Annotated in this window: 97 protein-coding genes, 3 tRNA genes and 2 pseudogenes (2 of these 102 cut by a window edge); 43 read left to right on the top strand and 59 right to left on the bottom strand. The window is 68.1% G+C overall.

What is annotated here, in order from left to right:
• The 3 genes in view from dinB to C0J29_RS29865 are tightly spaced (at most 49 nt apart) and all read right to left on the bottom strand, a layout consistent with a single transcriptional unit that may run on beyond the window.
• Positions 1–573, bottom strand: partial view of a DNA polymerase IV gene (dinB, locus tag C0J29_RS29875; protein WP_120794411.1) — the 5' portion only. The gene continues 627 nt to the left of window position 1, outside the view; 573 of the gene's 1,200 nt are visible here — the first part of the coding sequence; it begins with the start codon at positions 571–573; the stop codon falls past the left edge of the window.
• Between the two features lie 24 nt (positions 574–597).
• On the bottom strand, positions 598–1,245 hold the full coding sequence (locus C0J29_RS29870) for a TetR/AcrR family transcriptional regulator (RefSeq protein ID WP_120794410.1): 648 nt from the start codon (positions 1,243–1,245) through the stop codon (positions 598–600).
• Positions 1,246–1,294: 49 nt separating this feature from the next.
• Positions 1,295–4,495 (bottom strand): PE family protein, encoded by a 3,201-nt coding sequence (locus C0J29_RS29865; RefSeq protein ID WP_242460584.1) that lies wholly within the window; start codon positions 4,493–4,495, stop codon positions 1,295–1,297.
• 147 nt (positions 4,496–4,642) lie between these two features.
• On the opposite strand from C0J29_RS29865, the gene C0J29_RS29860 reads away from it, so the two are divergent.
• Positions 4,643–6,112 carry a flavin-containing monooxygenase gene (locus tag C0J29_RS29860; RefSeq protein ID WP_120795046.1) on the top strand — a complete coding sequence of 490 codons (1,470 nt, stop codon included), beginning with the start codon at positions 4,643–4,645 and terminating at the stop codon, positions 6,110–6,112.
• Positions 6,113–6,119: 7 nt separating this feature from the next.
• Here the strand turns inward: C0J29_RS29860 and rraA are convergent, their stop codons facing one another.
• From rraA to C0J29_RS33045, 8 genes are all read right to left on the bottom strand, one after another.
• Entirely contained in the window at positions 6,120–6,605 is a 486-nt protein-coding gene (gene rraA, locus C0J29_RS29855; RefSeq protein ID WP_065043965.1) for a ribonuclease E activity regulator RraA, read from the bottom strand.
• Between the two features lie 4 nt (positions 6,606–6,609).
• Positions 6,610–7,077, bottom strand: a complete 468-nt coding sequence (locus C0J29_RS29850) for an Rv3852 family protein (protein WP_065043964.1) — start codon at positions 7,075–7,077, stop codon at positions 6,610–6,612.
• Between the two features lie 78 nt (positions 7,078–7,155).
• A complete protein-coding gene (locus tag C0J29_RS29845; RefSeq protein ID WP_065043963.1) occupies positions 7,156–7,353 on the bottom strand; it encodes a hypothetical protein in 198 nt (65 codons plus the stop codon).
• A gap of 2 nt (positions 7,354–7,355) precedes the next feature.
• Complete coding sequence (locus C0J29_RS29840; protein WP_065043962.1) at positions 7,356–8,009, bottom strand: DUF6474 family protein; 654 nt, start codon at positions 8,007–8,009, stop codon at positions 7,356–7,358.
• A 125-nt stretch (positions 8,010–8,134) separates the two neighbouring features.
• Positions 8,135–8,533, bottom strand: a complete 399-nt coding sequence (locus C0J29_RS29835) for a secretion protein EspR (protein ID WP_065043967.1) — start codon at positions 8,531–8,533, stop codon at positions 8,135–8,137.
• Positions 8,534–9,328: 795 nt separating this feature from the next.
• The gene (locus C0J29_RS29825) at positions 9,329–9,862 is read right to left on the bottom strand and encodes a hypothetical protein (RefSeq protein ID WP_055576933.1); all 534 of its coding nucleotides are present in this window, start codon (positions 9,860–9,862) and stop codon (positions 9,329–9,331) included.
• 222 nt (positions 9,863–10,084) lie between these two features.
• Entirely contained in the window at positions 10,085–10,708 is a 624-nt protein-coding gene (locus tag C0J29_RS29820; RefSeq protein ID WP_055576932.1) for a superoxide dismutase, read from the bottom strand.
• Between the two features lie 165 nt (positions 10,709–10,873).
• Entirely contained in the window at positions 10,874–11,026 is a 153-nt protein-coding gene (locus C0J29_RS33045) for a hypothetical protein (RefSeq protein ID WP_162951590.1), read from the bottom strand.
• A gap of 532 nt (positions 11,027–11,558) precedes the next feature.
• Here C0J29_RS33045 and C0J29_RS29815 point away from each other — a divergent pair.
• Complete coding sequence (locus tag C0J29_RS29815) at positions 11,559–12,590, top strand: DUF4328 domain-containing protein (protein ID WP_082977881.1); 1,032 nt, start codon at positions 11,559–11,561, stop codon at positions 12,588–12,590.
• A 4-nt stretch (positions 12,591–12,594) separates the two neighbouring features.
• Entirely contained in the window at positions 12,595–13,419 is an 825-nt protein-coding gene (locus tag C0J29_RS29810) for a glycerophosphodiester phosphodiesterase (protein WP_065043960.1), read from the top strand.
• A gap of 13 nt (positions 13,420–13,432) precedes the next feature.
• Here C0J29_RS29810 and C0J29_RS29805 read toward each other — a convergent pair whose 3' ends face one another.
• Entirely contained in the window at positions 13,433–14,641 is a 1,209-nt protein-coding gene (locus C0J29_RS29805; RefSeq protein ID WP_120794408.1) for an LCP family protein, read from the bottom strand.
• A 26-nt stretch (positions 14,642–14,667) separates the two neighbouring features.
• Positions 14,668–15,450, bottom strand: coding sequence for a DUF2470 domain-containing protein (locus C0J29_RS29800; protein ID WP_065049133.1), 783 nt, complete (start codon positions 15,448–15,450; stop codon positions 14,668–14,670).
• 96 nt (positions 15,451–15,546) lie between these two features.
• On the opposite strand from C0J29_RS29800, the gene pheA reads away from it, so the two are divergent.
• Both pheA and C0J29_RS29790 read left to right on the top strand, forming a co-directional pair.
• Entirely contained in the window at positions 15,547–16,476 is a 930-nt protein-coding gene (gene pheA / locus C0J29_RS29795; RefSeq protein WP_065049135.1) for a prephenate dehydratase, read from the top strand.
• Complete coding sequence (locus tag C0J29_RS29790; protein ID WP_065049137.1) at positions 16,473–17,162, top strand: histidine phosphatase family protein; 690 nt, start codon at positions 16,473–16,475, stop codon at positions 17,160–17,162. Before pheA ends, C0J29_RS29790 begins: the two co-directional genes overlap by 4 nt.
• Here C0J29_RS29790 and C0J29_RS34150 read toward each other — a convergent pair.
• The 3 genes and pseudogenes from C0J29_RS34150 to C0J29_RS29775 form a co-directional block, all read right to left on the bottom strand.
• On the bottom strand, positions 17,139–17,354 hold the full coding sequence (locus tag C0J29_RS34150; RefSeq protein WP_082978318.1) for a hypothetical protein: 216 nt from the start codon (positions 17,352–17,354) through the stop codon (positions 17,139–17,141). The genes C0J29_RS29790 and C0J29_RS34150 overlap by 24 nt on opposite strands.
• A pseudogene (locus C0J29_RS29780) lies at positions 17,351–17,768 on the bottom strand (metallopeptidase family protein). The gene C0J29_RS34150 and the pseudogene C0J29_RS29780 overlap by 4 nt, the downstream one beginning before the upstream one ends.
• A 3-nt stretch (positions 17,769–17,771) precedes the next feature.
• Positions 17,772–19,169, bottom strand: a complete 1,398-nt coding sequence (locus C0J29_RS29775) for a septum formation family protein (RefSeq protein ID WP_370530893.1) — start codon at positions 19,167–19,169, stop codon at positions 17,772–17,774.
• Positions 19,170–19,258: 89 nt separating this feature from the next.
• Here C0J29_RS29775 and serS point away from each other — a divergent pair, with 89 nt between their 5' ends.
• Positions 19,259–20,518, top strand: coding sequence for a serine--tRNA ligase (gene serS / locus C0J29_RS29770; RefSeq protein WP_065049143.1), 1,260 nt, complete (start codon positions 19,259–19,261; stop codon positions 20,516–20,518).
• 101 nt (positions 20,519–20,619) lie between these two features.
• Positions 20,620–21,714, top strand: coding sequence for a GGDEF domain-containing protein (locus tag C0J29_RS29765; RefSeq protein ID WP_065049145.1), 1,095 nt, complete (start codon positions 20,620–20,622; stop codon positions 21,712–21,714).
• 20 nt (positions 21,715–21,734) lie between these two features.
• Here C0J29_RS29765 and C0J29_RS29760 read toward each other — a convergent pair whose 3' ends face one another.
• Complete coding sequence (locus C0J29_RS29760) at positions 21,735–22,232, bottom strand: DUF2834 domain-containing protein (protein WP_065049147.1); 498 nt, start codon at positions 22,230–22,232, stop codon at positions 21,735–21,737.
• Positions 22,233–22,312: 80 nt separating this feature from the next.
• On the opposite strand from C0J29_RS29760, the gene C0J29_RS29755 reads away from it, so the two are divergent.
• Positions 22,313–22,948: a TetR/AcrR family transcriptional regulator gene (locus tag C0J29_RS29755; protein WP_065163114.1), complete on the top strand. Its 636-nt coding sequence runs from the start codon at positions 22,313–22,315 to the stop codon at positions 22,946–22,948.
• A 47-nt stretch (positions 22,949–22,995) separates the two neighbouring features.
• Positions 22,996–24,564, top strand: a complete 1,569-nt coding sequence (locus tag C0J29_RS29750) for a phytoene desaturase family protein (RefSeq protein ID WP_120794407.1) — start codon at positions 22,996–22,998, stop codon at positions 24,562–24,564.
• Positions 24,565–24,640: 76 nt separating this feature from the next.
• On the opposite strand, the gene C0J29_RS29745 is transcribed toward C0J29_RS29750, so the two are convergent.
• Genes C0J29_RS29745 through C0J29_RS29735 form a run of 3 tightly spaced genes read right to left on the bottom strand, consistent with a single transcriptional unit; the run spans position 24,641 to position 27,323 of the window.
• Positions 24,641–24,979 (bottom strand): hypothetical protein, encoded by a 339-nt coding sequence (locus C0J29_RS29745; RefSeq protein WP_120794406.1) that lies wholly within the window; start codon positions 24,977–24,979, stop codon positions 24,641–24,643.
• Positions 24,976–26,538: an MBL fold metallo-hydrolase gene (locus tag C0J29_RS29740; protein WP_120794405.1), complete on the bottom strand. Its 1,563-nt coding sequence runs from the start codon at positions 26,536–26,538 to the stop codon at positions 24,976–24,978. The genes C0J29_RS29745 and C0J29_RS29740 overlap by 4 nt, the downstream gene beginning before the upstream one ends.
• A 47-nt stretch (positions 26,539–26,585) precedes the next feature.
• A complete protein-coding gene (locus tag C0J29_RS29735; protein WP_120794404.1) occupies positions 26,586–27,323 on the bottom strand; it encodes a phosphotransferase in 738 nt (245 codons plus the stop codon).
• A 49-nt stretch (positions 27,324–27,372) separates the two neighbouring features.
• On the opposite strand from C0J29_RS29735, the gene C0J29_RS29730 reads away from it, so the two are divergent.
• From C0J29_RS29730 to C0J29_RS29700, 7 genes are all read left to right on the top strand, one after another.
• Positions 27,373–28,152 carry a lysophospholipid acyltransferase family protein gene (locus C0J29_RS29730; RefSeq protein WP_120794403.1) on the top strand — a complete coding sequence of 260 codons (780 nt, stop codon included), beginning with the start codon at positions 27,373–27,375 and terminating at the stop codon, positions 28,150–28,152.
• Between the two features lie 3 nt (positions 28,153–28,155).
• The gene (locus C0J29_RS29725; protein ID WP_065049159.1) at positions 28,156–28,935 is read left to right on the top strand and encodes a lysophospholipid acyltransferase family protein; all 780 of its coding nucleotides are present in this window, start codon (positions 28,156–28,158) and stop codon (positions 28,933–28,935) included.
• A 20-nt stretch (positions 28,936–28,955) separates the two neighbouring features.
• A complete protein-coding gene (locus tag C0J29_RS29720; protein WP_065163119.1) occupies positions 28,956–29,759 on the top strand; it encodes a lysophospholipid acyltransferase family protein in 804 nt (267 codons plus the stop codon).
• Positions 29,760–29,782: 23 nt separating this feature from the next.
• On the top strand, positions 29,783–30,631 hold the full coding sequence (locus C0J29_RS29715; protein WP_120794402.1) for an HAD family hydrolase: 849 nt from the start codon (positions 29,783–29,785) through the stop codon (positions 30,629–30,631).
• Between the two features lie 82 nt (positions 30,632–30,713).
• Positions 30,714–31,421, top strand: coding sequence for a hypothetical protein (locus C0J29_RS29710; RefSeq protein WP_242460583.1), 708 nt, complete (start codon positions 30,714–30,716; stop codon positions 31,419–31,421).
• Positions 31,418–32,584 (top strand): glutathionylspermidine synthase family protein, encoded by a 1,167-nt coding sequence (locus C0J29_RS29705; protein ID WP_065163121.1) that lies wholly within the window; start codon positions 31,418–31,420, stop codon positions 32,582–32,584. Before C0J29_RS29710 ends, C0J29_RS29705 begins: the two co-directional genes overlap by 4 nt.
• A gap of 27 nt (positions 32,585–32,611) precedes the next feature.
• Positions 32,612–33,070, top strand: coding sequence for a DUF350 domain-containing protein (locus tag C0J29_RS29700; RefSeq protein ID WP_120794401.1), 459 nt, complete (start codon positions 32,612–32,614; stop codon positions 33,068–33,070).
• 154 nt (positions 33,071–33,224) lie between these two features.
• On the opposite strand, the gene C0J29_RS29695 is transcribed toward C0J29_RS29700, so the two are convergent.
• Both C0J29_RS29695 and C0J29_RS29690 read right to left on the bottom strand, forming a co-directional pair.
• Positions 33,225–34,685, bottom strand: coding sequence for a PE family protein (locus C0J29_RS29695; RefSeq protein ID WP_120795045.1), 1,461 nt, complete (start codon positions 34,683–34,685; stop codon positions 33,225–33,227).
• 116 nt (positions 34,686–34,801) lie between these two features.
• Entirely contained in the window at positions 34,802–36,115 is a 1,314-nt protein-coding gene (locus C0J29_RS29690) for a cytochrome P450 (RefSeq protein ID WP_120794400.1), read from the bottom strand.
• Between the two features lie 72 nt (positions 36,116–36,187).
• Between C0J29_RS29690 and C0J29_RS29685 the strand changes: the two genes are divergently transcribed.
• Positions 36,188–37,204: an AraC family transcriptional regulator gene (locus C0J29_RS29685; RefSeq protein ID WP_120794399.1), complete on the top strand. Its 1,017-nt coding sequence runs from the start codon at positions 36,188–36,190 to the stop codon at positions 37,202–37,204.
• 47 nt (positions 37,205–37,251) lie between these two features.
• On the top strand, positions 37,252–37,884 hold the full coding sequence (locus C0J29_RS29680) for a hypothetical protein (RefSeq protein ID WP_120794398.1): 633 nt from the start codon (positions 37,252–37,254) through the stop codon (positions 37,882–37,884).
• Here C0J29_RS29680 and C0J29_RS34145 read toward each other — a convergent pair.
• From C0J29_RS34145 to C0J29_RS29665, 3 genes and pseudogenes are all read right to left on the bottom strand, one after another.
• Positions 37,771–39,798: a spermine/spermidine synthase domain-containing protein gene (locus C0J29_RS34145; RefSeq protein ID WP_242460582.1), complete on the bottom strand. Its 2,028-nt coding sequence runs from the start codon at positions 39,796–39,798 to the stop codon at positions 37,771–37,773. The genes C0J29_RS29680 and C0J29_RS34145 overlap by 114 nt on opposite strands.
• Positions 39,799–39,807: 9 nt before the next feature.
• Positions 39,808–41,433, bottom strand: coding sequence for an LGFP repeat-containing protein (locus tag C0J29_RS29670; RefSeq protein ID WP_120794397.1), 1,626 nt, complete (start codon positions 41,431–41,433; stop codon positions 39,808–39,810).
• A gap of 252 nt (positions 41,434–41,685) precedes the next feature.
• Positions 41,686–42,665 (bottom strand): annotated as a pseudogene (locus C0J29_RS29665) (hypothetical protein).
• Positions 42,666–42,900: 235 nt separating this feature from the next.
• Between C0J29_RS29665 and glf the strand changes: the two are divergent.
• From glf to C0J29_RS29610, 11 genes are all read left to right on the top strand, one after another.
• Positions 42,901–44,118 (top strand): UDP-galactopyranose mutase, encoded by a 1,218-nt coding sequence (gene glf, locus C0J29_RS29660; protein ID WP_120794396.1) that lies wholly within the window; start codon positions 42,901–42,903, stop codon positions 44,116–44,118.
• Positions 44,115–46,016 carry a glycosyltransferase gene (locus C0J29_RS29655; RefSeq protein ID WP_120794395.1) on the top strand — a complete coding sequence of 634 codons (1,902 nt, stop codon included), beginning with the start codon at positions 44,115–44,117 and terminating at the stop codon, positions 46,014–46,016. The genes glf and C0J29_RS29655 overlap by 4 nt, the downstream gene beginning before the upstream one ends.
• Entirely contained in the window at positions 46,009–46,548 is a 540-nt protein-coding gene (locus tag C0J29_RS29650; protein WP_065048518.1) for a phosphatase PAP2 family protein, read from the top strand. Before C0J29_RS29655 ends, C0J29_RS29650 begins: the two co-directional genes overlap by 8 nt.
• Entirely contained in the window at positions 46,545–47,495 is a 951-nt protein-coding gene (locus tag C0J29_RS29645) for a decaprenyl-phosphate phosphoribosyltransferase (RefSeq protein ID WP_065048528.1), read from the top strand. Before C0J29_RS29650 ends, C0J29_RS29645 begins: the two co-directional genes overlap by 4 nt.
• Before the next feature lie 31 nt (positions 47,496–47,526).
• Positions 47,527–49,461 (top strand): terminal beta-(1->2)-arabinofuranosyltransferase, encoded by a 1,935-nt coding sequence (gene aftB, locus C0J29_RS29640; protein ID WP_162951642.1) that lies wholly within the window; start codon positions 47,527–47,529, stop codon positions 49,459–49,461.
• Between the two features lie 393 nt (positions 49,462–49,854).
• Complete coding sequence (gene ag85A, locus C0J29_RS29635; RefSeq protein ID WP_065048526.1) at positions 49,855–50,898, top strand: diacylglycerol acyltransferase/mycolyltransferase Ag85A; 1,044 nt, start codon at positions 49,855–49,857, stop codon at positions 50,896–50,898.
• Positions 50,899–51,066: 168 nt separating this feature from the next.
• Positions 51,067–51,972 carry an alpha/beta hydrolase-fold protein gene (locus C0J29_RS29630; protein ID WP_065048514.1) on the top strand — a complete coding sequence of 302 codons (906 nt, stop codon included), beginning with the start codon at positions 51,067–51,069 and terminating at the stop codon, positions 51,970–51,972.
• A gap of 176 nt (positions 51,973–52,148) precedes the next feature.
• Positions 52,149–53,162, top strand: coding sequence for a carboxylesterase Culp6 (gene culp6, locus C0J29_RS29625; RefSeq protein ID WP_065048512.1), 1,014 nt, complete (start codon positions 52,149–52,151; stop codon positions 53,160–53,162).
• A 300-nt stretch (positions 53,163–53,462) separates the two neighbouring features.
• The gene (gene fadD32 / locus C0J29_RS29620; protein WP_065048510.1) at positions 53,463–55,352 is read left to right on the top strand and encodes a long-chain-fatty-acid--AMP ligase FadD32; all 1,890 of its coding nucleotides are present in this window, start codon (positions 53,463–53,465) and stop codon (positions 55,350–55,352) included.
• A 20-nt stretch (positions 55,353–55,372) separates the two neighbouring features.
• A complete protein-coding gene (gene pks13, locus C0J29_RS29615) occupies positions 55,373–60,712 on the top strand; it encodes a polyketide synthase Pks13 (protein WP_120794393.1) in 5,340 nt (1,779 codons plus the stop codon).
• Positions 60,712–62,295 carry an acyl-CoA carboxylase subunit beta gene (locus C0J29_RS29610; RefSeq protein ID WP_065048506.1) on the top strand — a complete coding sequence of 528 codons (1,584 nt, stop codon included), beginning with the start codon at positions 60,712–60,714 and terminating at the stop codon, positions 62,293–62,295. Before pks13 ends, C0J29_RS29610 begins: the two co-directional genes overlap by 1 nt.
• 8 nt (positions 62,296–62,303) lie before the next feature.
• On the opposite strand, the gene C0J29_RS29605 is transcribed toward C0J29_RS29610, so the two are convergent.
• The 4 genes from C0J29_RS29605 to C0J29_RS29590 form a co-directional block, all read right to left on the bottom strand.
• Positions 62,304–62,738 (bottom strand): FHA domain-containing protein, encoded by a 435-nt coding sequence (locus tag C0J29_RS29605; RefSeq protein WP_120794392.1) that lies wholly within the window; start codon positions 62,736–62,738, stop codon positions 62,304–62,306.
• A 224-nt stretch (positions 62,739–62,962) separates the two neighbouring features.
• Complete coding sequence (locus tag C0J29_RS29600) at positions 62,963–64,735, bottom strand: acyl-CoA dehydrogenase family protein (RefSeq protein ID WP_120794391.1); 1,773 nt, start codon at positions 64,733–64,735, stop codon at positions 62,963–62,965.
• Positions 64,736–64,764: 29 nt separating this feature from the next.
• Positions 64,765–65,265 (bottom strand): hypothetical protein, encoded by a 501-nt coding sequence (locus C0J29_RS29595; protein WP_120795044.1) that lies wholly within the window; start codon positions 65,263–65,265, stop codon positions 64,765–64,767.
• Positions 65,266–65,395: 130 nt separating this feature from the next.
• Complete coding sequence (locus tag C0J29_RS29590) at positions 65,396–66,268, bottom strand: SGNH/GDSL hydrolase family protein (protein ID WP_120794390.1); 873 nt, start codon at positions 66,266–66,268, stop codon at positions 65,396–65,398.
• A 90-nt stretch (positions 66,269–66,358) separates the two neighbouring features.
• Between C0J29_RS29590 and C0J29_RS29585 the strand changes: the two genes are divergently transcribed.
• Together C0J29_RS29585 and C0J29_RS29580 are read left to right on the top strand one after the other, a co-directional pair.
• On the top strand, positions 66,359–67,816 hold the full coding sequence (locus C0J29_RS29585; RefSeq protein WP_242460581.1) for an arylsulfotransferase family protein: 1,458 nt from the start codon (positions 66,359–66,361) through the stop codon (positions 67,814–67,816).
• A gap of 21 nt (positions 67,817–67,837) precedes the next feature.
• The gene (locus C0J29_RS29580; protein ID WP_120794389.1) at positions 67,838–69,652 is read left to right on the top strand and encodes a serine/threonine-protein kinase PknD; all 1,815 of its coding nucleotides are present in this window, start codon (positions 67,838–67,840) and stop codon (positions 69,650–69,652) included.
• A gap of 31 nt (positions 69,653–69,683) precedes the next feature.
• Here the strand turns inward: C0J29_RS29580 and embB are convergent, their stop codons facing one another.
• Together embB and C0J29_RS29570 are read right to left on the bottom strand one after the other, a co-directional pair.
• Entirely contained in the window at positions 69,684–72,902 is a 3,219-nt protein-coding gene (embB, locus tag C0J29_RS29575) for an arabinosyltransferase EmbB (RefSeq protein ID WP_120794388.1), read from the bottom strand.
• The gene (locus tag C0J29_RS29570) at positions 72,899–76,177 is read right to left on the bottom strand and encodes an arabinosyltransferase domain-containing protein (RefSeq protein ID WP_120794387.1); all 3,279 of its coding nucleotides are present in this window, start codon (positions 76,175–76,177) and stop codon (positions 72,899–72,901) included. Before C0J29_RS29570 ends, embB begins: the two co-directional genes overlap by 4 nt.
• A 181-nt stretch (positions 76,178–76,358) precedes the next feature.
• Here C0J29_RS29570 and C0J29_RS29565 point away from each other — a divergent pair, with 181 nt between their 5' ends.
• On the top strand, positions 76,359–77,483 hold the full coding sequence (locus C0J29_RS29565; RefSeq protein WP_120794386.1) for a BTAD domain-containing putative transcriptional regulator: 1,125 nt from the start codon (positions 76,359–76,361) through the stop codon (positions 77,481–77,483).
• 89 nt (positions 77,484–77,572) lie between these two features.
• On the opposite strand, the gene C0J29_RS29560 is transcribed toward C0J29_RS29565, so the two are convergent.
• A complete protein-coding gene (locus tag C0J29_RS29560) occupies positions 77,573–78,805 on the bottom strand; it encodes a DDE-type integrase/transposase/recombinase (RefSeq protein ID WP_120791988.1) in 1,233 nt (410 codons plus the stop codon).
• Between the two features lie 177 nt (positions 78,806–78,982).
• Between C0J29_RS29560 and C0J29_RS29550 the strand changes: the two genes are divergently transcribed.
• Positions 78,983–80,449 carry an HNH endonuclease signature motif containing protein gene (locus C0J29_RS29550; RefSeq protein WP_120794385.1) on the top strand — a complete coding sequence of 489 codons (1,467 nt, stop codon included), beginning with the start codon at positions 78,983–78,985 and terminating at the stop codon, positions 80,447–80,449.
• 16 nt (positions 80,450–80,465) lie between these two features.
• Here C0J29_RS29550 and C0J29_RS29545 read toward each other — a convergent pair whose 3' ends face one another.
• The 12 genes from C0J29_RS29545 to C0J29_RS34585 all read right to left on the bottom strand — a co-directional run bounded on the left by C0J29_RS29545 (position 80,466) and on the right by C0J29_RS34585 (position 93,704).
• On the bottom strand, positions 80,466–83,720 hold the full coding sequence (locus C0J29_RS29545; RefSeq protein ID WP_120794384.1) for an arabinosyltransferase domain-containing protein: 3,255 nt from the start codon (positions 83,718–83,720) through the stop codon (positions 80,466–80,468).
• The gene (locus C0J29_RS29540) at positions 83,720–85,690 is read right to left on the bottom strand and encodes a galactan 5-O-arabinofuranosyltransferase (protein ID WP_120794383.1); all 1,971 of its coding nucleotides are present in this window, start codon (positions 85,688–85,690) and stop codon (positions 83,720–83,722) included. The genes C0J29_RS29545 and C0J29_RS29540 overlap by 1 nt, the downstream gene beginning before the upstream one ends.
• A 2-nt stretch (positions 85,691–85,692) precedes the next feature.
• Positions 85,693–86,457: a decaprenylphospho-beta-D-erythro-pentofuranosid-2-ulose 2-reductase gene (gene dprE2 / locus C0J29_RS29535; RefSeq protein WP_065163400.1), complete on the bottom strand. Its 765-nt coding sequence runs from the start codon at positions 86,455–86,457 to the stop codon at positions 85,693–85,695.
• The gene (gene dprE1 / locus C0J29_RS29530) at positions 86,458–87,840 is read right to left on the bottom strand and encodes a decaprenylphosphoryl-beta-D-ribose oxidase (RefSeq protein ID WP_065163399.1); all 1,383 of its coding nucleotides are present in this window, start codon (positions 87,838–87,840) and stop codon (positions 86,458–86,460) included. It abuts the gene before it with no gap.
• A gap of 32 nt (positions 87,841–87,872) precedes the next feature.
• Entirely contained in the window at positions 87,873–88,238 is a 366-nt protein-coding gene (locus C0J29_RS29525) for a GtrA family protein (protein ID WP_162951641.1), read from the bottom strand.
• Positions 88,239–88,318: 80 nt separating this feature from the next.
• Entirely contained in the window at positions 88,319–88,804 is a 486-nt protein-coding gene (locus C0J29_RS29520; RefSeq protein ID WP_120795042.1) for a GreA/GreB family elongation factor, read from the bottom strand.
• Positions 88,805–88,900: 96 nt separating this feature from the next.
• Positions 88,901–90,004: an SPFH domain-containing protein gene (locus tag C0J29_RS29515; protein ID WP_065046563.1), complete on the bottom strand. Its 1,104-nt coding sequence runs from the start codon at positions 90,002–90,004 to the stop codon at positions 88,901–88,903.
• Between the two features lie 26 nt (positions 90,005–90,030).
• Positions 90,031–90,252 (bottom strand): NfeD family protein, encoded by a 222-nt coding sequence (locus C0J29_RS29510; protein ID WP_231513586.1) that lies wholly within the window; start codon positions 90,250–90,252, stop codon positions 90,031–90,033.
• 39 nt (positions 90,253–90,291) lie between these two features.
• Positions 90,292–90,792 carry a hypothetical protein gene (locus C0J29_RS29505; protein WP_120794381.1) on the bottom strand — a complete coding sequence of 167 codons (501 nt, stop codon included), beginning with the start codon at positions 90,790–90,792 and terminating at the stop codon, positions 90,292–90,294.
• On the bottom strand, positions 90,789–91,385 hold the full coding sequence (locus C0J29_RS29500; RefSeq protein WP_162951589.1) for a 6-carboxytetrahydropterin synthase: 597 nt from the start codon (positions 91,383–91,385) through the stop codon (positions 90,789–90,791). Before C0J29_RS29500 ends, C0J29_RS29505 begins: the two co-directional genes overlap by 4 nt.
• Entirely contained in the window at positions 91,315–91,761 is a 447-nt protein-coding gene (locus C0J29_RS29495; RefSeq protein ID WP_162951588.1) for a GTP cyclohydrolase I, read from the bottom strand. Before C0J29_RS29495 ends, C0J29_RS29500 begins: the two co-directional genes overlap by 71 nt.
• Positions 91,762–91,844: 83 nt before the next feature.
• Positions 91,845–93,704 carry a PE family protein gene (locus tag C0J29_RS34585; RefSeq protein ID WP_120794378.1) on the bottom strand — a complete coding sequence of 620 codons (1,860 nt, stop codon included), beginning with the start codon at positions 93,702–93,704 and terminating at the stop codon, positions 91,845–91,847.
• 214 nt (positions 93,705–93,918) lie between these two features.
• Between C0J29_RS34585 and C0J29_RS29485 the strand changes: the two genes are divergently transcribed.
• The gene (locus C0J29_RS29485; protein ID WP_120794377.1) at positions 93,919–94,632 is read left to right on the top strand and encodes a C39 family peptidase; all 714 of its coding nucleotides are present in this window, start codon (positions 93,919–93,921) and stop codon (positions 94,630–94,632) included.
• A gap of 3 nt (positions 94,633–94,635) precedes the next feature.
• On the opposite strand, the gene C0J29_RS29480 is transcribed toward C0J29_RS29485, so the two are convergent.
• From C0J29_RS29480 to C0J29_RS29455, 6 genes are all read right to left on the bottom strand, one after another.
• On the bottom strand, positions 94,636–95,469 hold the full coding sequence (locus tag C0J29_RS29480) for a class I SAM-dependent methyltransferase (protein WP_197748236.1): 834 nt from the start codon (positions 95,467–95,469) through the stop codon (positions 94,636–94,638).
• 12 nt (positions 95,470–95,481) lie between these two features.
• Positions 95,482–96,312, bottom strand: a complete 831-nt coding sequence (gene wzm, locus C0J29_RS29475) for a galactan export ABC transporter permease subunit Wzm/RfbD (RefSeq protein WP_065046577.1) — start codon at positions 96,310–96,312, stop codon at positions 95,482–95,484.
• Entirely contained in the window at positions 96,309–97,223 is a 915-nt protein-coding gene (gene glfT1 / locus C0J29_RS29470) for a galactofuranosyltransferase GlfT1 (protein WP_120794376.1), read from the bottom strand. The genes wzm and glfT1 overlap by 4 nt, the downstream gene beginning before the upstream one ends.
• On the bottom strand, positions 97,216–98,013 hold the full coding sequence (gene wzt, locus C0J29_RS29465) for a galactan export ABC transporter ATP-binding subunit Wzt/RfbE (protein ID WP_120794375.1): 798 nt from the start codon (positions 98,011–98,013) through the stop codon (positions 97,216–97,218). The genes glfT1 and wzt overlap by 8 nt, the downstream gene beginning before the upstream one ends.
• Positions 98,014–98,016: 3 nt before the next feature.
• Complete coding sequence (locus tag C0J29_RS29460) at positions 98,017–98,478, bottom strand: bacterial proteasome activator family protein (RefSeq protein ID WP_231513589.1); 462 nt, start codon at positions 98,476–98,478, stop codon at positions 98,017–98,019.
• A 100-nt stretch (positions 98,479–98,578) separates the two neighbouring features.
• The gene (locus tag C0J29_RS29455) at positions 98,579–100,546 is read right to left on the bottom strand and encodes a DUF6541 family protein (protein WP_120794373.1); all 1,968 of its coding nucleotides are present in this window, start codon (positions 100,544–100,546) and stop codon (positions 98,579–98,581) included.
• A 119-nt stretch (positions 100,547–100,665) separates the two neighbouring features.
• On the opposite strand from C0J29_RS29455, the gene C0J29_RS29450 reads away from it, so the two are divergent.
• Positions 100,666–101,862, top strand: a complete 1,197-nt coding sequence (locus tag C0J29_RS29450; protein WP_065046586.1) for a cysteine desulfurase-like protein — start codon at positions 100,666–100,668, stop codon at positions 101,860–101,862.
• Here the strand turns inward: C0J29_RS29450 and C0J29_RS29445 are convergent.
• A complete protein-coding gene (locus C0J29_RS29445; RefSeq protein WP_197748235.1) occupies positions 101,859–102,836 on the bottom strand; it encodes an NAD(P)H-quinone oxidoreductase in 978 nt (325 codons plus the stop codon). The genes C0J29_RS29450 and C0J29_RS29445 overlap by 4 nt on opposite strands.
• Before the next feature lie 36 nt (positions 102,837–102,872).
• Between C0J29_RS29445 and C0J29_RS29440 the strand changes: the two genes are divergently transcribed.
• Positions 102,873–102,959, top strand: a tRNA-Ser gene (locus C0J29_RS29440).
• Positions 102,960–103,043: 84 nt separating this feature from the next.
• Here the strand turns inward: C0J29_RS29440 and C0J29_RS29435 are convergent.
• Positions 103,044–104,150, bottom strand: coding sequence for an Rv2629 family ribosome hibernation factor (locus C0J29_RS29435; RefSeq protein ID WP_120794371.1), 1,107 nt, complete (start codon positions 104,148–104,150; stop codon positions 103,044–103,046).
• 36 nt (positions 104,151–104,186) lie between these two features.
• Positions 104,187–105,428: a lipase LipE gene (gene lipE / locus C0J29_RS29430; protein ID WP_120794370.1), complete on the bottom strand. Its 1,242-nt coding sequence runs from the start codon at positions 105,426–105,428 to the stop codon at positions 104,187–104,189.
• A gap of 24 nt (positions 105,429–105,452) precedes the next feature.
• Here lipE and C0J29_RS29425 point away from each other — a divergent pair, with 24 nt between their 5' ends.
• Positions 105,453–105,839, top strand: coding sequence for a hypothetical protein (locus C0J29_RS29425; RefSeq protein ID WP_065045890.1), 387 nt, complete (start codon positions 105,453–105,455; stop codon positions 105,837–105,839).
• Here C0J29_RS29425 and C0J29_RS29420 read toward each other — a convergent pair.
• Positions 105,826–106,650, bottom strand: coding sequence for a crotonase/enoyl-CoA hydratase family protein (locus C0J29_RS29420; protein WP_120794369.1), 825 nt, complete (start codon positions 106,648–106,650; stop codon positions 105,826–105,828). The two genes, C0J29_RS29425 and C0J29_RS29420, sit on opposite strands and share 14 nt — an antisense overlap.
• A 23-nt stretch (positions 106,651–106,673) precedes the next feature.
• Here C0J29_RS29420 and C0J29_RS29415 point away from each other — a divergent pair, with 23 nt between their 5' ends.
• The gene (locus C0J29_RS29415) at positions 106,674–107,255 is read left to right on the top strand and encodes a TIGR03086 family metal-binding protein (RefSeq protein WP_065045888.1); all 582 of its coding nucleotides are present in this window, start codon (positions 106,674–106,676) and stop codon (positions 107,253–107,255) included.
• Positions 107,256–107,351: 96 nt separating this feature from the next.
• On the opposite strand, the gene C0J29_RS29410 is transcribed toward C0J29_RS29415, so the two are convergent.
• Complete coding sequence (locus C0J29_RS29410; protein WP_120794368.1) at positions 107,352–108,404, bottom strand: pyridoxal phosphate-dependent aminotransferase; 1,053 nt, start codon at positions 108,402–108,404, stop codon at positions 107,352–107,354.
• Positions 108,405–108,486: 82 nt separating this feature from the next.
• Between C0J29_RS29410 and C0J29_RS29405 the strand changes: the two genes are divergently transcribed.
• Positions 108,487–108,578: transfer RNA gene (locus tag C0J29_RS29405), tRNA-Ser, on the top strand.
• A 32-nt stretch (positions 108,579–108,610) separates the two neighbouring features.
• Positions 108,611–108,683: transfer RNA gene (locus C0J29_RS29400), tRNA-Arg, on the top strand.
• 4 nt (positions 108,684–108,687) lie between these two features.
• Here C0J29_RS29400 and C0J29_RS29395 read toward each other — a convergent pair.
• From C0J29_RS29395 to C0J29_RS29385, 3 genes are read right to left on the bottom strand one after another with little or no spacing between them, the layout of a single operon-like run.
• Entirely contained in the window at positions 108,688–109,005 is a 318-nt protein-coding gene (locus C0J29_RS29395) for a hypothetical protein (protein WP_120794367.1), read from the bottom strand.
• A gap of 47 nt (positions 109,006–109,052) precedes the next feature.
• Entirely contained in the window at positions 109,053–110,081 is a 1,029-nt protein-coding gene (locus C0J29_RS29390; RefSeq protein WP_120794366.1) for a phosphotransferase family protein, read from the bottom strand.
• The gene (locus C0J29_RS29385) at positions 110,078–110,425 is read right to left on the bottom strand and encodes a nuclear transport factor 2 family protein (protein WP_120794365.1); all 348 of its coding nucleotides are present in this window, start codon (positions 110,423–110,425) and stop codon (positions 110,078–110,080) included. The genes C0J29_RS29390 and C0J29_RS29385 overlap by 4 nt, the downstream gene beginning before the upstream one ends.
• Positions 110,426–110,540: 115 nt before the next feature.
• Here C0J29_RS29385 and C0J29_RS29380 point away from each other — a divergent pair, with 115 nt between their 5' ends.
• From C0J29_RS29380 to C0J29_RS29370, 3 genes are all read left to right on the top strand, one after another.
• On the top strand, positions 110,541–111,479 hold the full coding sequence (locus C0J29_RS29380; protein WP_120794364.1) for a class I SAM-dependent methyltransferase: 939 nt from the start codon (positions 110,541–110,543) through the stop codon (positions 111,477–111,479).
• A gap of 115 nt (positions 111,480–111,594) precedes the next feature.
• On the top strand, positions 111,595–112,935 hold the full coding sequence (locus tag C0J29_RS34580; protein ID WP_120795040.1) for a PE family protein: 1,341 nt from the start codon (positions 111,595–111,597) through the stop codon (positions 112,933–112,935).
• A 126-nt stretch (positions 112,936–113,061) separates the two neighbouring features.
• Positions 113,062–114,993 (top strand): PE family protein, encoded by a 1,932-nt coding sequence (locus tag C0J29_RS29370; RefSeq protein WP_120795039.1) that lies wholly within the window; start codon positions 113,062–113,064, stop codon positions 114,991–114,993.
• A gap of 3 nt (positions 114,994–114,996) precedes the next feature.
• On the opposite strand, the gene C0J29_RS29365 is transcribed toward C0J29_RS29370, so the two are convergent.
• Positions 114,997–115,343, bottom strand: the 3' end of a protein-coding gene (locus C0J29_RS29365) for a hypothetical protein (RefSeq protein WP_197748234.1). The gene runs 469 nt beyond the window's last position; 347 of the gene's 816 nt are visible here — the last part of the coding sequence; its start codon lies beyond the right edge, outside the window — the gene reads right to left on this strand; it ends in the stop codon at positions 114,997–114,999.

Here is a 115,343-nt window from a genome sequence, read left to right as displayed (position 1 = left end):
CTTGTCGGCGGTCACCGCGCCCACACCCCATAGCCGGCGCACCGGCAGGGGATGCAAAAACTCCAGCTCCCGGTCCGGAGGCACCAGCAGCAGGCCGTCGGGCTTGGCCTCCTGGCTGGCGACCTTGGCCAGGAATTTGGTGCGCGCGATGCCGACGGTGATGGGCAGGCCGACCCGGGCGCGGACGTCTTCCCGGAGTCGCGCGCCGATCTCGAGCGGCGTGCCCGACACCCGGCGCAAGCCCGCGACGTCCAGAAACGCCTCGTCCACCGATAGCGGCTCCACCTGCGGCGTGCAGTCGTGGAACACCTCGAAGACCGCGTCGCTGGCCTTCGAGTAGGCGCTCATCCGGGGCGGCACGACGACTGCGTGCGGGCATAGCCGACGCGCCTGCGTCCCGCCCATCGCGGTGCGCACCCCGAAGGCCTTGGCCTCGTAGCTGGCGGCCAGCACGACGCCGCCGCCGACGATCACCGGGCGGCCCCGTAACTCGGGATCGTCCCGCTGCTCGACGGAGGCATAGAACGAATCCAGGTCCGCATGCAGGATGGACGCCTCACAGCGCACGAACATATGTTCGCACGAGGGCCCGACAGGTCAGCGTTGTTCGCCGTAGATGGCGCTGACCCAGACGTGCACCAGCGTGTCCAGCACGTTGGCCTCCGGCACCGAAGGCTCCTCGGCGAGGAACGACGCCGACAGCGCGCGCTCGTTCATCAGGTTGAGCGCGGTTGCCAACTCCAGGGCGGGCAGCGTTTCGGGCGCGGCGCCGCGCTCGCGTTCGGCTTCGATGATGGATGCGGTGTGGGCGATCCACTTCTGCATGAAGGCGGACCACAGTCGGCGGACCTCGGAATTGATGGCCCGGACGCCCTGACCTCCCCGGATGACGGCCCGGTGGGACCCGAAGGTCTGCACGAACACGTTGATCCCGGTGCGCCACATGTCGTCGCGGCCGGTTTCCAGACGGTCTGCCAGCGCCTGCAGGGCGGAGTCGGCCTCGTTGACCACCCGGTCCAGCAGGGTCAATAGCACGGCTTCCTTGGACGGGAAATAGAAGTAGAACGTGGGCCGGGAGATCCCGGCACCTCTGGCCAGGTCGTCGACCGAGATGTCGGCCAGCGGACGGTCTTCGAGCAGCCTTTCGGCGGTTGCCAGGATCGCCAATTCGCGCTCATCGCCGGATGGCCGTGCGCTGCGTCGTCCCCGTGGGAGCGAAGTCCTGTTCCCCGGGGACGTGGTCACGCAGGCAGCTTACACCGCGTTGAGACTCTCGACAGTATGTCGACGCATGTCAAAGCAGCCCGTTGCGGCCGTTCTCGCCCAGCAACGAGCCGCCCGTGCCGCCCGGGCCGGGGGTGCCCGGGGCAGTGCCGGTGCCGGCGTTGCCCCCGTTGCCGCCGTTTCCGATGACGACGGCGTTGCCCCCATCGCCGCCGCTGCCGCCGGTGCCGGTCGCCGGGTCGGATTGGCCCCCGTTGCCGCCGTTGCCGCCGCTTCCGAATTGTCCGGCCTTGCCGCCGCTGCCGCCGTGACCGCCGTCGGCCGGGCCGTAGCCGCCGGCCCCGCCGTCACCGCCGTCGCCGAAGGACGCGCCGGCGTTGCCGCCGGTACCGCCGCCACCCCCGGCGGTCGTTCCGCTGGTCCCGCCGATGCCGCCGGCTCCGCCCGCGCCCGACAGTGAGCCGCCGCTTCCGCCGTGGCCGCCGTTGCCGCCTACGCCGAACAGCGACAGCCCGCCCGCGCCGCCGCTGCCGCCGGTGCCGAACAGTCCGCCGGACCCGCCGGCACCGCCCGTGCCTCCGACCGGCGGGCCGACATTGGAGGTCGCGCTGCCGCCGGAGCCACCGGCACCGCCGGTCAGGCCCAACAGTCCGGCGGACCCGCCTGCGCCTCCCGCCCCGGCTCCGGTGACGCCGTTGCCACCGGCTCCTCCGGATCCGCCGGCGCCGAGCCACTGGCCGGTACCGCCTGCCCCGCCCGCGCCGCCTTGAGCGCCACCCCCGCCGCTGCCGCCGGATCCGCCCTCGTCGAAGAGTGTGCCGGCGCCTCCGGTGCCGCCGTTACCACCGACGTCGCCGCCGAACCCGCCGTCGCCGCCGGCAGCGGCCGGAGTGAACACGCCGCCGGCGCCGCCGGTACCGCCATGGCCGCCTTGGCTCGATCCGTAAGAACCGGTTCCGCCGTCACCGGCGGCGCCGACCGCGCCGGCCGCGCCGCCCGTTCCACCATTTCCGCCGACGAAGCCGAGGCCGCCGTTGCCGCCTCGGCCGCCGTGGAAGCCCAGGCTCCCGGCCGCCCCGCCGCGGCCGCCTGCGCCGCCCACACCGGTCGCTGTGTCGAGGGCGGTTCCTCCGGTGCCGCCGGCGCCGCCGTCGCCCCAGAGGCCGGCCGAACCGCCGGCCCCGCCGGTTCCGCTGGTAGCGGTGGGGCTGTTGCCGCCCGCACCGCCGGTGCCGCCGGCGCCCCCGGCGCCGAGCAGCAAGCCTCCGCGACCGCCGGTCCCGCCCGCCCCCGCGGCTCCGGTGGTCGATTCGCCCCCGGTCCCGCCGGCGCCGCCGGTGCCGAACAGGCCCGCGGCCCCGCCGGCGCCGCCCGCCAGCCCGCCCGTCCCGGAACCGCCGGCACCGCCGTTGCCGGACAGCCATCCGCCCGGGGTGCCATCGGCGCCGGTTCCCGCGGCGCCGCTGACACCGTTGCCGATCAGCGGGCGACCGGTCAGCTGCTGGACCGGTCCGTTGATCGTGTCGAACACGCCCTGCAGTGGGCCGCCGGAACCGGCCTTGCCGATCAAGCCGGTGGTGGCGCCGGTGCCGGGGTTACCGGCGAGGCCGCCGGCGCCGATCAGCCCGGCAGCGCCGCCGCTGCCGCCGTCGCCTCCCACCGTGACGCCCTGGCCGCCCGCACCTCCGCTGCCGGCGTCGCCGAAGAATCCGGAATTGCCGCCATCACCCCCGTTGCCGCCGAGTTGACCGAAGCCGCCGACACCGCCGGCGCCGCCCACGCCACCGAACAGGCCTGCGCTTCCACCGTTTCCGCCGACACCGCCGGCTCCGACGGCATTGGCACCGCCGGCGCCACCGGCTCCGCCGGAGCCGAAAACGATGCCGCCGTTGCCGCCGCGGCCGCCGGCCCCCGCCTGCTGGGTGAGGGGGTTGGTGCCGAGGGAAGTGCCGCCCGTGCCGCCGGAGCCTCCGGTGCCGAACCACGTGCCGCTGCCGCCGTTCCCGCCGGCGCCACCGCTGCCGTTCGCCGCGGCCGCGCCGCCGTTTCCACCGGCACCCCCGGTGATGCCGAAAAGTCCCGCGGCGCCGCCGACGCCGCCGGCACCGCCTGCGTCGTTGCCGAAGCCGCCGGTTCCACCGCTGCCGCCCCAGGTCATGAGGCCACCATTGCCGCCGGCGCCCCCCGCGCCACCCGTCGCGGCGCCGCTGCCGCCCGCCCCGCCGACGCCGCCGGCGCTGAGCAGGCCGCCAGTCCCGCCGGCGCCGCCGGCCCCGCCGAGGGTGCCCGCGCCGCCGTCACCACCGCCGCCGCCCGCGTGGAAGAGTCCGCCGGCGCCGCCCAGGCCGCCCGCGCCCCCGGTGCCGATTGCCCCGAGGCCACCACCGCCACCGTCTCCGGCCATCCCGAACATGCCGGCCGCCCCGCCGGTGCCGCCGGCGCCGTACCCGCCGTGGCCGCCGGCTCCGCCGTGGCCGCCCAGCAACCCGGATGCCCCGCCGGCGCCGCCATCACCGCCATTGACCGCAGCGTTGCGCGCGAATCCGCCGGTGCCGCCGCTGCCCCCGCTGCCGAACAACCCGCCCGCGCCGCCGGTCCCGCCGGCGCCTGCGGCCGCCATCGCCGCACTGCCCGCGGTTCCACCGATCCCGCCGGTGCCGCCGGTACCGAACAACCAACCGCCGGCGCCACCGGCACCGCCTGCCCCGCCGCCCCCCGTGCCGGTGGACTCACCGCCGGCCCCGCCGGCACCGCCGTTGCCGAACAGCCCGGCCGCGCCGCCGGCGCCGCCGGTCTGACCACTGACACCCGAGGCGCCGGACCCGCCCGCGCCGCCGTTTCCCAACAGCCATCCGCCCGGTGCGCCGTTCGCGCCGCTGCCGGGAGCGCCATTGGCGCCGTTCCCGGTCAGAGGGCGACCGGTGAGTGTCTGGACCTGGGTATTGACCGCGGTCAGCAGCTGCTGAATTGGACTGCCGGCCGCCGCCACGTTCATCGCCTCCGCCGCCGAGTAGGCCTGTGCGCCGCTGGCAAGGGTTTGCACGAACCGGCTGTGCAACGCCGATACGTGACTGCTGAGTTCTTGGTAGCTCTGGCCGTGCGCGGAGAACATCGCCGCGATCGCCGCCGAGACGTCATCTTCGGCGGCTGCCAGGAGCTGCGTTGTGCCGCCGGCCGCGGCGAGATTGGCCTCCGCCAGGCTCGACCCGAGAATCACCAGGCGTTCGGCGGATGACGCCAGCACCTCTGGCAGCGCAACAACGTATGACACGTGACGGACCCCCCTGGCATGACGCTCGGCGGAATATAACCCTTCGCCTTCGCTTGGAACAGCATATTCGCTGCTCTCTGGTGGTTTTAATGCAATTGGTCGACATCTCGTTGACCGACTCGACACCGCGTTGATAGCGTGGCCGACATGACTGAGCACCTTGACGTCGTCATCGTGGGCGCCGGCATTTCGGGGGTCAGCGCGGCCTGGCATCTGCAGGACCGGTGCCCGACGAAGAGTTACGCGATCCTGGAAAAGCGGCCGGACATGGGCGGAACCTGGGACTTGTTCCGCTACCCGGGCATCCGCTCCGACTCGGACATGTACACGTTGGGCTTCCGCTTCCGGCCCTGGACCGAACGGCAGGCCATCGCCGATGGCAAGCCGATCCTCGACTACGTCAAGAGCACCGCGGCCATGTACGGCATCGACAAGCACATGCGCTTCCAGCAGCGGGTGATCGCCGCAGACTGGTCCAGCGCCGACAACCAGTGGACTCTGCAGATCGACAGCAACGGCACACAGAGCGAACTCACCTGCTCGTTCCTGTTTCTGTGCAGCGGCTACTACAACTACGAAGAGGGCTACGCACCGAAGTTCACGGGTGCCGAGGACTTCACCGGCCCGATCATCCACCCCCAGCACTGGCCGGAGGATCTCGATTACCAGGGCAAGAACGTCGTGGTGATCGGCAGTGGCGCTACGGCCGTGACTCTGGTTCCGGCACTTGCCAATTCGGGCGCTAAGCACGTCACGATGCTGCAGCGCTCGCCGACTTACATCGTTTCCCAGCCGGAGGCGGACGGCATTGCCGACAAGCTCAACCGCTACCTGCCGGAGAAGGCGGCCTATACCGCGATCCGGTGGAAGAACGTGGTGCGGCAGGCGGCCGTGTACGGAGCCTGCCAGAAGTGGCCCCGGCGGATGCGCAAGACGTTGATGGGCCTGGCTCAGCGGCAACTTCCCGAAGGTTATGACGTGCGAAAGCATTTCGGGCCGCACTACAGCCCGTGGGACCAGCGGTTGTGTCTGGTGCCCAACGGCGACCTGTTCCGCGCCATCCGCCACGGCAAGGCCGAGGTGGTGACCGACACCATCGAACGGTTCACCGCGACCGGTATCAGGCTGAACTCCGGCGTCGAACTACCGGCCGACATCATCGTCACCGCAACGGGTTTGAACCTCCAGCTGTTCGGCGGCGCGACCACCAGCATCGACGGCGAGCCGCTGGATCTGACCAAGACGATGGCCTACAAAGGCATGATGCTGTCCGGCATCCCGAACATGGTCTACACCATCGGCTACACCAATGCGTCCTGGACGCTGAAGGCGGACCTGGTGTCCGAATTCGCTTGCCGGCTAATGAATTACATGGACGACAACGGTTACGACACCGTGGTGGTCGACGAGCCGGCTCCCGACGTCGAGGACCGTCCGTTCATGGAGTTCACCCCCGGTTACGTGCTGCGCTCGCTGGACGAGTTGCCGAAGCAGGGCTCGCGTACACCGTGGCGGCTGAACCAGAACTATCTGCGCGACATCCATCTGATCCGGCGGGGCAAGATTGCCGACGAGGGTCTGCGGTTCGCGAAAAAGCCCGCACCGGTGACTGTCTAGGCGCGGTTCAATCTCCTGCAGCGACGACGACAACGCCGTCGTCGTCGCTGTAGGCCACCTCGCCTGGTACGAATGTCACACCGCCCAAGGCTATTTCGACGCCGCGATCGCCGGCGCCGGTCTTGGTGCTTTTGCGGGGGTTGGTGCCCAGCGCCTTGATGCCGATATCGATCCCGCGCAGGGCGGCCGCGTCGCGAACCGCGCCGTTGACGATCAGGCCCGCCCAGCCGTTGGAGCGGGCCAACTCGGCGATCAGATCACCGACCAGTGCGGTGTGGAGTGAGCCGCCGCCGTCGATCACCAGGACCCCGCCGCCACCGGGCTCCGACAGTATCGACTTCAGCAGGGCGTTGTCCTGGAAGCAGCGCACGGTACTGATCGGCCCGGCGAATTGCGTGCGGGCGCCGAACTGACGGAATTGCAGGTCGCAACTGCGTACTTCGGGTCCGATGTCATCGACCAGGTCAGCCGTCGGGCGGAAGGTCACCGTCATAGTTTCAGCGGCGGCGCAACTGCCGGATCAACAGCATGGCCAACAGGCTCAGCGTGATCGCGACCACCCATGGACCGGGGGATTGCAGCGGCGACGACTCGGACGCCTCCAGCGGTAACGGGTTCTCCGCCTTCTCTACTGTCGACTTCGCTTGTGCGGCGGCATCTTTGGCGGCAGCAAGCTGTCCGTTGGTTTCCGCGCGCTGTTGCAGGTCGGCGGGCGCCTCGACGGGCTGCTCCACCAGATTCGCGGCGGGCGGTGGCACCTTCTTGGCAGGCGCCTTCTTGGCCGGCGCTTTCTTCGCGGGCGCCTTCTTGGCCGGCACTTTGGCCGGCCCTTTTTCGGTGGCGGCCTTTTTCGCCGGCGCCTTCTTGGCCGGCGTTTTACCAGCGGCGGCCTTCTTGGCGGGGGCCTTCTTGGCCGGCGGGCCGGATTGGGGCTCGCCTTCGGGTCGATCCTGCGGGTCAGCCATGCGGCCGCTCCTTTGCAGCTTGGTCGTCGCTAATAGGTCGCTCGGGCTCGGGTCCCATCATGCCAGGACGGCCGTGCGCTACGGCCTGCGCCGTACGGACCAGAAGGCGACGACGGCGACCGCGGCGATGGCTCCCACCGCGAACGGCCAGGCGGGCAACTCGCCGTTCGGATCCCGGTCCGCGCCGGCGTGCGCTGAAGCCGTTGCGGCTGTCAGGACGGCGGTGATCACCAAGGTGGCCCACAGCTGTGCGACTGGCAGCAGTCGGTTCAACATCGTCACAATCCCAGGCGGGCCAGCAGGTCGCCTTCGATCCCGTCGAGTTGTGCCGAGATGGCGGCGTGTGCGGCGCGCCGCCGCTGGGTCGGCATGTTCTCCGCGGCGGTGATGGCCGCGGACAGGTCGGCAAGGCGTTCACTGATGGCCGAGACGAACTGCTTGGTTTCGGGGTCCTTCGGCTTCTTTTCCTGCACCGCCCGAAGCGACTGCTCGGCCCCGGCAACCCGCGCCGACAATCGGGCGCCGTGGCCGGAGAACTGGCCGATCTGGGCCAGGGGAATGCCGAGTTGATCGGCCCGGCGCTGGTCGATCATTCCGCGGGCGGCGATGGCTGCCCGGTAGATCAGAGGCGTCAGCACGGGAGCCAGCAAGCGGGACACCGTCAGCGTCCGGCGGATCCGGGTCGGTGACAGCAGCTTGCCTTCACGTGCCGCTTTGAGCTCGCTCTCGGCAACCTTCAGCGCGACCCGATCACTGTCTTTCTGTGCCTTGAGCTGCGCAGCAAGCGCCTTGTCGGCTGCCTTCTGAGCGGACTTGATTCGGCGCCGCTCGTTCTTCGCCGAAAGGCGGGCCTCCAGCTTGGCGCGGGCCTTGATCGCGCGGGCTTCGGCGCGACGGGTCGCACGGCTCTTTCGCTTGCGGAACAGGCCCATTCCCGGCTGCCCTCCCGGTATCTCGTGAACTGACGCGGTGCGTGTGCGAGCGCTGGGCCAACCCTAATCCGAGCGGGACGCGCGCAGCTCGCCAGGTCAGGTGTGAACCGACCGGCCGACCGGGATCAGGCGTCGAGGGATTCGGCGCGGCGCAGCTCGTCGATCCGGTCCAGCACCTTCTGCTGCGCGTCCGGGGACAGGCCGTGTGCCCGCGCCGCGATGCGGCGCACACCGTCGTCGCGCACGGTCGCGTAGAATTGCAACTCCTTGTCGAGCTTCTCGTAGTACTCGTCGTCGGTGAAGTACGCGGACTTGATCCGGAAGAAGTTGGCGAGGGCGGCCATGGTTGCTGACGAGGGGTTCGTGCGGTTGCCGGAGCGTAGCTGCGACAGGTAGGGAGCCGACATCGTGACGCCCTCCGCCTTGAGCGCCGCGATCACCTCTGCGGAGGTGTGCGGGCCCCTTCCCGGCGGATACACCGTGTCAAACAGGCGGTTCAGGCGGGCAGCGAACGTCGTGCTCATCGATATGACCTCCACCGGGGCTATAAGAGCAAACGGTATCAATAGGTATTTGCTGATCATGGTAGCGACTGATCTTGACCACCACCAAGTGCAAACCTGATCGTATCCGGTTCCGGCAACTGGGGCGACCGGGCTTGGCACCCCCGATGAGCATTCAAACGAATTGACCGGGTGTCCACAAAATGACCGGATTTCACAGGTTATCCGCAGAATACACGGTGCCGGGCCGTGCTGTGATTCACCGTCGGCGGCGCTGACGGCTGCGGTCGGCGACATTCAGGAAGCGCGGACGAGAGACTCTGGGCAACGAGTGTTCAGCTGAAAAGCGACCGCTGGTCACTTTGCTGCTCGGCGTCGGTGCGTTGCCGTGGGCCAGCAGCGGCACGGCGGCGGGGCCCCGTTGACCGTTTGTGCGGGGCCCACGAATCACCCCCGCCGCGGGAATCCAGCGCGTCGGATCTGTTCGGGTGCCGGGTGGCGTCTGGGTGTCGTGTCCGACGGCCGGGCGACCTAGTTGGGGGCGGGGACCGGAGTTTGCGCCGCGGTCACGAATGCCGTCACCGGGACGCCCCGGAAGGCCGCGCCCAGCGGTGGTTGTGGCCCATGGCAGGGGGCACCTGGCGACCCGCGGCGCCCGGCTGCGCCGCGCTCGCGATCGCCACGGCTTGTTGGTGGCGACCCGCAGCGCCCGGCTGCGCCGCGCTCGCGATCGCCACGGGCTTGTTGGTGGCGACCCGCAGCGCCCGGCTGCGCCGCGCTCGCGATCGCCACGGCTTGCACTCGGCGAGGGCAGCCCTAAGCGGCGAGCAGCATCGCCAGAATTGCGGTATCCGGATGGCTGATCGGGTCCACGCCGACGCGGCTCACCATCGAGGTGATGGTGCCGTCGGCCTCGGCTTCGACCCACGCGGCCCGGTGTTCCAGGCCGAGGTACGGCAAACCGGGCAGCAGTACGCAGCCCGAGGCGGCGCCCGTGCACTCCGGTAGGGACGGCGTCGTCTCCGAGGGCGGATGCAGCATCAGCAGTGCGGGAGGTTGGTGATCGGCGAAATACCCTGGCTGAATGGCCGTTTCACCGAACACGGTCCCTTCGGCGAGGACGAGACCGACGGTCCCGGGCTCGGGCTCGTCCGGCAGTTCCTCACGGGCACCGAATACCGTTGTGGTGGAAAGCAATCCGGGCAGTGACGCCACTCGTACGGCGACCATCAAGAGCTGAGCCCATTCCTTGGTGGAATCGGGCCAACGTCCAGAAATCACAAACCCTTTCAGGGCACCGCGAGCATGAAAGGGAGACACCCCTATAGGCCGACCAGACCCAGCATCCATCTTGCCCTCCGTGACGCCTTCATCCGAAGTAACCACGCTGGTAGCTCGAACAAATGTTAGCTCGAATGATCAAGCATGCGCGGGCTTTTCGCCCTGTGCAACTCGACACGGCGGGCGGGCAGCGGTGTTACGGATCGGCAACGCCCGAATTGGTTTTGACGGCACCAAAAGACAAGGGCGCCGCGCGATGTCGCGCGACGCCCTTGTCCTCGAGACGGACGGTCAGGGGAAGATCAACCCGGAGGTCTTCGAAGTGGCCGCTTCGTAGCGGGACTGCACGTCCGCCCAGTTGACTACGTTCCAGAACGCTTTGACGTAGTCCGCCTTGACGTTCTTGTACTGCAGGTAGAAGGCGTGCTCCCACATGTCGACCTGCAACAGCGGAATGACACCGAGCGGGACGTTGGCCTGCTGGTCGTAGAGCTGGAAGGTCAGCAGCCTTCCGCCCAGGGTGTCGTAGCCGAGCACGGCCCAGCCCGAGCCCTGCAGGCCGTTGGCGGCCGCGCTGAACTGAGCCTGGAACTTGTCGAACGAGCCGAACTGGTCGTCGATCGCCGCGGCCAGGTCACCGGTCGGCTTGTCGCCGCCGTCCGGCGACAGGTTCTTCCACCAGATGGAGTGGTTGACGTGACCGCCGAGGTGGAAGGCCAGGTTCTTCTCGTTCAAGAAGATGGCCGAGTGGTCGCCCTTGGCGCGGGCCTCTTCGAGCTTGGCGACCGCGTCGTTGACGCCTTTGACGTAGGTGGCGTGGTGCTTGCTGTGGTGGATCTCGTTGATCTGACCAGAGATGTGCGGCTCTAGTGCTGCGTAGTCCCAGTCCAAGTCGGGCAGGGTGTATTCAGCCACGGCTTTCCTTCCTTCGATGAGCGGATCGTCTGACGTGTCATTCGCGGGGTCCCGCCACGCGGCAACCTGGCATCTTCAACCCTGCTCCATGACCGCGGATGCCGCAAGGACGACCCCCTGTAACACCCGCCCCGGATACCCGCTTAGGCGGGAATCAAGCTGGGATCAGGACAATGCGATCAGGGCCAGCACCGCCAGCAGCGCCAGGGCGATCAGACCGGCACGCAACGCGGCGACGACATAGGCCTGGTTCCAGGCGGGGGACCCCGAGTACGAGTTCGACGGCGTCGAACCCGGACCGAACGAATGAGTGGCCATCAAATGCCTTCCAACTGCACGTCCACCTCGCCGCCGAAAAGGGCGAGTGAGGTGAGTCACAACGAAGCTCCCGCGTCCGCGATCATAACGCTAGAAACCCAGCTTGGAAAACCGGAACCCGGCGCGCCTCACACCGGGTGACCGCTGAGCGCTGTCCGGGTGTTTGCGGTGGTGAAGCGGCGATCTGACCCCTAACGAAACAATGCGCAAATCGCACGTTTCGGCATCGCCGGCAGCGGGTAAACCTTCCTCTCGGCGCGGCGATCAATTCGCTCGAGGCGCCCTCAGGCTGTCGATTGATACGCCCCGTTATCGCCTTGTTATCCACAGTTGCGTCGAAATCTGGCCGATAGAGGCTGTCTCCACCACCCATCCCAACTGTGGATAAACCTGTGGAAATTGTGGATAGCTCCATTTAGCTGTGTCGTACGTCACGCCTACTCGTAGCGTGGCGCCTGTTGGTCACCGTGGTGGCTGTGCTATGCGACCGCCGCTCCGCGAGATGCCGGCCGTCACCTATTAGGCTGGTCCGGTGATTCAGGTGTGCTCCCAGTGCGGCACGCGGTGGAACGTGCGCGAACGTCAGCGCTCCTGGTGCCCCCGCTGCCGAGGCGCGCTGATGGCGCCGCTGGCCGACACGCCCCCGGGTGATCCCCGGTGGAGTGCCCAAGCCGGACCGCAGCCGCCGGCCGCGCAGCGCACGCCGCCCCGGCTCCCGCCGGGTTTCCGGTGGATAGCGGTGCGTCCCGGAGCGGCCCCGCCGATGCGGCGGATGCGACGCCCGTTGGGCCCCACTCCGCGATATCAGGTGATTCCGCGCTGGGGCCTGGTGGATCGCGTGGACCCGGCAGCTATCGCGTCGCCGGACGGCGCCGTCAAGGCGGGACCGAGCCCCGAAATCGTGCGGGTGCTGATGTTCGCAACCCAGCTGGTACTCGCCGGCGCCGCGCTGGTGTACGCGGTGCGCTACGGGCTGCTGATCTACAACCGCAACTCGCTGCTGAATTCGCTGATCGCCCTGGCCGCGGACTGGCTGGGGATCGCCGCCAGCGTGGCGGTGATGGCAGTGCTGCTGGGGTGCTTCATCGTCCTGGTGAAGTGGTTGATCGCCCGGCGTGCCGCCGCGTTCAGCTACCACGGTCTGCCCGAACATCGTTCGACCCGCCGGTTGTGGGCCGGCTGCCTGCTTCCCTTCGCCAACCTGGTGATGGCGCCCGTATACGTCATCGAACTCGCCCTGGTCGAGGACCACTACGAACGGGTGCGCAAGCCGATCTACCTGTGGTGGTTCGCCTGGGTGGTGAGCTACGTGGTGTCGCTGTTCGCCATCGCGACGAGCTTGGCCGGCGACGCGCAGGGCATCGCCAACAACACCGTGATGGTGGTATTCGCGTACCTGGTTGCCGCGCTCACCGTCGCCGGGGTCGCCCGCGTCTTCGAAGGATTCGAACGCAAACCCGTCGAAAGGCCGGCGCACCGCTGGCTCGTCGTGGAAGCCGATCGGCCCGTGGCCTCCGCAGCACCCGCTCCGGTTGAGCCGGAGGGACAAGAACCGGCAGCATAGGCGTATGACGCGGGCGGATGAGGTCCTCGCCGGGCACCCTTTCGTGGTTGCCCACCGGGGCGCGTCGTCTTCCCGCCCCGAGCACACGCTGGCCGCGTACGACCTGGCGCTCAAAGAGGGCGCCGACGGCGTGGAATGCGACGTCCGGTTGTCCCGCGACGGCCACCTCGTGTGCGTGCACGACCGCCGCCTGGACCGCACCTCGACGGGCGAGGGGCTGGTCAGCACCGCGACGCTGGCCGAGCTGCGCGAACTGGAATACGGAGTGTGGCACGACAGCTGGCGCTCGGACGGCGCGCACGGTGACACCGGTTTGTTGACGCTCGACGCGCTCGTGGCGATGGTTCTGGACTGGCACCGTCCGGTGAAGATCTTCGTCGAGACTAAGCATCCGGTCAGATATGGCTCGCTGGTGGAAAGCAAGCTGCTGGCGCTGCTGCACCGGTTCGGCATCGCCGCACCACCGTCTGCAGATCGGTCGCGTGCGGTGGTGATGTCGTTTTCCGCCGCCGCCGTATGGCGGATTCGCCGGGCCGCACCGATGCTGCCCACCGTGTTGCTGGGCAAGACCGGGCGCTATCTGACCAGCAGCGCCGCCACCGCCGTCGGCGCCACTGCGGTGGGACCCTCGCTGGCCGCGCTGCGGGATTACCCGCAGCTCGTGGACCGCTCCGCCGCGCAGGGCAGGTCGGTCTACTGCTGGACCGTCGACGAGTACGACGACATCGATTTCTGCCGCGAAGTCGGCGTGGCATGGATCGCCACCAACCACCCGGGCCGCACCAAAGCCTGGCTGGAGAAGCGGAACGCGACCGAGAACAGCGGCTGAACCGCGGCTGCCGTCAGGGCTGGTCCTGCAACGAGTCGGTCGGCACCGGCGCGTCCGCGGCCAGCGCCTCGAACAATTTGCTGGCCGCGTCGTGATTCCATACGACGACGGAGCCCACGCCGGTGTCGGTGAACTCCCCGATGGGGACCGTCATCGGCGTGGTGGCCCCGTGCAGCGCCCAGCCGAGCCGGGCCAGGTCCCAGGCGTGGTCTCCGCGGTCGACGGTCAGCGCGCCGGCCGCCGCATGCGGCACCGCGTACCACCGCCACGGGTTGAGCCACACTGCCGGGCTGCCGGCGCGGTGCAGCAGCGCCGACATGAACTCCCGTTGGTGGACCATCCGGTCCAGGTCTGCCCGCGGGGTGGCCCGCGTCCGGACGTAACCCAGAGCAGTGCGCCCGTCCAGTCGCTGGCATCCGGCCTGCAGATCCAGGCCCGCCAGCGGGTCGCGCATCGGCTCGGCAGGGCATACGGTCACCCCGCCCAGTGCGTCGACCAGAACGGCGAACCCCGCGAATCCCACTTCGGCGTAGTGGTCCAGATGTAATCCGGTGGCCTGCTCGACCGTCTGCGCCAGCAGCGGCCCACCGCCCAGGGTGAAAGCCGCGTTGATCTTGTCGCGACCGTGCCCGGGGATCGGCACGTACGAGTCGCGCGGTAGCGACACCAGCGTGGTTCGGGCGTTGGACCCGAGCCCCGGCACGTGGACCAGCATGATCGTGTCGGTACGGCCGGTCCCGACATCGCCCCCGGTGGCCAACTGCTCCTGCTGCTCGGGGGACAGGTCCTGGCGGCTGTCGGATCCGACGAGCAGCCAGTTGGTGCCGCGCCCGGGGGCGGGACGGTCTGCGTAGTCGGTCAACACCGTCTGGCGGTGCACGGCGGAGTCGAACCACAGCATGCCGCCCAGCACGCCCGCGGTTGCCAGCAGCAACAGGATGACCAGGCTGAGGGCGGTGATGCGGAGCCAGCGGCGCTTACTGCGCTTCGCCCGTCGGGGTTTGGGCGGGGCAGGGGGTCGCGACGGCGCGGCGGACGGTGGCGGGGGCGGGGGCGGCGTGGCGGTGCGGTGCGGCGGCGGGGCACTAGTTCGTCGCGGTGCGCGCGGTGGCGGCGCGTCCCGGCGAATGACCTGAGAGGGCTCCGGCGGGACCGCTTGCCCCGGCTGGGGCGGGCTCGGCCTGCGAAATCGGGGCGGTTCCGGTGGTCCATCGCCGTTCACCCGGCTAACTTACGTCGCCGGCCCCGCTATCGGCGTGCGCGCAACCCATTGACGAACGGACATCCCATCAGAACGCGGATCGCCTGGCGCAGACCGTTCATGTCGTCGACCGGCTTGTGGAACGGCAGCCGGATGTCCTGGTCGCCGTCGTTGCCCTCGACGCGGAACCGCACGCCGTACCGGTCCAGGCCGAGTGGTCGTACGTGACCACGTCGCAGCGGCGCGGGCAGCCGGGAAACCAGCCGGGCGATCACGTCGTTGTGGGCGGTGCTGAGGTGCCACAGCAACGTCGACTCGATCTCGCAGAAGGGGTCGGGGCGGGCCGCGAGCAGATCGCGGACGGCGACCGGCTCGGCGCCGGTCGCGTCGGTCACGACCACGGACTCGATGATGAGGCGCAGCAGGGTGTAGCGAGGCTCATCGTCGTCCGTCGGGGCGGAACTGGGCCGATCGACCTGCAGCAGCACCGGGTTCGGGTCCGCCGTGGCGATCAGGTCGAGCAGTTTGGCCACCGCGCCGGGTGGGATCCGGTGCAGCCGGCCGCGCACCCACACCAGCGAGCGGACGGGTTCGCGTACCGGAAGCGGCGCATAGTCGGTGAGTTCCAGCAACGCCTGGGCGCCACATTCCAGGCCGTCGGCGGCGGCGCGGGGAACAGCCACGGCGAACGAGCCGTCGTACAGCAGGTGGTGCACGGGCGTGGCGACCGGCTCCTGGCCCTCGACCGCCAGCAGGGCGCCGTCTGCGCGTGAGCAGGCACTGCGTATGCGTTCCGCGGTGGTGGGCGTGGGATGCGCAACCGAGAGCACGTTACCTCCAAGCTTGTTAGGTAAGCCTAAGGTAACTTAGCGACGGGGTGGTAGCAAGGGCGGGCGCGCCGCGGCTGCGCCGTTAGGGTTGTGGGCGTGGCCCGCATCGCTTACCTCGGTCCGAAGGGGACGTTCACCGAGGCTGCGCTGCTGAAGATGACCGCCGACGGGCTGGTTCCCGGCCATGACCCGCAGGCGCCGCAGCCCTTGCCGGTGGACAGCACGCCCGCTGCGCTGGATGCGGTGCGAGACGGCACGGCGGATTACGCCTGCGCGCCGATCGAGAACTCGATCGACGGGTCGCTGGCACCCACCCTGGACAGCCTGGCGATCGGGTCACCGCTGCAGATCTACGCCGAGACCACCTTGGATGTGGCGTTCGACATCGTCGTCCAGCCCGGCCGCGCCGCCGCCGGCGTGCGCACGCTGGCCGCTTTCGGGGTGGCTGCGGCGCAGGTGCGGCGCTGGCTCGCCGCCAATCTGCCCGACGCCGAACTCAAGCCGGCCTACTCCAACGCCGACGCCGCGCAGCAGGTGGCCGAGGGCCGGGTGGACGCCGCCGTCACGTCGCCGCTGGCCGCGTCCCAGCGCGGTCTGGAGGCGATCGCCGAGGGCGTCGTCGACGAATCCAGCGCCCGCACCCGGTTCGTGCTGATCGGGCGCCCCGGCCCGCCGCCGGCACGCACCGGCGCCGATCGGACCGCGGCGGTGCTGCGGATCGAGAACGTCCCCGGCGCGCTGCTGCAGGCGCTGACCGAGTTCGCCATGCGGGGCATCGATCTCACCCGCATCGAGTCCCGGCCCACCCGCACCGGGCTGGGCACCTACATGTTTTTCGTGGATTGCGTCGGCCACATCGACGACGATGCCGTCGCCGAGGCACTCATGGCGCTGCACCGTCGTTGTGCCGATGTGCGTTACTTGGGTTCCTGGCCGACGGGCCAGGCTGTGGGGGTGCTGCCGCCGTCGTCGGACGAGGCCTCGGCCTGGCTGGCGGGGCTTCGAAACGGGGAGAAACAGCGATGAGCGGCCGGCTGGTGTTGGTGCGGCACGGACAATCGTTCGGCAACGTCGAGCGCAGGTTGGACACCCTGCCGCCAGGGGCGGCGCTGACCCCCCTGGGGCGCGATCAGGCGCGGGCGTTTGCCCGGGGCGGGCACAGTCGCCCGGCCATCCTGGCGCACTCCGTGGCGGTCCGGGCGTCGCAGACGGCGGCGGTCATCGCCACCGAACTCGATCTTCCGGCCCAGGAGGTGGCCGGCATCCACGAGGTGCAGGTCGGTGCGCTGGAGAACCGCAACGACGACGAGGCGGTAGCCGAGTTCCAGGCCATCTACAAGCGATGGCATCTCGGTGATCTGGACGTGGCGCTGCCCGGGGGAGAGACGGCCAACGACGTCCTGGAGCGGTACGTGCCCGTGCTCACCGAGTTGCGCATGCGCTATCTCGACGACGATCGCTTCGACGGCGACATCGTGGTGGTCAGTCACGGCGCGGCAATCCGGCTCGCCGCGGCGGTGCTGGCCGGCGTGGACGGCACCTTCGTGCTCGACAACCCCTTGGACAACGCCGAATCCGTGGCGCTGGCGCCCATCACCGACGGCCGGTGGAGTTGTGTGCGCTGGGGCGGTCTTACGCCGCCGTTCTACCCGGAACCGGGTGCTACGCCGGTGCGCGATGCCGTTGCGTCAAGCACCGATCCCATGCGCTGATCTGATCACTTCTCCGGACGACTCGGCGCACGCGCACCCGATCACGTCGCAGTCGACGACGAACTCATGGGTGAACAACTCCGGGGCGACGCAGTCCGGCTCGGTGCATTCCGGCCGACCCATCCAGTGACGAATTACAGTGCCGTGGCAGTGATCTAAGCCTGCCCGGCAGTCGCGGCAGCCTGTGCTCATAAGCCGTTCATAGCACCGGACGCCGACAGAAGCGGGTTGCCGCGCCTACCCCAAGCCCAGTAATCAGGCCCAGCCCAGCTCATCGAGCCTGTCGTCGTCGATGCCGAAGTGATGGGCGATCTCGTGGATCACCGTGATCGCGACCTGTTCGACCACGTCGGTGTCGGACTCGCAGACGTCCAGCAGCGCGTCCCGGTAGATGGTGATGGTGTCCGGCAGAGCTCCCGCGTAGTCGGAATCGCGCTCGGTCAACGCCACACCCTCGTACAGTCCGAGCAGATCGCCCTCCTCGGGATGCCGGTCGGCGACCAGCACCACGACGTTGTCCATGGCCGCCGTCAACTCGGTCGGGATCAGGTCGAGTGCATCGGAGACCAACTCGTCGAACCGCTGCGGGTCCATCCCCACGGCCACCGGCTAACCGGGTGGCGGCTCGTTGACCGGCGCGCCCTCCGGCGCCTGGGCCGGTGGCGGCGCACCGGCGTCGCCCGGTGGCGGCGCCTGGGTGGGCTGGGTTGCCGAAGGCGCCTGGCTTGCCGGGGAGGAGGGCGCGCGGGTGGGCGTCACCACCGGCTGTTGGTTGGGCAGGTGCTGGTCGCCCTGCGGGGTGGGCGGCGTCTGCTGCTGAGGTTGCGGCGCCGACGGCTGCTGGGCCGGCAGCTGCACCGGAATCTGCGGCAGGGTGAGCCGCTCCTGCGGGATGTCGGGCGGCGGGACCGGCGCCTGACCATTGATCAGCAATGGCCCCTTGGCGCTGTTCAGCAGCGTGGCCCAGCCCCCGTTGCCCAGTGTCGCGCCGATGCTGCACGCGACCTCGCGGCTGCCCGCCGACCAACTCGGCAGCGAGATGGTCGGGTAGATCAATGTCAGAGTGGTGGTGCGCAACTTGATCGGCGCGAGGTACGCGTCGGTCATCTTCGTGCAGGCGTCCTTGATGAAACCGTCCTGCTCGGCTTCCGGCGGCAGGGCGTTCGGGTACTTCTCGGCCAGGTTGACCGTCCCGGTGACCTCCATGGCGTGCGGGGCCGAACAGTCCACCGGCACGTCGACCGGCTGATTGGTGGTCGGATCGATGCCCAGGCAGGTGCCCGCCGGCCAGACCTTCGACTGGTCGATGTCGGCGATCTTGCCCTTGAAGGCGACCTGTTCGTTGTTGGGGCCGGGCAGTTGCAGGCCGCAGAGCATGCGGCGCTCGCCGTTCTGCTTCCACGCCCGGTCACCCGACCACAGCATGCTGACGGTGAATTTGCTGTTGGGGTCGAACTTCGGACCCAGGTAGCGGCGCACGGCCGGGTCGCACTGTTCGGCGTTGATCTGCTGGATGCGGGCGGGCGACGGGGGCGCGGCGCTGGGGCCGTACTCCGAGCCGGGGAAGGTGCGCATGTCGACGGACTCGGCGACCTCGAAGCGGTGGTCGTCGGCGCAATTGACGATGCTGGCCGACTCCGGCGTGCCGTCCGGCCAATTCAGGCAGTCGCCGCTGGTGGCGCGGGCGAACGCGGCGTTGCCCTTGGATCCGGTGCTGGGTATCGGGTTGCTGTCGATGAAACCGGCCAGCCGTCCGGGCCCGGTACCCACGGCGGGCAGTGCGGTCACCAGACCGGCGATCAGCAGAGCACCCAGAGCGGTGAGCAGCAGTCCGCGCCGGGTCGCAGATGCCTGCAGAGAGCGGGGCCAGCGGAAGCCCTCCGACGGCTCCGACGGCTCCGGGGGTTCGGTCGCGTCGGGCGCCTGAAGTTCCTCGGCAGCCGAAAGCTCCGCCGCATCGCCGGGGGCGTCGTCAGGCAGCGGTTCTTTCTCGGGCGCGTCCAACATCGGGTCCATTCTGACAGGGCCGACTGTGAGAGGTGAAAATCGTTGCGCATGTGAGATCGGGCAGAAACCCGGGAAGTAGTCTTGCGGCCGTGATCGACCTCAAGCTCCTCCGGGAGGAGCCCGACGCCGTACGACGCTCGCAACTCAGCCGCGGTGAGGACCCGGCCCTGGTAGACGCGTTATTGAGCGCCGACACGGCACGCCGCCAGGCCATCTCGGCCGCTGATTCGCTGCGTGCCGAACAGAAGGCCGCGAGCAAGAACGTGGGAAAGGCGTCCCCGCAGGAACGCCCCGCGCTGTTGCAGCTCGCCAAGGATCTCGCCGAGCAGGTAAAGGCCGCCGAGGCGGAGCAGGCGGCGGCCGAAGCGGCGTTCACCGCCGCCCACATGGCGATCTCCAACGTCATCATCGACGGGGTCCCGGCCGGGGGAGAGGACGACTACGCCGTCCTGGACGTGGTCGGTGAGCCGCCCGCGCTGGCCGAGCCGAAGGACCACCTGGAGCTCGGTGAATCGCTGGGCTTGATCGACATGCAACGCGGCGCCAAGGTGTCGGGGTCCCGGTTCTACTTTCTGACCGGACGCGGCGCGCTGTTGCAGTTGGGTCTGCTGCAACTGGCGCTGAAGGTGGCCGTCGAGAACGGGTTCATCCCGATGATCCCGCCGGTGCTGGTGCGTCCGGAGGTGATGGCGGGGACCGGGTTCCTGGGCGCCCACGCCGACGAGGTGTACCGGCTCGAGGCCGACGATCTCTACCTGGTGGGAACCTCCGAGGTGCCGCTGGCCGGCTACCACTCTGGGGAAATCCTGGACCTGGCCGACGGTCCGCTGCGGTACGCCGGTTGGTCGTCGTGCTTTCGCCGCGAGGCGGGCAGCTACGGCAAGGACACCCGGGGCATCATCCGGGTGCACCAGTTCGACAAGGTGGAGGGCTTCGTCTACTGCCGGCCCGAGGAGGCCGAGGCCGAACACCAGCGGCTGCTGGGCTGGCAGCGCGAGATGCTGGCGCAGATCGAGGTGCCCTACCGGGTGATCGATGTGGCCGCGGGCGATCTCGGCTCGTCGGCCGCGCGCAAGTTCGACTGTGAAGCCTGGGTGCCGACCCAGGCGACGTATCGCGAGCTGACCTCGACGTCGAACTGCACCACCTTCCAGGCGCGCCGGCTGGCCACGCGCTACCGCGACGCCAACGGCAAACCGCAGACCGCGGCCACGCTCAACGGCACGCTGGGCACCACGCGTTGGCTGGTGTCGATCCTGGAGAACCACCAGCAGCCGGACGGCAGCGTGCGGGTGCCGGCGGCGCTGGTGCCCTTCGTGGGCACCGAAATACTGGAACCGGCCGGCTGAGCATTAGCAAACGGCAAATGTGGGCATTCTGTCGGAGCATTTGCTGATTGGACCGGCGACCGCGCTGCGATTCCCCGGAACCTGTGGCGGGGGGAGCACGTATGGGGCGACTGAGTCTGTGGTGGAGCCAGGCCGACCACTATGACCAGTTGAGTTCGCTCCTGGAAGCCCGGCGGATGTGCAGTCTGGCCCGGACGATCATTGCGGTCATCGCCGGCGGCCTCGTGTTCGACGCCCTAGCAACCATCTGGACACCCACCGGGCCGAAGAGCGGCGTGCAGATCGCCTGTGCCCTCGCCGCCAGCGTCGGTGCCGCAGCCGGCTCGCTGTTGTGGGCCACGCGATGGCCCAGCCGCGAGCAGGCGATCACGTTCGCGGTGGGTTCCAACGCCAGCATCGCGCTGATCGCACTCGCCCAGAGCGATCCCATCGTGGCCATGTTCACCTGCACGACGTTTGCGGCGATGGCTTTTTACATCGCGCTCTTCCATACACCGCTGCTGATGGCTTACAACTTCGCAGTGGCCATCGCGGTTGCCGCCCTGGCCGGAGTTCGGATAGCCGCCGCCTACAACGTCGTCGCCGCCGTGTGCGGATTGTCATTGGTGCTGCTGCTCAACCTCGCGGTGCCATTCGGAATACAGGCGGTGGTGCACGTCCTCGGCGCCGACGCAGTGCGCGCGGAGCGAGACCAGCTGACGGGGTTGCTCAACCGGCGCGCCTTTCACCGCCGCGTGAAGGCCCGCCTCGCGCAGGAACGCGAGCAGCGCCTGCACCTCGTCGTGGCAATGATCGACCTGGACCGCTTCAAACTGCTCAACGACCAACACGGTCATCACGCCGGTGACACGGCGCTGATAGCGGTGGCGCGCGCACTCCGCGAAAGCGCCGGGGACACCGCACTCGTCGGACGGGCCGGTGGCGAAGAATTCGTCGTAGCCGACTATTGGCACCTTGATGAACTCGACCGCCGGGCACAGCAGCTCTGCGATGCGATTTCAGCGTTACCGTTCGGCCTGACCGCCAGTGTCGGCACCGTCTGCACCGCACCGGCGCGTCGAACCGGCAACTACGACGAACTCTTGACCGACATGATCTCGACTGCCGACGCCGCGATGTACGTCGCGAAACGCCGCGGCGGGAACCAGATCTGGCACCACGAAAACGACTACCGCAGCGATGGCGTCAGCGCGTAGTCAGCTCCCAGGTCCGTCTCTCAGGCCGCAACCTTCGGCGCCGGCACGGCAGCCGCCCGCTCGTGCCGGTGCTGACGCTCGATGGTGGCGAAGTAGAACGCGAACGCGAACGCGAAGCTGGTGAACAGGCTGCTGACGAAGAACAGCCACGGCCGCTTGAAGCCGCGTCGGTAGCCGTCGGTGATGGAGAACAGCGGCAGCAGAATGACATTCGCGATCGTGTAGTCCTGGCTGGCCGAACCGGCGGCCGGGTTGGTGAACATCAGCTGGATGTACTGCGTCCAGCTACCCGGACCCCAGAGCGGGTTGTGTACGCCCATGTGGGCGTACTCCTGCACGAAGCGGATGTTGAAGTACCAGCCCAGCGCGATCGAGGCGATGCCGACGACGTAGTACACGATTTCGAGGGGCGAGAACAGCGGACCGACGGCCGGCCGCGCATAGACCTGCCGGTTGGACGAGACGATCCAGAAGATGACGGCGATGCCGAGGACGGCGTGGGCGATGAGAGACACCATGGGCGCAGTCTCACCCGGCCGGCGAAGTTTTGTCAATATTGTCATAACTAATTGCTGAGTTGCTGCGGTACCTTACTGCCATGGTCAGGCCCGCTCAGACGGCGCGGAGCGAGCGCACGCGCGAGGCGCTGCGCCAGGCGGCGGTGGTGCGGTTTCTGGCCCAGGGCGTCGAGGACACGTCGGCCGAACAGATCGCCGCCGACGCCGGGGTCTCGTTGCGGACCTTCTACCGGCACTTCAGCTCCAAGCACGATCTGCTGTTCGCCGACTACACCGGTCTGAACTGGTTCCGGGCCGCGCTGGACGCCCGCCCGGTCGACGAGGCGGTGATCGACTCGGTGCAGGCGGCGGTGTTCGCTTTCCCGTACGACGTCGAGGCCGTCACCAAGATCGCCACGTTGCGCGGCGGCGAACTGGATCCCGGCCGGATCGTCCGGCACATCCGCGACGTCCAGGCCGACCTCGCCGAGTCCATCCAGGCGCAGCTGCTGCGTCGCGGTTGCACCAATGGCCGGCCGGGTGATGCGGGGTTGCGCAGCGTGGTGATCGCGCGGTGCATTGCAGCGGCCATCTTCGGGGCGATGGAGGCGTGGATGCTGGGCGGCGACCGGTCGCTGAGCGAACTCGCCAGGATGAGCCATGTGGCGCTGGAAACGCTGCGGACCGGTCTCAGCGATACCTGGACCACCTGGGCGACCGGCCAAGTTTCGTCATAATTGACAAAACTTCGGCTGCGTGCCAGCCTCCCACTCAGGAGGTCGGCATGTCTGAAACTGGGAACGAGTACGACGCGATCGTCATCGGCGCGGGCCACAACGGTTTGACCGCGGCGGTGATGCTGCAACGGGCGGGTCTGCGCACCGTGTGTCTGGACGGGAAGCTTTACGCGGGTGGCATGGCCTCCACCGTGGAATTGTTCGACGGCTACCACTTCGAAATCGCCGGGTCGGTGCAGTTCCCGACGTCGGGGGAGGTCATCAGCGAACTCGGCCTGGACACGTTGCCGACGGTGGACCTGGAAGTGATGTCGGTAGCGCTGCGCGGTGTCGGCGACGATCCGCTCGTCCAGTACAGCGACCCGATGAAGATGTTCGCCCACCTCAACGAGGTGCACGGCGCCGACGCGGTGGCCGGCATGGGCGGTCTGCTGATGTGGGCCCAGGCGCCCACCCGTGCGCTCGGCCGCTTCGAGGCGGGCACGCTGCCCAAGACCTTCGACGAGATGTATGCCTGCGCGACAAACGAATTCGAGCGCTCCGCGATCGACGACATGCTGTTCGGCTCCGTCACCGACGTGCTGGACCGCTACTTCCCCGACCGCGAGAAGCACGGCGCGATCCGGGGTTCGATGACGGTGCTGGCGGTCAACACCCTCTACCGCGGGCCCTCCACCCCGGGCAGCGCGGCGGCGCTCGCCTTCGGGCTCGGCATCCCCGAGGGCGACTTCGTCCAGATGAAGAAGCTGCGCGGGGGCATCGGCGCGCTGACGGCGCACCTGGCCCAGGTCCTGGAGGACAACGGCGGCGAGGTGCGGTTGCGGTCCAAGGTCACCGAGATTCTGGTGGCGGACGGCCGGGTGACCGGGGTGCGTACCGAGGCCGGGGAAACTGTGAACGCCCCGATCGTCGTTTCCTCCGTGGCGCCCGACGTCACAGTCAACGACCTGATCGATCCGTCGGTGATGCCCGCCGAGATCCGGGAGCGTTACGGACGCATCGACCACCGGGGCAGCTACCTGCAGATGCACTTCGCGCTGGAGGAGGCCCCGCAATTCGTAGCTCCGTACGAGGCACTCAACGACCCGACCATGCAGGCGTCGATCGGCATCTTCTGTACGCCGGAAGAGGTTCAGCAGCAGTGGGAGGACTGCCGCCGCGGCATCGTGCCGGCCGACCCGACGCTGGTGCTGCAGATCCCGTCGGTGCACGACCCGGATCTCGCACCCGAGGGCAGGCACGCCGCGTCAGCCTTCGCGCTGTGGTTCCCCATCGAGGGGGGTGCCGACTACGGTCAGGCCAAAGTCGAGATGGGGCAGCGGGTCATCGACAAGATCACCCGGCTGGCACCGAATTTCGAGCGCAGCATCATCCGTCACACCACCTTCACGCCCAAGCACATGGGCGTGATGTTCGGTGCGCCGGGCGGTGACTACTGCCATGGCCTGCTGAGTTCCGACCAGATCGGGCAGAATCGACCCGGTCCGAAAGGCTATATCGGGCAACCGATTCCGGTGCACGGCCTGTATCTGGGCAGCGCCGGGTGCCACGGTGGTCCGGGCATCACGTTCACCCCGGGCTACAACGCGGGCCGTGCGGCGCTGGAAGACCGCTAGCCTTTCGTGCGCCGAGCGTACGGCCATCCGCACATTCGACACCGACCGTGCGGCTGGCCGCACATTCGCCGAGGAATCAGCCGCGCTGATCCAGCAACTCGTCCAGGCAAGCGAGGAACTCGTCGGGCCGGGCCGGGGTGAAGGCCGGCTGCGACCCGGGTATGTCGAGGGTGATCAGCGTCGATTTCAGCGGCCGGTAGAGGTCCAGCGGCAGCCAGCGCCGCAGGTCCGGGCTGCCCCAGATATTGAATCGAACCGTGAGCAGCCCGAGTGGCTCGGACTTGTATCCCCGAATTTGGTCCAAGCCGATGACTTTCGCGGTACCCGAAGGAAAGTGGTAGCGGCGCAACGTAATCGCCATCTGGTCCAGTTGCACCGCGCCGTCGTCGTAGCACAGATCCGACACGGTGCTCATGCCCGGCAACTCCGCAACTCGTGGCCGCGGGTGGTCAGGCAGCGGCCGTCCTCCAACCGCCACTGCCAGCCGTGCAGGTTGCAGGTCAGCGTATTGCCCTCGATCACACCGAATTTCGACAGGTCGGCCTTCAGGTGCGGGCATCGCCGCTGAATCTCCCAGCCGTCCAGCGTGATCGTTGCCGAATCGTCGTGGCTCTCGGCGAACCAGCCGTCGGCATAGGCGATCCGTTCATCGGTCAGGCACTTGAAGAACGTGTACAGGTATTCGTTGTAGCCACCGACGCGCCAGGCCCGGAAACGGGTCGACAAGAAGATGGTGTTGACCCAGTCCGGTTCGTTGTCACGCAAGACAGTGCGCACCAACTCCGGTGCGATCTCGAACCCGTAGCGGAACTTCTCGTCCGGAATGGCTTCCCGCACGGCTCGTTTCGGGAAGTCGAGAATCACCGTCTCCGGACCGATCACCAACTCCACCGGATAGCCGATACCGTCGCAGATCTCGTTGCTCTGCAACATGATCGGCTCGAACAGCGCCCGCAACGGCTCGAGTAGCGGTTCGCCGGCGGCGGGTGCCCAGGCGCCTTTCTCGGCGGCCAGCACCGGTGCCATGCGCTCGGCGTAGTCGGCGATGTAGTCGGCCTTGCGGGTGGTGAAGATCGCCTCCACCTCCTCGGTGGGCAGCGGGTGCTGCAGCGAGTTCAGTTGCGGGCCGGTGAAATCGGCGACGGAGCCGGGCATCATCAGCAGTCCGCGGTCGTGGCCGTGGCGACGCATCTGGTCCAGGAACACCATCTGGTCCGGGAAGATGTTGCCCGGGTCGTCGTGGTCGTCGTTGAGCCCGCGCAGATCGGGGTCCAGGAAGGCCGGGGGGCCGGCCGAAGGCACCACCCAGGTCGCTCCGACCTGCGCGATGTACTGCCGGGCCCGGTCCATGCCCCGCTGGCGCTTCTGGGTGGCGAATGCCTCCTTCGCGCGGGCCGGCATGTCGTAGACCATCGGGTACCAGATCGCACCCGAGTACTGCAGCAGGTGCACGTCGATGTGCCCGAAGTCGGCGGCCAGCACGTCCAGGTCGACCGGGCGCGCGTCGTTCATGTTGAACACCGTGGTCTCACCGTCGGAGACGACCAGCGCGGAGTCGCCGATCGGACCGTCCGCGGGCGCCCGCAAAGCGATGATCATGATGTCGAGGTCGCCCTTGGGGCCGGACAACTGGTGGCTCACCGAGTCCGTGGTCTCGAAGAATCGGTGGAATCCCAACTTCTCGAACTCGTGCCGCAGATCCGGCACCGGGAAATCGGGCAGCAGCACCACCGCGTCCTTGTTGACGTGAGCCTGCAGCAGCGCGGCGTCGAAGTGGTCCTTGTGCAGGTGCGAGACGTACAGGTAGTCACAGTCGCCCAGGGCGTCCCAGTCCAGGCCTGAATAAGCCGGCGAGTTGTCGGGAAACGGGAACCACGACCCGAAGTACGCGGGGTTCACCCAGGGGTCGCACAGGATGTTGCCCGCCCGGGTCTGGATCAGAAAGCCGGCGTGGCCGACGCTTGTTACCTGCACAAATACCTTCCCGGACCATCTCGGAGACGCCTTGAGTTTAGCTTGCGTCAGAGGTCGGGGTCTTCCCACAACCGCCGGTAGTAGTCGATGCGCAGGGGGTCGGGGTCGACGCCGTAGGCGGCGAAGAACTCCGGTTCCCAGTTGCGGCCGGGGTAGTTCCAGCCCAGCGAGAGCGTTGCTACGGCCAGGTCGGCCCATCGGTCGGCCACCCCGAGCTCGCCGAGGTCGACGTGCCCGCAATAGCGGCCGACGTCGTCGATCAGTGTGTTGGGGGCGCAGGCATCACCGTGGCAGACCACCAGCCGGTCGATCGGCGGTGGATCTCCGAGATGCGCCCGGTGCGCGGGAAGCAGCACGGGCAGCCGGCTGGCGACCGACCAGTCGAACGGACACGACACCACCGGCAGGGTGTCGTGCATTGTGCGCAACCCCACAGCGATCGCGGTGACCGCGGTGGCGGGTGCGGCCTGCCATCGCGGGTGCACCGCGGACACACCGGGCAACCCGACGGTGCGCAACCAGGCCCCGTCGTCGTCGACGCCGTAGTCGATGACGGGCGGCACCTTCAGGTACGGCGCGGCCCAACGCAACCTGTGCGCCTCACCCGTGAAATCGGGTGAATGGACACCGCCCACTTTGATGAATTCGGCGGCTGCCCGGGAGTAGCCGCCGACCCGGAAGGTGACGTCACCCAGCTCGTTGCGCCACACCGCGCGCACCGGCCGCCCGGCCGCGAGTCGGCGCACCAACCCTGGGACCGGTGGGGGCGACAACGGAAAGGACAACGCTCACCTCTCTGTCTGTGCCTTCGCCGGCGCACTAGGCTGAATTGCTGTGGAACCTGCATATGGCACTGCCATCACCCTTGCCCGAATGATCTTCCGCCTGCAGGGTCTCAAGATCACCGTGACCGGCGTGGAGAACCTGCCGACCAGCGGTGGCGCCGTGGTCGCGATCAACCACACCGGTTATCTCGACTTCACCCTGGCCGGTTTGCCGGCATACAAGCAGGGGCTCGGCCGAAAAGTGCGATTCATGGCCAAGCAGGAGGTGTTCGACCACAAGATCGCCGGGCCGCTGATGCGTTCTTTCCGGCATATTCCGGTGGATCGGGAAAGTGGTGCCGCGTCGTATGCCGCGGCGGTGGACAACCTCAGGGCCGGCGAATTGGTGGGCGTGTACCCGGAGGCGACGATCAGCCGCAGCTTCGAGATCAAGGAATTCAAGACCGGCGCCGCGCGGATGGCGGTCGAAGCCGGGGTGCCGATCGTTCCGCACGTCATCTGGGGCGCGCAGCGCATCTGGACCAAGGGCCACCCCAAGAAGATCTTCCGGCCCAAGGTGCCGATTCAGGTGATCGTCGGCGAACCGATCGAACCGACGTTGTCCACCACCGAACTGACCACTCTGTTGCACTCCCGGATGCAGCACCTGCTGATTCGTGCGCAGGAGCAGTACGGGCCGCACCCGGCCGGGGAGTTCTGGGTGCCGCGCCGCCTGGGCGGCGGTGCCCCGTCCCTGGCCGAGGCGGCCCAGATGGACGGGGACGAGGCGGCGGCCAAGGCGGCCCGCCGGGCGGAACGGACGCACCCCACCGGAGCCGCGGAGCAGTGACCGATGGCCGAGCCCATTTACCGCGCCTGCGAGATCCTGGCTCAGTTTCTGGTCCGGGCCACCGGGACGCGGATCACCTATGCGGGCGAGGAGAACATTCCGCAGCGCGGTGGCGCGGTGATAGCGATCAACCACACCAGCTACGTCGACTTCCTACCGGCCGGCCTGGCGATGCGGCGCCGGCACCGCCGGTTGCGGTTCATGATCAAGGCCGAGATGCAGCGGGTGAAGATCGTCAACTTCCTGATCAAACGGAACGGGGCGATTCCGGTGGACCGGAGCTCCGGCCACGACGCGTACGACGCCGCGGTGCAGGCGCTGCAGGACGGCGAGCTCGTCGCGGTCTATCCGGAAGCCACCATCAGCCGCAGCTTCGAACTCAAGGAATTCAAGACCGGCGCCGCGCGGATGGCGGTCGAAGCCGGCGTCCCGATCGTCCCGCTGATTGTCTGGGGCGCGCAACGCATCTGGACCAAGGGACTGCCCAGGCAGCTGGGTCGCAAGAAAGTCCCGGTGACCGTCGCGGCGGGGCCGCCGCTGCCCGCAGCGCGCGACATCACCCTGACCGACAAAGAACTTTACGAGTCGACCAACGAAGAGCTTTACGAGTCGATGACTTCGCTGTTGCATCGGGTGCAGCAGGATTATCCTCATCCAGCCGGCGAGCGATGGGTGCCCTGCCGGCTTGGCGGCGGGGCGCCAACGGTGGATGAGGCCGCGCGAATGGACGCTGAGGAGACGGCGGCGAGGGCCGCACGCCGGAAACCGCGTCAGTCACGGTAGGGAAAAAGGAGACGCAAGAGATGGCCGAGCCAGTCTTCCGGATGTTGGAGTATCTCGTTCCGTCGGCTATGGCGCTGAACGGAAACAAGATCACGTACTACGGCCTGGAGAACATCCCGACGAGCGGCGGCGCCATCATCGCGCTCAATCACACCAGCTATGTGGACTGGATTCCCGCGTCACTCGCCGCGAAGGAACGCAAGCGCCGGTTGCGGTTCATGATCAAGGCGGAAATGCAGGAGGTGAAAGCGGTCAACTACATCATCAAGCACATCCAGCTGATCCCCGTTGACCGCAGCATGGGTGCCGATGCCTACGGGGTGGCGGTGCAGCGGTTGCGGGAAGGCGAACTCGTCGGGGTGCACCCGGAGGCGACCATCAGCCGCAGCTTCGAACTCAGAGAATTCAAGACCGGCGCGGCGCGGATGGCGGTCGAGGCGCAGGTGCCGATCATTCCGATGATTGTCTGGGGGGCCCACCGGATCTGGCCCAAAGACCAGCCTAAGAAACTTGTCCGAAGCAAGGTCCCCATCACGGCGGCAATCGGGCCGCCGCTGGCCCCCGGAGGCGATCACGACGCGCTCAACGCCACACTGCGGCAGGCGATGCAGGCGATGCTCTACTGGGCGCAGGAGAACTACCCGCATCCGGAGGGCGAGCCCTGGGTGCCGCGCCGGCTGGGCGGCAGCGCGCCGACGCCGGACGAGTCCAAGGAATTCCGTATCGCCGAATTGGCCGAGCGAGCCCGAAAGCGCGCGCTGTACGACGAGGCGGCGAAGAAACGACCGAAGGCGGGCCGCACTGACGACTCCGGCCGGTCGTAAGCACGCCTCGGCCCAGGGACCCGATGCCTGAGCCGACGTCGACACGCATCTCGTTGCTGAATCAACCTGCGCTCATCGGGTGCGACGTCGACGGCACCCTGCTCAACGACGAAGAAAAGCTCAGCGCGCGCACGCGCGCGGCGGTCCAGGCCGCGGTCGCGGGAGGCACCCACTTCGTGCTGGCCACCGGGCGTCCACCGCGCTGGATCAGGCCGGTTGTGGAAGCCCTCGGGTTCGCGCCGATGGCGGTTTGCGCGAACGGTGCCGTCATCTACGATCCCGAAAACGACAAGGTGCTGTCGGCGCAGACGCTGTCCATCGACACCCTGGCGGCGCTGGCTGATATCGCGCGGCGAGTCATCCCCGGAGTGGGCCTGGCGGTCGAGCGGATCGGCGAGCGTGCCCACGACACCGCGACCCCGCAGTTCATCAGCTCGCCCGGTTATGAGCACGCGTGGTTGAACCCGGACAACACCGAGGTGTCGATCGACGACTTGCTCAGTGCGCCGGCGATCAAGTTGCTGATCCGCAAGGCCGGCGCGCTGAGTGCGGACATGGCTGCGGCGTTGGCCGGACATATCGGTACGGAAGGCGATCTCACCTACTCCACCAACAACGGCCTGCTGGAGATCCTGCCGAGGGGCATCAGCAAGGCCACCGGCCTGCGCGAAGTCGCGGAACCGCTCGGCATTCTCGAGTCGGAGGTGATCGCATTCGGCGACATGCCCAACGATGTGCCGATGCTGATGCAGGCCGGGCTGGGCGTGGCAATGGGTAATGCGCACCCGGACGCGGTGGCCGCTGCCGATGAAGTCACGACGCCGAACAGCCAGGACGGTGTGGCGCGCGTGCTGGAGCGTTGGTGGTCTTAGTCGTGGGGGCCGCGACGATGTGGGACACTGCCCGCGTGTTCAGGAATGCGGGCCACGGTGGCAGGGGACCGGAGGGGACCTGATGGATTCCGAAACAGACCCGCCCGAGGAGGGTGGGACCGAGGACACCAAGCCCGAGGACACCAAGCCCGAGGAGGCCAAGCCCGAGCCGGGCGAATCGGCTCAGGATCGTCCGCGCCGGAGTTCGTTGGGTGCGAACCGTCCGTTCAAGGATGCGCCGGACAAGCCGGACGGCCCGCCTCTGCTGAAACCCCTTGGCAGCATTCAGTTCCAGGACGCGGCAACGACGAAGCCGAGGCCGCCCACCCCGGCCGAGTTGCGCGCCCGGAAGAAGCACGAAGAAAAGGAACGCGAGCTCGAAGAGGCACGGGAGGCCGCCGAGGCCAAACGCCAGAAGCAGAAGCGCATCCTGATGGGGTCCGCGGCCGCAGTCGGGGTGGTGGGTCTGGTGGCAGGCGTCGGGTACTGGTTGTTGAGGCCGGACAACGTCACCGCGCAGTGCGTTCAGGACGACCCCAACGGCCAGCCGGTGATCGTCCCCGACAGCTACTGCACCGGTCACACACCGGGCATGAACGGCTTCTTCTTCTGGGGCGGGCATTCCTACCGCTACTACTACGGCAGCTCGGGTTCGGTAGGGCAACGGCCGATCGGCGGATCGACGAGCATCCCGAAGGGCGCGAACGTCACGACGAAATCCGGCACCAGCATCCAGCGGGGTGGCATCGGGGGCAGTGGCGGCAAAGGCGGCGGGGGCGGCGGCTCGTGAAACGCGCCAGGTCTCAGCCGCGGCCGAACTGGCAGTCGATCGTCGAATCACAGGGGCTCGTTTACGGGACACCGGCACGCGACGCCCGCGGCGCCGACCGGCCGTACTGGGACGAGTCGGTCTATTACGAGTTCGAGATGGACGAGATCCTGGCGTTGGAAGCCGACGTCGAGCTGCTGCACTCGATGTGCCTGAATGCCGTCGAGCAAGTGGTCCTGATGGAGCGGTACGCGGATTTCGGTCTGCCGGAATGGGTTTGGCCACATGTCGCCGAATCGTGGCGTCGCTCGGATCCACACGTCTACGGCCGCTTCGACCTGCGTTATGACGGCCGGCGCCCCGCGGTGTTGCTGGAATACAACGCCGATACGCCCACCACGCTGTTGGAAGCCGCGATCCTGCAATGGTATTGGCTGAAAGACAAGTTCCCCAACGACGATCAGTGGAACTCGTTGCACGAACAGCTGGTCGAACGCTGGGGCGTGGTCCGGGATCTGTTGCCCAGCAACGAACTACACTTTTCCTGGTCCGGTGTGGAGGCCACCGGCGAGGACCAGATCACGACCACCTATCTGCAGGAGACCGCGGCCGAGGCCGGTTTTCAGACCGTCGGGCTGTTGATCGAGGACGTCGGCTGGGACTCCGCGCTGGAGCGATTCGTCGACCTGGAAGAAGACCCGATTCAGGCCATTTTCAAGTTGCACCCGTGGGAGTGGGTGCTCGACGATCAGTTCGGTAAGTATGTGGTGCAGACGCTTCCGCAGACCATGTGGATCGAACCGTTGTGGAAGACGTTGCTATCCAACAAGTCGATCCTGGCCGTGCTGTGGGAGATGTATCCGGGGCACCCGAATTTGTTGCCCGCTTATCTCGACGACCCGCACGAACTCACCGAGTATGTGCGCAAGCCGAAGCTCGGACGCGAAGGCGCGAACGTGACCGTCGTCGGCGCCGGCATGGAGACCGCCACGGGTGGCTTCTACGGCGAAGAGGGATTCGTCTATCAGTTGTTGGACCCGTTGCCTGAATTCGACGGCATGCGACCGGCTTTGGGGGCCTGGGTGGTCGGCGACACCGCTGCGGGTCTGGGCATCCGCGAGACTGCCGGGCTCATCACCGATGATGGCGCGGCGTTCGTTCCACACCGAATTCCATTGAGATGAAACTGCTATGAACGGAGCTGATCTTCGATGACGACGACGATTGTTGCGCTGCCGCATTCGGATTACTGGAGCTGGTTGGGACGAGGCGCCGGCGCCATCGTGCTCTACTCGATCCTCGGTCTCGTGCTGATGATCGTCGGCTTCTACGCCATTGATCTGACCACGCCGGGCCCACTGCGCAAGATGGTCAACGCGGGCAAGCCGAACGCCATCCTGGTGGCCGCGGCCGGCATGGTCAGCATGGCTTTCATTGTGGTCATTGCGATTTACTCGTCGTCGGGCAACTTGCGGGAGGGGCTGCTGGCGTCGGCGGTCTTCGGCTTGGTCGGTATCGCCTCGCAGGTGGTGATGATGCGGGTCGCGACCGTGGTGATCGGCATCGACATGGACACGTTGTTCCACTCGGACGAATTCAGCTACGACGCTTTGATGGTGGCTGCGGCGCAGTTCGCGCTCGGGATCGTGGTGTCGGTCGCGATTCTCTGAGGGGGGCCCCGGTGCCGCACCGGCACCGATGGCCAGTCACAGCAGTCACTTTCGCCCCTGAAAGTCGAGGCGCACGTGCCTGACGAACGTGATATCGCCGGTGATAGCACGTTCTAGCGGGTGTCATGCCCCGGCTGGCGGTGAGCGCGGGGAGCTAGGCCGCGGGTCTGATCGCCAGGGCGAGTTGCTGGGGGGTGTAGTTCACCAGCAAGGGGATCAGTCCCGAGAACGGAGTCCCGAAGATTGTCACCGGTAATGAGATTGCCGGCGTCAGAACCGACTGGGGCACGTTGATGGTCGCGGTGGCCGGATGGGGAGGAACCAGGAGCCCGTCGGAGGGCAGGTGCAGAACGATGGCGACGTTGGTGGGAAGGAAGTTCGGGTCCAGACCCGTCGGCACATTGATCGTCGTGTCGATCGGGAGATTGCCGTTGAGGAATCCGTTCAACGCGACTGCCGGCGCATCGAACAGCGTGCCGGCCGCCCCGAAGTAGTTCCCGGCCCCGATCTGCTGCCCGAACGTCTCGGCGCTGGCCGCAATCGCATTCAGGGTCGCCAGCGGAGCGCCGGCGGCGGCATAGGTAGCCACCAGCGGCAGCCCGAAGAAGGCTTGGAGTGATCCAGTCTGTGTAGTGAGATGCAGGTCGGCCTGCGCCCGGATGCTCGGAACCGTAAGCGTGTTAAGCACATTGGTGAAGTTCTGCGCCATTTGGCGCGGAATGGACGGCGGTATCAAATTGGTGAAATATTGCGACTCTTGTCCGGGGATGTTCATGATCGTGAAGAAATCTCCCAGCGGACCGAGCAGCGTCGGACTCACGGTGGCGGTCACAGACAGGGTTGGAATATCCACGTTGATGGTCACCGGTCCGGGATTGACTCCGGTGACCAGCAGGCCCAGCGTCGCTCTGCCGAACTCGGCGACCGCGCCCGTGTAGTTGCCCGTCATCAACGTTTGGGCGGCCTGTTGAACCCCCGATATGAACTGCGGCAGCCCGGTGACCAACCCGTTGATCCCGTTCACCGCGGACGTCACAAACGTCTGGGCGAAGCCGATTTGGGTTGTGATGAACTGCTGCGCAAAGGCGGCGGGGTTGAAGGTGGCGAGCTGCTGGATAGCCGCTTCGATCGCCGCCGGCAGGTTCGGCAAGTTGGCCGGGATGTTCGCGATAGCAGTGGCAATCTGCTGTGCGTAGCCCACTTGGTTGGCCAGGAACTGGCGGAAGAACGGCAACGGGTTCGCGGCCCAGGCGCTGCCGAGGGCTTGCAGGTTGGTGGCCGTGTTGGTGATGAGCTGTCCGTAAGCGCCACCCGGAACCGTCGTCGCAGCGCTCGCGAGAACCGTTCCAGCATTGGCGATTTCGGCACTCGCGTACGCCGCTGCGCCGCTGTTCAGCAGGCGCACGAAGTCGGCGTGATACGAGGACACCTGGGCGCTGACGGCCTGAAACTCCTGACCGAAGCTGCCGAACATCCCCGCGACCGCGGCCGACACCTCGTCTGCGGCGGCAGCCGCGATGCCGGTGGTGGGGGCCGATGCGGCCGTCGTCGCCTGCTGCATGGACGAACCGATACTCGCCAGATCCTCGGCGGCAGCCGTGACCCAATCTGGCATCGTGACCAAATACGACGTTGTGGCCAAGTACGACACTGCCGAATCCCCTCGAACGACTTCCCCGCCGATTCGAGCGTAATCCCAGGTGGAGCGCGAGCGCCGGAGATTCGCCGAACTCAGCGGCAAGTCAGCCGCACCGGCACCGATACCGGACCGCGCAGCGACGGCGTGATGCTCCACCTGACCGGCCCGGCCAGTTCCAGCCCGTCCAATTCGTCCAGCAGGCAATCGATGGCCGTGGCCGCTTCGAGCCGGGCCAGATGAGCTCCCAGGCAGAAGTGCAGTCCGTGCCCGAACGCCAGGTGTCCGGTGGTGTTGCGCCGGATGTCGAAGCGGTCCGGGTCGCCGAATTTGGCGGGATCCCGGTTGGCCGCTCCGTAGAAGAGCAAAGCCCTTGCGCCCTTGGGGATTACCGTGTCGCCGATCTCGTAGTCGGCGGTAGCCGTCCGGGTTACCCACTGCACCGGCGAACCCCACCGCGCCGTCTCTTCGACCGCGGCATACAGGCGGCTGCGGTCCGCCTTCAGTTCGGCGAACAACTCGGGATCCTCGGCGAGCCTGATGAGCAGCATCCCGAGCAGGTTCGTGGTCGTCTCGTTTCCGGCCACCAGCAGGACGAGCACATAGAGGAACGCCTCGTTGTCGGAAAGTTCCCCGACGGCCACGGCCGCCTGCAGGCGCGTCAGTAGGTCGTCGGCGGGTTGCGTTGCACGCGTGCGCATTTCGGCGTCGGAGAAACTACGCAGCCGCAGGTAGGCCTGCATCGCCGAGCCCATCATGCGCACGATCTGCGGCAGCGACCGCGGGGCGAATATCTGCGCGAACTTCTCCGACACCGCCCGGAACCCCGGCCATTGTTCCCGCGGAATACCCAGGATGTTGGCGATGACGTTGATGGGCATCGGGATGGTCAGCGCCGGAACGAGATCGACGACGTCGCCGCGCTTGAGCCCGGTGACCGCCTCGTCGGCCAGCGCGCGGATGTCCGTCGTCCACTCCTGGACGGCGCGCTTGGTGAACAGTGGCGCCACGATATGGCGCAGCCGAGTGTGATCCGGCGGGTCGGTGAAGACCACCATGTTCGCCACGAACGACCGCAGGGTGATGCCGTCGCGCGAGGTGAAGGTGGCGTTGTCGCGGACGGCGGAGTGGACATCGTCGTAGCGGCCGACCATCCAGACGCCGAGACGTTCGTTGATCACCACGGGGTGTTCCCGAATCCGTCGATAGTCGGGATACGGGTCGGCGATGTTGCGGATGAGCGTGGGGTCGAACGTCGTACGCGGCACCGACGCCGGCGCGGTGTGCGGATGCGGGCGGCGCAGGTCGCGGTAACCGCCGACGGCCACCGGCCGCCAGAGGTCGGTGACCGAGCGGCGTGCCGCCGAGGCGAGCGCCCGGGGCGGCGGCCTGAGCAGATCAGTCGTCACTCCGATGACGCTAGGCCGCGGACGACGTCGCGAGAATGGTCGTTTCAGACACAGATTTGATATTTTCGGACAATGCCCGGTGCTGCCTCTCCCATCTGGGACGTGGCGTTGTCGTCGGCCACGGGCCGGCACCTGCTGGAGACCGGACGTCGGCACGGGCTTGACCCCGCCACGTGCCTGACCGGAACGGGCCTGACGTACGACGACCTGGCCGATCCGGCGACGGAGGTCTACGCCAGTCAAGAGCTGACCATGATCCGCAACGTGATCGGCCGACTCGGCGACCAGGCCGGGCTCGGCATGGAGACCGGCATGCAGTACAACCTCGCCGACACCGGCATCTTCGGCTACGCGTTGATGGCCAGCCCCACCTTTGGTGACGCCATCGACGTCGCCTGCCGCTACGCCGCTCTGACCGATACCTACTTGAGCCTGGTCGCGGAGGTCACCAGCAGCGAAGCCGTGATCGAATTCCGCGACAACCGGATCCCGCGCGATGTCCGGAGATTCGTGATGGAACGCGATTTCGCGATCATGCTGCGGTTGTTGCCATTGCTGCTGGGCGCCAACCACCCGGGCGTCACGCTGCGGATGGAACTTGCGGATATGCAATTGCCAACGCAGACAGTCGAACTGGGCGGTGTGACGGTCCACGTCGAATACACCTCGCAAAATGCACTGGTCATCCCGGCCGACCTGGTCAGCCGGCCCATGCCCGCGGCCGACCCGCAGACGGCGGCGATCTGCATCCGCCAGTGCGAGGAGCTGCTGAACCGGCGACGCACCCGGCGGGGCTTCTCGGCGACCGTCCGGACCAGGCTGATCCAGGATTCCGCGGCGATTCCGTCGATGGCGACGGTCGCCAAAGAGCTGTGCATCACCGAGCGCACCCTGCACCGCCGGCTGGCCGGCGAGGGCACCAGCTATCGCGCGCTGCTCGACGAGGTGCGCGCCGCACTGGCCGGCGAGCTGTTGAAGTCCGGACTCACCGTCGAGGAGACCGCACAGCGGCTCGGCTACTCCGAGACGGCCGCCTTCACCCGCGCCCACATCCGCTGGAACGGGCATCCGCCCAGCCGGCGCCGATGACTTAAGCCTCTGCCCGGCGGCGGCTGCTGTAACTAGCCTCAGCATCCATGGGGAACCGGAAGCCGCTGCTGGGCGGGCTGATGGCGGCGGGCGGCATAGCGGGCTTGTACAACTGGATGGGACGACCGGTGATGTACAACTGGGGCGCCACCGATGAGGAAGTCAATGCCGAACTGCCCGGCGACGAACTGGTCCAGCCCGGGGCGGTGCGCACCACTCGCGGGATCACGGTGGCCGCTCCGCCGGCGGCGATTTGGCCGTGGCTGGCGCAGATCGGCGAGGACCGCGGTGGCTTCTACAGCTACGACTGGCTGGAACGCCTGATTGGCACCAGCATCCACAACGCCGACACCGTCCATCCGGAGTGGCAACGGTTGAACGTCGGCGACGTTGTGTGGCTGGCCCGCCGGTACGGCCGCAATGGGAGCCAAGTGGTTGCGGCGGTGGAGCCCGAGTCGCATCTGGTGTTGATGTCGCGCGCGGACTTCGAACGGGTGCAGCGCGGCGAAAAAGCCATCGCGTCCTGGGCGTTCTACCTGCGACCGCAGAACGGCACGACCCGGCTGCTAGCGCGTGGCACCGGGGGCGTGGCCGGAATGGCCTTCTTCGACATTCCGCACTTCGTGATGGAACGCGGCATGCTCCGCGGACTCCGCAAGCGTGCCACTGTCGTACGCTGACACCCTGTCCCGCAACGTCTTTGGCGCGACAGTACCGGCAATCAGCGAAGCGCCGTCGATGGTCCGTGGCTGGTAGGCGAGCGCGGCCAGCCGTTCGGACATGACGGCCACCGGGTCTGCGACGGCATCCGAAAGACCGGACAGGAATGCCCACTCGTGCTCGTCACTGCCGAAATAGACCACGGTGTCGAATGTTTCGCGGAATCGGTGCCATGACGACAGCAGGGTTGCATTGCGCCACAGCGTCGGGCAGCCCGCCTGGTCGACCACCACGCGCCCGATTCCACGGCACTTCCGCAGGAACTCACTTTCGTACAGGCGGTTGTGCTGCGCGGGTTCCGAGCGCTCGTCGGGCAGGTCCACGATCACGATGTCGTATGACGACGTGGACCGGTCCACGAAGTCCCATCCGTCCCGGTAGTGCATGGTGATGGGGCCGAGTCCCTTTTCGGCCCTGCGCAATTCGTCCGGGGAGTAGCCGTAGGGCAGGTGTTCGGCGCACAACCGCACCGCGTCGCGGTCGATGTCGACGTGATCGACGTGGGTGGCGCCGGCGGCGACCGCGAGCTGACTCACCACGCCCTCCCCGGATCCGACGATCAGCACCCGCTCGACGCGGCCGGCCAGCAACAGGGCGGGCACCAGCAGCGCCTCGTGGTAGACCAGCTGGCTGAACTCCGTGCTCTGGCGTTCGCCGTCGCTGAACAGCGCCACTCCCTGCTCGGTGCGACCGATCACCAGTTCCTGGTAGCCGGTGCGCACATCACAGAGCACCTCGGACAGCGTCCAATTTCGGGTGAGTCCCGGTGCCAGCGGTTCGACGATGGTCCGAGCAAGCCCGCACGGACCGAAAACGGTTGGCAGCGGCGGGAATCCGTTGAACTGCACCGACGCATAACTCCCGGTGTAAGCGCCGGTGTCGCAGATCTCGACCTGGTCGCCCGGGCGCAGCGTGACCGGCAGCGGATAGCGCTGGTACAGCACGTCATCGCCGTCGCATGTCGGGCCCGCCAGCACGGCGTCGGCCACGGCATCATCGTCGCGTGGGGTTCGCAGGCGGTAGCGGATGTACTCGTTCTCGGTTTCGGCGAGGCCGCTGTAGCGGCCGACGTCGAGGTACACCCAGCGCCGGCCGTCGGTCCCGGTGCGCACCGACACCACCTCGCAGGCGATGGTGCCGGCGGACCCGACGACCACGCGTCCCGGCTCGAACGCCAACCGTGGTGTCTGCGAGCCGAAATGCCGGCCCAGGGCCGACGCGATGAGATCGGCGATCACCTCGAGGTCCGGTGCCACGCCGGCGTACGGGAGCGGGAAGCCGCCACCGGCGTTGAGCGTGGTGAGCCCGTCAACCGTATCGAACACCGAAGCGGTAGAGGCGATCCCGAGTTCCCATGCGGCGGCGTCGAGTTGCTGTGAGCCGACGTGGAAGCTGACGCCCGCGGCGACCAGGCCCGACGACCGGGCGCGGTTAAGCAGTTCGGCGGCGTGTGCGGGGGCGCAGCCGAACTTGTGACCGAACGGAGTAACCGACGACGGAAACGCCGGAGCGATACGGCATTCCACCCGGGACCCGGGCGCATGCTCGGCCAGCACGGCCAGGTCGTGCTCGGTGTCGAAGGTGAACACGCGCACCCCGCGCGCGTAGGCCGCCGCGACCGCGGCCGGTTTCTTGATGGTGTTGCCGAAGGCCAGCCGGGCACCGTCGACACCCGCGGCGATACAGGCGTCGACCTCGCCCACCGAGGCGACGTCGAAAGCCGATTCCTCGGCGGCGAGCAGTCGAAGGATGGGCTCGGCGGGGTTCGCCTTGACCGCATATCGAATGTCGGCTTGCGGCAACACCGACCGCAGCGCCTGGAAATTGCTGCGCACCCGGTCGAGATCGATCCTCAGATAGGGCGTTTGCGGCACCCCAGCAGACTAGTTGGGAGGGTGCGACGGCAGGGAGAAGTGTTCCGGCGGCACGTTCGGGCCGCTCGGGGGTTGCGTCGACAGCGGCGTCGTGAGCCCGTCGAGAACCTGGGTCATGTTGCCGGTCAGCCGCTCGAAGTTCAGCGTGCCGTGCACGAAATTCTGCGAGATCCGCAGCGGTTCCTGAATCTCCGCGCTGGTCGGCAGTCCGAGCGGGCCGTGCTCGTAGCTCTGGGCCGCCCAGGCGTCGTAGATGGCGCCGGTGATCGGCTGCACGCCGGTGGTTGGCGACCAGTACATGGCGCCCTTGGCGAAGGTGACGAACCGCGATCCGTCGGCACCGTCGGCCTCCGGCGAAGTCGGGGCGCCCAGTGCGCTGCTCATCCCGCCGATCGCCTGCCAGTGTTCGTAGATCGCGCCGCCCTCCAGCGCCTTGATCAACTCCTCCGGCGGATCGTTGAAATGCGCTGCGATGTCCCGGATCTCGTCCATCAGCGCATAGGCGGCGTTGCCCGGGCAGTCGGTGTTGCCGACGTCGCGGTGGGTGAAGATGGTCGGCAATTTGGCTATCGCGCCGCCCGGGTAGGTGGTGTAGGAGCTACCCGCGGACACCAGTTCCACGATGCCCTTCGGGTCGACCTCGGCCAGTCCGAGTCGCCAACCCAACAGCCGTCCGACGGTGCGGATCTGCACGGGGGTCGGCGCCACGTCGTCGAAGTTGCCGAGCATGGCCACGCCCCAGGTCTCCCGGTTGAATCCGCCGGTGTGAAACGCCTCGACCGGCTTGGTGAGCCCACCGGCGCTGCCTTCGAAGACCTGACCGTATTTGTCGACGAGCGCGTTGTACGCGATGTCGCACCAGCCCAGCGTCTTGCTGTGGTAGGTGTAGATCGCCTTGACGATGCCGGCCGATTCCAGCGGCGAGTAGTCGTTGCTGCCGGCGGTGTGGTGGATCACCGCCGCCCGCACGCTGCGGTCGTATTCCGGGCTGCCGCAGCGCAGCGACTCGTCGGCGCCCCACTCCGCCCGGCTGATGATCTGCGGCGCCTGGCCCGGCATGGTGACGCCGGTCGGCGGCGTCCAGTGGGTTTCCGCGGGCGCCTGCGGCGGCGAGATGAGGACCGCGTTGATGTTCTGCCCGAACGGCTGTTCTTTGGTGGCCGGCCGGTAGCCGAGGTCACCGGGGTGGGACGGAGCCGGAGGTGCCTGTGTCACCGGCGCGTCGACCGGCCTGGTAACGGCGATCTGTACGGCCGTGGTGGTGCCGACGAACACCGGGTCGGTGCTGCGCGGCTCCCCCGACGATCCGGGCGGTCCCGCCGGTCCGGCCCGGCCGGCAGTTCCGTCAGGTGCGGAGGTCTGGTATTCGGTCTGGTACCAGGGGCCCCACGACCCGTCAGCCTTTTTGGCGCGCACCCGGGCAGAGGTGCCGGCCAGGTCGCCGGTCAGGGCGACCAGGGAAAACGGGGTGTCTTGGGTCAGCTCGCGGACGGTCACGCCGCCGCCGAGACCGATCAACGGCTGCTCGGCGAGTTGCGTGTCGCGGGCCGGGGGCGGGGCATGGTTGGCCGCGGGCGGGCGCATCAGCACCCACGACACGATGACGACCGTCGCCAAGGCGGCGGTGAGCAACATCGTGGGTGCGCGACCGCGGGACACCAGGCGATGTTACGTGTGTGTCTAATGTTTCGCCTGAGGCGACACGGCATTCGGCGCGAGCAGACGCAAAATCACCCCGGAACGTCCGCTCCAAGGCGATTTTGCGTCTGCTCGCGAGGGAAACGCTAGGAAAAGCTGTCGACGACACCGCAGAGGATTGATGGCTGGGTGGGTTGCCGGGACCCGGTCCAGCGCCGACTCTGCGGTGCCGTCACGTGACAGGCTTCGTTAAACCGGTGGCGCCTCCGCCACGGCGGCCGCGGGAATCGCCGGGATCGCCGCCGCGGGTGCCCCCGCTGCGGGTAGGGCAGGCACGGCGGGTACGCCGGGCGCGCCCGCGGTGGGCAGCACCGGTGTCAGGCCGGCCGCGCCGGGCACGCCGGGCAGCGCGGGTACCGCACCCGCCGCCGCCGGAGCGCCTGCGGCGCCGCCCTGCACCTGCTGCATGATCGCCGGCATGATCAGGCCCTTGAGCAGGTCGATGGCCTGACTGGCGCCCAGTTGGTTGGCCGCCTGCATCAGGTCGCTGACCAGGCCGCCGCCACCGCCACTTCCGGCGCCGGCCGGGGAGACCGGCGACAGGCCGGTGCCTGCGCCGCCGCCCAGTCCGGAGGTGTCGCCCAGGATCGGGTAGGTGCCGTCCGCACCCGGGTCCAGCCCGACCGGCGCGCTGATCGGGACCTCACCGGTGGCGGTAGCCGGGCTCAGCGCCGACGGACTCGTCAGGCCGGGGGCCACCCCGGTGGGGCTGGTCAGCGCCGGGTTGACACCCGTACCCGTGGCAGCAGTCGGAGGCGTCAGTCCCGGCAACGCGCCAGGCGTCGTCGGTGTGAGCCCCGGGCTGGCCAGGCCGGGCTGGCCAGGCCGGGCGTGGTGCCCAGCCCGCCGGTGCCGAGGCCCGGGCTGGCCAGGCCGGGAGTGGTACCCAGTCCGGTGGTGCCCAGGCCGGTGCTCGCGCCGCTGGTCCCGCCGAGCGCGGGGACCGGCGGCAGGTTGACTCCGAACTGCGACAGGCCCTGGGACAGGGCGGAGATCAGCTCGTTGGGCAGGTCGGCGACGCTGGCCGCCCGCTTGAACTCGTGGTGTTCCACCGGCTTGGTGTCGGCGGTCGATTCATAGACGAGAAAATAAGCACACGGACTTGCGACGGCCAGGGCGGCGACCGCGCTCATAGTCTTCGAGAGCTTGCGTCGGCGTCGGTTCGGCACGGAAGTCTCCTCAATCTGGATTATGTGGAGGCGGGGTCGGAGACCCACATGACCGATGGTACGAGTGAGAATGATGTGACTACTGTGGCGAGACCGAATCGTGAGGGGAGTGGTTCGAAGGTGTGACGTTCACCCGACGGCACGCCGCTGTTCCGGCCGGCACCTGGGAAAACCGGGGCCGGGCCGACCCGCCAAGTCGGGTTTTGGCAGCAAGGTCGGATACCCTAGGCAACCGATGAACTCCCGTTTCGACCTCCCCGCTCGCTTTGACCTCATCGTCGTCGGCTCCGGATTTTTCGGCCTGACGATCGCCGAGCGCGTGGCCACCCAACTCGACAAGCGGGTTCTTGTTGTCGAGCGGCGCCCGCACCTCGGCGGTAACGCCTATTCCGAACCCGAGCCGCAGACCGGGATCGAAGTCCACAAGTACGGCGCACACCTGTTCCACACCTCCAATAAGAAGGTGTGGGATTACGTGCGGCAGTTCACCGACTTCACCGGCTACCAGCACCGCGTCTTCGCCATGCACAACGGCCAGGCCTATCAGTTCCCGATGGGGCTGGGCCTGGTGTCGCAGTTCTTCGGAAGGTATTTCACCCCTGAAGAGGCACGAGCCCTCATTGCCGAGCAGGCGGCCGAGATCGACACCGCCGACGCGCAGAACCTGGAAGAAAAGGCCATCTCGCTGATCGGCCGACCGCTCTACGAGGCGTTCGTCAAGGGCTACACCGCCAAGCAGTGGCAGACCGACCCCAAAGAGTTGCCGGCCGCCAACATCACCCGCCTGCCGGTGCGCTACACCTTCGACAACCGCTACTTCAGCGACACCTACGAGGGCCTGCCGGTCGACGGCTACACGGCCTGGCTGGAGAACATGGCCGCCGACGAGCGCATCGAGGTCCGGCTGGACACCGACTGGTTCGACGTGCGCGACGAGCTCCGCGCCGCCAACCCCGACGCCCCGGTGGTCTACACCGGTCCCCTGGACCGCTATTTCGACTACGCCGACGGACGGCTGGGCTGGCGCACGCTGGACTTCGAGCTGGAAGTCCTGCCGATCGGCGACTTTCAGGGCACCCCGGTGATGAATTACAACGACCCCGATGTGCCCTTCACCCGGATCCACGAGTTTCGTCACTTCCACACCGAGCGTGACTATCCCACCGACAAGACGGTGATCATGCGCGAGTTCTCCCGGTTCGCCGAAGACGACGACGAGCCCTACTATCCGATCAATACCGAGGCCGACCGCGCCCTGTTGGCCGCCTACCGGAACAGGGCGAAGTCCGAGACCGCGACAGCCAAGGTGCTGTTCGGCGGGCGCTTGGGCACCTACCAATATCTGGATATGCATATGGCCATTGCCAGCGCTTTGAGCATGTACGACAACGTCCTTGCGCCGCACCTGCGCGACGGGGAGCCGTTGGTTATCGAGGGGGACCAAGCCAAATGACCGCCGTCAGTCTGCTGTCGCGCATCATCCTGCCGCGTCCCGGCGAACCACTCGACGTCCGCAAGCTGTACCTGGAGGAGTCGACCACCAACGCCCGCCGCGCGCACGCGGCGAGCCGCACCTCGCTGCAGATCGGCGGCGAGTCCGAGGTGTCGTTCGCGACCTACTTCAACGCGTTCCCGGCGAGTTACTGGCGGCGCTGGTCGACCTGCACCTCCGTGGTGCTGCGCGTCGAGTTGGCCGGCACCGGACGCATCGATTTGTACCGGACGAAGGCCACCGGGGCCCGGATCTTGATCGAGGGACGCGGGTTCAGCGGCACCGACGAAAACCCCGCGACGCAGGAGATCGAGGTCAGCCTGCAGCCGTTCGAGGACGGCGGCTGGATCTGGTTCGACATCACCACCGACACCAAGGTCACCCTGCTGGGCGGCGGTTGGTACGCCCCCACCCCGGCGCCCGGGACGGCCAACATCGCGGTCGGCATCCCGACCTTCAACCGGCCCGCGGACTGCGTCAATGCGCTGCGCGAACTCACCGCCGATCCGCTGGTCGACGAGGTGATCGGTGCGGTGATCGTGCCCGATCAGGGTGCCCGCAAGGCACGCGACCACCCGGACTTCCCGGCGGCGGCCGAAAGACTGGGGTCCCGGCTGTCCATCCATGACCAGCCCAACCTGGGCGGCTCTGGCGGCTACAGCCGGGTCATGTACGAGGCGCTGAAAAACACCGACTGCCAACAGATCCTGTTCATGGACGACGACATCCGCATCGAGCCGGACTCCATCCTGCGGGTGCTGGCGATGAGCCGGTTCGCCCGAACCCCGATGCTGGTCGGCGGCCAGATGCTCAACCTGCAGGAGCCGTCCCACCTGCACATCATGGGCGAGGTGGTGGACCGGTCGAACTTCATGTGGACCGCCGCGCCGCACGCCGAGTACGACCACGACTTCGCCGAATACCCGCTCAACGACAGCGAGGACAAGAGCAAGCTGCTGCACCGGCGCATCGACGTCGACTACAACGGCTGGTGGACGTGCATGATCCCGCGGCAGGTCGCCGAGGAGTTGGGGCAGCCGCTGCCGCTGTTCATCAAGTGGGATGACGCCGATTACGGCCTACGGGCCGCCGAGCACGGCTATCCGACCGTCACGCTGCCCGGCGCAGCGATCTGGCACATGGCGTGGAGCGACAAGGACGACGCCATCGACTGGCAGGCCTATTTCCATCTGCGCAACCGGCTGGTGGTCGCCGCGCTGCACTGGGACGGTGACGTCGCCGGCCTGGTCCGCAGCCACCTCAAGGCGACGCTGAAACACCTTGCCTGCCTTGAGTATTCGACGGTCGAGATTCAGAACAGGGCCATTGACGACTTCCTGGCCGGCCCCGAGCACATCTTCTCGATCCTGGAATCGGCGCTGCCGGAAATCCGCCAGATGCGGACCGCCTACCCGGATGCGGTGGTGCTGCCGGCCGCCAGCGAGCTGCCCGCGCCGCTGCACAAGAACAAGGTGATGAAGCCGCCGGTGAACCCGGTGGTGATCAGCTACCGGCTGGCCCGCGGCATCCTGCATAACCTGAAGGCCGCGGACCCGGCGCATCACGAGCGCCCCGAGTTCAACGTGCCGACCCAGGACGCGCGCTGGTTCCGGCTCTGCACGGTCGACGGCGTCACCGTCACCACCGCCGACGGCTGCGGCGTGGTCTACCGGCAGCGCGACCGGGCCAAGATGTTCTCGCTGTTGCTGGCGTCGTTGCGCCGGCAGCGCCAACTGTCGCGCCGCTTCGACGAGATGCGGCGGGTCTACCGCGAGGCGTTGCCCGTGCTGTCCAGCAAGCAGAAGTGGGAGATGGTGCTGCCCATCAACGACGCCGCCGGCGCGGCCAACCATGGATGAACCGGACGAGCCGCCGCGCGGTGAAGTCGCCGCAATGGTGGCCGTCCAGTCGGCGCTGACGCAGCGCCCCGGCGTACTCCCAGTCACCCGCGCCATGTCGCATTTCGGTGAGCACAGCATCGGCTGGCTGGTGATCGCGCTGGTGGGGGCCGTGCTGGACCGGCGCCGGCGCCGGGACTGGGTCGTGGCCGGCATCGGCACGTTCGCCGCACATGCCGCCGCTGTGGTGGTGAAACGGGTGGTCCGGCGTCAACGGCCGCATCATCCGGCCGTGACGGTCAACGTCGGCACCCCGAGTCAACTGAGCTTCCCGTCGGCGCACGCCACCTCGACGACGGCCGCGGCGATCCTGCTCGGCCGGGTTACCGGCCTGCCGCTCCCGGTGGTGCTGGTACCGCCGATGGCGCTGTCGCGAATACTGCTGGGTGTGCACTATCCCAGCGACGTCGCCGCCGGCGTGGCTCTCGGTGCCGGGGTTGCCGCAGCAGCCGTCCGGGTGGACAGCGCGGCCCGACGAAGGTGGGTGCGATGAGCGACGATCTGATGGAAGTGAGCGGTCCTCCGAAGAATCTGGTGACCGGGGTGATCAAGGCGATCCGCCCCCGGCAGTGGGTGAAGAACGTGCTGGTCCTGGCCGCGCCGCTGGCCGCGGCCGGCAGCGGCGACCACACCCGCCCGCGCGACGCGTCCGGACACGTGGTGCCGTACGACTGGGGCGCCATGGGCGTCAAGGTCGCGATCGCCTTCGTGGTGTTCAGCCTGGCGGCCTCGGCCATCTACCTGATCAACGACGTGCGCGACGTCGAGGCCGACCGCGAGCACCCCACCAAGCGGTTCCGGCCCATCGCCGCCGGCGTGGTGCCTCCGTGGCTGGCCTACACGCTGGCCGTGGTGCTGGGCGCCGCGTCGCTCGGCCTGTCCTACTGGCTGACGCCGAACCTGGCGGTGGTCATGGCGGTCTACCTGGTGATGCAGCTGGGTTACTGCTTCGGTCTCAAGCACCAAGCCGTGATCGACATCTGCATCGTGTCCTCGGCATACCTGATCCGCGCCATCGCGGGCGGCGCGGCCACCGGAATTCCGCTGTCTCAATGGTTTCTGCTGACGGCGGCCTTCGGGTCCCTGTTCATGGTTGCCGGTAAGCGCTACGCCGAGCTGCAGCTGTCGGAACGCACCGGCGCCCAGATCCGCAAGTCGCTGGAGAGCTACACCAGCACGTATCTGCGGTTCGTCTGGACGCTGTCGGCCACCGCGGTGGTGATGTCCTACGGGTTGTGGGCATTCGAGCGCGACCGCTATTCGGGTTCCTGGTTCGCGGTGTCGATGATCCCGTTCACCATCGCGATCCTGCGTTACGCCGTGGACGTCGACGGTGGGCTCGCCGGGGAACCCGAGGACATAGCGCTGCGCGACCGCGTGTTGCAGCTTCTGGCCCTGGCGTGGATCGCAACAGTTGGTGCTGCTGTTGCTTTCGGCTAGCGAAAGGTTCAAAGCCCTCCAGGCGGCCGCCCTGGCCCGGCGTCCGTCCGTGCGCCGGGTCAAATGGCCGGTATTCCCCTACACCAGCACGGTGCGGGTCAGCCTGTGGGTGAGTGTCGCGCTGGTCGCGCTGTTGTTCGGCTGGGGCGCCTGGCAGCGCCGCTGGATCGCCGACGACGGGCTGATCGTGCTGCGCACCGTGCGAAACCTGTTGGCCGGCAACGGCCCGGTGTTCAATGCGGGTGAGCGGGTGGAGGCCAACACCTCGACCGTGTGGACCTATCTGCTGTACGTCTGCAGCTGGGTCGGCGGCCCGCTGCGGCTGGAGTACGTGGCGCTGGCCGTGGCACTGACCCTCTCGGTGCTGGGCGTGGTGCTGTTGATGCTGGGCACGGGACGGTTGTACGCGCCGAGTCTGCGCGGCCGGCGCGCGATCATGCTGCCGGCCGGGGCTCTCGTCTACATCGCCGTGCCACCGGCCCGCGACTTCGCGACGTCCGGCCTGGAGAGCGGGCTGGTGATGGCCTACGTCGGGCTGCTGTGGTGGATGATGGTTTGCTGGGCCCAGCCGCTGCGGGTACGTCCGGAAAGCCCGTGGTTCGTCGGTGCGCTCTCCTTCGTCGCGGGCTGCAGCGTGCTGGTGCGGCCCGAGTTGGCCCTGGTCGGCGGCGCCGCGCTGATCATGATGATGATCTCGGCCCGCACCTGGAGACGCCGCGGGCTGATCGTGCTGGCCGGCGGGCTGCTACCGGTCGCCTATCAGATCTTCCGGATGGGGTACTACGGCCTGCTGGTGCCGGGAACGGCCCTGGCCAAGGACGCGGCCGGGGACAAGTGGTCACAAGGGTTGATCTACCTGGCGGACTTCAATGCGCCGTACTCCATCTGGATTCCGGTCGTGCTGCTGGTGCCGTTGGGCATCGTGTTGATGGCGGCCCGACGCCGGCCGTCGTTCATGCGCCCGACGCTGGCACCGGGCTACGGCAGGCTGGCCCGCGCGGTGCAGAGTCCCACCGCGGTGGTGACCTGGATGGTGGTCAGCGGCCTGCTGCAGGCCCTGTACTGGATCCGTCAGGGCGGCGACTTCATGCACGGACGGGTGCTGCTGACGCCACTGTTCTGTTTGCTGGCGCCGGTGGCTGTGATACCGGTGGTGATTCCCGACGGCAAGGATTACTCGAAGGAGGCCGGCTACTGGCTGGCCGGCGGGGTGAGCGCGCTCTGGCTGGCGGTGGCCGGGTGGTCGCTGTGGGCGGCGAATTCACCCGGCATGGGCGACGACGCCACACACGTCAGCTATTCCGGCATCGTCGACGAACGTCGTTTCTACGCGCAGGCCACCGGCCGCGCGCATCCGCTGACCGCCGCCGACTACCTGGACTATCCACGGATGGCGGCGGTGCTGGTGGCGCTCAACAACACCCCCGACGGCGCGCTGCTGCTGCCGTCGGGCAACTACACCCAGTGGGATCTGGTGCCGATGATTCCGCCGGGCAGCGCGCCCGGCATCCCTGCCGACCAGAAGCCGCAGCACACAGTGTTTTTCACCAACCTGGGCATGCTGGGCATGAACGTCGGGCTCGACGTCAGGGTCATCGACCAGATCGGGCTGGCGAACCCGCTGGCCGCCCACACCGAGCGGCTGAAGCACGGCCGCATCGGCCACGATAAGAACCTGTTCCCGGACTGGGTGGTGGCCGACGGGCCGTGGGTGAAGTGGCCGCCGGGCATCCCGGCCTACCTCGACCAGCAGTGGATCGCTGAAGCCGAGGCGGCGCTGAAGTGCCCGGCGACCCAGGCCGTGCTCAACTCGGTGCGCGCCCCGATGACCGTGCGCCGGTTCGTTTCCAATTTCCTGCACGCCTATGAATTCACGCAGTACCGCATCGACCGGGTGCCGCTCTATGAACTGGTCAGGTGCGGGCTCGAGGTGCCTAAGGTGCCGCCGACGCCGCCGCGGGAGTGAGCGGTGCTCTCTGAAGCGAAACCGGCATCCGCGGGACGCCGTCGCTCAGAATTTTTTTAAGAATCCTTCGACGACGGGTCCGCGCGATCTACCCGGCACCCGAAGGAGACTTACAGCAACATCACATGTGAGCCGTCACCAGCGGGCACCGGTCGGTGGGCACATGCGAAAACGACATTTGCAGACGCCGATCGAGCCGCCGGGGCAGCGGCGAAACGCCGACGAATAGCGCCTCGAGGGGCGTCCCGGAGGAGAGCGGGAGCCTCAAGGTGTGGTTGACTACCAGTGCACTGCAGCGCCGCGTGCGTGCAGTCTGACCCAATTCGGGACGCACCCCCAAGCACAGCGATGCGTGAGGGTGTGCCCAACAAGGATGAGGATGAGGAAGCAAGGATGAAGCTTGTTGACAGGTTTCGTGGCGCCGTGACGGGTATGCCGCGCCGCCTGATGGTGGGTGCCGTTGGTGCGGCTCTGCTGTCTGGGCTGGTGGGCTTCGTCGGTGGCTCCGCGACCGCGAGTGCGTTCTCGCGTCCGGGACTGCCGGTGGAATACCTGCAGGTGCCCTCGGCGGCGATGGGACGCAGCATCAAGATCCAGTTCCAGAGCGGTGGAGCCAACTCGCCGGCCCTGTACCTGCTCGACGGCATGCGCGCCCAGGACGACTTCAACGGCTGGGACATCAACACCCCGGCGTTCGAGTGGTACAACCAGTCGGGCATTTCCGTGGTCATGCCGGTCGGCGGCCAGTCCAGCTTCTACAGCGACTGGTACAACCCGGCCTGCGGTAAGGCCGGCTGCACCACCTACAAGTGGGAGACCTTCCTGACCAGCGAGCTGCCCGCCTACCTGGCGAGCAACAAGCAGGTCAAGCCGAACGGCAGCGCCGCGGTTGGTCTGTCGATGGCCGGTTCGTCGGCCCTGATCCTGGCGGCCTACCACCCCGACCAGTTCATCTACGCCGGTTCGCTTTCGGCGCTGCTGGACCCGTCGCAGGCCATGGGCCCGTCGCTGATCGGCCTGGCCATGGGTGACGCCGGTGGCTACAAGGCGTCCGACATGTGGGGCCCCAAGGAGGACCCGGCGTGGCAGCGCAACGACCCGTCGTTGCAGGTCGGCAAGCTGGTTGCCAACAACACCCGGCTGTGGATCTACTGCGGTGACGGTAAGCCGTCGGACCTCGGTGGCAACAACCTGCCCGCCAAGTTCCTGGAGGGCTTCGTGCGGACCAGCAACCTGAAGTTCCAGGAGGCCTACAACGGCGCTGGTGGCCACAACGCGGTGTTCAACTTCGACGCCAACGGCACGCACGACTGGCCGTACTGGGGCGCGCAGCTCAACGCCATGAAGGGTGACCTGCAGAGCACGCTGGGTGCGACCCCCGGCGCTGGTCCTGCCACCGCGGCTGCGGTCGGCGTGAACCAGGGCACCGGCACCTAAATCGCGACTGCGATAAACAACCGTCTGACGGCGGCGACCCATTCGGGTCGCCGCCGTTAGCGTTAGCTCCCCTTTGTCCGCCTCCCCCTTATCCTGCTGAGCCGGGTGTGGTTAGCTACCTGCGGGCTAGGTTCTGTCGTGCGCAGCGTCACACCATGGAGGGTGGACATGAGGGGTCTGTCGATAGTGCTACGGCTGTTGTGCGTTGCCGTGCTGTCAGTGGCGTTCGGGGGTGTGACGGCGTCGCTGGGATCGGCGGGCACCGCCAAGGCGGCCGGGTTCGAAACCCTGATGGTGCCGTCGGGCGCGATGGGCCGCGACATCCCGGTGGCTTTCCTGGCGGGCGGGCCGCACGCCGTGTACCTGCTGGACGCCGCCGACGCGAATCCGGACGTCAGCAACTGGGTGACCGCGGGCAACGCGATGAATACCCTTGCCGGCAAGGGCATTTCGGTGGCCGCACCGGCGGGCGGCGCCTTCAGCATGTACACCAACTGGGAGCAGGACGGCAGCAAGCAGTGGGACACCTTCCTGTCCAGCGAGCTGCCTGACTGGCTGGCCGCCAACAAGGGCCTGGCGCCCGGCGGGCACGGCGTGGTGGGTGCGTCTCAGGGCGGCTACGCTGCGCTGGCGCTGGCCGCCTTCCACCCCGACCGCTTCGGCTTCGCCGGATCGATGTCCGGCTTCCTGTACCCGTCGAACACCTTCACCAACGGCGCCATCCTGGCCGGTCTGCAGCAGTTCGGCGGAGTGGACGGCAACGGCATGTGGGGAGCCCCACAGCTGGGCCGCTGGAAGTGGCACGACCCCTTCGTGCACGCCGCCCTGCTGGCCCAGAACAACACCCGCGTCTGGGTCTGGGCGCCCACCAACCCCGGCGCCAGCAACCCCGCCGCCATGCTCGGCGCCGGCGCCGAGGCGATGGGCAACAGCAAGGCCTTCTACCAGCAGTACCGCGACGTGGGCGGGCACAACGGCCACTTCGACTTCCCGGGCGGCGGCGACAACGGCTGGGGCTCGTGGGCCGGGGTGCTGGGCGCCATGTCTGGCGACATCGTCGGCGCCATTCGCTGAACTAAGCCGGTCCGGCGGGCCGGTACCGTGTAGGGAGTGCAGCAGAGGGCGGTACGTCCGCATCACCACGCTGCGCGGGTGAGTAGGGCGCGACGGTGCGTTACCAGGTAAGGCACTTGCCCAACCCATTCGCCGGGACCCGCGAGGGTCCTACCGGACTCTGTTAGCGGGAGAAGATGGCCAAGAATAGCGCGCAGCGCAAACGCCGCCGACGACTTGCCTGGGCGGCAGCCGCCTCGATGGCCCTGGTGGTGGCCCTCGTCATCATCGGCGGGGTGATGCTGTTGCGTCACCAGGACGTCCCGCCCAGCGCGGTACCCCCGGGTGTGCTGCCCACCGGGCCCACGACCTCGCACCCGAAGAAGCCGCGGCCGGCCTCGCAGGACGCGTCCTGCCCCGACGTGCAACTGATCTCCGTGCCGGGCACCTGGGAGTCGTGGCCGACCGACGACCCGCTGAATCCGACCCAGTTCCCGAAGGCGCTGCTGCTCAACGTGACCGGACCGATCGGCCAGCAGTTCGGCGGCGGCCGGGTGCAGACGTACACGGTCCCCTACACGGCGCAGTTCCGTAATCCGCTCAGCGCCGACGGTCAGATGAGCTACAACGACAGCCGCGCGGAAGGCACCCGGGCGACCGTCAAGGCCATGACCGACATGAACAACCGCTGCCCGCTGACCAGCTACGTGATCGTGGGGTTCTCGCAGGGCGCCGTGATCGGCGGCGATGTCGCCAGCGACATCGGCAACGGCCTGGGTCCTGTCGATGAAGACCTGGTTCTGGGTGTGACATTGATCGCCGACGGCCGGCGCCAGGAGAACGTGGGCAACAACATCCCGCCGACCCCGCCGGGGGTGGGCGCCGAAATCACCCTGCACGAAGTGCCGGTGCTGTCCGGGCTCGGCCTGACGATGACCGGGGCGCGACCGGGCGGCTTCGGCGACCTGGACGGCCGGACCAACGAGATCTGCGCGGAGGGCGACCTGATCTGCGCGGCCCCCAAAGAGGCGTTCAGTCCCGCCAACCTGCCGACCACGCTGAACACGCTGGCCGGAGGCGCCGGGCAGCCCATTCATGCGATGTATGCCACCACCGACTTCTGGAACGCCAACGGCCAGTCCGCTACCCAATGGACGCTGAATTGGGCCCAGGGCGTGCTGGATAAGGCGCCGCATCCCAAGCACAGCTGATCGGTCCGGGCCGATTCGATAGCTCAGCTATCAGACACGGCCTCGGTGTGATGGTGGTGGGCGCGATCAGGCGTACCTTGTGATTTGGTCTGCCGCCCCCGGCCCCTTAACATTAAGAGAAAATTAAGAGCATGTGGTTGACCCTGTTGGGTCAAAGTTGGCTGCGACAGGCGCCGGTGCGAAACGGGCGCTGGTCGCAGCTGGGCCGCGCGCAGAATTTTCAGTCGGCTTGGCCGGTGACTAGAGGACTACCGTCGGCGCCAGCCGGCACTTAGAGAGTTTGTGACAGGAGAGGGCGTCATGGCGTACCACAACCCGTTCATCGTGAACGGCAAGATCAGGTTCCCGTCGAACACCAACCTGGTTCGTCACGTCGAGAAGTGGGCAAAGGTGCGCGGCGACAAGCTGGCGTACCGCTTCCTGGACTACTCCACCGAGCGCGACGGTATCGAACGCGACATCCTGTGGTCGGAGTTCAGCGCCCGTAACCGTGCCGTCGGCGCCCGTCTGCAGCAGGTCACCCAGCCGGGTGACCGCATCGCCATCCTCTGCCCGCAGAACCTGGACTACATGGTGTCCTTCTTCGGCGCCCTGTACTCCGGCCGGATCGCGGTCCCGCTGTTCGACCCCTCCGAGCCGGGCCACGTCGGCCGTCTGCACGCGGTGCTCGACGACTGCACCCCGTCGACGATCCTGACCACCACCGAATCCGCCGAGGGTGTCCGCAAGTTCATCCGCGCGCGTTCGGCCAAGGAACGCCCCCGCGTCATCGCCGTGGACGCCGTACCCACCGAGGTCGCCTCCACCTGGCAAGAGCCCGAAGCCGACGAGACCACCACCGCGTACCTGCAGTACACCTCCGGCTCCACCCGCACCCCGACCGGCGTGCAGATCACCCACCTGAACCTGCCCACCAACGTGGTGCAGGTGCTCAACGCCCTGGAAGGCCAGGAAGGTGACCGCGGCGTCAGCTGGCTGCCGTTCTTCCACGACATGGGCCTGATCACGGTGCTGCTCACGTCGGTGCTCGGCCAGAGCTTCACCTTCATGACGCCGGCCGCGTTCGTGCGCCGCCCGGGCCGCTGGATCCGCGAACTCGCGCGCAAGCCCGGCGAAACCGGCGGAACGTTCTCCGCCGCGCCGAACTTCGCCTTCGAGCACGCCGCGGTGCGCGGTCTGCCGCGCGACGACGAGCCGCCTCTGGACCTGAGCAACGTCAAGGGCATCCTCAACGGCAGCGAGCCGGTGTCGCCGTCGTCGCTGCGCAAATTCTTCAAGGCCTTCGAGCCGTACGGCTTGAAGCCCGAGGCGGTCAAGCCGTCCTACGGTCTGGCGGAGGCGACGCTGTTCGTCTCGACCACCCCGATGGACGAGTCGCCCACCGTCATCCACGTCGACCGCGACGAGCTCAACAAGCAGCACTTCGTCGAGGTGGCCGCCGACTCGCCGAAGGCCGTCGCGCAGGTCTCCGCGGGCAAGATCGGTGTCGACGAGTGGGCCGTCATCGTGGACCCCGAAACGGCCAGCGAGCTGCCGGACGGGCAGATCGGCGAGATCTGGCTGCACGGCAACAATCTGGGCATCGGCTACTGGGGCAAGGAAGAAGAGACCGCCAACATCTTCAAGAACATCCTGAAGTCCCGAGTCACCGAGTCGCACGCCGAGGGCGCTCCCGACGACGGCCTCTGGGTGCGTACCGGTGACTACGGCACCTACCACAACGGGCACCTCTACATTGCCGGCCGGATCAAGGACCTGGTCATCATCGACGGCCGTAACCACTACCCGCAGGACCTCGAGTTCACCGCGCAGGAATCCACCAAGGCGCTGCGGGTGGGCTATGTCGCCGCGTTCTCGGTGCCGGCCAACGAGTTGCCGCAGAAGGTCTACGACGACCCGCACGCCGGGCTGAAGTTCGACGCCGAAGACACCTCCGAGCAACTGGTGATCGTCGGCGAGCGCGCCGCGGGCACCCACAAGCTCGAATACCAGCCGATCGCCGACGACATCCGCGCGGCGATCGCCGTCGGGCACGGGGTGACCGTGCGCGACGTGCTGCTGGTCCAAGCCGGCTCGATCCCCCGCACCTCCAGTGGCAAGATCGGCCGCCGCGCCTGCCGGGCGGCCTACCTGGACGGCAGTTTGCGCAGCGGCGTGAACTCCGCGACCAGCTTCGCCACTTCTGACTGACCGATCGAACAAGGTAGCTGATGTCTGACATAAGCCAGGAGAACTCGCCCGCGAATAAGACCGACATGACGGTCCCCGAGATGCGCAAATGGCTGCGCGAGTGGGTCGGCAAGGCCGTCGGCAAGTCACCGGACTCGATCGACGAGTCGGTGCCGATGGTGGAGCTGGGTCTGGCTTCGCGCGACGCGGTCGCGATGGCCGCCGACATTGAGGACCTGACCGGTGTCACGCTGTCGGTCGCCGTGGCGTTCCAGCACCCGACCATCGAGTCGCTGGCCACCCGCATCATCGAGGGCGAGCCCGAATCGCCCGACGATGACGGCGCGGATGCGGTCGACTGGACCCGCACCGGCCCTGCCGAGCGCGTCGACATCGCGATCGTCGGCCTGTCCACGCGCCTGCCCGGCGACATGAACACCCCCGACGAGACGTGGGCGGCCCTGATGGAGGGCCGCGACGCCATCACCGACCTGCCCGAGGGCCGCTGGTCGGAATTCCTGGAGGAGCCGCGGCTGGCCGAGCGGGTCGCCAAGGCCCGCACCCGCGGCGGTTACCTGAAGGACCTCAAGGGCTTCGACTCCGAGTTCTTCGCGGTGGCCAAGACCGAGGCCGACAACATCGACCCGCAGCAGCGGATGGCGCTGGAGCTGACCTGGGAGGCCCTCGAGCACGCCCGCATCCCGGCGTCCAGCCTGCGCGGCGAGGCCGTCGGCGTGTACGTCGGCGTCACCAATAACGACTACGGCTTCCTGGCTATCTCCGACCCGACGGTGGCGCACCCCTACGCGATCACCGGCAACTCGGGCGCGGTGATCGCCAACCGGGTTTCCTACTTCTTCGACTTCCGCGGACCGTCCGTCATGGTCGACACCGCGTGCTCGAGTTCGCTGGTGGCGATGCACCAGGCCGTGCAGGCGCTGCGCAACGGCGAGGCCGACGTGGCGGTCGCGGGCGGTGTCAATGCGCTGGTCACGCCCGCGGTGACGCTCGGCTTCGACGAGATCGGCGCGGTGCTGGCACCGGACGGCCGGATCAAGTCGTTCTCCGCCGACGCCGACGGCTACACCCGTTCCGAGGGCGGCGGCATGCTGGTCCTCAAGCGGGTCGACGACGCCCGCCGCGACGGCGACCAGATCCTGGCCGTCATCGCCGGCAGCGCGATCAACCACGACGGCCGCTCGAACGGCCTGATCGCACCCAACCAGGACGCGCAGGCCGAGGTGCTGCGCCGGGCCTACAAGGACGCCGGGATCGACCCGCGCAACGTCGACTACATCGAGGCGCACGGCACCGGCACCATCCTGGGCGACCCGATCGAGGCCGAGGCCCTGGGCCGCGTCGTCGGCAAGGGACGCCCGGCCGACCGGCCGGCGCTGCTGGGCGCGGTCAAGACCAACATCGGCCACCTGGAGTCGGCCGCCGGTGCGGCCAGCATGGCCAAGGTCGTGCTGGCGCTGCAGCACGACAAGCTGCCGCCGTCGATCAACTTCGCCGGGCCCAGCCCCTACATCGACTTCGACGCCATGCGGTTGAAGGTCGTCGACCAGGCCACCGACTGGCCGCGCTACGGCGGCTACGCGCTGGCCGGGGTGTCGAGCTTCGGCTTCGGCGGCGCCAACGCGCACCTGGTGGTGCGTGAGGTCCTGCCCCGGGACGTCATCGAGCGCCAGGAAGAACCGGAAGCCTCGCCGCAGGCCGCTGTGGTGTCCGCCGGCGGCGACCTCACCGAAGGTGTCGGTCACTCGCTGCGGTTCGACGAGTACGGCGAGATCATCGACGACGACGCCCCAGCCGCCGCCGCCGAGGACGAGTACGAACTGCCCGGCGTCACCGAAGAGGCGTTGGCCCTCAAGGAAGCGGCACTGGAAGAGCTTGCCACACAAGAACTTCCGGCCCCCACCATCCCGCTGGTGATCTCGGCGTTCCTCACCTCGCGCAAGAAGGCCGCCGCCGCCGAACTCGCGGACTGGATGGAAAGCCCCGAGGGACAGGCGTCGTCGCTGGAGTCGATCGGCCGCTCGCTGTCGCGCCGCAACCACGGCCGCTCCCGCGCGGTGGTGCTGGCCCACGACCACGAAGAGGCCATCAAGGGCCTGCGCGCGATCGCCGAGGGCAAGCAGCGGCCCAACGTGTTCAGCACCGATGGCCCGGTGACCAACGGCCCGGTCTGGGTGCTCGCCGGTTTCGGTGCGCAGCACCGCAAGATGGGCAAGAGCCTGTACCTGCGCAACCCCGTGTTCGCCGAGTGGATCGAGAAGGTCGACGCGCTGGTTCAGGACGAACTGGGCTACTCGGTCCTCGAGTTGATCCTCGACGACTCGCAGGACTACGGCATCGAGACCACCCAGGTCACCATCTTCGCGATCCAGATCGCCCTCGGTGAGCTGCTCAAGCACCACGGCGCCAAGCCCGGCGCGGTCGTCGGGCAGTCGCTGGGTGAGGCCGCGTCGGCGTACTTCGCCGGTGGTCTGTCGCTGCGCGACGCGACCCGGACCATCTGCTCGCGCTCGCACCTGATGGGTGAGGGCGAGGCGATGCTGTTCGGCGAGTACATCCGGCTGATGGCGTTGGTGGAGTACTCCGCCGACGAGATCAAGACCGTGTTCTCCGACTTCCCGGACCTGGAAGTGTGCGTCTACGCCGCACCCACCCAGACCGTCATCGGCGGCCCGCCCGACCAGGTGGACGCGATCATCGCCCGCGCGGAATCCGAGGGCAAGTTCGCCCGCAAGTTCCAGACCAAGGGCGCCAGCCACACCCAGCAGATGGACCCGCTGCTCGGCGAACTCGCTGCCGAGTTGCAGGGCATCAAGGCGATGAGCCCGACCTGCGGGATCTACTCGACCGTGCACGAGGGCCGCTACATCAAGCCCGGCAGCGAGCCGATCCACGACGTCGACTATTGGAAGAAGGGGCTGCGACACAGCGTCTACTTCACCCACGGCATCCGCAACGCCGTGGACAGCGGGCACACCACCTTCCTGGAGCTCGCCCCCAACCCGGTGGCGCTGATGCAGGTCGGGCTGACGACGGCGTCCGCCGGACTCCATGACGCCCAGCTGATCCCGACGCTGGCCCGCAAGCAGGACGAGGTCGAGTCGATGATCTCGACCATGGCCCAGCTGTTCGTGCACGGCCACGACCTGGACGTCCGGACGCTGTTCACCCGGGCCGCGGGCCCCGATGATTACGCCAACATTCCGCCGACCCGGTTCAAGCGCAAAGAGCACTGGCTGGACGCGCATTTCGCCGGGGATGGCTCGATCCTGATGCCGGGCTCCCACGTTGCTCTGCCCGACGGTCGGCACGTGTGGGAGTACGCGCCCCGGGAAAAGACGCCCGATCTCGCGGCGCTGGTCAAAGCCGCCGCCGTGGCGGTGCTGCCGGACGCCAAGCTGACCGCCTCCGAGCAGCGCGCGGTGCCCGGTGAGGGCGCCCGGCTCGTGACGACGCTGACCCGGCACCCGGGCGGCGCGTCGGTGCAGGTGCACGCCCGCATCGAACAGTCCTTCACCCTGGTCTACGACGCGCTGGTCGCCCGCGGCGGCTCCGAGGCGGTGTTGCCGGTTGCGGTGGGCGCCGGCACCGCGATCGCGGCGGGGGAGTCCAGCACGCCGTCGGTGTCCGCGGTCGAGGAGGACGACGCCGAGACGCTGTCGGACAGCCTGACCAACCGCTACCTGCCGTCGGACGTCGGCCGGTGGTCTGCGGACTCCGGTGAGACCATCGCCGAGCGGCTGGGCACCATCGTGGCGGCGGCCATGGGTTACGAGCCCGAGGACCTGCCGTGGGAGGTGCCGCTGATCGAGCTCGGTCTGGACTCGCTGATGGCGGTGCGGATCAAGAACCGCGTCGAGTACGACTTCGACCTGCCGCCGATCCAGCTGACCGCGGTGCGCGACGCCAACCTGTACGCCGTGGAGAAACTGATCGAGTACGCGATCGAGCACCGCGACGAGGTCGAGCAGCTGCACGAGTACCAGAAGACGCAGACCGCCGAGGAGATCGCGCGGGCGCAGGCCGAGTTGCTCAGCGGCGCTTCGCCGGCCAGCGTGGTGGCGCCGGCGCCCGATCCCCAAGCGGAGCCGCAAACGCAAGCGGAGGTGGAACCGCAGGCCGCTGCCGAGCAGCCGGCGATGCCGCCGTCGGACGTGCAGATCCCGCCGCCGCCGACCGACCCGGCCGGCCCGGGCACCAACGGCGCCGCCGGCAACGGGGAGAAGCCCACGGCCGGCGCACTCAGCCAGGAGGCCGTCGCCAAGGCGCTCAACTCCGACGTCCCGCCCCGGGACGCCGCGGAACGCGTCGTCTTCGCGACCTGGGCGATCGTCACCGGCAAGTCCGCGGGCGGCATCTTCAACCCGCTGCCCAAGCTGGACGACGAGAAGGCAGCCAAGATGGCCGAGCGGCTCTCTGAGCGCGCCGAAGGCCCGATCACCGTCGAGGACGTGCAGAGCTCACAGACCATCGAGGAGTTGGCCGAGAAGGTGCGCAACTACCTCGAGGCCGGCGTGATCGACGGCTTCGTGCGCACGCTGCGGCCGCGGCAGGAGGGCAGTTCGCGGACGCCGGTGTTCGTCTTCCACCCGGCCGGTGGTTCGACGGTGGTCTACGAGCCGCTGCTCAAGCGGTTGCCGGCGGACGTGCCGATGTACGGTCTCGAACGAGTCGAGGGGTCGATCGAGGAGCGTGCCGCGCAGTACGTCCCGAAGCTGATCGAGATGCAGGGCGACGGGCCCTACATCCTGGCCGGCTGGTCGCTGGGCGGGGTGTTGGCCTACGCCTGCGCGATCGGGCTCAAGCGCCTGGGCAAGGACGTGCGCTGGGTCGGTCTGATCGACGCGGTGCGCGCGGGCGAGGAGATTCCGCAGACCAAGGAAGAGGTCCGCAAGCGCTGGGACCGCTACGCCAAGTTCGCCGAGAAGACGTTCAACGTCACCATCCCGGCGATCCCGTACGAGCAGCTCGAGGAGCTCGACGACGACGGCCAGGTGCGGTTCGTGCTGGACGCCGTCAGCCAGAGCGGCGTGCAGATCCCGGCCGGAATCATCGAGCACCAGCGCACGTCATACCTGGACAACCGGGCGATCGACACCGCCGAGATCCAGCCGTTCGATGGCCACGTCACGCTCTACATGGCCGATCGATACCATGACGACGCGATCATGTTCGAGCCGCGGTACGGCATCCGCAAGCCGGATGGCGGCTGGGGTGAGTACGTCGCCGACCTCGAGGTCGTGCCGATCGGTGGTGAGCACATCCAGGCCATCGACGAACCGATCATCGCCAAGGTGGGCGAACACATGAGCCGCGCGCTGGACAACATCGAAGCTGAACGCGCTAGTGAGGTAGGCAAGTAGTGACTGAAGTAGCTCCGGAGCCGGCTCCGATCGTCGTGCATTCCACCGCCGAGAAGCTGGCCGAGCTACGAGCTCGCCTGGAGCTGGCCAAGGAGCCGGGCGGCGAGAAGGCCGCCGCCAAGCGCGAGAAGAAGGGCATCCCGAGCGCGCGGGCCCGCGTGCACGCGCTGGTGGACCCGGGCACGTTCTTCGAAATCGGTGCGCTGTGCAAGACCCCCGGTGACCCGAACGCCCTCTACGGCGACGGGGTGGTGACCGGGCACGCAATGATCGACGGCCGCCCGGTCGGGGTGTTCTCGCACGACCAGACCGTCTTCCAGGGCACCGTCGGCGAGATGTTCGGCCGCAAGGTGGCCCGACTGATGGAGTGGTGCGCGATGGTCGGCTGCCCGATCATCGGTATCCAGGACTCCGGCGGCGCCCGCATCCAGGACGCCGTCACCTCGCTGGCGTGGTACGCCGAGCTGGGCCAACGGCACGAGGCGCTGTCGGGTGTGGTGCCGCAGATCTCGCTGATCTTCGGCAAGTGCGCCGGCGGAGCGGTGTATTCGCCGATTCAGGACGACCTGCTGGTCTCGGTGCGCGACCAGGGCTACTTCTTCGTCACCGGACCCGACGTGATCAGGGAGGTGACCGGGGAGGACGTCACCCTCGACGAGCTCGGCGGGTCCGACGCGCAGGCCCGCTACGGCAACATCCACCAGGTGGTGAACTCCGAGGCCGAGGCGTTTCAGTATGTGCGGGAGTTCCTGTCGTTCCTGCCGTCCAACTGTTTCACCAAGGCGCCGGTGATCAATCCCGGGCTGGAACCAGAGGTCACCCCGACCGATCTGGAGCTGGACTCGATCGTGCCGGACTCCGACAATGCGGCCTACGACATGCACGAGATCCTGCTGCGCATCTTCGACGACGGCGACTTCCTGGAGGTTGCCGCGCAGCACGGGCCGGCCATCATCACCGGGTACGCCCGGGTCGACGGGCGCCCGGTGGGCGTGATCGCCAACCAGCCCATGCACCTGTCCGGGGCTATCGACAACGAGGCCTCCGACAAGGCGGCGCGGTTCATCCGGTTCTGCGACTCGTTCCAGATCCCGCTGGTGTTCGTGGTGGACACCCCCGGCTTCCTGCCCGGCGCCGAGGAGGAGAAGCGGGGCATCATCAAGCGCGGCGGCCGGTTCCTGTACTCGGTCGTCGAGGCCGACGTGCCCAAGGTGACCATCACGATCCGCAAGTCTTACGGCGGCGCGTACGCGGTGATGGGCTCCCGGCAGCTGACCGCCGACTTCAACTTCGCCTGGCCCACCGCGCGCATCGCGGTGATCGGCGCCGAGGGTGCCGCGCAGTTGCTGATGAAGCGCTTCCCGGACCCCACCACGCCCGAGGCGCAGCAGATCAAGAAGGACTTCATCGAGGGCTACAACCTCAACATGGCGATCCCGTGGACGGCCGCCGAGCGTGGTTTCATCGACTCGGTGATCGACCCGCACCAGACCCGGTTGCTGCTGCGCAGGTCGATGCACCTGCTGCGGGACAAGCAGAACTGGTCCCGGCTGGCCCGCAAGCACGGCCTCATCCCGGTCTAGTCAGCGGGTTATCCGGCGACGAACACCAGGCGGAATTTGCCGATCTGGACCTCGTCGCCGTTGGCCAGCACCGCGGACTCGACCGATTCCCGGTTGACATAGGTGCTGTTGCGGCTGCCCAGATCCACGATCTGGAATTCGCCTGCGTCCCTTCGGAATTCCGCGTGCCTACGGCTGACCGTGATGTCGTCGAGGTAAATGTCGCTGAGCTGATGCCGGCCGGCGGAGGTGACCGGCTTGACCAGCCGGAACTGCGATCCGGTGTTGGGGCCACGCGTCACGACCAGCATGCCGGCGCCGGGGCTCAATGCCTCGACATCGTTGACTGTTATCAGATCGGCTACGGCGGCGGACGCGCCGTCGAGGTCGGCGCGCCAAGAGGCAGTGCTTTCCCTTGTGCTGGGGCGCGTGCCGCGCTGTGGGGCCGGAACCGTCGTGTTCATCGCCGTACCTCCATGTACGCCTCGGCAAACTCCGCTTCATCGGACCACCTGGGCGATGTGCCGCAATAGGGACGGAAGTCCCACGTCCGCGGGCAATTCGGCAACGACTCGCGCCGCGCATCCGCGCCGACTGTGAATCCGACGACGCGACGCGCCGCCGGAGCGTCGGGCCGTTCACCCTCGGCGACTCAGGCAGCCGGCTCGATCAGGGTGAGCCGCGGCCCTCACGGCCGCAGCGTCCCTTCGGCCAGTTCGTCGAAGCGATCCAGCGCCTCATCACCCTCGGCGTCAATGCCGCGCAGTGGCCCGCGATCGGCGAGGTGGCGCTGGGCGTACAGCCGCGCGACGAGGGCCTTGCGCTCGCCGCCACGCGTTTCCCGCTCCCAGGACGCCTGCTCGGTCAACAGCGCGCCGGCGTACACATCGCCCATGAACTGGGCGAGCGGAAACAGCCGCGCCTCGGCCACCGCCCCGTCCAGCTTCTCCCACGCGGTCACCGCCGCTTCCAGGTCGTCGATCCGGTCGGCCACCAGCGCAGTGGTCGCGTCGTCGTCGGAAACCGACACCGCGTCGCGCATGCGGTTCAGCAGCGGCTCATGGGCGCGGGCCTGCACGATGCCGCGTCGCACGTCCAGACACAGGATGTTGTCCGGCCCCTCCCAGATGGTGTTGACCTGGCCGTCGCGCAAAAGCCTTGCCACCGGCCATGTTTCGATGTAGCCATTGCCGCCGTGGATCTCGATCGCGTCGGATGCCGCGGTGATGCCGAGCCGGGCGACCTTGAGCTTGGTGACCGGCACCGCGATGCGTTGCCGGGTGCCGCGCGGCTGCCGGTGATTCACCGCTCCGGTGCTGTCGAACACCATCGCCTGGGCGGCTTCGACGTCGACGATCAGCTCCGCGAGCTTGCGTCGCATCAGCGGCTTGTCGATCAGCGCCCCGCCGAACGCACGTCGCTGCCGCGCGTAGCAGAGTGATTCGACTAGGGCGCGACGCGCGTTGGCCAGGCCGAACAGGGCGATGCCCAGGCGCGCCGCGTTGGTCAGCTCCATCATCCGGCCCAGCCCTTTGCCGTCGGACGGGCCCGACTCCCCGGACGGCTCGCCGGACAGCAGAAAAGCTTCCGCGTCGACGAATTCGACCTCTCCGGAGGCCACCGAGCGGGTGCCGAGTTTGTCCTTGAGGCGGCGCACCCGCACCCCGTTGCGGGAACCGTCCCGACGGGTGCGCAACACCAGGAAGTTGGCCACCCCGCGACTCGAGTCCGGGGCGCCCTCGGGCTTGGCCAGCACGACGAAGGCCTCCCCGGCGCAGTTCGACGCGAACCACTTGAAGCCGTTGAGCACCCACGCGTCGCCGGCCCGCCGCGCGGTGGTCTCCAGAGCGCCCAGATCCGACCCGCCCGTGCGTTCGGTCAGCAATTGCGCTGTCTCGCCGGCCCATTCGCCCGAGTCGAACTTGGCCAGCACATGATCGCGGACGTCGGCCGGTGCGTACGCGGCCACCAGCGACTGCACCATGCCGCCCCCGGTTCCCAGCGCGCAGCCCATCCCGATGTCGGCCTGGTTGAGCAGGTAGTTCGACGCGAACATCGACAGCGACGAGCGGAAACCCGCACCCCGGCACGCCTCCCGCAGGGCACCCTGGGCATCCAGCACCGCCCGCTTGGCGGCGGTGAACGACGGCGGCATCACCACCCGGCTGACGTCGTGACCCCAGCGGTCGTAGCGTTCCAGCCGCGGCGGGTTGCGGTCGGTCTCCTCGGCCCAGCGGGCGACCGGCCCACCCATCAGGTCGCCGATCCGGGTCAGCTGGGGTTCGACCACCGCCAACTCGTCGGGCTTGAGGTAGTACGCCATGGTGAACTGCAGCGTGGGATCCGTGCGGTACCAGTTGAGACCGACGGCGCCGGCGTAATCCTCGGTCCGGTAACGCTGCGACTTTTCCGGCGTCGAGAACGGCAGCCGATCTACGGCCTCGGCCTCGTAATCGGTCATTCCGCGACGGTATTACAGATTCGTGCTGTCTAGACGGGAGCCACGAACTCCGAGGAGTAGTACTCGGCCGGCGCCTGGTTGTGCGGGTTCGGCGTGGTGACCATGACCCAGACGCCGGTGGTGCCCTGCTGAATCGGAGCGGTGATGGTGATAGCCGCATGCCCCGCAGGGTCGGTGTCGACGCCGGCGTACGTGGTGCCCGGATCGCCGGGCCCGCACGTCGCCGACGTCGGACGCGGCACCTGAATCAGGCCCACGTCGTAGTGCATACCGGGCTGGTTCGAGATCACCAGGTCGATGTCCGCGCTGACGGTTGAACCCGACGGATGGACGAGGACCACGCCGCGCCCCAGCGCCACCCGCGGCGCCTGGACCGCGGTCTTGACGGCGCTGCCATCGCAGTTACGCAACGTGGAACTGATCGGCACCGGGCCGGTTGCGGCCGCCATGCCCGTTCCGAGGGTCGCCGTCGAAGCGGCCAATACCGTGAAAACTGAAGCAAAAGTCCCGAAGCCAGTCAGCGTGCGCATTTGCCCGTCCATTCCGCCCGTGCCGCCGTGTGAACTTTTCAGTTATTGACTACCGTTTGCGCAGTTAAACCTGCGTTCGCGTCAATTAACGGGCGGGCGGTAATGGCGTTGCGCGTGGTATTCGGGACGCTTACCGGTTCTCCGATAAGACCAGATAGTCGGTCAGCGCATTTCCCAGTGCGACCGCCCCCAAAGCGGTGGGGTGCAGGGGAACGTTGTTGCCTTCGGTGACGTAGCCCTCGACGTAGCGTTCGCCCGGTGGGGCGCACATGTCATGGCCCGCTGACAGCGACCGGGTGTCGTAGAACTCCACTCCCTTGTCCGCGGCGAGTTGTCGCTGCCGGTCATCGAGTTCGTCGACTTTGGCTTGAAGGTAATTGGCGTCGTTCGGCAGCAGCGGTTGGTCGGGAAAGCAGCCGCCGGGGCGGACGAAGATTCCGTAGCCGACCAGGATGATGCGTGCCCTGGGCGCATCGGCGCGCAATTGGTCGATCATCGCGGCCCATACCGGGACCTGCTCGCGGATGCTGCTGGAAATCCGGTCGACGTTGTTGACGACGAACGCCGCGGCGCACGGCTTTGGATTGGCCGCCTCGACCTGACAGGACTCGGCATCCCCTGCCAACCCGACGTCGTTGGCGCCGATCGTGATGGTGATCAGGTCCGTCGGCGGTCCGACCATGTCCAGCTGGCGGGGGATCAGCCCATGATCGGTCCGCTGTTCCCGGTTGACGACATCATCGGTCGTCGCTCCACTGCACGTGACGTCGTGGAACGCGGCGGCAGCCAGGCGACGCGCCAGCACGGCCGGATAGTTGTTGGTGGACTTGTGGCATCCGCGCGGCGCGGCCAACTCCGGGACACCTGGCGCGGCGGCAAAGGAGTCGCCCATTGCGACGTAGTTCGACCGGGCAGCCGAGCCCGGGCCGCCCGGCGGCGTCGCCGCGCAACCGGCGGACGCAACGCACACCAGCACGGTGATGCCAATGCGCTTCGCCCACATGCCTTCCAGTGTTTCATCCCGGTTCGTGGCGGTGCCTGATCTAATAGCCCCGGCAGCAGGCCGCAGAAGCGAAGACTTCGAAGGAGATTGATGGCCGGCGGGATCTCACGGCGTCAATTCGGTGTCATGACGGGAGTCGCGCTGACCGCCGCGGCGGCGGCCTGCGGCACGCGGGACAGCAAACCCGCTGCGCCACCGAGCACGTCGGCCCCCTCGTCGGGTTATTCCGTCAAGGTCAACAATCCGCGGGGTGCCCCCGGCTACGTCTTCTACGTCTCGGGCACCACGGCAGCCAACCCGGCCGGCGGGACGCCGAAGGCATCGGTCCTGGTCATCGCCGATAAGGCCGGACGGGTGGTGTGGCAGCGCGAGCTCCCGGCCGGCCAGACCGCCGGCAACCTGCGCGTCCAGACCTACCGGGGCAAACCGGTGCTCACCTGGTGGCAGGGCCTCAAACAGGGCGGCCACGGACTCGGCCTCAGCTATATCGCCGACGAGCGCTACAACGTGATCGACACCGTCACCCCGGGCGGGGAGCTGTCCTCGGACATCCACGAATTCCGGCTCACCCCCGACGGGCACGCCCTGGTCACCTCCTACCAGGAAGTCGTCACCGACCTCAGCGCCGTCGGCGGCCCCAAGGACGGCCGGATCTACAACTGCATCGCCTCGGTGGTCGACGTCGAACGGCACCAGACGCTGTTTCAGTGGGACGCGCTTGCGCATGTGCCGGTCAGCGACTCGCCGGCGAAGTACAGCGCCGGCCAGGTTCTCGATCCCTACCACATGAATTCGATCGCACTCGATCCCGCGGGCAACCTGCTGATCAGCCTGCGCGCGCTGTCCACGGTCTTCAATGTCGACCCGCGCACCGGCGCGATCAACTGGCGCCTGGGCGGCAAGCAGTCCACCTTCGCCCTCGGCGACGGCGTCGAATTCGCCTACCAGCACGACGCCGAGATGCCCGACGCCAACACGATCACGTTGTTCGACAACCATTTCGAGGGCAACGCCGGCCAGACCGGCGGCGGGTCGGTGCCGAGCAGCCTGAAGTGGATCCGCCTGGACCCCGCCGCGCGCACCGCCACGCTGCTGCGCGCGCAGCCCCACCCGGACAAACTGAGCAGCGGCGCCATGGGCAACCTGCAGCAACTACCCGGCGGCGGCACCTTCTCCGGCTGGGGGACCGCCGGTCACATCGCCGAGTTCGCGGCCGACGGCACGATGCTCTACGACGTCGCCCTGGCCGGCGGGACCTACCGCGCCTACCTGGACGAGTGGAGCGGCACTCCCGTCGAACCCCCGAAGATGGTCTTCGCCGGCGACGTTGTGCACGCCGTATGGAACGGCGCCACGGCGGTGCGCAGCTGGCGCCTGCGGCACGGTCCGCAAAGCACCGCGATGACGGTGTTGGCCACCGCCGAGTGGGCCGGATACGACACCGCATTGCCGCTGAACGGGGGCACCGACGGCTACTACCAGCTGCAGGCCCTGGACTCGTCCGGCAACGTCGTAGGAGAGACGCCGCCACTACCCCACGCAGGCTAAATCTGGGCTTATGGTGATCCGGTGCAGGGGACCCCCTTCGGGCGCTACCGGTTGCAGAACATGATGGGCCAGGGCGGCATGGGCGAGGTCTGGCGCGCCTACGACACGGCCACCAACCGGACAGTGGCGATCAAACTCCTGCCGCCGCAGCTGGCCACCGACCAGACCTTCGTGCAACGGTTCCGGCGCGAAGCCGAGGCGGCCGCGCAGCTCAACAACCCGCACATCATTCCGATCCACAACTACGGCGAAATCGACGGCCGCCTCTATGTAGACATGCGGCTCGTGGAGGGCCGCGACTTGGAAGAGAAGCTGGCCAACGGACCGCTGCCGCCGCACCGGGCGGTGCACATCATCGAGCAGGTGGCCCAGGCGCTGCGCGCCGCGCACAAGGTCGGTCTGGTGCACCGCGACGTCAAGCCGTCCAACATCCTGCTGGACGAGGACGACTTCGCGTACCTGATCGACTTCGGCATCGCCCGCGGCGCCGACGACGCCGGCCTGACCGGTTCCCGGGAGATGATCGGCAGCTGGCATTACATGGCGCCGGAACGGTTGATGGCGCAGGACGCCGACGCCCGCGCCGACATCTACGCGCTGACCTGTGTGCTGTACGAGTGCCTGACCGGCAACCGGCCGTTCCCCGGCGACTCACTGGAAAGCCAGGTGACCGCGCACCTGACGTTGCCACCGCCCCGCCCGTCGAGCACCCGGCCCGACCTGCCGCCGGACTTCGACGCGGTGATCGCCAAGGGCATGGCCAAAGAACCCGCCGAGCGGTATCAGACGGTCACCGAGCTTGCTGCCGCCGCGCAGGGAGCACCCGCAGACGCCGACGCCGAGGCCGTTGCCAGCAGCGCCGAGACGATGGCCGCTGACGCTGCCGCAGCCACCAAGCTCAGCGAGGCGGCCACACCGCCGCTGCTTGCCCGGCTGAGCCCACGGGCCCGCGTCGCGCTCGGCGCCGTCCTGGTCACCCTCGTCGCGGCCGTCGTCGTCACCACCACCGTCCTTGTCCACCGCGCCGGTGGCCCGCCGGCCCAGTCGTCGGTTGCGAAGCCGTCGCCGCCGCCGTCGCCGTCGCCGACCGAAGTAGCGTTGCCGTTCGCCGGCCTCAGCGGTCCGCTCGGCGTCGCTGTGGACGGCGCCGGCAACGTCTACGTCGCCGACAACGGCAACAACCGGGTGGTGAAGCTGGATGCGGCGACCAGGGACCAGAGCGTGCTGCCGTTCAGCGACCTTCGGTACGCCGTCGGGGTTGCGGTGGACGGGAGCGGCACCGTCTACGTCACCGACTCCTACAACGAGCGGGTGACGAAGCTCGCGGCCGGTGCCGCGAACCAGACAGTGTTGAAGCTCGAGCGCAACGGCCCCCATGGGGTGGCGGTGGACGGCGCCGGCAACCTCTACCTGGCGGACTGGATCAAAGACCGGGTGTTGAAGGTGGCGGCCGGGACCGGGGCCCAGACGGCGTTACCGATGACCGGCCTGGACGGGCCCGAAGGGGTGGCGGTGGACGGGTCCGGCAACGTCTACGTCGCCGACCTGGGCGACGGTCAGGTGACGAAGCTGACCGCCGAGACCGGTGTGCAGACCACGGTGCCGTTCTTCGGCCTGGTCAAGCCGTGGGGGGTGGCGGTGGATGGTGCCGGGAACGTGTACGTCAGCGATGCGGGCACCGGCCGGGTGGTGCGGCTGGCCGCGGAGACCGGCTCGCAGTCGGTGCTGCCGTTTCCCCAGCTCGACGGCCCACACGGGGTGGCGGTCGATGGCGCCGGAAACCTGTATGTCGCCGAGAGCGGCAAGAACCGGGTGCTGAAGCTGCCGAAGTCGTGACCCGCGAGGTGGCTGCGTCGCCAGGCTCAAGTTAAGGCTTGATCCGGATCTGACCCGGCGACCACAACCCGCTGCGCGTCGCCTCACCCAGGTCCAGCCGTGCCGGCGGCGCGTCGACCAGCGTGTCGAACTTGCGCAGCGACCCCCAGTCGCGGGCCCAGTCGCGCGACAGGTAGGTCGCCATGACGTGGGCGCGCAGCAGCAGGTCGGTGATGCCGAGCAGCCCGCCGTTGACGCCGTCCTCCCAGGTGTCGGTGTCCAGCTTTTTGGCGTTGTAGTCCGGGGTGATGCGGAACCGCGGAATCTCGGTGACGCCGTTGGTGTGCAGCATCGGCTGCTGACACGGGAACGCCAGCCCCACCGCCCAGTCCAGCAGCACCGGCTGCGTCGAGCCGACATAATCCTGCAGCGACCGCAGTTCCGGCACCCGCGGCGGGGTCACCGCAATCCAGTCCTCCGGCGTCAGCGACAGGTCCTCGGCGACCACCCGCACGGCGACGGCGTCGGCGGGCATTTTGTCGCGGGCGAACCGCAGGTTGCGCCAGGCCTTGGGCTGCTCGCCGTACAGGTCGTCGGGCACCATCCGGCCCGCGGGCACCAGCGCGCCGGGCCCGGGCCGGGCGTATTCCAGCACCACGGTCTGGCCGGAGGTGTAGTGGTGCAGGACGCTGTTGCCGGCGATCTTGCCCGCGGCGGTGATGACCACCAGGGGGTGGCCGTCATCGGGCTTGGGCAGCTGATACCAGGCCGACGCGAGTCGGCTCTGCTGCTGGGCGCCCGTCGTGTAGGTACCCGCGAGCGGCACCCGCCCGGGGTCCAGCTGGTAGGGCAGCGGCACCGTCGAACCGTTGATGCCGGGCGTCTTCAGCTTGGTGGGAGCGTCCCAGTCGTAGTCGGTTCCGGGCTGGTTCGGCTTCATCACCATGGCCTCGGCGACGGTGTGCTCGGGCACCCCATTGGGCGAGAAGCCGACTGGGTCGCTGCCGCCCAGCGGACCCAGCGGACCGTAGTTACCGGGGAGCGGCGTCATGAAGCCGGCGTTGGTGTCCGGCTCGACGAGCACGTCGTCGGCCAGTCCGCAGCCCCCGGCGAATGCCCGCAGGTTGGACCACCCGTTGGAGTATGTCGGGTACTGCCGCACGATCCCGATCCCCATCGACGCCACGAACACCAGGGCCATGAAGCCGGCCGCCAGGGACACCGGGGCGGTGGTCAGCCACCGCGCCACCCGGCCCTCGCCGCTGCCGCGGGGCGCGAAGTGCAGCCAGGCCGCATACACAGCCGCAATCGCGAACAACGCGAAAAAGATTGTGCTGACCGAGATTCCGCTGAGCTTGGGCATGGTGGAGTTGAACGGCACACCGTAGCTGGACACGTACCACCAGCCGTTGGTGGTGGCGAAACACAACGCCAGCAGGAAGAACACCGCGGCCAGGAACGCCATTCGGTTACGCGACCAGCGCAACACCGATGGCGACACCAGCACCGTCGTCAACGCCGCCATCGCCGCGCCCACCGCAGCGAACAAACCGAAGTGGTGCACCCACTTGGTCGGGGTGAACATCAGGAAGAACATGGTGCCGAAGATGACGCCCATCAGCCGCCACGCCGGACCCCGTGCGACCCCCGGCACCCGCTTGCGCCGCAGCATGATGAACACCGCGGTGAACAGGCACAGAGCCGTGATCAGGAAGCCGAACCGGCGCGACAGCGAGCCGTCGACGGTCGGCAGGATCAGGTAGTAGTAGCGCAGGTTCTCGGTGTACCAGGCCTGACTGGGCCCGATCTTGCTGCGGACCCGGGTGGCTTCCAGCACCGTCGACAGGGTCTGGTCGGCAAACACCACGGTGAGGATGACGGTGCCAGCGGCCAGCATCGGCGACAGCAGGGGCAGCGTGCCGACCATCCGGCGGCGCTTCACCAGAATCCGCAGGATCGGGCGGCCACCGGCGACCAGCGCGGCCACTGCGATCAGGCCCGTCGGCTGCACACCGAGGGTGAACGCCGCGGTGATGATCGCCAGCGCCGCCGGCGTCAGGCGGCTGTATCGCATCGAACGCTCGATCAGCACATAGGTGACCAGCGACCCCAGCGCGATGATCCCCTCGGGCCGCAGCCCGTTGTTGAACGGCATCCACGCGGTGAGCAGCACCATCGCCGCCGCCCAGTTGGCGGGTTTGCTGGCGGCCACCGCAGGGCCGAGTCGAGGCAACACCTCGCGGGACAGCAGCAGCCAGCAGATCAATCCGGCGACCAGGTCCGGCAACCGCATCCAGATGCTGGCGTCGCTGACGTGGGTCATCAGCGCCAGTAGGTTGTAGTACCAGCCGAACGGGTCTTCAGGGCTGCCGAACCAGCGGAAATAGTTGGACATGTAGCCGGCGCGGTCGGCGACGCGCGCCATGCCCAGGATGTAGCCGTCGTCGGAGGAGTTGGCGCCCATCACATGCCACAGCAGGAAGGCGAAGATCACCACGCCGTCGAGCAACGTGAACGTGCGCCAGTTTGCTGGGATCCAGCGCCGCATCCGGTGGCCGTCCAGCTGGTCGAGTCGCCACAGCGCGATCAACGCGACGATGGTGGCCACGATCGCGCCGACCATGGCGAGCAGCTTCAGCGTGGTCGGGGTGCTGGAGAACCGGGTGTCGATCGTTGCCGACAGGCTCAGCTGCGGCGGCGCCGGGCCGGTCAGATCGGTGAAGACACCGACGATCTGCGGACGCAGGTTCGGGTCCGGGAAGCCGCTGCGCAGCGGCGCTCCGCGCGGGTCTTTCAGCCCGATGAACTCGGCGAACGTCCCGGCGTGGGTCGAGCTGATGTCGATGCGCTCGCACTGCGGGGACCGCATCAGGTCGCGCGGCACCGACAGGATCACGACGTTGCGGTCGGTGACGTCGACGCGCTGTGCACTCACCACGACGAACAGGGCGTTGAGGTTGGCGTCCTTACCCTGCTTGGGCGCGGTGCCCAGGATGACGCCGCCGCTGGCCGGCATGTCGCGTTCGATGCTGCACGGCACCGACGCCTTGAAGTCGACCGGCGTCAGCGAGATCAGCGGCGAGGTCACGCTGTTCAGCTGGCCGTTCTGCGGCCAGTTGAGCATCGCGGTGGTCTGCACGACCGGCAGCAACGGCGTGGCGACCGACAGCACGAACCCGATCAACCCGGCGATCGTCGCCACCCACCGGGTCAGCCGGACGTCGCGGCCGGTCTCCGGGGCGGCCTGCTGGGGGAAGGTCGTGACGCTCATGGCAGAGCCCTAATCGGTCCTTGCCGGCTCCAGCCGGGCACTGTGGTCACGCCTTGCTGGACGGTGGCTTCGGGGGCCTGGTCGGCGGGAATCAGCCGGTGATACTGCTCCACCGAACCCCAGTCGCGGTACCAGTCGCCGCTCAGGTAGGTCGAGATGGTCGACGTCCACAACAGCGCCTGGGTGAACATGAACGGGCCGCCGGTGGACGCGGCCTGCCACAAGTTCGACGACACAGCGGTCTGCTTGTGGTCCGGCAGGATGCGGTAGCCCGGGAGTTCCGCGATACCGAGATGCTCGGAGAACGGCCGCTGGCAGGGGAAGTTGGCCGCCGTCGCGATGTCCATCAGCACCGGGGTCTGCGACCCGATGAGCCGCTGCAACGACTCCAGTTCCGGCACCCGCGGCGGGGTGAAGGCGAACCACTGCTCGGAGCTCAGGTTCGGGTCGTAGGCGACGATGCGGGCCACGTTGGCTTCCGGCGGAGCCCAGGCGAACGGGAACCGCAGGTTGCGCCAGGCCGGCTGGGGCCCCAGGTCGATCGGGAACACCTCACCCAGCGGGTGGGTGTTGCCGTCGGGTTTGGTCACGCCCCACTGCAGCTTGAGCGACTGCCCGTACATGAAGTCGCCGTCCTCTTTGTAGGACCAGATGGCGCCGGCGGCCGAGACCACCACCAGGGGCCGGTCCGGCCGGCGGGCGGGCAGCTGGTACCAGGCGGAGGTGGCCCGCGCGGCGAGGTTGTTCTCGCCGTAACTGCCCATCACCGGAGTGCGCGCCGGGTCCAATCCGAAGGGCAGCGCCGCGTGGGAGCCGTTGACGCCGACCGGGCCCTTGCCGCCGGCAGTGCCGGCGGAGTCGGTGATGGCGGCATTGGGTTTGTTGGGGGAGGCGTCGGAATTGACGACGCCGGGCTTGCTCACCACCGGGTCGGACTTCAGGTCCTCGCCGACGCCTTCAGGCTTGAAGCCCACCGGGTTGACGCCGCCGAGCGGGCCGTCGGGGCCGAACTCCTGGCCCGGGATCGGTTGCAGCATCCCGGCATTGGAGTCGGGCTCGGCGAGCACGTCGTCGGCCATCGCGCAGCTGTCCGGCGACGTGATGGCCGCCAGGTTGGCCTTGGCGGTGGTGTAGAGCGGATAGCGGGACGCCGCGCCCTTGGCCAGCGAGCCGACTTCGCCCGCCACCATGATCACCGCCACCACCAGCAGCGGCGTCGACGCCAGCACGCGGTTACGCCGGTTGTTCTTCACCTCGGTGTGCCCGGCGTAGTCCATCCGGAAGTGGTACCAAGCGCCGAGCAACCCGGTGAGGATCGACAGCGTCAGGAACATCGATGTCACCGGGTGGCTGGCGATGACGGGCTGGATGTCGTACCACGGGACGCCGTAGTTGCCGACGTAGAACCAGCCGTTGATGCCCGAGGTCGCCCACGCCAGCACGAACAGCAGGGCGGTGACGTAGAGCGCCAGGTTGCGCCGGCTGTGCAGGCCGATGCGCGCGACGGTGAAGGCGGTGAGCCCACCCAGCGCCCCGGCCAGCCCGGCGAAGGCACCGAACTGAATAGCCCACTTGGTGGGTGTGCCGTGCAACAGCAGCAGACCGATCGCGGCGGTGCCGACCAGCCGCCACGCTGGACCAGTGGCCACCCCGGTCACCCGGCCGCGGCGCAGCAGGACGAACAGCATCCCGAACATGCACAGCAGCAGCACCAACACGGCGAACCGGCGCGACATCGAGCCGTCGGCGTTGCTCTCCACGGTGAGGAAGTAGTAGCGCAGGAAGTCCTGGTACCAGGCGATCGTCGGCCCGACGGTGTACTTGATGCGCGCCGACTCGGCCGCGGTGGCCAGCGTCTGACTGTGGAACACCACGACGGTGATCAGCGACAACGACGCCGCCAGGGTGATCATCGGTGCGAGCCGGCCATCGGTGGCGCGTCGGCGCCGGATCGTCTGGGCGATGGCGCGGGCGCCGGTCAACAGGGGCGCCACCGCGATCAATCCCTGCGGTGCCAGTGTCACGGTCAGCATCGCCACGATGATCGCGATGGCGGCGGGGGCCAATCGGCCCAGCGCAATGGAGCGCTCCACCAGAAGCCAGGTGAGGATGACGCCCAGCGCGATCAACGGTTCGGGCCGCAGGCCGTTGTTGAACGGTATCCACGCCGCGACGAACACCGCGCCCGCCGTCCACACCGCCACCCGGTTGGCGCCCAGCCCGCCGCGTGCCGGACCCAGCCGGCGCAGCACGAAATGGCTGATCAGCAGCCAGCATGCGATGGCGGCCAGCGTGGCGGGCAGCCGCATCCATACCCCTGCAGTGCTGACGGACGCCATTCGGGACAGCACCCCGAAGTACCAGTCGAACGGTGCGTCCGTGGTCCCGAAGTAGCGGTAGTAGTCGACGTTGTATCCGGCCTGGGGCGCGACCCGGGCGATGGTCAGGTTGTAACCGTCATCCGACGACGTCGCACCGATGATGTGCCAGAGCAGCAGGGTGCCGATCACCACGACGTCCGCGAGCCAGGCGGCCAGGCCGGCCTTGATCCTCGGTAGCCGGGGCCGCCACGTGTTCAGGGTCTCGCCACGACTCAGACGGTCCAGCGCCGCGAGGGCCACGATGGCGCCCAGGACCGCGAGTGCTCCCAGCACCATCGCCAGCGTCTTGAGGGCGGTGGGCCGCAGGATGAACCGGGTGTCGACGTCGACTCTGGCGGACAGCCCCGGCTGAGCTTGCACCTTCAAATCCGTGAAGATCCCGCCGACCTGCGGTTTCTTCTCAGGGTCGAGCCGGCCTGCGGCGCCCGGGATCCCGACGAAGTCCGCGCCCGCGCCACCGGCGTCGGCCCAGACGTGCAGCACGTTGCACCCGCCGGCCGCGATCTGGGCCCGGGGGGCCACGGCGGCCACCGTGTCGCGGAAGGCCACGACGACGGAGTCCTTGTTCGCGCGGACAAACAGACCATGCTTGCCGGTCTGAAAGCCGTCGGTCGGCAGCGTCGAGACCACCAAACCGCCGGCCGCGGGCAAGGTGGCGATCGCCGAGCAGGGAATGGAGATGTCGAGGTCGCGCGGGGCACCCGACACCAACGGCGCCGTGATCTGGCTGATGTTGCCGTCCGGGGTGTTGCCCTGCGGCCACAGGATGGCCGCCGTGGTCTGTTGCACCGGAAGCAGCGGAACCAGCAGGCACAGAACCAGACCGGCGATGCCGGAGACGACGGCTACTAACCGGGCGATCCGGTGGGACCGCTCATTACCGTCGGGGGACACGAGGCTCGATCGTAGGCGACGTCACTGAGTCCGTTTTGGACGCGGGGCCGCGCTGCAGCTTCCGGGCTCGCAGTGCGCGGGCACTGATTCGGTGGGCCTTTGTCTATTGCGCGCCCTCAGAGGTCACAATTAGAGCCAGAGAAATGGCCAGAACCACAATGACCGGAGGGCTTGCAGCGCGATGACGAACTCGGCTCTCGGGTTTGGCGTTCTAGGGCCGCTGCAACTGTTGGTGCACGGCGACCCGGTGTCCGTCGGTGCCGCCAAGCAGCGGGCTGTGTTGGCGGTGCTGTTGATCGACCGTAACCGGCCGGTGTCGGTCGACTCGATGATCGACGCGGTGTGGGCCGGCTCCCCGGTGCCGGCGGCACGCACCAGCATCCAGTCCCACATCTCCAACCTGCGCCGGCTGCTGCGCGACGGGGGCGTCGACCCGGTGCGGGTGCTGGCCAGCGCGCCGCCGGGTTACCAGCTGAATGTGGCCGACACCGACTATGACCTGGGTCGCTTTGCCGCCGGGAAGGCGGCCGGCGTTGAGGCGGCCGCCGCCGGCCGGTTCGAGGAGGCCAGCAGTCACCTGTCCATGGCCCTGGCCGAATGGCGCGGCCCAGTGCTTGACGACCTGCGCGACTTCGACTTCGTCGCCCCGTTCGCCGCCAAGGCCCTCGAAGACAAGGTGGCCGCGCACAGTGCGCGCGCAGAGGCCGAAATCGCCTGCGGGCGTGCCGACGGGGTGATCGGGGAGCTGGAGGCGCTCGCTGCCGAGCACCCCTATCGCGAGCCCCTGTGGGCGCAGCTCATCACGGCCTATTACGTCACCGAGCGGCAGTCCGACGCGCTGGGCGCCTACCGGCAGCTGAAGACGGCGCTGGCCGAGGGGCTGGGGATCGATCCCGGACCGACGGTCAGCACCCTGCACGAGCGAATCCTGCGCCAGGAGCCGATCGTCACCAAGCAGGCCGTCAAGAGCACCCGCAAGCGCAGCCGGATCGACACCAGGACCACGCTGTCGACGTCGGTCGTGGCGACACTATGCGACCGCTTCGGGCGCCGCTATCAGCTCAACAGTGCGACCACCCGGATCGGGCGGTTGGCCGACAACGACATCGTGCTCGACGACAACGACGTCAGTCGCCACCACGCCGTGATCGCTGACACGGGAACGGGTTTCGTAGTTACCGATCTGCGCTCAACGAACGGTGTCGAGGTGCGGGGTGAATTGATCCGGGGGAGCGCCACTCTGGCGCATGGCGACAGCGTATGCATCGGAGGATGCGAGTTCGTCTTTGAGATCCGGCCTGCCTGAGTTGGTGTGGCGCCGGTCTGTCGGCCGCGGTTATCGACCGCTACTTGACCTCTTGACACGATCGAGCCTTGTCGGCAAGTTGCCTCATGTCAAGATGCGCGCGAAGGGTTGTTGGTTGCCTCACGTGAACGTGCGCGCTTGGTGAGTGGAGTCGGGACGCCGGCTGGGGCTTTGCTGGTGGTCAGGGTGAAGAGTTGGTTGGTCAACGCCTGGATCTGGCGTTGGGTGGCGGCTGGGTTGATCAGTGAGTAGGTCCGCTTGAGCGCCACGATGCGGTCCAGGGTCATACTCGGGTGGTCGGTCGCCCGGTGAAACGGGGTGGTGGCCGTGTCGTGTTTTCTGGATACCTTGGCGCCTTTGCGGACTTTGGATACCAATTTCTGCTGGGGGTGGAAGTAGTTGGTCAGCTGTGACTGCAGTCGCCAGATCTCGTTGAGTAGCAAGAGTTCTGACGCTGTGTCGTAGCGGTAGTAGCCGACCACGGTGCGGACCACCACCCAGTTCTTCTGCTCGACGTGGCAGCCGTCGTTCTTGTTGCCCGGCCGTGACCGGGTGAAGGTGATTCGCCGGTCTTGGCACCATGCCAAGAGGTCGTCGTTGATGAATTCCGATCCGTTATCGCAGTCCACGCCGAGGATCGGGAACGGCATCGCGGCGGCGATCTGATTGAGGGCGGCCAGGATGTGTTTGGCCGTCCTGTCCGGTAGCGAGCGGCTTTCGGTCCAGCCGGTGGCGATATCGGTGACCGTCAACGTGAACGCATGGCCTCCACCCCGATTGCCGCCGTCATGGAAGACCGTGTCGATCTCGACGAAGCCGGGCACAGCGTCATCCCATTGGGCCCAGGTGCGCACCGGGATCTGACTTCGGATCAGCGACCCCGGCTTGGTGCCCACGCGTCCTTTGATCTTGTATCTGGCCCGTTCATCGGCCAGGCGGCGATCGATGGTGGCCGCCGACATCGATACCAGCAGTGCCGCCGTCTCGTCACTGATGACCAGCTCCCGGAAGTGGCGCAGCACGGCTACCAGCTCGGTGAGCATGGGTGCGAGCCGTTTGCCGGCGGGCATGCCCAGCACCGTCCAGCAGATCGTCAGCGCAGCAATGACATCCTCGCCGTATTTCACGGGCCGCGGACTTCGTGCAGACATGATCCTGGGGGCCAGCGCGGCTTTCAGTGCCTTGCGGGCATGGCTGCGATGCCAGCCCGTGTTGGCGCACAACTCGTCAAGAATCCGGGTCTTACCGCGCTTACCGGCCTGCTGATAACGAGTCGCCGCTGATTGGGTCACCGCCCTGCGCTCTGCCAATGTCAACCCCATCAACCGGGCCTACCGAACTCATTGCTGACCCGACCAGGCAGGCGCGCCGTCCACGCGCGCATTCTCGATGAGGCAACGAATCACCCTTTCGCGCGCATTTCTGACGAGTCAACGCGGTCGGGGGTAGCGGCTATAATCGAATGTATGTTCGATAGGCTGCCGTTCCTCGCACCCGGGATGGAAGGGTATGACGGCTACCTGGAGGTGGTGGCCCACCGCAGGGCACTTCTAGAAAAGACCGAAGACTCGGTGGGCTGGATGACGCGGATCGGTGCGGCGGCGCGGGTGGTCAATCAGGCCCAGGCCGCGGAGTTGGTGGGGATCGGGCAGTTGTTCTCCCACCGCTCGGTGGCGGGCTCTGAGACGGGTCAGTGGGCGATCGACACGTTCAAGGCGGTGGCCGGGGAGGTGGCCGCGGGGCTGAAGATCAGCCAGGGCCGCGCGGAGACCAAGCTGCATTATGCCCGGGCGATGCGCGAGCGCCTGCCGCAGGTCGCGGCGGTGTTGTGTGCCGGGGATATTGACCTGGAGGCGTTCGCGACGATCGTGTTCCGCACCGATCTGATCGAGGACCCCCAGGTGCTGGCGTCGGTGGACGACACGATCGCCGCGCGGGTGACACGGTGGCCCTCGTTGAGCCGGGGGCGGCTGTCGCAGAAGATCGACCAGATCGTCGCCAACGCCGACGCCGATGCCGTCCGGCGGCGCACAGAGGCCCAGGCTGATCGGGAGGTGTGGATCAGCCAGGAGCTCAACGGGTTGTGCCAGGTGGAGGGACGCCTGCGCAGCACCGATGCCAAAGCCCTCGATGCGCGGATCTCGGCGTTGGCGGCCACGGTCTGCCCCCACGATCCGCGCACGGTGGCTCAGCGCCGCGCTGATGCCATGGGGGCGCTGGCCGCCGATGCCACCCGGCTGGCCTGCGAGTGCGGGCGTCCCGATTGCACCGCCGCCGGGCGTAAGCCCGCCTCGCCGGTGGTGATTCATGTGGTCGCCGAACAGGCCACCCTCAATGGCCACAGCGACAGCCCCGGGTGTGTGCTGGGCGCCGAAGACCTGATCACCCCCGAACTGTTGGCCGAGTTGGCGCTGACCGCCCGCCAGGTGCCGTTGATCCACCCCGGCTACGCCGCCCCCGAACCGCACTACCACCCCTCCCAAGCGCTCGCCGATTTCGTGCGGGCCCGGGATCTGACCTGCCGCTGGCCCGGCTGTGATGTGCCGGCCACCGCCTGCGACTGTGACCACACCATCCCCTACGCCTCCGGTGGGCCCACTCACGCGGGCAACCTCAAGTGCTACTGCCGTACGCATCATTTGATGAAGACGTTTTGGGGCTGGACCGAGAAACAACTCGCCGACGGCACCTTGATCCTGACCTCCCCGGGTGGGGACACCCACGTCACCACTCCCGGTTCCGCGTTGCTGTTTCCCAGCCTGTGCCATGCGGTGGGTGGGATGCCCGCCCCCGAAGCCCAAACCCCACCGGCGGATTACTGCGCCGAACGCACCGCGATGATGCCCACCCGCCGGCGCACCCGCGCCCAGGCCCGCGCCGCCCGGGTGACCGCCGAACGCCGCGCCAACCACCAAGCGCGCATCAACGCTACCGGCCCACCCGACGACGAACCCCCACCTTTTTAGCTGGGTCTCCGCCCACTCAGCTCTTGCGCAGCGGCGCCGGGTCCCACAACCCGCTGCGCGTCACCGTGCCCAGCTCCAGCCGGGCCGGCGTGGCGTCGGGATAGAAGGGCGTCAGGCGTTGTAGCGCACCCCAGTCCCGGAACCAGTCGTCCTTGAGGTAGCTGGCCACCGTTACCGACTGGGTCAGCAACTCGGTGATGCCGAGTGGTCCACCACCGAGGTTGTCCATGACGGGAGAGTTGGCCTCGGCGCCGAACCGGTCGGGCAGGATCCGCCACTTGGGCGTCTCGTCGACACCGTTCTGATGACCGAACGGCCGCTGGCACGGGAAAGCCAGCCCTACCAGCCAGTCCAGGAACACCGGGTCCCTGGAGCCCACCACGTCCTGCAGCGTGCGCAGCTGCGGCACTCGCGGCGGAGTGAGGCCGATCCAATGTTGTGGGGCCAGATCGTCGTCGTCGGCCACCAAGCGGATCTGAGTGGCGGAATCGGGGATGGCCGATAATGGGGCGCGCAGGTTGCGCCAGGCCGGTGCCGCCCCGACGTCAGCGAAGCCCATTGAGCCGCTGTGCTTTCCGGCAGCGGCCTCGTCATCGGTGGCCCACTGCACCTGAATCTCGCGGGCGTCGAACCGGCCGGCCGCCGTGACCACCAGCAGCGGCGTCTTGTGCCGGTCGTCCTTGGCGGGCAGCCGGTACCAGCCCGACCGCAGCATCGCCGGCACCTGGATGCCGGCGCGCCAGCTACCCAGCACCGGGGTGCGGGCCGGGTCGAGGTTGAACGGCAACCGGGCCCGAGAGCCGTTGATGCCCGGCGCGGCTGTGGTGCCACCCTCGGTACCGGCCTCGGTGCCGGTGATCACTCCGTCGTCGTTGGCGAAGTTGCGGTCGCCCGGGCGCTCCATCACCGGATCGGCGGAGACATCGGCGGGAATCCCGTTGGGAGTGAACGCTTCCGAGAGGCCTGCGCCCAGAGCGTCGCCTACCGGCGCGGACACCGGCGGCAAGATGCCGGCCTGCGGATCCAGTTCGACCAGCACGTCATCGGCCAGGCCGCAGGTCTTTCCGGTTAACGCCTGCAGGTTCGACCGGCCCACCGACCAAGCCGGATATTGGAAGATCATCGCCTGGGTCAGCGACACCACTTCCATCAGGACCAGCAACCAGGTCGCAATTGCCAACGGGGACTGGGTGAATCGCGACACGCGTGCACCGAACCGGGTCCGGGGCGGTCCGTCGTCGTTGGTGGCGACGAAGTGGAACCAGGCCGCGATCAGTAGCACGATCACGGTCAGTTCGAGCAGCGCCGTGGTGAGCGACCATCGCCACTTGGGGAACGAATTCGACCACGGCACACCGAAATTCGAGACATACCACCAGCCGTTGACGCTGGCGAACGACATGGCCATGACAAAGAGGACGACGGCCGCGAACACGGTGCGGTTGCGTCTGGAGCGCATCGCGGCCCCGGTTACCGCCACGGCCGCCAACGCGCCCAGGGAGCCGGCCAGCCCCGCGAAAACCCCGAAGTGGTGGGTCCATTTGGTGGGCGTGAACATCATCGCCAGGAACGAGATGATGGTGATGCCGATGATCCGGCGGCTCGGACCGGCCGCGGTCCCCGGAATTCGCCCCTTGCGCAACGAGATTGCCACCGCGATCGCCAGCGCGAGGATCAGCGCCAGAACCGCGAACCGGCGCGCCACCGACCCGTCGGGGCTGGGCATGAACAGCCGCTCGTAGCGGATGTGTTCGTCGAACCACTTCAGGCTGGGCCCGACGGCCTGCTTGAGGAACGTGGCCTGGGCTTCGCCGGCGAACGTCTGGTCGCGGAAGATCAGGATGGTGGTGACCGTGGTGGCCGCCAGGATCGGCGATATCAGCGGCAGCAGGCCGAACTGTTTGGACCGGCGATGCAGGATGGTCCGCAGCGGGCCGATCGCCACCAGCAACGCACCGATAGAGGCGATGCCGGTGGGCCCGGAGAACAGGGTCAACGCGCCGAGGATGCACGCCGCGGCCACCGGCAACAGCCGGCTGGTGGCCACCGCCCGCTCCACCGAGCACCAGGTCAGCAGGATGCCCAGGGCGATGATCGGCTCTGGACGCAGCCCGTTGTTCAGGGGTAGCCAGACCGCCAGAAACATTCCAGCCGCCGTCCATGCCGCGGCCCGGCTCTTCTTGACGGAATGGCCCAGGCGAGGAATGACCTCACGGCTGATCACCCACCAGCACGTCAGCGCCATGACCAGGGTGGGCAGCCGCATCCAGACGCTGGCCGTCGTGACGTGGGCCCACATCGCCAGCAGGTCGTAGTACCAGCCGAACGGCGCCTCGGGCGTGCCGAACCAGCGGTAGTAGTTCGCCATGTAGCCGGCGTGCTCGGACACCCGGGCCATGGTCAGGATGTAGCCGTCGTCGGAGGTGTTGGCGCCGACGAAGTGCCACCACACCAGCACGGCGATCACCAGCGCGTCCAGGGCGCCGACCGACCACCAGCGCGACGGCAGGAACCGGCGGTGCCGGGTGCCGTCGGCGGTGTCCAGGACGTGCAGCGCAACCAAGGAGGCCGCGGTCAGCAGCAACCCGAGGATCATCGCGGCCATCTTGAGCGTCGTGGGGCTGCTGCTGTAGCGGGTGTCGACGGTCGCGGAGAGGCTCAGGCCCGGCGGACTCGGTCCGGCCAGGTCGGTGAACACCCCGACGATCTGCGGGCGGAAGTCATATCCGCTCTTCTCGCCGCGCAGCGGCGCGCCGGGATGCTCGGTGGTCGGGCCCTGTTTGAGGCCCACGAACTCCCCGATCACCCGGTCCGCGTGCGCGGTGAACGTCACGCGCTGACAGTCCGGTCCGAGCACCTGACTCATCGGGGCGGTGACGACCGGGACGTTGCGCACGATCAGCACCAGGTCGCCGTTGACCCGCTCCAACAACAGGCCTCGATCGACCGCCTTCGGTGCTTGTTTGGGCACCGTCGACAACAACACCGTCTTGCCGGCGTTCTGCGGCCCTTCCAGCCCGGCCGCGGCCTGGCAGGGCACGCTGATGTTCAGGTCGGTGGCCACGTAGCTGATCAGCGGCGCTTCGACGCTGCTGAAGGTGCCGTTCTGCGGCCAGTTGAGTTGGGCGGTGGTTTGCTTGACCGGCAGCAGCGGGGTAGCCAGCGCCAGCGCCGCGCCCAGCAGTCCGGCGACCACGGCAACGAGTCGGGCGAGCCGGTAGTTTGCTCCCGCTTCGCCCACGGAGGTAGATGGTAATTGTTCGGTCGCCATCAAGCGCTGGGCACCGGCTTACGAATCGCCACGATGAACGGTCCGATGGTCTCGACGGCGAATCGCGGGTCGTTGAACAGGGCGGTTTTCAGGTCCACCGTGTAGCGACGGACGTTGGGCTGGTTGGGGTAGACATCCTCGGCTAGCCGCAGGGTGTAGGTGTTGCCGGCGCCGCGCCGCATGACGAAGACGGTCGGCGGCGGCCACGGCAGCTTGTCCAGCGCCTGAATCAGCTCGTCGGCGGTCTTGAGCTTCGACCAGCTCTCGATCTGCGCGGCGCGCTTGTCGAACTGGGCCAGCGGGTTGGCGTAGTGCGAGGTCAGGCCCTGGAAGCCCCAGTAGGGATAGAAAGACAGGAAGCTGTAGTCGGCCGTCATCACCACGGTCTGATCGCGCGGCCTGCCGGTGACCTTCTGGATGGCGGCGTCCACGGCCGGGTAGTACTTCTCCGAGCTGGGCGGTCGCCGGTCACCCCGTTGCCCGTGGCCGTCGGTGTCGGTGTACGCGATCGTCAGGTCCGGTCGCAGCACGTCGGGGATGTCCTGGCTGAAAGCGATCGCCGCGGTCAGCCCGAGCGCCGTGGCGACCGGCAGCGCCGCCCGGCTGCGTGCGGCCAGCGCCGTCGCGAACTCGACGAATCCGAATACCCCGGCCGCCACCAGCAGCACGCTCAGCGTCGGCTGCAGGCGGAACGACAGCAGGGTGGTGCGCGCCAGTGTGGTCAGCATCGACAACACCGACCACGCGTAGACCGCAAGCACGCCGATCGCCAGGCCGCCGGCGCGCACCGACGACCGTGCCCGCGCCACCAGCCACAGCGTGCCCAGCATGCAACCGGCGCCCAGCAGGGAGAACTGCAGCATCGGGAAGGTCAGCTCAGCGCCGTCGGCGGGCAGATAGTGAAACGCGCTGCCGCTGTTGCTGGTCGGTGAGCTCAGCGTCCGCAGCAGGTAGGGCAGCCAGGTGGTCGACGCGATCGCCGCCGCGATCACGCCGATGACCACCAGCCGGCGCAGCGGGTCCAGCGCTGCCCGGACGCCGCCGGAGCGCCAGCGCGACACGGCAAGCCCGAGCGCCATCAGCGTCACGGTGAAGGCGCTGTAGGCGACCAGCAGCGTGTACCAGGTGGCGGCGAAACCTAGGAAGATGCCGGCGCCGACGATCGCGGCCCAGCCGCTGCCCGCACGCGTGCCCGCGCCCGCCCGGTCGCCGAGCGTGCGGCTGGCCGCATCGTCGGCTTCGAGTGTGCGGCTGGCCGCATCGTCGGCAGGGTCAAGGCGCCCGGCGGCGCGCAGCCCCGACCACGTCAGCACGAACATCGGCGGCAACAGCACGGTGATCATCGCCGCGTAGGGTTCCGGCGAGCTGTAGGCCAGCGTCACGGCCGCGGTCGCGATCGTCACCAGCAGCGCGTACTCGAAGCGGACCATCCGCGACCACAGCACCAGCGCGACGGCGACCGCGATGGTGATCGACGTGATCGCCCAGGGCTTGAACATCTCCCATGCCGGTGTTCCGGTCAGGGCCGCCGCGCGCCCGCCGATCCAGAACCAGCCCGGCGGGTAGAGCGGCGGCAGCCCGATGTACGTCATGTCGTGCAGCGCGGGACTGTCGGTCAGCCGGGTCAGGTACTCCGTGCGGAATTGCTGGTCCACCGATATGCCGAACAGATACAGCTTGGTCGCGCCCAGCGGCATGCCCAGCGTGACGACGGTGAAGGCGGAGACGAACACCAGCCCACCCAACCGGGCCAGCCGCTGCAGGCGGCCCGACCGCCACAGCCAGCCGACGGCGAGCAGCCCGGCCAGGCAGGCCACCTGACCCACGGTGGTCAGCGCGTGCAACTGGTTCGACGACGGGAAGGCCGGCCACTGCACCTGGGCGATCGCCGCCAGCGAGACGGCCGACACCACGACGGCCACCACAGCGGCGAGCGCCATCTGGCCCAGGGTGGCCAGCGCGTTGCGCATGCTCAGATGGGCAGCTTGCGGAAGATGCTCCGCGGGATGTGACGCAACACCATCATCACGTAACGGAATGCTGTTGGCGCCCAAACCAATTCCTTACCTTTTGCCGACGCGGTCACCGCCAGGTTCGCGACGTACTCCTTGTCGACGGTCAGCGGTGCTTCCTTGACGTGGGCGCTCATCCTGGTCCGCACCTGCCCTGGCCGGATCACCAGCACCCGAACCCCGTACTCGCGCAGCGCCTCTGACAGGCCCAGGTAGAAGCCGTCGAGTCCGGCCTTGGTGGAGCCGTAGACGAAGTTGGATCGGCGCACTCGCTCACCGGCCACCGTGCTCATCGCGATGATCTGGCCGAATCCCTGAGCGCGCATCTTCTCGGCCAGCAGGACACCCACCGATACCGCTGCGGTGTAATTGATCTCGGCGATCTGCACGGCTTTGCGCTGGTTATGCCATAGCTCCTCGGCGTCACCCAGCAATCCGAAAGCGACGATCGCCACGTCGATGTCTCCGTTGCTGAAGCATTCGTCGATCACCTTCGGATGGGTGTCGGGCTCTAGGGCGTCGAAGTCGACCAGCTCCACCGACCGCGCGCCGGCCGCCTTCATCTGAGCCACCGCGGCCTCGCGACCCGGGTCTTCGGGCATGGCTGCCAACACGATTCGCGCCTTGGCGTTCTGCAGGTACCGCTCACAGATGGCCAGGCCGATCTCAGAGGTGCCTCCCAGGAGCAGAATCGACTGAGGGTTTCCCACTGCGTCAAGCACCATCTACAGCAACTCCAAACGTCGGGCCATGTCGGAGACGAACACCCCGGCGGGATCCACCTTGCGGCGCACGGCAATCCATTCGTCGATCCGGGGATACATGGCGTGAAAATTCTCGGCGCTCACTCGGGAGTCTTTGGCGGTGTAGAGCCGGCCACCGAATTGCAGTACGCGGCGGTCGAGTTCGCTGACGAACTCGTTGAGGCCGGCCTTGATCGGGAAGTCGACGCAGATGTTCCAGCCCGGGATGGGAAAGCTCAGCGGGGCCTGATTGCCCGGGCCGAACAGCTTGAACACGTTGAGGAATGAGTAGTGTCCACTGGCCTGAATGTCGCGGATGATCCGCTTGAACTCGTCGACCGCTTCGGTGGGGACCACGAACTGGTACTGCAGGAAGCCGGCCTGACCGTAGCCGCGGTTCCACTCACCGAACATGTCCAGCGGGTGGTAGAACTGCGTCAGATTCTGGATCTTGTTCCGGTAGGTGCCGGATTTGCGGTACCAGAGTTCGCCGATCGGCCCGAACGTGTATTTGTTGGCCAGTCCGTTGGGAAAGATATCGGGGAACGTGAACAGTTGCGGCGCATCGAATTTCAGCGGATTGCGGGCCAGCTTCTCGGGCAGTTGGTCCAGGGTGGCCAGCGAGCCACGGGACACCGCCGCGCGGCCCAGCTTGGGCGGCGCGCTGATCGCGTCGAACCAGGCGCTGGAGTAGGTGTAGTTGTTCTCGCTGCCGTCGCTGTGCAGGGCGATCGTTTCGTCGAGGGTGGCGGTGACGTCGCCGTCGGCGATGAAGTAGGCCGTCTCGGTGGGTGTCATCTCGATGGTGGCGCGCAGGATGATCCCGGTCAGCCCGTTGCCGCCGACGGTGGCCCAGAACAACTCGGCCTCGTCGCCGTCCGGCGTCACCCGCCGGATCTCGCCGTCAGCCAGCAGTAGTTCCATCGACCGGACGTGGTTGCCGAAGCTGCCGGCACTGTGGTGATTCTTGCCGTGGATGTCGCACCCGATGGCACCGCCGATGGTGACCTGACGGGTGCCCGGCAACACCGGCACCCACAGTCCCAGCGGCAGCGCCGCCTTCATCAGCTGGTCCAGGTTGACGCCGCCGTCGACGTCGGCGAGCTTGGTTTCGGCGTTCAGCGAGTGGATCTTGTTCAGCGCGGACATGTCGATCACCAGGCCGCCGCCGTTCTGCGCGTTGTCCCCGTAGGACCGGCCCAGCCCGCGGGCTATCACGCCCCGACCGTCCGACTCGGACGCCCGGATCACTGCCTTGGCGATGACGTCGACGTCGGGGGTGCGCAGCACCTCCGCCACCGAGGGTGCCGTTCGTCCCCACCCGGTCAGCCGGGTCGGGGTCGTGGTCATTTCGCTGCTCGACATCGTCAAAGAGGGTACCGCGCCCACGGTAGGGGTCAGCGGATGCGGAAGATCACGGTTCGCTGCACGATGAAATTGATCACCGTCGCGGTGCCCTGTGCCACCACGAACGCGACGGGGACGGCCCAGCCCCGGTAGTGCAACAACTCGAGTACCAGATGGTTGAGCCCGACCTGCACCGCGAAGGTGAGTGCGTACAAAGCCATCACCCCGATGAACCGCGCGGTGCTCGGCGATGCCTGGAAGGTCCAGCGCCGGTTGATCAGGTACGCGGTGATGGTGCCGACGATGAAGCTGGTGGCCTTGGCCAGGTCGACCTGGACGCCCAGGACCTTGTACAGGATCAGGTAGAGCCCGAAGTCGACGACCGCCGAGAAAGAACCGGTGATGATGAAGCGCAATGCCTGGGTCGTCAGATGCAGATGCTGGTGTTGTTCTGGCGGGTGAGCATCTGGTTCTGGCGGGATCATCGAGTGGGAGTCTAGGTGGGCAGCTTCACCGAGAGCAGCTCGACCTGGCTGGGACCCTGCGGCGTGGAGTACGTCACCGTGTCGCCCGCCTGATGGCCGGCCAGCGCCTGTCCCAGCGGGCTGCGCGCGGTCAACGTCTCGCCTTCGTGGCCGACCGGCGTTTCCTCGACGATCGAGATCACGTACATGGTGACCACTTCGCCGTCGGCGAAGCGCAGCGTGACCTCGGTGCCTCCGGGCAGAACATCGGAGGCGTCCGTGCTGGACGGCCCGGACTTCAGCCGCCGGTCCAGCTCGTTGATCCGGTCGCCGAGCACGGCAAGCTCGTCGGCCCGTTGGATCGCCTCGGCCGCGTCTCCGTGGTCACCGACCATCCCGCGGTCGTTCTTGACCTCGATCTCCAGGCGGTCGTACCGCTGCTTGAGACGGTCCAGTTCGGCGGCGAGGTTGTCGCGCGCTGCCGCTGCCAAATCTGTGGACTGGGCTTCCTTGCTCACGACCACCCCTTTCGCCGAGCACCTATCGAGCGTTTCAGTGATACACCACAAAAGGCCGGCCGTCACTGATATCCGTCAGCCGTTTACCGGCGCGTATCACGCCGGGGCGCCCCCGTCTTCGTCGTCCTGCGAGAGCCCGTTGCGTACGGCGTCGAATATAGCCAGACCCTGTGACACCAGGCCGCTGGTGACCTGACTGATCCCTTCGGCGCCGTTGAGCACGGTCAGATTCGAACCGGCCAGCCCGCGTGCCGCCTTGTCGACGATCTCGGGGAGCTGGTCGATGATCATCCGGTCCAGCGCGACGCGGTTGTGCGAGGCGGCGGCCTCGGCCTGGATCTTCATCTTCTCGGCGTCGGCCACGGCCAGAATCCGGACCCGTTCGGCTTCGGCCTCGGCGGGCTTGACCACCTCGGCGACCAGCTCCTGCTGGCGCAGTTCCGCTGCCCGCTGAGCCAGTTCGGTGCGCATCGCCAGCACTTCACGCTGGGCCTCGGCCTCGGCCAGCGGGCCGGCTTGCGCTGCCTCCGCCTGCGCCTTGTCCACCTCGGCCTTGTACTGGGCCTTCACGATGGCGGTCTCGCGGGCGAACTCGGCCTGTTTGCGCTGCGACTCCTGTTCGGCCTCGGCGGCCTTCTGGTTGGCCTGGGCCTGAGCAATCTGCGCCTGCTGCTGCACGGCGGCGTTGTGCGGGGCAGACATCGCCTTGATGTAGCCCAGCCCGTCGTCGTCGATGGACTGGATCTGCAGCGCGTCGACGTTGAGGCCGATGCGGGCCATCTCCTCCTTGGAACCGTCGAGCACCTCGGTGGCCAGCTTCTGGCGCTCCCGGATGATCTGCTCGACGGTCATCGAACCGATGATCGAGCGCAGGTGCCCGGCGAAGATCCGCCCCGTCAGCACCGACATCTGGTCTTGTTCGGACAGGAATCGTTGCGCGGCGGCGATGATGCTTTCCGGGTCGTTGCCCACCTTGAACGCGATGACCGCCCGGACGTTGAGGGTGATGCCCTGCTGGGTGACGCACTTCTCGGCGACCTCGGCCTCGCACATTGCCAGCGTCAGGAAGGCGGCCTTCCGGAAGAACGGGACGACGAAGGCGCCGTGCCCGGTCACCACGCGAAACGGCACATTGCTTTTGGCTTTGCCGCCCGAAATGAGCATTGCCTCGTCCGGCGCGGGCACCCGGTATCCGAGCATCGTTGTACTCCTTGTGTTTTCGATGTTTAAGTGAAAGTCGGGTCGTGTTGCCAGGGCTCGACGACGACGGTTCGCGGCCCGTGGGCCTGCACGACGAGCACCTGGGTGCCCTTCGGTAACGGTTCGTCGGAGCGCGCCAGGAAGGTCTCCTTGGTGCCGCGCACCGTCAGCAGCACCTCGCCGGCGCCCTCGGCGCCGCGCGTGGGCACGATCAGGGTGCCCACGCAACCGACGACAGAGGCGCTCACGGTCGCATCCTGCACTGTCGATGCCTGCATGTCGATGCCCTACATGTCGATGTCGATTCCGACGACCTGCGCGGCATAGGCGAAAACGTCGTACGCCGGGGACGCCCCCGCCACCACATTCGGCAGCGGGCCGGCCGGGCGCCCGGCCAGTCGCGGTCGGATGGTCCAGTTGCCGAAGACGATCGGAACGACCGCGATGCGGGTTCCGTTCGGGTCGGCGACATCCTGGCCGTACCGGGCCAGCTGCCAGCTCTCCTGATGCGGGTCGGTGGCCACCGCGTAGACCCGGTCGAGGTGCCAGGCGGTCATCAGCCACTGCGCGTCCCGGCCGGGGAACCGCAGCGTGTTGCCAGGGCCCTGCGACACCTCGGGCGGGGCCGTGCTGAGTGCGGCGCGCAGCTGATCCGGCGAGCCGGCCGCGCTGACTGTCGACGGCAGGTTGGTCAGGAACGAATCGAGATCGGTTGTGGCTGAGGCTTTTCCGTAGCCGGTGCAGAGCAGGCCGGTGGCGGCGATCAGGAGTGCGGCAATCGCCTTCACACCCAGTCCTTCACCGGCAGCGCGGTCAGCGTGAGCACCCGGCTGCCGCTTTCCTGAGCGTCGATGCGCGACACCCAGACCCGGCCGCCCGTCGCCTGCGCGACGATCCTCTCCACGGTTTCGAACACCCATGCGGCCGAGGCTTCCAGGCCGGTGCTGTCCACAATGCGCATGTCGACGAGGTCGCGTTCGGCGAGCAGTTCGAACAGGTCGCGTTGCGGGTCGTTAGTGGCGATCAGCGTGGTGTGGGCAAATTGTGCCGCCAGCGCCGCGCGGATGTCGTCGAGGCAGTCGGAACCGAGCACCTGGCCGGATTCCGTTTCGGTTTCGGCACAGGCGAATTCGATCTCGAAGCTGAGCGCGTAGCCGTGCAGGAACAGCCGCTTGCCGTTGTCGGACCAGGACCGGCGGCAGCAGTGCAACCCGCCGAACCGCTTGCGCAGGTGAAAGCGCGCCGTACGTCCCACGGGCGCGTCATCTCGGTGCATGGTGGCGGTCTGAGCAGGGCCGGCGAAGGCGATTTCAGGCATGGTTGTTGATCTTCTTTCTGGTAGCGAGGGTGATGAATTCGCGCTGTAGGTCGGCGTTGTCACGCATCGAGCCGTAGAAGGCCATGGTGGTGGTGGGCCCGGCGAGGGCGGCGCCCTCGCGCACCGGGGTGCAGGCGTAGCCGCCTTCCACCAGCACTCCCAGGCCGCGCGGGGCGAGCTGGTGGTGCAGCCAGAGGCCGATGCGGGTCGTCATCTTGTCCTGTACCTGGACGCCGATCGCACACGCCTCGACGACGCGGGTGAGTTCAGCCTGGCTCAACCGTTGGTCGCCGCGCAGGTAGCCGATGTGCACGACGCCGTAGAACGGCAGCAGGTGCTGCTCACAGATCGCCTGGAACTGAATCGGACGGAGCAGCACGGGCCGGTCGAGCCGCAACTGCAGGATCGCGCTGTCGGGACGGACGAGTGTCTGAGGCACCGCGATAGCTTCCGGGCGCGGCCTTGGAGGATTCTAAAAGGATCCTTGGGGGGTTCTTGCGTCGGTAATGGCAGGCGGTTCTGCTACCCGTTGCCGCCCGGTGTGCCGGTTCCGCCCTGGGATCCGGTGCTGCCTAGGGCGCCGCCCGCTCCCGCCACGCCCAGCAGCGCCCCACCGGTGCCGCCGCTGCCGCCGCTGCCAGCGGCGCCACCGACCCCTCCGGTGCCCGCGTCGCCGCCGTCACCCCCGGTTCCGGTCACTCCGCCGGTGCCGCCGGACGCGCCGGCGTGGCCGCCGGTGCCGCCGGTACCTCCGGAACCGCCGGTGCCGCCGGTACCACCGGCACCGCCGGCGCCGCCGTTGCCGGACAGCAGGCCGCCCGCTGCGCCCTGACCACCCGTACCGCCGACTCCACCGGATCCGCCAGTACCACCGGCACCGCCGTCGCCCGCATCGCCGCCGTCACCGGCGTTCTGCGTGTTGCTGGTGCCGCCGACACCGCCGTTGCCACCGGTACCGCCGCTGGCACCGATGCCCCCGGTGCCGCCGGTCCCACCCGCTCCGCCGCTGCCGCCGTCTCCGATGAGCAGGCCTCCTCGACCGCCGTTGCCTCCGGAGCCGCCGTTCCCGCCGGTCCCGCCGACGGCCCCGGCGGCTCCCGCGCCGCCGTCGCCACCGTCGCCGCCGTAGGCCTCGTTGGAGTCCGAGCTTCGGGTGCTCGTCACCGCGTTGCCGCCGGCACCGCCGTTGCCACCTGCCCCGCCGGGAGCCCCGCCCGCTGCTCCGTCGCCGCCGTTGCCTCCGCTGGCGGTGACAGAGCTGGGGATGGTGTCGCTCGTGTGGCTGCTCGTCGCGGACGCGTTGCCGCCCGTCCCGCCGGCCCCACCTGCCGCGGCGAGTCCGGCGGAGCCACCGTGGCCGCCCTGACCGGCCGTGGCGGTGATGCTGTACCCACCGCTGGTGTTGGTGCTGACGGCCGCAGCGTCGCCACCCTGACCGCCGTTGCCGCCAGCCCATCCCGCGCCGCCGGTTTCGCCAGTGCCACCCGCGGTGCCTGTGGCGCGTGCGTCGTTGTTCGTGTTCACACTGCCGTCCGCGCCCGGCGTTCCAGTCGGCGCTGTGGCCCCGTTGGTGACGGGATTGGCTCCATTCGCACCCGTGATCCCGGCGCCACCTTGTCCGCCGTTGCCGCCGTCGCCCCACAGCCCGGCATGTCCACCGTCGCCGCCCCGCCCGGCGTTGCCGCCATTGATTCCGGCTGCCGCATGGCCACCCGCCCCGCCGTCGCCGCCGCTGCCGAACAGCAGGGCGTTGCCGCCGAGTCCTCCGGCAGCACCTGTCCCGCCGGTGCCGCCGGCACCGCCACCGCCGTACAGCACGCCGCCGTTTCCGCCATTGCCGCCGACCGCGCCGGTCCCGCCCGCGCCGCCGGCGCCGCCCTGACCCCACAGGCCCGCCGAGCCGCCGGTCCCACCGGCTTGGCCGGCACCGCCCGCCGCACCGGCGCCGCCATTGCCGTACAACAGGCCGCCGGGTCCGCCTGCTTGGCCGGGTGTGGTGCCGTCGGCGCCGTTACCGATCAGCGGCCGGCCCAATAAGGTTTCGGTGGGAGAGTTGATCACGCCGAGCGCCGCCTGCTCAGCTGACTGCAAAGACGAGACATTCGCCGCCTCCGCGCTCGCGTACGAAAGGCCACTTGCAGTCAAGGTATGGACGAAGCGGCGGTGGAACGCCGAAGCCTGTTCGCTGAGCATCTGATACGACTGACCATGGGCGCTGAAGATCGCGGCAATCTGCTCCGAGACCTCGTCGGCGGCAGCCGCCGGCACCGCCGTCGTTGGGGCTGCCACCGCCGCGTTCGCCGAATTCACCCATGCGCCAACGCTTGTCAGGTCCGCGGCCGCGGCCGTCAGTGCTTCCGGGCTGGCCAACATGAACGACATGGCGTGGTCCCCTCGACGCGAGTGTGGTTGCCGAGCCGATAGCTCCGGTTCCCAGCTTCCGTCATGTGGCACCGCAAGCCTTTCGGCCAGACGGCCGGTTCGCGGGATGAAATTTCCTCCTCCAATGGGAGGAGCCCGCCGGCGGTGGTGCTTGGGGAACGAGCCCCAAGAATCTGCAGAGCTTCCCAAGAGAGCGGCATTCGACCCTTCTCTCATGCGCACCTCCCAGATCCTTCGCCGAACCGTTCGCGGCACCGTCGCCAAGGTCACGCTGGCCATCGCCGGCGTTGCCGTAACACTGGGCCTGGCGACCGGCCTGGCCCATGCCGCCGCGTCCGCACCGCACAGCGAGGCGCCCCGGATGTACGGCAACCCGGCCGCCGCCGCGCAGTACTGGCGCAAGCAGTCCTTCGACGACTGCGCGCTGATGGCGGCCGCGGATGTGATCGGCGAATTGACCGGGCGCCAGCCGACCGAGGACGAGATCGTCGGGGCGGCGCAGCAGCTGCGCAGCCGCATGCACCCCGGGCCGATGTACAGCGCGGGCTACGGCACCGACCCCGGCGACATTCCGGCGCTGCTGGCGCGGTACGGCATCTACGGGGTGGCCACCAGCCAGGACGAGGCCGCCGCCACCGGACTGGACTCCGGTCTGGAAGCACTCGAGCGCTACCTGGTCGACGGCCACAAGGTGATCGCCGGGGTCAACGCCGAGATGATCTGGGGCCTGCCGATTCAGACCCGGGACAACCGCGGCAACCCGATGAGCGACCACGCCGTCGTCGTGACCGGCGTGGACCTGGCCAACGGCACCGTGCACCTCAACGACAGCGGAACCCGCGCCGACGAGGTGGTGTCACTCGACGTCTTCCTGCGCGCCTGGGCCACCGGCAACGACGAACTGGTGGTCACCCGCGAAACACGCTGAGCGTCAGCCGAATTCCAGCAAGGTGTAAGCGCCACGGAACTGCCGCAGCGGCGGGAACTGCCACAGCGCGGGGTACAGCGTCCCGAAGAACCAGCCCCGCCCCGCGGGCATCGGCAGGTCCTGCACCGCACGGATGCCTGGCACGGTATTCGCCAGGTCGGCCAATTGACGCGGCGACAGACTGAACGGCATCGGCGGCACCCGGTAGTGCTTCGACGACCGCATCCCGTTGCGCGCCACCTTCTTGACGACGGTCGGCGGCACGTCGAAGAACATCTGGCCACCGGCAAACCGCTTGGCGCACTGCGTGATCAAACTCATCGCCTCGGCCGGCTGCAGGTACATCAGCAGGCCCTCGGCGGTAATGAAAACGCCATCGGAGGCGTCGATCTGATCCATCCACGAGTAGTCCAGGGCTGACTGCGCGATCTCTGTGATCCGGGGTGAGTGCGGCAGCAGCCGTCGGCGCAGCTCGATCACCGGTGGGAGGTCGATTGACACCCAACGGAATTGAGCGTCGGGAAGTGCGCTGTTCAACCGCCAGAAGCTGGTCTGAAAGCCTTCGGCGAGGGCGACGACGGTGGCCCTGGGGTGCCGGGTGAGATAGGCGAGCGCGCATTTGTCGACGGCCAGTGAGCGCAGCGCCATCTCCTGGCCTTTGCGCCGGCCGAACTTGTCGAAGTCGAAGTCGATGGACTCGACGAGCTTGACGGCCATCGGGTCGTCGATGATCGCGTCCGGGTGGGCGGCCTGGAAGGCTCGGCCGCTGAGGGTCAGCAGGGCCGTCTCGGAGACGCCGGTAAGCAGGCTGGCATCGACTCTGTGGGGATTACTCAACTGCGGCCTACGTTACACCCAGTAGGGCACCCGCGCGCGGTACTGCCGCATCGCGAACGCCGCCATCACCCAGCCGACAACGGTCAGCACCACCACCACCGCCCAGTGCCGCAGTTCCTGCGGCGCACCCAGCAGCGGCGCTCGCACGATGTCCAGGTAGTGCAGCAGCGGGTTGAGTTCGACGATCTTCGACCAGCGCCCGGCGCCCTGCTGCCGAAGTGTGTTGTCGTTCCAGATGATCGGCGTCATGAAGAACAGCAACTGGACCACCGAGTTCAGCAGCGGCCCGATGTCGCGGTAGCGGGTGGCCAGGATGCCGAAGCACAGCGACACCCAGATGCAGTTGAGCATGATCAGCGCCAGCGCGGGCAGCACCGACAGGTCCGCCCAGGACCACGGCTTGGGATAGATGATCGCGATGACGACGTAGATCACGATGTTGTGGGCGAACAGGATCATCTGCCGCCACACCAGCCGATAGACGTGCACGCTCAGCGGGGTGGGCAGTTGCTTGATCAGGCCCTCGTTGTGCACGAAGACGTCGGCGCCTTCCAGAATGGCGGCATTGATCAGGTTCCACACGATCAGGCCGAGCGTGACGTAGGGCAGGTGCTCGGACAGGTCGAGATGGAACAGCTTGGAGTACAGCCCGCCCATGGCCACCGCCGTGGTTCCGGTCGCGATCGTGATCCAGAACGGCCCCAGCACCGAACGGCGGTACCGCTGCTTGATGTCCTGCCAGCCCAGATGCAGCCACAGCTCGTGGCGCCGGAACCCTGCCCTGAGATCACCCCAGGCGCGGGTGAACGTTTTTGATTGCGCGGCAGCATCAATGAACGTCATGAGGAACCTCCCGGCCGTGCGAACTTCTCTTCACGTCCCAGCCGGCGCAGCCGGACCCACTCCAGCAGCCCTTTGGGATCGCGGCGCGTCACCAGGAAGAACCAGCCGAAGCGCACCCATTCCTGGAACAGCAGCTTGCGCAGCCCCGGCTGGGACAGCACGTAACCGCGGTTGCGGTAGGTGAAGAACCGTTTGGTGGTGTCGTCCGGGTACTGGGTGTGCATGCGGCCGCCCAAGATCGGCTTGAACTCGTCGGACCCGCACGGGTGCAGGTACACGGTGTCCAGGCAGGTGCCGAACGGCAGGCCGGAGCGCACCAGCCGGCGGTGCATCTCCACTTCGTCGCCGCGGATGAACAACCGCAGATCCGGGACCCCGATCGCCTCCAGCGTGGACGCGCGAAACAGCGCGCCGTTGAACAGCGACGCGATGCCGGGCAATAGGTCCTGTTCTGTTTCGGTGCGCAACTCACTGACCCGCCGGCGCCACACCAGACCGCGACGTAACGGGAACGCCAGTGCGTCGGGGTCGTCGATGTTGCACACCATCGGGGACACCTCGGCCAGTCCGTGCTTCTCGGCGCACGCCAGCAGGGTAGCCAGCACATCGGTGTCCGCGGCGCGCCCGTCGTCGTCGGCCAGCCAGATCCAGTCCGCCCCGTGGGCAAGGGCCAGCAGCATGCCCAGCGCGAAACCGCCGGCGCCGCCGAGGTTTCGCCAGGAATTCAGATAGGTCGACGGAATCGCTTGTGCCGCAACGAGATCGCTGACGCGCGCATCGCCGGAAGCGTCGTTGTCGATGACGATGAGCCGGTCGGGTGGCCGGGTCTGGGTGGACAGCATCTCCAGTGAGCGGGCGAGTTCCTCGGGGCGCCGGTGGGTGACCACGACGGCGAAGACGCGGTCACTCACGCGCGGTCTCGGCGAGGACTTCACGCACGTGCCGCGCCGCGTCGTCACCCTCGTAGGCGCGCACCACGTCTTCGATACCGCCGCTCTGGCGGATCAAGCCATGGTCGATCCACATCGCCGTCTTGCACAGCCGGGCCAGGAATTCGTTGGAATGGCTTGCGAATACCAGGATTCCGGAACGCTCGACCAAACTCTGCAGCCGCGACTGCGCCTTTTTCAGGAATTCGGCGTCCACCGCGCCGATGCCTTCGTCGAGCAACAGGATCTCCGGGTCGATGCTGGTGACCACTCCCATCGCCAGCCGCACCCGCATGCCCGTGGAGTAGGTGCGCAGCGGCATCGACAGGTAATCGCCCAATTCGGTGAACTCGGCGATCTCGTCGACCTTGGCCAGCATCTGCTTGCGGGTCTGACCCAGGAACAGGCCCCGGATGATGATGTTCTCGTAGCCAGAGATCTCGGGATCCATGCCGATACCCAGATCGAACACCGGCGCCACCCGGCCGGTCACCTTCGCCCAGCCGCGCGTGGGTTCGTAGATGCCCGAAAGTAGGCGCAGCAGAGTCGATTTGCCCGCACCGTTGTGACCCACCAACCCGACCCTGTCGCCGAGCTCCAGCGACATGGTGATATCCCGCAACGCCTCGATGACCACCACGTTGGAGGCGTTGCGGCCGATCGCGCCGCCGGCCTTGCCCAGGAACGCCTTCTTCAACGACCGCGACTTGGCGTCGAAGATCGGGAATTCGACCCACGCGTCGCGGGTCTCGATGTGGGGACCGCTCGACACGGCTTACAGGTACTGTCCGGTGCCGTGCCCGTGCGGGCCCGGCTTGCCGATCCCGGGCGGCAGCGCGCCCTGCCGCATCTGCTCGAGCTGCGCCCGGGCGGCCATCTGCTGGGCGAACAGCGCCGTCTGAATGCCGTGGAAAAGCCCCTCCAGCCAACCGACCAGCTGGGCCTGCGCGATCCGCAACTCGGCGTCCGACGGCGCGGTGTCCTCATTGAAGGGCAGGGTGAGTCGTTCGAGTTCTTCGCGAAGTTCCGGTGCCAGGCCGTCCTCGAGCTCGCGGATGCTGGTGGCGTGGATGTCACGCAGCCGGGTGCGACTGGCTTCGTCCAGCGGAGCGGCGCGCACCTCTTCGAGTAGCTGCTTGATCATGGTGCCGATCCGCATCACCTTGGCGGGCTGCTCGACGAGATCGGTCAGCGAGCGCTCGTCGGAATCGTCCGCGTCATCCTGACGCAACGCCATCAGCCGCGGGTCGACTCCGCCGATTATCTCGATGCCGTCGCTGTCGTCGGCGTGGTCGTCGTTGCCGTTGGCCAACGCAATCACCGTCCTTGTGTGTGGTCTAGGGGTGCACCGGGGTATCGCCGTGCCACTCGTAGATCTGGGCGCCGCCGTTGTCGTAGATCAGGTTCCAGTACGGCGACTTGTCCAGAAAATATAGTCCTTCGGGAACTTTGAACCCTCGGATCGTCGGGCCGCTGGCTAACACGTAGCGGATGTTGAGGGCTTTGATCGCCTCCACCACCCGGGGATCGGAGTCGCCCTTCTTAGCGAACGCCCAGAAGATGTAGCGGTGGTAGCCCGGGCCCATCTGCACCGGGTAGTCGTAGTGGGTCCACAGCGGATGCAGACCGGCCACCGCGTACATCCAGGAGGTGCCGTCGACGTTGGAGTTGCCGATCATCGTGTCGTGGGCGCCCGGCAGCTTCGCCAGATAAGCCATGGCTTCCAGGTCGCGTTGGTCGACGATGATCGAGTCGTACTTGTCGCCGAACAGGAACCGGTGTCGCGGGAAGTAGTGCCAGGCACTGGCCACGCTGATGCCGATCAGCAGCACCGCGGTGGCCGTCGCCCAGAAACGCGACGGCATCGGCTTGCGCGGCTGGACGAGCCGCTTGACCAGGGCCACCGCCCCCGCAACCAGGGTGACCAGCGCGACCGCCGCCATCAGGTTGAACAGCGGGGTCGTGGCCGCGGCGATGCGGCGCGGGTCCTTGTAGAAGAACTCGCCGACTGCCCCGGCCACCCGGCCGAACGGACCCCGCAGGGGAGTGCCCGCATCGACGTTGATCACGATGAACAACAGCCACACGGCCAGCGGCCACCAGATCTTCTTGACCAGCATGATGAACCCGCCGACGGCGCACAGGAAGCTAAGCGCCCACTGGTAGGGGAAGTCGTTGAGATGCCGGGAGTGCATGAACACGGCGTCGAACAGGCCGTGTCGCATGCTGAGGTAGGTCAGGAACGAGTGCCCGGCGATGATGTCTTCCTGCTTGGTGACGCTCAGGAACTGCGGTAACAGGATGAGGCCCGAGATCAACCCGACGCCGGCCAACACCGCAAGGTCCCGGGCGCGGCCCCGCACCGGGTGCCACAGCGCCTCGAACAGCCACCAGGCGCCCACCAGCAGCACGGCGATGATGCCGCCGGTGATGTGCACCGAGAAGACGCCGACGAGCCCCAGGACGGCCACCGGGATGCGGTCGCGGTGCTGCACCGTCGAGGTGATCAGGGCCATGGCCGGGATGGCGACCCCGTAGGCCGCCAGGTTGGGCATCGCGGCCGTGTCGAACTCGACGTAGGGCACCGCGGTGAACGAAGCCGAGAGCGCGGCGGCGGTGGCCGCGGTCACCGCGGTGCGCCATTCGGTGGTATGCGTCCGCAAGGCGCGCCAGGCGAGGACGGCCGCGCTCACCGGGAAAAGCCAGATGGCGACTGCCAAGGAGTTCAGCGTGTAGCCGGTGGCGGCCGCCGCGCCGGTCAACTGGCAGAACACGGCCGTGAGAGCCGGGAAGACCGACGGATAGTAGAGCAGCGCGTGGGTCTCGACGTTGCGCAGTTCGCCCATATGGGTCGGCGAAGCCTGGCCGACGTCGAGGATCCAGCGCACCTGATTGCCGTGCCACACCGCGTCCCAGGTGCTGGGGATCGATTGCCAGTGCGGGATACCGCTGAACGCCGCCCAGCCGATCAGCACAACCCCCAGCAGCACACCGGCCGCGACGACGATCGCCGGGCCGGGGTTGATGCCGTGCGCTTCGGCCTGTTTATCGCGGAAGCGGGCGAGCAGCAGTTGCAGCACTGTCGCCACCAGGCAGACGACGGCCAGCGCCGCCAGCGCCGTCCATCCGTTCCACGGGATGCCCAGCGCACCATAGGGGATGATCGCCAGGGCCACGACGCCGTATGTCAGTGCTGGACCGGCGGCGATGGCGACGGGCCAATTCAACTGCGCGATACGTGCGACGATGGCACCCGGTGCGATCAGCAGAACCAATGCGATCAGCGTTCCGAACCACAAGCTCACTCGACTAGTATGGCTGCCCGGGTGTGTTGACTCGGGAGGCCGGTAACGGCTGGAACGTCTATAGCGCACCCGCTCCGACACTCATTTGGGGAAATTGCGTTAGCTCTAAGGTGGCTGGCATGGCCTACGACGTCGCCCGGGTGCGCGGACTGCACCCTTCGCTTGGTGACGGATGGGTGCACTTCGATGCACCGACAGGCATGCTCATTCCCGACTCCGTGGCAACAACGGTGTCCACCGCCTTCCGCCGGTCCGGCGCCGGCACAGCGGGGGCACACCCATCCGCGCGGCGCAGCGCCGCGGTGCTGGACGCGGCCCGCGAGGCGGTAGCCGATCTAGTCAACGCCGATCCCAGCGGTGTCGTGCTGGGTGCCGATCGCGCCGTGCTGCTGGCCTCGCTGGCCGAGGCGTCGTCGGCGCGCGCCGGCCTCGGGTACGAGGTCGTCGTCAGCCGTCTGGACGACGAGGCGAACATCGCGCCGTGGCTGCGCGCCTCGCACCGCTACGGCGCAAAGGTCAAGTGGGCCGAGGTCGACATCGAGACCGGAGAGCTGCCGACCTGGCAGTGGGAGAGTCTGATCAACAAGTCCACCCGGCTGGTGGCCGTCACCTCGGCGTCCGGGACGCTGGGCGCCGTCACCGACCTGCGGGCGGCGACGAAACTGGCGCACGACGTGGGTGCGCTGGTGGTGGTCGACCATTCTGCGGCCGCGCCCTACCGGCTGATGGACATCAAGGAGACCGAAGCCGACGTGGTGGCGGTGAACGCCGTGAATTGGGGCGGACCGCCGATCGGGGCGATGGTGTTCCGCGAGCCGGCACTGATCAACACCTTCAGCTCGGTCTCCACCAACCCGTATGCCACCGGGCCCGAGCGGCTGGAGGTGGGCGGGCACCAGTTCGGTTTGCTGGCCGGCGTCGTCGCGAGCATCGAGTACCTCGCCGCACTGGACGAGTCGGCTCGGGGGAGCAGACGGGAACGGCTGTCGGTCTCGATGCAGTCCGCCTCGTCGTACCTGAACCGGATCTACGACTACCTGATGGTGTCGTTGCGGTCGCTCCCACTGGTGATCCTGCTCGGCCGGCCGGAGTCGCGGATACCGGTGATCAGTTTCGCGGTCAACGAGGTGCCGGCTGACCGGGTGGTGCAGCGGCTGGCCGACAACGGGATTCTGGCGATTGCCAACGCGAGTTCGCGCGTGCTGGATGTGCTGGGCGTCAACGACATCGGTGGCGCGGTCACCGTCGGTTTGGCGCACTACTCGACGATGGCCGAGGTAGACCAGCTGGTGCGCGCGCTCGCCTCCCTGGGTTAAACCGTCAGCAGGATCTTCCCGAACGTCTCGCCCGACTGCAGCAGGCGGTGCGCCTCGGCCGCGTCCTGGATCGGCAGCCGCTTGCCGATTATCGGGCGGACCCGCTGGCTGGCGAACATGGGCCACACCGACGTCGTCACCGCGTCGACGATGGCGCTCTTGCTGGTCGGTCCACTGACCGGACGGGCGCGCAGCGTGGTGCCGATGACGCGGGCCCGCTTGGCCATGAGTTTGCCGATGTTGAGTTCGGCCTTCACGCCGCCCTGCATACCGATGATCACCAGTTGCCCGTCGGTGGCCAGCGCGTCGACGTTGCGGTCCAGATAGGCCGCGCCCATGATGTCGAGAATCACGTCGGCGCCTTTGCCGTCGGTCTCCTGCATCAGCCGCGCAACGAAGTCCTCGTCGCGGTAGGAGATGGCGATCTGGGCTCCCAGTTCGCGGCACAGTTCGAGCTTGTCCGCCGACCCGGCGGTGACCGCCACCCGGGCCCCCAACGCGCGCGCCACCTGGATCGCGTGGCTGCCGATACCGCTGGCCCCGCCATGTAGCAGCACCAACTGGCCCGGACCCAGGTGTGCGGTCATCACCAGGTTCGACCAGACCGTGCAGGCCACTTCCGGGACCCCGGCGGCGTCGACGAGGTCCAGGGGCGCCGGCACGGGCATCACCTGCCCGGCCGGAACGGCGACGTACTCCGCGTAGCCGCCGCCGGCCAACAACGCGCAAACCTCTTGCCCGACAGACCATTTGGTGACCTCGGCACCCACATCGGCGATGGTCCCGCTGACTTCCATGCCGATGGTCTCGCTGGCGCCCGGGGGTGGCGGGTACTTGCCCGCGGCCTGCAGCACGTCGGCGCGATTGACGCCGGCGGCCGCCACCTTGATCAGTACTTCGCCGGGCCCGGCGGTGGCATCGGGGACGTCCTGCCAGACCAACCGCTCGGCGGTTTCGGCGACGATGGCGCGCATGCTGGCCACGCTACAAGCACCGCTACCCTTGTTTGCGGTGGCGTGGCAGAGCGGCCTAATGCACTCGCCTTGAAAGCGAGAGACGGCTAAAACCGTCCGGGGGTTCAAATCCCTCCGCCACCGCTCATCTGGTGGCGTTGACTCTGCGCACCGGGCGAACTATCGCGAGTGCTGCCCGCCCTGAGCGCAGACTCAATGCAGAATTCCTCAGTGCAGCGTCGGCGTGTAGCGCAGCACCGCGGCGACGCCGTCGGTCGGAGCGATCCGCTCGTCGGTGCGCACCAGCGCCGCCCCGACCGACACCGCGAACATCGGCAGCGCCTCGTCGGCGCGCAGCGTCTTAGCGGGCGCGGCGCCCTGTTCGGAGAGCAGGTTCGCATTCGGCGCCACGGTTGTGAGTCCTTCGTCGGCGACGACTGTGGCGTCCCCGATCTCACCGACGATCAACGTCTCCACCGCCCCCTGTCGCAACGCCGAGCACACGGCGTCCAGGCCTTCGGCGGCGCGCCCGGATTGCCGGCCCAGCTCCGCGTCGAAACGTTGTGCGGCGTCATCGATTTCGCGGAGGCGCCGCTTGGTGAACCAGGCGTCGATGTGGCCCTGTACCTCGGTGATGTCGTGTCCGCTGTTTCGTGCGCCGACTTCCAGCGGCACCGCGCGGTCCCGCACCCGCTCGGCGAACGCCTTGATCAGGTCCGACCTCGACCGCACTTCGCCGACCACGAACACCGTGTCAGCCGCCATCTCGTCCACCCATTCGGTGACACGGTCGGCGACCGCGCGGATGTTCTTGCGTGCGGCTTCGTCCGTGCGTTGCTGCGGATCGCCGTATCCGGCCGTTTCGGCGCCCGACGCCTTGTGCACCGGGTAACCGCCACCGTCGACCGCTTCGGTCTCCAAGACACCGTCGATGTGGGTGGTGATATCGGCACCCGTGTGATCGACCTCGATCAGCAGGTAGGCAGGGGTCACGAAGCCATGCTCGACGATCGGGACGATGTAGGGCAGCTCGGAGACGCGGACCACCGTCGTCGCGGTGGGACGCAACAGGTGCTCGTTGACCACGACGCCGTCAGCGCCGGCCACCACGCCCCGGCCGCTCCAGCCGACGGGCGGTCGCAGGTCCAGGACCGCGCGCTCGATGTCGGCCGTCACCGCGTCGTCGACGCCCTGTTTCTCCAACTGCTCACGCAGCGCACGCCACTTGAGCTCGAGTTGTTCATCGGCGTCAGGGGTGTTGTGTGTGTCTTCGAAATACACCGACACGAACGGGCCGGGCATGTCCAGCAGCTGACGAAAACGTTCGGAGTCCATCCGCGGTGGTTGCCCGCGCAGCCCGGGGACAAACGCTCAGACGCGCGGGATCGTCGCCGCGATGGTGTCCATCAACGCCTTGTAGCGCTTGAGCTCGGGATCCTTGCCGGGCTTTCCGCTGCTGATCAATCCGGCGGCCATGCCTCGCGCCGGGTCAGCCCAGATCGCGATGTTGGCCAGGCCCAGGTTCCCGAACGCCTGCGGCGCGTTGCGGCCGAACGGCCCGAACCGCTCGGTGCCCAGCATGTATCCGGTGCCCCAGCGGGCGGGCATCAGTCCCACCGCGACGTCGGGCCGCAACCGGCGGCTTTGCTGCACCGCGCCGTACATCCGTTCCGGGCTCATGATGCGCACACCGTCGAGTTCGCCACCGCGACGCCAGATCTCGGCGAACCGGGACAGTTCGTCCGCGGTGGAGATGGTGTTCGACGAGGGCACGACGGTGGAGAGGAACGCCGGGGTGTTCGTGTAGGGGATGATCTCGTGCACGGTGCCGCCGATCGCCTTGCGGAAGATCGCCGCGATGGCCGGCGGGAGCGGCTTGCCGGTCGGGTGGCTGGGCGCGACCAGCGGGATGTCCTCGGGTGCGACGCCGAAGTTGGTCCACCGGAAGTTCAGCGGCTCCAGGATCTCGGCCGCCAGGATGTCCCGGATGTCTTTGCCGGCGGCCGCGTAGACGATTTCGCGCATGAGCGGGCCCCAGGTCAGCGCGTGATACATGTGCATCCGGCCGGGCGGATACAGCGGCCGTAGTTTGCCGAGCTGTTCCTGCGCGTATTCGTGGTCATCGGCGCGGCGCAGGTCGGGCTTGGGGCCGGTGGGGAACGGGACTCCCGCGCTGTGGGTGAGCACGTGTCGGATCGTCGTCTTGTCCTTGCCGTGGCTGGTGTAGCTGGGGATGTATTCGCAGACGCGGTCGTCGAGCGCGAAGACCCCCTGGTCGACGAGCATGTGCACCACGGTCGCGGTGATGCCCTTGGCCGCCGAGTACACGCAGAACGGCGTGCCGGTGGTGACCGGGATTTTCTCGGCGTCGGGTTCGTCAGTGGGCGCGTTGCCCCAGCCGTGGCCGATCGCGCGGTTGAGCACGACCTTCCCGTTGCGACGGATGCAGAGCTGGATAGCGGGATGCATGCCGGCCTGGTACCAGTGCCGGGCGGCCTGCCAGATCCTGTCGACGGAGGCTTGGTCGATCTCGGAGTGGTCTTCTTCGCCGATCGCCGTCACGGCGTCCAGGTCGGCCGGCACACGAATCCGGCCATCGGGTGTCGAGGTCACTCGCGCCAGCCTAGCTTTGGACCCATGCCTGTTCGCTCACGCTACGTCGAGGTGATCCTGCTCGTCTTCGGCTGTTATTCGGTGGGCCTGGGCGTGTTCATGATCGTCGCGCCCGGCGTCTTCTTCGACAGCCTCGGCGCGTTCGGCACTCGCAACGACCACTACATCTTCGACAACGCCTCGTTCGAGCTGCCGCTGGGGCTGTTGCTGCTGGCGGCGCTGCGGTGGCCGTCCTGGCGGGTGCCGGCGCTGGCGTTCGCCACCGCGCACTGGGCACTGCATGCGCTGAGTCACCTGGTCGATACCGGTCACCGTGCCGGCGCGACGGTCGGCTGGCTGGAGTTCGCCGGGTTGGTGATCTCGACGGGGTGGCTCGCTGCTGCCCTGTGGATCAGCGCTACTCGCCGGTGAATTGCGGCGGGCGCTTCGCGAACGTCGCCGAGATGCCCTCGGTCAGATCCTTCGACGGCAGGAAGGCCGCGTTCCAGGCCGCGACATAGCGCAGGCTCTCCGACACCGCCGAGATGCGTTGCTGGTCGAGCACGTCCTTAATGCCGTGCACGGTCAGCGGAGGGTTGGCGGCGATCTCCGCGGCGGTGGCGTGGGCCGCCGCGAGCGTGGCCTCGGCGTCGTCGTAGACGTCGTTGACCAGGCCTATCTTCTCGGCGCGGGCGGCGTCGATGTCTTTGCCGGTCAGCGCGAGTTCGCGCAGGTGCCCGTCATTGAGGATCAGCGGCAGGCGGGCGAGGCTGCCCACGTCGGCGACGATGGCCAGCTTGACCTCACGAACCGAGAACTTGGCGTCGGCACTGGCGTAGCGGATGTCGACCGCCGAGATGAGGTCGACCCCGCCGCCGATGCACCAGCCGTGCACCGAGGCGATCGTCGGGGTCCGGCAGTCGGCGATGGCGGTGATAGCGCCCTGCATGCGCTTGACCTCGCGGTGAAAGACCGCGCGTGGGCCGGCCAGGGCCTCACCGGACAGCAGCGGGGTGAACGACCCGCCCATGGCCGGCACGTCCAGGCCATAGCTGAAATTCCGGCCCAACCCGGTGATGACGATGGCGCGCACGTCGGGATCGGCGTCCAGCGTCGCGAACACGTCCGGCATCTCCGACCAGAAGGCGGGCCCCATCGCGTTGCCCTTGCCCGGACCGATCAACGTCACCTGCGCTACCTGGTCCTTGATCTCGACGGTGACGGATTCGTATGTTTCGCCCATATCGAGACCGTAGCGTGGCTGGTATGCCCGACGACCTGGTACCTGGCCCCGAATCTCCGCCCACCGACGAGCTGCGCAGTGCTGAGTTGAGCCTCGGGGTGCTGCAGCAGGTGCTGCACACCGTGGCCGGCTCCGACAAGTCCAAGCAGACTCCGTGCTCGGAGTACAACGTCAAGGACCTGACCGGCCATCTGGTCAATTCGATCACCAGCCTGGGCGGCATGGTCGGCGCCAAGGTCGACGTGCCGCCGGACACCGACTCGGTGGAACAGCTGGTGATCAGCGTCGCCCGGCCGGCACTGGACGCCTGGCACAAGCACGGCCTGGACGGAGAGGTCGCGTTCGGGGGTGGGTCGATGCCCGCGCGGGTTGCCGTTGCCGTCTTCTCTCTCGAGTTCCTGGTGCACGCCTGGGATTACGCCCGCGCCGTCGGGCGTGACGTCGAGGCTCCGGAGTCCCTGTCCGAATACGTGCTCGGGTTGGCGCACAACGTGATCCGGCCCGCCCAACGCGGCGCCGCCGGATTCGACGATCCGGTCGACGTGCCCGACGACGCTGACCCGCTGACCCGGTTGATCGCGTTCACCGGCCGCAATCCCGCCTAGCGCGGCCCCTCTCGCGCCGAGTGTGCGGCCAGCTTCACGCTCGGCGCCGAGTGTGCGGCCAGCTTCACACTCGCTGCGGCAAGAGGGGCGGAGGCCTCAGATCCAGCCGCGGGCGAACCGGAGCAGCGCGTCGTTCTCCTGCGGCGCGCCGATCGTGACGCGGACGCCGTCGGAGCCGTACTGGCGCACGACGATCAGCGCGTCGGCGGCCCGCTGCACGAAGTCCGCGGTGCGGTCGCCCAACGGCAGCCAGACGAAGTTGGCCTGGGACGCCGGCAGCTCGAAGCCGGCGTCGCGCAGCGCCGCGCTGACCCGTGCGCGTTCGGCGACCACCGCGCCGGTGCGTTCGAGCAGTTCGTCGGCGGCCTGCAGTGACGCGATGGCGGCAGCCTGCGAGACGCTGGTCGCGGTGAACGGGACGTAGACCTTGTCCAGGGCGGTGATCACGTCCGGGTGACCGACGGCGTAGCCGATCCGCAGGCCCGCCAGACCGTACGCCTTGGAGAAAGTCCGAAGCACCACGACGTTGTCGTGCGAACCGACCAGTCCCAGGCTGTCGGGTGCCATGCCGTCACGGATGTACTCGACGTAGGCCTCGTCGATGACGATCAGGATGTCCGGTGGGACCGCTTCCACGAAGCGGGTCAGCGCGTCGGGCGCAACCACCGTCGAGGTCGGGTTGTTGGGGTTGCAGACGAAGATCAGCCGGGTCCGGTCGGTGACCGCGGCCAGCATCGCATCGAGGTCGAAGGTGTGGTCGCGCAGCGGTATCTGGACCGGGGTGGCGCCGGCGACCTGCACCTGCGGCGGGTACAGCTCGAAGCTGCGCCAGCCGAACACCACCTCGTCTCCCGCCGACGCGGTGATCTGCACGAGTTGCTGACACAGGCTCACCGAACCGCAGCCGACGGCGACGTGGCCGGGCGTGAAGTCGCCGCCGAGATGTTCGGCCAGAGCGGCTTTCAGCTGCACGCAGCCGTTGTCGGGGTAGCGGTTGATCAGGTCGGTCGCGTTCTGGATCGCCGCCCGCACGCTGGGCAGCGGCCCGAACACGGTCTCGTTGCTGGCCAGTTTGATGGCACCGGGCACGGTCTTGCCGGGAACGTAAACGGGCAGCCCGGCCAGCGCGGGCCGCAGGCGGGCGGTCACTTCGACAGCATATGTCGCGGCTGTGTACGCTATGCCTCCGGCGGCTTCGGTATCCGGGGTCGGGTACCCTTTGGAAGGCCATGGAGGCGTGCCAGAGCGGCCGAATGGGGCTCACTGCTAATGAGTTGTTCCCCTCAAAGGGAACCGGAGGTTCAAATCCTCTCGCCTCCGCCACGCAACACCTGCTCGACCACAACTGAACACCGGCGCCCGTAGCTCAACGGATAGAGCATCTGACTACGGATCAGAAGGTTAGGGGTTCGAATCCCTTCGGGCGCGCTCGCTAAGACTTTTCAGTGGTGCTGGCAAGCAGCCGTGAACTGACCAAAAGCGCAGCACCGACCGCGATCAGGGTAATGGCCCAGGAATTCTTGGTAGCGCGAACGATTTCGCAATCTCCGTCGAGCAGGGCCTGGGTTGCCGCCGGCACAACCGCGTTGTAATCGCCTTCGTAACGATTCTCGGGGGCAAGTAGATTTCCGCACCACAAAGAGGTGCCTCCGCGCACTGAATCTCGCTGGATGAATCCGCCGAATCCGATGAACAGTCCGGCCAGCAGGGCGGCCACCGCGAGCGGCAATACGATCTTTCTTGCGTTCATCGCCCAAGCGTCGCACCTCGGGCAGCATCAATGCTGTATCCCGGCGCCTAAGTCTGGATCATCGTCAACGCCCGCTCGAACAGGTGCACCGTTGCCGCGTGCAGCTGATCGCCGACCGCCTTCTCGGCCTTGCCCGCACAGGCCCGGGCCAGCGTCCCTTCGATGACGATGCCGAGCTTGAAGCAGGCCAGCACGGTGTACCAGGTGATGTGCGACAGATCGCGCGTGGTGTTGGCGGCATAGCGCTTCAGCAGTTCGTCGGTGCTGGCCAGGCCGTCGGTGCCGCCCAGGGCGTGGCTGAACACGCTCGATCCGTCGTCCTGGCGCCAGGTCGCCAGCAACCAGCCGAGGTCCAGCAGCGGGTCGCCGATGGTGCACATCTCCCAGTCGACGATCGCCACCACGTCGGGCCCGGTGCGCGAGAACATCACATTGGCCGCGTGGTAGTCGCCGTGCATGATGCCGGGCGTCCACTGCGCCGGCCGGTGACTCTCCAGCCAGCCGGACACCTCCGCGATGCCGGGGATGTCGGGACCGGGGTAGCCTTCGTACTCCTGGTAGGACTCCAGCTCCGAAAGCCAGCGTGGCACCTGACGTTCCAGAAAGCCGTCCGGCTTGCCGAAGTCCGCCAGCCCGACCTCGACGTGGTTGACGGCGCCGAGTTTGGCCAGCGCGTCGGCCATCGACAGCCCCATGCCGTGCCGCACCTCCGGATTGCCGGCATGCAGTTCCGGCAGTCCTTCGCCGGCATTGAACCCGTCGATCGGCTCCATCAGGTAGAAGACGGCGTCACCCAGCACGCCGGTGTCGTCGCACGTGGCGATCAACCGTGGATGCGGGACGTCGGAGCCGGCCAACGCGGCCAGCACCTTCGTCTCCCGCAGGATCACGCTGTTGCTGCGGGAGCGCAGGTGCCGCGGGCCGCGTCGCAACACGTAGGGCCGGCCGGAACGGGTGAAGCGCAGCATGACGTTTTGCGTCCCGCCGGTCACCGCGGACACGTCCTGCAGCGGGCCCTCGCCCAGTCCTTGCTCGGACATCCACCGCGCGACGGCGTCCAGATCGACCCCGCTCATGCGGTGGCGCGCAGGGTGTAGCGCACGGTCTGTGCCCAGATCATGCCGTCGCGGAACACGAAAGTATCGACGCCGTCGTCGGCCCGGTGGTCCGCGGCCACCGCCGCCCACTCGAGGAAGAGCACATCTCCGCCGAAGATCTGGGTCTTCAGATCCCACTGCGCGTCCGGAAGATCGTCGAGCAGTTTCACGAACACCTGGCGGATCTCGTCACGACCCCGCGCGACGCCGGCCGACGTGATCACCACCGAGTCGTCGGCGTAGTCAGCGACGATCTCGTCGAGGTCACCCGTGACGAGTGCCTTCCCGTGATGGGCGAAGACTTCCTGCGGCGTACGTGTCATGGTGCTCCCTTGCAACCTGTAGACCCTCTGGGAAAAAGGGTAGGGGAGCGGCGCGCGGCGTCCGCGGCGGGAAGAATAGTTTGCGAAACTCACTACTTCTGGCGAGGGGAACGGCATGCCGCGCACTGACAACGATTCGTGGGAGATCACCCAGAGTGTGGGATCGACCGCGCTCGGCGTGGCCGCCGCCCGAGCCGCCGAAACCGAGAGCGCGAACCCGTTGATCCGGGACCCGTTCGCGCGGGTGTTCCTGGATGCCGTCGGCGACGGGATGTGGAGCCTCTACGCCGACCCCACGTTGCTGGCCCAGGCATCCGAAATCGACCCGCAGGTGCAGGCGCGAGCGCAGATGCTGGTCGACTTCATGGCCACCAGGACGGCCTTCTTCGACGAGTACTTTCTCGAGGCCGCCGACTCCGGTGTTCGGCAGGTCGTGATCCTGGCCGCCGGACTCGACGCCCGGGCCTGGCGGCTGCCGTGGCCCGACGGCACCGTGGTCTACGAGCTGGACCAGCCCAAGGTGCTGGAATTCAAGACGGCCACCCTGGAGCGGCACGGCGCCACGCCGACGGCGCGACTGGTCAACGTCCCGATCGACCTGCGGCAGGACTGGCCGAAAGCATTGCAGGACGCGGGATTCGACCCCGGCCGGCCGTCGGCGTGGTCCGCCGAGGGGTTGGTGCGCTACCTGCCCGCCCAGGCCCAGGACCTGCTGTTCGAGCGAATCGATGCGCTCAGCGCACCGGGGAGCCGGCTGGCCTCCAACGTCCCCGGGGAGGGATTCATCGACCCGGATCTGGTGCAGCGTCAGCGGGAAGAGATGCAGCGCATGCGTGCGGTGGCCGCCCAGGTCACCGCCGCCGACATGCCCGCGGTGGAAGATCTCTGGTACGCCGAGGAACGCACCGCGCTGCCCGAGTGGTTGCGCGATCGCGGCTGGGAGGCCTCGGCGGTGGACTTCCCCGGATTGATGGCCCGCTACGGTCGCAGCGTCGCCGACGGCGCCGAGGTCGCTATGCCGCCGACCCTGTTCGTGTCCGCGCACCGGCCGTAATCGGCCGCCGGGCCGCCGGCATAGGCGATTGCCCGGGATATCCCGCGAGGGCTCCGTAACGCGCGCGTCAAAATTCTCGATCAATGAAGAAACCTGGTCATAGGGGGTGCGCGCGTTGTCGGATCTTTTGGCAGTTCCGGAGATGCTGGCGGCGGCAGCGAAAGACATCGCCGGCGTCGGTTCGACCCTAAATTCGGCCAACGCGCTGGCCGCGGCCAACACCACGGCGGTCGCGGCGTCCGCGGCCGACCAGGTGTCGGCGGCAGTCGCTTCGTTGTTCAGCGGCCACGCACAGCAGTACCAGGCATTCAGCAGCCAGTTCGCGGCGTTCCACGAACAGTTCGTCCAGACTTTGGCGGGAGCAGCTGGAAGCTACGCAGGCGCAGAAGCGTCCGCCGTGCAGACCCTGCAGCGCGACGTCCTCGGCGCAATTAATGCACCGACGCAAGCTCTGCTGGGTCGGCCGCTGATCGGCGATGGCGCCGACGGAACGGCCGCCAATGCTAACGGCGGCGCCGGCGGACTGCTGTATGGCAATGGCGGCAAAGGGTATTCGCAAACCACGGCAGGCGCGGTCGGTGGCGCCGGGGGTGCGGCGGGCCTGCTCGGCAACGGCGGCGCCGGTGGCACCGGCGGAACGGGTGCTGCCGGCGGCGCGGGGGGTAGCGGTGGCTGGTTGTACGGCAACGGCGGCGTTGGTGGGCAGGGCGGAGCGGGTTCGCTGGCGACGACGACTGCGCTCGCCGGTAGCGGGGGCGCCGGCGGGGCCGGCGGTGCTGCGGGGCTGTTCGGCTCAGGAGGCGCAGGCGGCCTGGGCGGAGTCGGCGGAAGCACCGGCGTCAACGTCGCGGGCAGTCCGGTAGCCGGCCTCGGCGGTGAGGGTGGTGCGGGAGGCCGCGGTGGGTTACTGGTCGGCAATGCCGGCGCTGGGGGGCACGGAGGCAGCGGCGGCAACGGATTCCTCGACAACGGCAGCAGCATCATGGTCGCCAATGCGGCTGGCGGCGGTGGCGGCAACGGCGGGGTCGGCGGCGCTGCCGGCTTGTTCGGTGCGGGCGGCGTGGGTGGCATGGGCGGCTCCGGCGGTTCACCCGGGGTTCCCGGGCTCCCGCCCGGTTCCACCGTTTTCAACGGCCCCGGCGCGACCTTTGACTTCAGCGCCTCAGGCGGGGTTGGTGGCCCGGGTGGCGACGGTGGCATTGGTGGTGCCGGCGGCTGGCTATCGGCAGCCCCGGGTGGCGGCGGCCAGGGTGGCGCCGGTGGTGCCGCGATCTACACCAACGCTGCCAACAGCACGCTGATCGGTGCGCAAGGGGGCACCGGCGGCAACGGTGGTGACGGCGCTCCTGCCCGGCAGTGGGGATCCGCCGGGCCCGGTGGTCCGGCCGGCGTCGGCGGCATCGGCAAGCTGCAGCCCGGCGCTAACGGACTGCCCGGCGTAGCCGGTCTGGGCTGACAGGGCGCCGGCCGCATTTGAATTCTTGTTGATTCCGTCAATACACCAGCGCACCAATGTTGTTGACGTTAGCGTCAAACCTCCGATCAAGATCTGAATTCAAATCGTGGGAACACGGAGGTAATGGTGTCGTATCTGGTGGCGGCTCCCGACATGCTCGCGGCTGCGGCGTCCGATCTGGTGAAGATGGGTTCGACGCTGAGCGTGGCCAACTTTGTGGCGGCCGCGCCGACCACCAGTGTGTTGGCCGCGGGCGCCGATGAGGTGTCGGCGGCCATCGCCGGGCTGTTCACTGGTCACGCACAGCGCTATCAGGCGCTCAGCAATCAGGTCGCGCTGTTTCACGAGCAGTTCGTGCAAGCGCTGAGCGGAGCGGCCGGAACTTATGCCTCCGCCGAAGCCACCAACGTGGCTCTACAGACCGTCCAACAGGACATCCTCGGCGTCATCAATGCCCCGACCCAGGCGCTGCTCGGTCGCCCCCTGATCGGCGACGGCGCCAGTGGCACCGCCGCCAATCCCAACGGTGGGGCCGGCGGGCTGCTGTTCGGCAATGGCGGCAGCGGCTTTTCACAGACCACGGCCGGAGCGGCCGGCGGCGCAGGTGGTGCAGCCGGACTCCTCGGAAATGGCGGCAGGGGCGGCGCCGGCGGGTTGGGCGCGGCCGGCGGTGCCGGAGGTGCCGGCGGTTGGCTGTACGGCAACGGCGGAGACGGTGGCGCGGGCGGGACTGCATTGTTGACCGCCGCGGGGTCCAGCGGGGCCAACGGCGGCAGTGGTGGAGCCGGCGGTGCCGCGGGACTCTGGGGCGCCGGGGGTGCGGGTGGTGCCGGCGGTGCCGGGGGCGTCGCCGGCGGGGCGTCGCCCGATTTCGGCAACCAGGGCATCAGCGGCGGGGCCGGTGGTAGCGGGGGCCAAGGCGGGGCCGGCGGGCTGCTGTCCGGCAACGGCGGGGCCGGCGGTCAAGGCGGGTTGGGCGGCGACGGCAACGCAGAGGACCAGGGCCTTCGCGGCGGCGCGGGAGGCGCGGGCGGCTCCGGCGGGGCGGCCGGGTTGTTCGGTAATGGCGGCGTCGGTGCCTCCGGCGGGAACGGGGGAGCGGCCGGCGGTTTGAGCGCCGGTGCCGGAGGCGCCGGCGGCAATGGCGGCCACGGCGGCTGGATCGTGGGCGACGGCGGCGGTGGCGGCCTGGGCGGTGTGGGTGCCGGTGGCGGCACTGTCGACCAGTTTGGCAACGTCGTAGGCATCTACGGTGGCGCTGGTGGTGCCGGCGGAAGTGGCGGCGGTGCCGGCCTGTTCGGCAGCGGCGGCGCGGGGGCGTCCGGCGGATCGGGCGGCGCGGCAGGCGCTTTCAGACTCGGCGCCACCAACCTTCCCAACGGCCAAGGCGGTGACGGCGGAGTCGGCGGCAGCGGCGGCAATGGCGGGTGGCTGTCCGGTGCGGCCGGAGTAGGCGGGCACGGCGGCGCCGGTGGCGACGGCAGCTATCTCGACGCCGCCGGAGCTACCCAGACCGGCCTGCAAGGCGGCGTCGGCGCCGCCGGGGGACGAGGCGGCACCGCCGGATTGTTCGGCACCGGCGCGGCCGGCGGCGACGGCGGGGACGGCGGCAACAGTGGTTTGATCGGTTCTGGTGACGGCGGGGCCGGTGGTGGCGGTGGCGACGCAGGAGCACTGGTCGGGAGCGGCGGCAGCGGCGGCCGCGGCGGAGCCGGCGGCGATGCCGTCACCGATCCGGACGGAAATCCCGGCATCGGCGCCAACGGGGGTGCGGGCGGCACTGGCGGCAACAGCGGCTGGCTGTACGGCAACGGGGGCGCCGGCGGCGCCGGCGGTGTGGGCGGTTCGTCCGACCCGGCGGGCGCCACCTCCGACCCTGGCGCGTCGGGCGGCAACGGCGGTAACGGGGGCGCGGGCGGCGCTTCGCGATTGGTCGGCGACGGAGGGGCCGGCGGGGCGGGAGCGGCCGGCGGGGCCGGAACGCCTACCGGCGTGCCCGGGTCCAACGGGCAGACCGGCAGCACCGGTCCCGGCGGGGTTCTCTACGGCAACCCCTGAGCGTCAGCCTTTTTCGAGATCCTTCTTGATCGCGGCGATCGCATCCACGGGCGTCAGATTCTGTCCCTGACCGTTCTGCCCGAGCTGCGGCCAGCCCGTGCCGTCGGGTCCGCGCAATTGATCCCAGATGTCGCGCACCTTGGTCAACAATTCCGTCTGCTCGTCGTCGGAAAGAGCCATCAACCATCCTTCGCTCGTTGCGATGCCGCACGCGGCGGCGAATTGTTGCGGGGTAAGTCCATCGGCGGAGTTCATGTCGCAGCGGCCGAACGGCGGCGCGCCCTGGGGAAGGTTCGGGCTGTAGCCGTTGCCGTCGGTGTACTGGTGGGCGACCTGTCCGGGCAGATTCG

Source organism: Mycobacterium paragordonae (assembly GCF_003614435.1).
In the GTDB taxonomy this organism is placed as follows: domain Bacteria; phylum Actinomycetota; class Actinomycetes; order Mycobacteriales; family Mycobacteriaceae; genus Mycobacterium; species Mycobacterium paragordonae.
This window is presented reverse-complemented; position numbering and strand designations above follow the sequence as displayed.

What these genes read in the sequence shown, in the direction of transcription:
- C0J29_RS29790 (WP_065049137.1), top strand. Translation starts at nt 16,473, where the DNA reads ATGAGCGGCCGGCTGGTGTTGGTGCGGCACGGACAATCGTTCGGCAAC.
- C0J29_RS33045 (WP_162951590.1), bottom strand. Translation starts at nt 11,026, where the DNA reads ATGGCCACTCATTCGTTCGGTCCGGGTTCGACGCCGTCGAACTCGTAC.
- C0J29_RS29710 (WP_242460583.1), top strand. Translation starts at nt 30,714, where the DNA reads ATGGATTCCGAAACAGACCCGCCCGAGGAGGGTGGGACCGAGGACACC.
- C0J29_RS29385 (WP_120794365.1), bottom strand. Translation starts at nt 110,425, where the DNA reads ATGACACGTACGCCGCAGGAAGTCTTCGCCCATCACGGGAAGGCACTC.
- C0J29_RS29395 (WP_120794367.1), bottom strand. Translation starts at nt 109,005, where the DNA reads ATGAACGCAAGAAAGATCGTATTGCCGCTCGCGGTGGCCGCCCTGCTG.
- C0J29_RS29680 (WP_120794398.1), top strand. Translation starts at nt 37,252, where the DNA reads ATGGGGAACCGGAAGCCGCTGCTGGGCGGGCTGATGGCGGCGGGCGGC.
- C0J29_RS29380 (WP_120794364.1), top strand. Translation starts at nt 110,541, where the DNA reads ATGCCGCGCACTGACAACGATTCGTGGGAGATCACCCAGAGTGTGGGA.
- C0J29_RS29695 (WP_120795045.1), bottom strand. Translation starts at nt 34,685, where the DNA reads ATGCCAGATTGGGTCACGGCTGCCGCCGAGGATCTGGCGAGTATCGGT.
- C0J29_RS29425 (WP_065045890.1), top strand. Translation starts at nt 105,453, where the DNA reads ATGCCTGTTCGCTCACGCTACGTCGAGGTGATCCTGCTCGTCTTCGGC.
- C0J29_RS29715 (WP_120794402.1), top strand. Translation starts at nt 29,783, where the DNA reads ATGCCTGAGCCGACGTCGACACGCATCTCGTTGCTGAATCAACCTGCG.
- C0J29_RS29765 (WP_065049145.1), top strand. Translation starts at nt 20,620, where the DNA reads ATGGGGCGACTGAGTCTGTGGTGGAGCCAGGCCGACCACTATGACCAG.
- culp6 (WP_065048512.1), top strand. Translation starts at nt 52,149, where the DNA reads ATGGCCAAGAATAGCGCGCAGCGCAAACGCCGCCGACGACTTGCCTGG.
- C0J29_RS29645 (WP_065048528.1), top strand. Translation starts at nt 46,545, where the DNA reads ATGAGCGACGATCTGATGGAAGTGAGCGGTCCTCCGAAGAATCTGGTG.
- C0J29_RS29420 (WP_120794369.1), bottom strand. Translation starts at nt 106,650, where the DNA reads ATGGGCGAAACATACGAATCCGTCACCGTCGAGATCAAGGACCAGGTA.
- C0J29_RS29590 (WP_120794390.1), bottom strand. Translation starts at nt 66,268, where the DNA reads ATGTGGGCGAAGCGCATTGGCATCACCGTGCTGGTGTGCGTTGCGTCC.
- glf (WP_120794396.1), top strand. Translation starts at nt 42,901, where the DNA reads ATGAACTCCCGTTTCGACCTCCCCGCTCGCTTTGACCTCATCGTCGTC.
- C0J29_RS29700 (WP_120794401.1), top strand. Translation starts at nt 32,612, where the DNA reads ATGACGACGACGATTGTTGCGCTGCCGCATTCGGATTACTGGAGCTGG.
- C0J29_RS29760 (WP_065049147.1), bottom strand. Translation starts at nt 22,232, where the DNA reads ATGGTGTCTCTCATCGCCCACGCCGTCCTCGGCATCGCCGTCATCTTC.
- C0J29_RS29450 (WP_065046586.1), top strand. Translation starts at nt 100,666, where the DNA reads ATGGCCTACGACGTCGCCCGGGTGCGCGGACTGCACCCTTCGCTTGGT.
- C0J29_RS29810 (WP_065043960.1), top strand. Translation starts at nt 12,595, where the DNA reads ATGACGCGGGCGGATGAGGTCCTCGCCGGGCACCCTTTCGTGGTTGCC.
- C0J29_RS29725 (WP_065049159.1), top strand. Translation starts at nt 28,156, where the DNA reads ATGGCCGAGCCCATTTACCGCGCCTGCGAGATCCTGGCTCAGTTTCTG.
- ag85A (WP_065048526.1), top strand. Translation starts at nt 49,855, where the DNA reads ATGAAGCTTGTTGACAGGTTTCGTGGCGCCGTGACGGGTATGCCGCGC.
- C0J29_RS29485 (WP_120794377.1), top strand. Translation starts at nt 93,919, where the DNA reads ATGCGCACCTCCCAGATCCTTCGCCGAACCGTTCGCGGCACCGTCGCC.
- C0J29_RS29745 (WP_120794406.1), bottom strand. Translation starts at nt 24,979, where the DNA reads ATGAGCACCGTGTCGGATCTGTGCTACGACGACGGCGCGGTGCAACTG.
- fadD32 (WP_065048510.1), top strand. Translation starts at nt 53,463, where the DNA reads ATGGCGTACCACAACCCGTTCATCGTGAACGGCAAGATCAGGTTCCCG.
- C0J29_RS29595 (WP_120795044.1), bottom strand. Translation starts at nt 65,265, where the DNA reads ATGCGCACGCTGACTGGCTTCGGGACTTTTGCTTCAGTTTTCACGGTA.
- C0J29_RS29650 (WP_065048518.1), top strand. Translation starts at nt 46,009, where the DNA reads ATGGATGAACCGGACGAGCCGCCGCGCGGTGAAGTCGCCGCAATGGTG.
- C0J29_RS29850 (WP_065043964.1), bottom strand. Translation starts at nt 7,077, where the DNA reads ATGGCTGACCCGCAGGATCGACCCGAAGGCGAGCCCCAATCCGGCCCG.
- C0J29_RS29655 (WP_120794395.1), top strand. Translation starts at nt 44,115, where the DNA reads ATGACCGCCGTCAGTCTGCTGTCGCGCATCATCCTGCCGCGTCCCGGC.
- dprE2 (WP_065163400.1), bottom strand. Translation starts at nt 86,457, where the DNA reads ATGGTGCTTGACGCAGTGGGAAACCCTCAGTCGATTCTGCTCCTGGGA.
- C0J29_RS29565 (WP_120794386.1), top strand. Translation starts at nt 76,359, where the DNA reads ATGACGAACTCGGCTCTCGGGTTTGGCGTTCTAGGGCCGCTGCAACTG.
- embB (WP_120794388.1), bottom strand. Translation starts at nt 72,902, where the DNA reads ATGAGCGTCACGACCTTCCCCCAGCAGGCCGCCCCGGAGACCGGCCGC.
- C0J29_RS29840 (WP_065043962.1), bottom strand. Translation starts at nt 8,009, where the DNA reads ATGGGCCTGTTCCGCAAGCGAAAGAGCCGTGCGACCCGTCGCGCCGAA.
- C0J29_RS29435 (WP_120794371.1), bottom strand. Translation starts at nt 104,150, where the DNA reads ATGGACTCCGAACGTTTTCGTCAGCTGCTGGACATGCCCGGCCCGTTC.
- C0J29_RS29550 (WP_120794385.1), top strand. Translation starts at nt 78,983, where the DNA reads ATGGAAGGGTATGACGGCTACCTGGAGGTGGTGGCCCACCGCAGGGCA.
- C0J29_RS29515 (WP_065046563.1), bottom strand. Translation starts at nt 90,004, where the DNA reads ATGCTCGGATACCGGGTGCCCGCGCCGGACGAGGCAATGCTCATTTCG.
- C0J29_RS29585 (WP_242460581.1), top strand. Translation starts at nt 66,359, where the DNA reads ATGGCCGGCGGGATCTCACGGCGTCAATTCGGTGTCATGACGGGAGTC.
- C0J29_RS29685 (WP_120794399.1), top strand. Translation starts at nt 36,188, where the DNA reads ATGCCCGGTGCTGCCTCTCCCATCTGGGACGTGGCGTTGTCGTCGGCC.
- C0J29_RS29750 (WP_120794407.1), top strand. Translation starts at nt 22,996, where the DNA reads ATGTCTGAAACTGGGAACGAGTACGACGCGATCGTCATCGGCGCGGGC.
- C0J29_RS29775 (WP_370530893.1), bottom strand. Translation starts at nt 19,169, where the DNA reads ATGTTGGACGCGCCCGAGAAAGAACCGCTGCCTGACGACGCCCCCGGC.
- C0J29_RS29630 (WP_065048514.1), top strand. Translation starts at nt 51,067, where the DNA reads ATGAGGGGTCTGTCGATAGTGCTACGGCTGTTGTGCGTTGCCGTGCTG.
- C0J29_RS29845 (WP_065043963.1), bottom strand. Translation starts at nt 7,353, where the DNA reads ATGTTGAACCGACTGCTGCCAGTCGCACAGCTGTGGGCCACCTTGGTG.
- C0J29_RS29545 (WP_120794384.1), bottom strand. Translation starts at nt 83,720, where the DNA reads ATGGCGACCGAACAATTACCATCTACCTCCGTGGGCGAAGCGGGAGCA.
- C0J29_RS29860 (WP_120795046.1), top strand. Translation starts at nt 4,643, where the DNA reads ATGACTGAGCACCTTGACGTCGTCATCGTGGGCGCCGGCATTTCGGGG.
- C0J29_RS29755 (WP_065163114.1), top strand. Translation starts at nt 22,313, where the DNA reads ATGGTCAGGCCCGCTCAGACGGCGCGGAGCGAGCGCACGCGCGAGGCG.
- C0J29_RS29825 (WP_055576933.1), bottom strand. Translation starts at nt 9,862, where the DNA reads ATGGATGCTGGGTCTGGTCGGCCTATAGGGGTGTCTCCCTTTCATGCT.
- C0J29_RS34585 (WP_120794378.1), bottom strand. Translation starts at nt 93,704, where the DNA reads ATGTCGTTCATGTTGGCCAGCCCGGAAGCACTGACGGCCGCGGCCGCG.
- C0J29_RS29445 (WP_197748235.1), bottom strand. Translation starts at nt 102,836, where the DNA reads ATGCGCGCCATCGTCGCCGAAACCGCCGAGCGGTTGGTCTGGCAGGAC.
- C0J29_RS29415 (WP_065045888.1), top strand. Translation starts at nt 106,674, where the DNA reads ATGCCCGACGACCTGGTACCTGGCCCCGAATCTCCGCCCACCGACGAG.
- C0J29_RS29600 (WP_120794391.1), bottom strand. Translation starts at nt 64,735, where the DNA reads ATGACCGATTACGAGGCCGAGGCCGTAGATCGGCTGCCGTTCTCGACG.
- C0J29_RS29540 (WP_120794383.1), bottom strand. Translation starts at nt 85,690, where the DNA reads ATGCGCAACGCGCTGGCCACCCTGGGCCAGATGGCGCTCGCCGCTGTG.
- pks13 (WP_120794393.1), top strand. Translation starts at nt 55,373, where the DNA reads ATGTCTGACATAAGCCAGGAGAACTCGCCCGCGAATAAGACCGACATG.
- C0J29_RS29720 (WP_065163119.1), top strand. Translation starts at nt 28,956, where the DNA reads ATGGCCGAGCCAGTCTTCCGGATGTTGGAGTATCTCGTTCCGTCGGCT.
- wzm (WP_065046577.1), bottom strand. Translation starts at nt 96,312, where the DNA reads ATGACGTTCATTGATGCTGCCGCGCAATCAAAAACGTTCACCCGCGCC.
- dprE1 (WP_065163399.1), bottom strand. Translation starts at nt 87,840, where the DNA reads ATGTCGAGCAGCGAAATGACCACGACCCCGACCCGGCTGACCGGGTGG.
- C0J29_RS29390 (WP_120794366.1), bottom strand. Translation starts at nt 110,081, where the DNA reads ATGAGCGGGGTCGATCTGGACGCCGTCGCGCGGTGGATGTCCGAGCAA.
- C0J29_RS34150 (WP_082978318.1), bottom strand. Translation starts at nt 17,354, where the DNA reads ATGAGCACAGGCTGCCGCGACTGCCGGGCAGGCTTAGATCACTGCCAC.
- rraA (WP_065043965.1), bottom strand. Translation starts at nt 6,605, where the DNA reads ATGACGGTGACCTTCCGCCCGACGGCTGACCTGGTCGATGACATCGGA.
- C0J29_RS29605 (WP_120794392.1), bottom strand. Translation starts at nt 62,738, where the DNA reads ATGAACACGACGGTTCCGGCCCCACAGCGCGGCACGCGCCCCAGCACA.
- C0J29_RS29560 (WP_120791988.1), bottom strand. Translation starts at nt 78,805, where the DNA reads ATGGGGTTGACATTGGCAGAGCGCAGGGCGGTGACCCAATCAGCGGCG.
- C0J29_RS29670 (WP_120794397.1), bottom strand. Translation starts at nt 41,433, where the DNA reads ATGTTGCTCACCGCCGCCTTGGCGACGGTCGTCATCGTGTCGTGGGTG.
- C0J29_RS29460 (WP_231513589.1), bottom strand. Translation starts at nt 98,478, where the DNA reads ATGGCGTTGCGTCAGGATGACGCGGACGATTCCGACGAGCGCTCGCTG.
- C0J29_RS29835 (WP_065043967.1), bottom strand. Translation starts at nt 8,533, where the DNA reads ATGAGCACGACGTTCGCTGCCCGCCTGAACCGCCTGTTTGACACGGTG.